Source organism: Brevibacterium sp. HMSC24B04, assembly GCF_001806835.1.
In the GTDB taxonomy this organism is placed as follows: Bacteria; Actinomycetota; Actinomycetes; order Actinomycetales; family Brevibacteriaceae; genus Brevibacterium; species Brevibacterium ravenspurgense.
The window spans coordinates 55,262-153,481 of sequence record NZ_KV786072.1; the positions used below are offsets into that span (position 1 = coordinate 55,262).

At 62.2% G+C, this 98,220-nt stretch carries 84 protein-coding genes, 4 tRNA genes and 1 pseudogene (1 of these 89 running past the window's edge); 23 read left to right on the plus strand and 66 right to left on the minus strand.

What is annotated here, in order from left to right; translation table 11 throughout:
• The 16 genes and pseudogenes from HMPREF3092_RS02135 to HMPREF3092_RS02205 form a co-directional block, all read right to left on the minus strand.
• On the minus strand, positions 1-622 hold the start of the coding sequence (locus HMPREF3092_RS02135; protein ID WP_019175382.1) for a proton-conducting transporter transmembrane domain-containing protein. The gene continues 905 nt to the left of window position 1, outside the view; 622 of the gene's 1,527 nt are visible here — the first part of the coding sequence; its start codon is at positions 620-622; its stop codon lies beyond the left edge, outside the window.
• 80 nt (positions 623-702) lie between these two features.
• Positions 703-1,026: pseudogene (locus HMPREF3092_RS02140) on the minus strand (sodium:proton antiporter); the annotation flags it as partial.
• Positions 1,023-4,088, minus strand: coding sequence for a DUF4040 family protein (locus tag HMPREF3092_RS02145; RefSeq protein WP_070423681.1), 3,066 nt, complete (start codon positions 4,086-4,088; stop codon positions 1,023-1,025). The gene HMPREF3092_RS02145 and the pseudogene HMPREF3092_RS02140, both read right to left, overlap by 4 nt.
• Before the next feature lie 99 nt (positions 4,089-4,187).
• The gene (locus HMPREF3092_RS02150; protein ID WP_061942598.1) at positions 4,188-5,357 is read right to left on the minus strand and encodes a glycosyltransferase family 4 protein; all 1,170 of its coding nucleotides are present in this window, start codon (positions 5,355-5,357) and stop codon (positions 4,188-4,190) included.
• 57 nt (positions 5,358-5,414) lie between these two features.
• A complete protein-coding gene (gene rsfS / locus HMPREF3092_RS02155; protein ID WP_019175386.1) occupies positions 5,415-5,795 on the minus strand; it encodes a ribosome silencing factor in 381 nt (126 codons plus the stop codon).
• A gap of 14 nt (positions 5,796-5,809) precedes the next feature.
• Complete coding sequence (locus tag HMPREF3092_RS02160) at positions 5,810-7,063, minus strand: hypothetical protein (protein ID WP_070423682.1); 1,254 nt, start codon at positions 7,061-7,063, stop codon at positions 5,810-5,812.
• Positions 7,056-7,664: a nicotinate-nucleotide adenylyltransferase gene (gene nadD / locus HMPREF3092_RS02165; protein WP_370919356.1), complete on the minus strand. Its 609-nt coding sequence runs from the start codon at positions 7,662-7,664 to the stop codon at positions 7,056-7,058. The genes HMPREF3092_RS02160 and nadD overlap by 8 nt, the downstream gene beginning before the upstream one ends.
• A complete protein-coding gene (locus tag HMPREF3092_RS11285) occupies positions 7,664-7,816 on the minus strand; it encodes a hypothetical protein (protein ID WP_019175388.1) in 153 nt (50 codons plus the stop codon). The genes nadD and HMPREF3092_RS11285 overlap by 1 nt, the downstream gene beginning before the upstream one ends.
• 83 nt (positions 7,817-7,899) lie before the next feature.
• Positions 7,900-9,189, minus strand: coding sequence for a glutamate-5-semialdehyde dehydrogenase (locus HMPREF3092_RS02170; protein WP_061942592.1), 1,290 nt, complete (start codon positions 9,187-9,189; stop codon positions 7,900-7,902).
• A gap of 1 nt (position 9,190) precedes the next feature.
• Positions 9,191-10,327, minus strand: a complete 1,137-nt coding sequence (proB, locus tag HMPREF3092_RS02175) for a glutamate 5-kinase (protein ID WP_070423683.1) — start codon at positions 10,325-10,327, stop codon at positions 9,191-9,193.
• Between the two features lie 3 nt (positions 10,328-10,330).
• Positions 10,331-11,857: a GTPase ObgE gene (gene obgE / locus HMPREF3092_RS02180; protein ID WP_070423684.1), complete on the minus strand. Its 1,527-nt coding sequence runs from the start codon at positions 11,855-11,857 to the stop codon at positions 10,331-10,333.
• Positions 11,858-11,923: 66 nt separating this feature from the next.
• A complete protein-coding gene (gene rpmA / locus HMPREF3092_RS02185) occupies positions 11,924-12,175 on the minus strand; it encodes a 50S ribosomal protein L27 (RefSeq protein ID WP_070423685.1) in 252 nt (83 codons plus the stop codon).
• 23 nt (positions 12,176-12,198) lie between these two features.
• Positions 12,199-12,507, minus strand: a complete 309-nt coding sequence (gene rplU / locus HMPREF3092_RS02190; protein ID WP_019175393.1) for a 50S ribosomal protein L21 — start codon at positions 12,505-12,507, stop codon at positions 12,199-12,201.
• A gap of 153 nt (positions 12,508-12,660) precedes the next feature.
• Positions 12,661-12,966, minus strand: coding sequence for a chorismate mutase (locus tag HMPREF3092_RS02195; protein ID WP_019175394.1), 306 nt, complete (start codon positions 12,964-12,966; stop codon positions 12,661-12,663).
• Positions 12,950-14,563 (minus strand): 4-alpha-glucanotransferase, encoded by a 1,614-nt coding sequence (locus HMPREF3092_RS02200; protein WP_070423686.1) that lies wholly within the window; start codon positions 14,561-14,563, stop codon positions 12,950-12,952. Before HMPREF3092_RS02200 ends, HMPREF3092_RS02195 begins: the two co-directional genes overlap by 17 nt.
• Positions 14,564-14,566: 3 nt before the next feature.
• Complete coding sequence (locus HMPREF3092_RS02205) at positions 14,567-17,545, minus strand: Rne/Rng family ribonuclease (RefSeq protein WP_070423687.1); 2,979 nt, start codon at positions 17,543-17,545, stop codon at positions 14,567-14,569.
• A 306-nt stretch (positions 17,546-17,851) separates the two neighbouring features.
• On the opposite strand from HMPREF3092_RS02205, the gene HMPREF3092_RS02210 reads away from it, so the two are divergent.
• Positions 17,852-18,493, plus strand: a complete 642-nt coding sequence (locus HMPREF3092_RS02210) for a vitamin K epoxide reductase family protein (RefSeq protein ID WP_256174359.1) — start codon at positions 17,852-17,854, stop codon at positions 18,491-18,493.
• A 124-nt stretch (positions 18,494-18,617) separates the two neighbouring features.
• Here the strand turns inward: HMPREF3092_RS02210 and ndk are convergent, their stop codons facing one another.
• The 5 genes from ndk to HMPREF3092_RS02235 all read right to left on the minus strand — a co-directional run bounded on the left by ndk (position 18,618) and on the right by HMPREF3092_RS02235 (position 25,195).
• Entirely contained in the window at positions 18,618-19,040 is a 423-nt protein-coding gene (gene ndk / locus HMPREF3092_RS02215) for a nucleoside-diphosphate kinase (protein ID WP_061943219.1), read from the minus strand.
• A complete protein-coding gene (locus HMPREF3092_RS02220; protein WP_070423689.1) occupies positions 19,040-19,486 on the minus strand; it encodes a DUF4233 domain-containing protein in 447 nt (148 codons plus the stop codon). Before HMPREF3092_RS02220 ends, ndk begins: the two co-directional genes overlap by 1 nt.
• Complete coding sequence (locus HMPREF3092_RS02225; protein WP_070423690.1) at positions 19,483-20,862, minus strand: bifunctional folylpolyglutamate synthase/dihydrofolate synthase; 1,380 nt, start codon at positions 20,860-20,862, stop codon at positions 19,483-19,485. Before HMPREF3092_RS02225 ends, HMPREF3092_RS02220 begins: the two co-directional genes overlap by 4 nt.
• Positions 20,859-24,161, minus strand: coding sequence for an isoleucine--tRNA ligase (gene ileS / locus HMPREF3092_RS02230; protein ID WP_070423691.1), 3,303 nt, complete (start codon positions 24,159-24,161; stop codon positions 20,859-20,861). Before ileS ends, HMPREF3092_RS02225 begins: the two co-directional genes overlap by 4 nt.
• A gap of 281 nt (positions 24,162-24,442) precedes the next feature.
• Entirely contained in the window at positions 24,443-25,195 is a 753-nt protein-coding gene (locus HMPREF3092_RS02235; protein WP_070423692.1) for an SDR family oxidoreductase, read from the minus strand.
• A gap of 159 nt (positions 25,196-25,354) precedes the next feature.
• On the opposite strand from HMPREF3092_RS02235, the gene valS reads away from it, so the two are divergent.
• Entirely contained in the window at positions 25,355-28,009 is a 2,655-nt protein-coding gene (valS, locus tag HMPREF3092_RS02240; protein ID WP_070423693.1) for a valine--tRNA ligase, read from the plus strand.
• A gap of 116 nt (positions 28,010-28,125) precedes the next feature.
• Here valS and clpX read toward each other — a convergent pair whose 3' ends face one another.
• From clpX to tig, 4 genes are all read right to left on the minus strand, one after another.
• Positions 28,126-29,397: an ATP-dependent Clp protease ATP-binding subunit ClpX gene (clpX, locus tag HMPREF3092_RS02245; RefSeq protein WP_070423694.1), complete on the minus strand. Its 1,272-nt coding sequence runs from the start codon at positions 29,395-29,397 to the stop codon at positions 28,126-28,128.
• Positions 29,398-29,606: 209 nt separating this feature from the next.
• A complete protein-coding gene (locus tag HMPREF3092_RS02250) occupies positions 29,607-30,272 on the minus strand; it encodes an ATP-dependent Clp protease proteolytic subunit (protein WP_070423695.1) in 666 nt (221 codons plus the stop codon).
• 22 nt (positions 30,273-30,294) lie between these two features.
• Positions 30,295-30,909: an ATP-dependent Clp protease proteolytic subunit gene (locus HMPREF3092_RS02255; RefSeq protein WP_019175406.1), complete on the minus strand. Its 615-nt coding sequence runs from the start codon at positions 30,907-30,909 to the stop codon at positions 30,295-30,297.
• Between the two features lie 240 nt (positions 30,910-31,149).
• Positions 31,150-32,469, minus strand: coding sequence for a trigger factor (gene tig / locus HMPREF3092_RS02260; RefSeq protein WP_070423696.1), 1,320 nt, complete (start codon positions 32,467-32,469; stop codon positions 31,150-31,152).
• A 312-nt stretch (positions 32,470-32,781) separates the two neighbouring features.
• Between tig and HMPREF3092_RS02265 the strand changes: the two genes are divergently transcribed.
• Positions 32,782-34,377 (plus strand): LTA synthase family protein, encoded by a 1,596-nt coding sequence (locus HMPREF3092_RS02265; RefSeq protein ID WP_070423697.1) that lies wholly within the window; start codon positions 32,782-32,784, stop codon positions 34,375-34,377.
• A 398-nt stretch (positions 34,378-34,775) separates the two neighbouring features.
• Here the strand turns inward: HMPREF3092_RS02265 and HMPREF3092_RS02270 are convergent, their stop codons facing one another.
• Both HMPREF3092_RS02270 and HMPREF3092_RS02275 read right to left on the minus strand, forming a co-directional pair.
• On the minus strand, positions 34,776-36,299 hold the full coding sequence (locus HMPREF3092_RS02270) for a Na+/H+ antiporter family protein (protein WP_256174360.1): 1,524 nt from the start codon (positions 36,297-36,299) through the stop codon (positions 34,776-34,778).
• A gap of 128 nt (positions 36,300-36,427) precedes the next feature.
• A tRNA-Gly gene (locus HMPREF3092_RS02275) sits at positions 36,428-36,498 on the minus strand.
• Positions 36,499-36,619: 121 nt separating this feature from the next.
• On the opposite strand from HMPREF3092_RS02275, the gene HMPREF3092_RS02280 reads away from it, so the two are divergent.
• Positions 36,620-36,693, plus strand: a tRNA-Pro gene (locus tag HMPREF3092_RS02280).
• 121 nt (positions 36,694-36,814) lie between these two features.
• Here HMPREF3092_RS02280 and HMPREF3092_RS02285 read toward each other — a convergent pair.
• Positions 36,815-37,276 (minus strand): ribose-5-phosphate isomerase, encoded by a 462-nt coding sequence (locus HMPREF3092_RS02285; RefSeq protein ID WP_070423698.1) that lies wholly within the window; start codon positions 37,274-37,276, stop codon positions 36,815-36,817.
• A 149-nt stretch (positions 37,277-37,425) separates the two neighbouring features.
• Between HMPREF3092_RS02285 and pepN the strand changes: the two genes are divergently transcribed.
• The 3 genes from pepN (at position 37,426) to HMPREF3092_RS02300 (ending at position 41,636) form a co-directional block, all read left to right on the plus strand.
• Positions 37,426-40,038: an aminopeptidase N gene (gene pepN, locus HMPREF3092_RS02290; protein WP_070423699.1), complete on the plus strand. Its 2,613-nt coding sequence runs from the start codon at positions 37,426-37,428 to the stop codon at positions 40,036-40,038.
• 70 nt (positions 40,039-40,108) lie between these two features.
• The gene (locus tag HMPREF3092_RS02295) at positions 40,109-41,131 is read left to right on the plus strand and encodes a mechanosensitive ion channel family protein (RefSeq protein ID WP_061942560.1); all 1,023 of its coding nucleotides are present in this window, start codon (positions 40,109-40,111) and stop codon (positions 41,129-41,131) included.
• A gap of 61 nt (positions 41,132-41,192) precedes the next feature.
• Complete coding sequence (locus HMPREF3092_RS02300) at positions 41,193-41,636, plus strand: globin (RefSeq protein ID WP_019175413.1); 444 nt, start codon at positions 41,193-41,195, stop codon at positions 41,634-41,636.
• 17 nt (positions 41,637-41,653) lie between these two features.
• Here HMPREF3092_RS02300 and HMPREF3092_RS02305 read toward each other — a convergent pair whose 3' ends face one another.
• On the minus strand, positions 41,654-42,316 hold the full coding sequence (locus tag HMPREF3092_RS02305) for a DUF8185 domain-containing protein (RefSeq protein WP_083274206.1): 663 nt from the start codon (positions 42,314-42,316) through the stop codon (positions 41,654-41,656).
• A 2-nt stretch (positions 42,317-42,318) separates the two neighbouring features.
• Positions 42,319-42,855 (minus strand): acyl-CoA thioesterase, encoded by a 537-nt coding sequence (locus tag HMPREF3092_RS02310; RefSeq protein WP_062021683.1) that lies wholly within the window; start codon positions 42,853-42,855, stop codon positions 42,319-42,321.
• 99 nt (positions 42,856-42,954) lie between these two features.
• Between HMPREF3092_RS02310 and HMPREF3092_RS02315 the strand changes: the two genes are divergently transcribed.
• Complete coding sequence (locus HMPREF3092_RS02315; RefSeq protein ID WP_070423700.1) at positions 42,955-43,863, plus strand: acyl-CoA thioesterase; 909 nt, start codon at positions 42,955-42,957, stop codon at positions 43,861-43,863.
• A gap of 77 nt (positions 43,864-43,940) precedes the next feature.
• Here HMPREF3092_RS02315 and ettA read toward each other — a convergent pair whose 3' ends face one another.
• The 8 genes from ettA to HMPREF3092_RS02355 form a co-directional block, all read right to left on the minus strand.
• Positions 43,941-45,623, minus strand: a complete 1,683-nt coding sequence (gene ettA, locus HMPREF3092_RS02320) for an energy-dependent translational throttle protein EttA (RefSeq protein WP_019175417.1) — start codon at positions 45,621-45,623, stop codon at positions 43,941-43,943.
• 47 nt (positions 45,624-45,670) lie between these two features.
• Positions 45,671-46,201 carry a DUF6993 domain-containing protein gene (locus HMPREF3092_RS02325; RefSeq protein WP_019175418.1) on the minus strand — a complete coding sequence of 177 codons (531 nt, stop codon included), beginning with the start codon at positions 46,199-46,201 and terminating at the stop codon, positions 45,671-45,673.
• Between the two features lie 67 nt (positions 46,202-46,268).
• A complete protein-coding gene (locus HMPREF3092_RS02330; RefSeq protein WP_070423701.1) occupies positions 46,269-46,826 on the minus strand; it encodes a single-stranded DNA-binding protein in 558 nt (185 codons plus the stop codon).
• A 147-nt stretch (positions 46,827-46,973) separates the two neighbouring features.
• A complete protein-coding gene (locus HMPREF3092_RS02335; protein WP_070423702.1) occupies positions 46,974-48,563 on the minus strand; it encodes a GTPase in 1,590 nt (529 codons plus the stop codon).
• Entirely contained in the window at positions 48,560-50,272 is a 1,713-nt protein-coding gene (locus HMPREF3092_RS02340; protein ID WP_070423703.1) for a GTPase domain-containing protein, read from the minus strand. The genes HMPREF3092_RS02335 and HMPREF3092_RS02340 overlap by 4 nt, the downstream gene beginning before the upstream one ends.
• Before the next feature lie 157 nt (positions 50,273-50,429).
• The gene (locus HMPREF3092_RS02345) at positions 50,430-52,052 is read right to left on the minus strand and encodes an inorganic phosphate transporter (protein WP_083274207.1); all 1,623 of its coding nucleotides are present in this window, start codon (positions 52,050-52,052) and stop codon (positions 50,430-50,432) included.
• 142 nt (positions 52,053-52,194) lie between these two features.
• A tRNA-Arg gene (locus HMPREF3092_RS02350) sits at positions 52,195-52,267 on the minus strand.
• Positions 52,268-52,396: 129 nt separating this feature from the next.
• Positions 52,397-53,587, minus strand: coding sequence for an acetyl-CoA C-acetyltransferase (locus tag HMPREF3092_RS02355; RefSeq protein ID WP_061942543.1), 1,191 nt, complete (start codon positions 53,585-53,587; stop codon positions 52,397-52,399).
• Positions 53,588-53,807: 220 nt separating this feature from the next.
• On the opposite strand from HMPREF3092_RS02355, the gene HMPREF3092_RS02360 reads away from it, so the two are divergent.
• Positions 53,808-55,274 carry a cell division protein gene (locus HMPREF3092_RS02360; protein WP_070423704.1) on the plus strand — a complete coding sequence of 489 codons (1,467 nt, stop codon included), beginning with the start codon at positions 53,808-53,810 and terminating at the stop codon, positions 55,272-55,274.
• 79 nt (positions 55,275-55,353) lie between these two features.
• Here HMPREF3092_RS02360 and HMPREF3092_RS02365 read toward each other — a convergent pair whose 3' ends face one another.
• On the minus strand, positions 55,354-55,653 hold the full coding sequence (locus HMPREF3092_RS02365; RefSeq protein WP_070423705.1) for a hypothetical protein: 300 nt from the start codon (positions 55,651-55,653) through the stop codon (positions 55,354-55,356).
• Between the two features lie 31 nt (positions 55,654-55,684).
• On the opposite strand from HMPREF3092_RS02365, the gene nucS reads away from it, so the two are divergent.
• Positions 55,685-56,380, plus strand: coding sequence for an endonuclease NucS (gene nucS, locus HMPREF3092_RS02370; protein WP_070423706.1), 696 nt, complete (start codon positions 55,685-55,687; stop codon positions 56,378-56,380).
• Positions 56,381-56,524: 144 nt separating this feature from the next.
• The gene (locus tag HMPREF3092_RS02375; RefSeq protein WP_019175427.1) at positions 56,525-57,505 is read left to right on the plus strand and encodes a pirin family protein; all 981 of its coding nucleotides are present in this window, start codon (positions 56,525-56,527) and stop codon (positions 57,503-57,505) included.
• Positions 57,506-57,536: 31 nt separating this feature from the next.
• Here the strand turns inward: HMPREF3092_RS02375 and murA are convergent, their stop codons facing one another.
• The 21 genes from murA to argS form a co-directional block, all read right to left on the minus strand.
• Positions 57,537-58,820 (minus strand): UDP-N-acetylglucosamine 1-carboxyvinyltransferase, encoded by a 1,284-nt coding sequence (gene murA / locus HMPREF3092_RS02380; protein ID WP_019175428.1) that lies wholly within the window; start codon positions 58,818-58,820, stop codon positions 57,537-57,539.
• The gene (locus tag HMPREF3092_RS02385; protein ID WP_061942533.1) at positions 58,820-59,287 is read right to left on the minus strand and encodes a DUF2550 domain-containing protein; all 468 of its coding nucleotides are present in this window, start codon (positions 59,285-59,287) and stop codon (positions 58,820-58,822) included. The genes murA and HMPREF3092_RS02385 overlap by 1 nt, the downstream gene beginning before the upstream one ends.
• A gap of 35 nt (positions 59,288-59,322) precedes the next feature.
• Positions 59,323-59,580, minus strand: coding sequence for a F0F1 ATP synthase subunit epsilon (locus HMPREF3092_RS02390; RefSeq protein WP_019175430.1), 258 nt, complete (start codon positions 59,578-59,580; stop codon positions 59,323-59,325).
• Between the two features lie 3 nt (positions 59,581-59,583).
• The gene (gene atpD / locus HMPREF3092_RS02395; RefSeq protein WP_019175431.1) at positions 59,584-61,038 is read right to left on the minus strand and encodes a F0F1 ATP synthase subunit beta; all 1,455 of its coding nucleotides are present in this window, start codon (positions 61,036-61,038) and stop codon (positions 59,584-59,586) included.
• Between the two features lie 39 nt (positions 61,039-61,077).
• On the minus strand, positions 61,078-61,998 hold the full coding sequence (locus HMPREF3092_RS02400) for a F0F1 ATP synthase subunit gamma (RefSeq protein ID WP_019175432.1): 921 nt from the start codon (positions 61,996-61,998) through the stop codon (positions 61,078-61,080).
• 25 nt (positions 61,999-62,023) lie between these two features.
• Complete coding sequence (gene atpA, locus HMPREF3092_RS02405) at positions 62,024-63,655, minus strand: F0F1 ATP synthase subunit alpha (RefSeq protein ID WP_070423707.1); 1,632 nt, start codon at positions 63,653-63,655, stop codon at positions 62,024-62,026.
• A gap of 42 nt (positions 63,656-63,697) precedes the next feature.
• A complete protein-coding gene (locus tag HMPREF3092_RS02410; protein ID WP_061942524.1) occupies positions 63,698-64,498 on the minus strand; it encodes a F0F1 ATP synthase subunit delta in 801 nt (266 codons plus the stop codon).
• Entirely contained in the window at positions 64,498-65,052 is a 555-nt protein-coding gene (locus tag HMPREF3092_RS02415; protein WP_019175435.1) for a F0F1 ATP synthase subunit B, read from the minus strand. Before HMPREF3092_RS02415 ends, HMPREF3092_RS02410 begins: the two co-directional genes overlap by 1 nt.
• Positions 65,053-65,072: 20 nt before the next feature.
• Entirely contained in the window at positions 65,073-65,303 is a 231-nt protein-coding gene (gene atpE, locus HMPREF3092_RS02420; protein WP_062021720.1) for an ATP synthase F0 subunit C, read from the minus strand.
• An 85-nt stretch (positions 65,304-65,388) separates the two neighbouring features.
• Entirely contained in the window at positions 65,389-66,177 is a 789-nt protein-coding gene (gene atpB, locus HMPREF3092_RS02425; RefSeq protein WP_019175437.1) for a F0F1 ATP synthase subunit A, read from the minus strand.
• A gap of 197 nt (positions 66,178-66,374) precedes the next feature.
• On the minus strand, positions 66,375-66,815 hold the full coding sequence (locus HMPREF3092_RS02430) for a Cg1360 family ATP-synthase-associated protein (RefSeq protein WP_070423708.1): 441 nt from the start codon (positions 66,813-66,815) through the stop codon (positions 66,375-66,377).
• On the minus strand, positions 66,812-67,924 hold the full coding sequence (locus HMPREF3092_RS02435; protein WP_070423709.1) for an MraY family glycosyltransferase: 1,113 nt from the start codon (positions 67,922-67,924) through the stop codon (positions 66,812-66,814). Before HMPREF3092_RS02435 ends, HMPREF3092_RS02430 begins: the two co-directional genes overlap by 4 nt.
• Positions 67,924-68,655: an L-threonylcarbamoyladenylate synthase gene (locus HMPREF3092_RS02440; protein WP_070423710.1), complete on the minus strand. Its 732-nt coding sequence runs from the start codon at positions 68,653-68,655 to the stop codon at positions 67,924-67,926. Before HMPREF3092_RS02440 ends, HMPREF3092_RS02435 begins: the two co-directional genes overlap by 1 nt.
• Positions 68,639-69,550, minus strand: a complete 912-nt coding sequence (gene prmC, locus HMPREF3092_RS02445; RefSeq protein ID WP_061942514.1) for a peptide chain release factor N(5)-glutamine methyltransferase — start codon at positions 69,548-69,550, stop codon at positions 68,639-68,641. Before prmC ends, HMPREF3092_RS02440 begins: the two co-directional genes overlap by 17 nt.
• Positions 69,551-70,630, minus strand: a complete 1,080-nt coding sequence (prfA, locus tag HMPREF3092_RS02450) for a peptide chain release factor 1 (RefSeq protein ID WP_061942511.1) — start codon at positions 70,628-70,630, stop codon at positions 69,551-69,553. It abuts the gene before it with no gap.
• Positions 70,630-72,516: a transcription termination factor Rho gene (rho, locus tag HMPREF3092_RS02455; protein ID WP_070423766.1), complete on the minus strand. Its 1,887-nt coding sequence runs from the start codon at positions 72,514-72,516 to the stop codon at positions 70,630-70,632. Before rho ends, prfA begins: the two co-directional genes overlap by 1 nt.
• A gap of 234 nt (positions 72,517-72,750) precedes the next feature.
• The gene (gene thrB / locus HMPREF3092_RS02460) at positions 72,751-73,680 is read right to left on the minus strand and encodes a homoserine kinase (protein ID WP_062021735.1); all 930 of its coding nucleotides are present in this window, start codon (positions 73,678-73,680) and stop codon (positions 72,751-72,753) included.
• A 2-nt stretch (positions 73,681-73,682) separates the two neighbouring features.
• Positions 73,683-74,753 (minus strand): threonine synthase, encoded by a 1,071-nt coding sequence (thrC, locus tag HMPREF3092_RS02465; protein WP_070423711.1) that lies wholly within the window; start codon positions 74,751-74,753, stop codon positions 73,683-73,685.
• Between the two features lie 8 nt (positions 74,754-74,761).
• Positions 74,762-76,057, minus strand: a complete 1,296-nt coding sequence (locus tag HMPREF3092_RS02470) for a homoserine dehydrogenase (protein WP_070423712.1) — start codon at positions 76,055-76,057, stop codon at positions 74,762-74,764.
• Positions 76,054-77,493: a diaminopimelate decarboxylase gene (lysA, locus tag HMPREF3092_RS02475; RefSeq protein WP_019175448.1), complete on the minus strand. Its 1,440-nt coding sequence runs from the start codon at positions 77,491-77,493 to the stop codon at positions 76,054-76,056. The genes HMPREF3092_RS02470 and lysA overlap by 4 nt, the downstream gene beginning before the upstream one ends.
• Positions 77,493-79,130, minus strand: coding sequence for an arginine--tRNA ligase (gene argS / locus HMPREF3092_RS02480; protein ID WP_070423713.1), 1,638 nt, complete (start codon positions 79,128-79,130; stop codon positions 77,493-77,495). Before argS ends, lysA begins: the two co-directional genes overlap by 1 nt.
• Positions 79,131-79,358: 228 nt before the next feature.
• Between argS and arsB the strand changes: the two genes are divergently transcribed.
• The 4 genes from arsB to HMPREF3092_RS02500 are packed head-to-tail and all read left to right on the plus strand — an operon-like array spanning position 79,359 to position 82,952.
• Positions 79,359-80,453, plus strand: coding sequence for an ACR3 family arsenite efflux transporter (arsB, locus tag HMPREF3092_RS02485; RefSeq protein WP_070423714.1), 1,095 nt, complete (start codon positions 79,359-79,361; stop codon positions 80,451-80,453).
• Positions 80,450-81,451 (plus strand): metalloregulator ArsR/SmtB family transcription factor, encoded by a 1,002-nt coding sequence (locus tag HMPREF3092_RS02490; RefSeq protein WP_070423715.1) that lies wholly within the window; start codon positions 80,450-80,452, stop codon positions 81,449-81,451. The genes arsB and HMPREF3092_RS02490 overlap by 4 nt, the downstream gene beginning before the upstream one ends.
• 20 nt (positions 81,452-81,471) lie before the next feature.
• Entirely contained in the window at positions 81,472-81,882 is a 411-nt protein-coding gene (locus HMPREF3092_RS02495; protein WP_026022795.1) for an arsenate reductase ArsC, read from the plus strand.
• An 11-nt stretch (positions 81,883-81,893) separates the two neighbouring features.
• Positions 81,894-82,952, plus strand: coding sequence for an ArsO family NAD(P)H-dependent flavin-containing monooxygenase (locus tag HMPREF3092_RS02500; protein WP_070423716.1), 1,059 nt, complete (start codon positions 81,894-81,896; stop codon positions 82,950-82,952).
• 363 nt (positions 82,953-83,315) lie between these two features.
• Here HMPREF3092_RS02500 and HMPREF3092_RS02505 read toward each other — a convergent pair.
• From HMPREF3092_RS02505 to HMPREF3092_RS02520, 4 genes are all read right to left on the minus strand, one after another.
• A tRNA-Arg gene (locus HMPREF3092_RS02505) sits at positions 83,316-83,388 on the minus strand.
• 43 nt (positions 83,389-83,431) lie between these two features.
• Positions 83,432-84,382 carry a M15 family metallopeptidase gene (locus HMPREF3092_RS02510; RefSeq protein ID WP_070423717.1) on the minus strand — a complete coding sequence of 317 codons (951 nt, stop codon included), beginning with the start codon at positions 84,380-84,382 and terminating at the stop codon, positions 83,432-83,434.
• Positions 84,383-84,534: 152 nt separating this feature from the next.
• Positions 84,535-85,587, minus strand: coding sequence for a hemolysin family protein (locus tag HMPREF3092_RS02515; protein WP_070423718.1), 1,053 nt, complete (start codon positions 85,585-85,587; stop codon positions 84,535-84,537).
• Positions 85,584-86,891 carry a hemolysin family protein gene (locus tag HMPREF3092_RS02520; RefSeq protein ID WP_070423719.1) on the minus strand — a complete coding sequence of 436 codons (1,308 nt, stop codon included), beginning with the start codon at positions 86,889-86,891 and terminating at the stop codon, positions 85,584-85,586. Before HMPREF3092_RS02520 ends, HMPREF3092_RS02515 begins: the two co-directional genes overlap by 4 nt.
• A 267-nt stretch (positions 86,892-87,158) precedes the next feature.
• Between HMPREF3092_RS02520 and HMPREF3092_RS02530 the strand changes: the two genes are divergently transcribed.
• From HMPREF3092_RS02530 to HMPREF3092_RS11585, 3 genes are all read left to right on the plus strand, one after another.
• Positions 87,159-90,875, plus strand: a complete 3,717-nt coding sequence (locus HMPREF3092_RS02530; protein WP_070423721.1) for a multifunctional oxoglutarate decarboxylase/oxoglutarate dehydrogenase thiamine pyrophosphate-binding subunit/dihydrolipoyllysine-residue succinyltransferase subunit — start codon at positions 87,159-87,161, stop codon at positions 90,873-90,875.
• Positions 90,872-91,480 (plus strand): GDSL-type esterase/lipase family protein, encoded by a 609-nt coding sequence (locus HMPREF3092_RS02535; RefSeq protein WP_070423722.1) that lies wholly within the window; start codon positions 90,872-90,874, stop codon positions 91,478-91,480. The genes HMPREF3092_RS02530 and HMPREF3092_RS02535 overlap by 4 nt, the downstream gene beginning before the upstream one ends.
• Positions 91,481-91,558: 78 nt before the next feature.
• The gene (locus tag HMPREF3092_RS11585; protein WP_370919328.1) at positions 91,559-91,639 is read left to right on the plus strand and encodes a 50S ribosomal protein bL37; all 81 of its coding nucleotides are present in this window, start codon (positions 91,559-91,561) and stop codon (positions 91,637-91,639) included.
• Between the two features lie 147 nt (positions 91,640-91,786).
• Here HMPREF3092_RS11585 and rsrA read toward each other — a convergent pair whose 3' ends face one another.
• Both rsrA and HMPREF3092_RS02545 read right to left on the minus strand, forming a co-directional pair.
• A complete protein-coding gene (gene rsrA, locus HMPREF3092_RS02540) occupies positions 91,787-92,059 on the minus strand; it encodes a mycothiol system anti-sigma-R factor (protein WP_070423723.1) in 273 nt (90 codons plus the stop codon).
• Entirely contained in the window at positions 92,056-92,667 is a 612-nt protein-coding gene (locus HMPREF3092_RS02545; RefSeq protein WP_061943217.1) for a sigma-70 family RNA polymerase sigma factor, read from the minus strand. The genes rsrA and HMPREF3092_RS02545 overlap by 4 nt, the downstream gene beginning before the upstream one ends.
• Positions 92,668-92,926: 259 nt before the next feature.
• Between HMPREF3092_RS02545 and HMPREF3092_RS02550 the strand changes: the two genes are divergently transcribed.
• Genes HMPREF3092_RS02550 through HMPREF3092_RS02570 form a run of 5 tightly spaced genes read left to right on the plus strand, consistent with a single transcriptional unit; the run spans position 92,927 to position 97,716 of the window.
• The gene (locus HMPREF3092_RS02550; RefSeq protein WP_019175462.1) at positions 92,927-93,397 is read left to right on the plus strand and encodes a DoxX family protein; all 471 of its coding nucleotides are present in this window, start codon (positions 92,927-92,929) and stop codon (positions 93,395-93,397) included.
• Positions 93,397-94,692: a 3-phosphoshikimate 1-carboxyvinyltransferase gene (gene aroA, locus HMPREF3092_RS02555; protein ID WP_070423724.1), complete on the plus strand. Its 1,296-nt coding sequence runs from the start codon at positions 93,397-93,399 to the stop codon at positions 94,690-94,692. Before HMPREF3092_RS02550 ends, aroA begins: the two co-directional genes overlap by 1 nt.
• On the plus strand, positions 94,692-95,702 hold the full coding sequence (rsgA, locus tag HMPREF3092_RS02560; protein ID WP_070423725.1) for a ribosome small subunit-dependent GTPase A: 1,011 nt from the start codon (positions 94,692-94,694) through the stop codon (positions 95,700-95,702). The genes aroA and rsgA overlap by 1 nt, the downstream gene beginning before the upstream one ends.
• 23 nt (positions 95,703-95,725) lie before the next feature.
• On the plus strand, positions 95,726-96,490 hold the full coding sequence (gene hisN / locus HMPREF3092_RS02565) for a histidinol-phosphatase (RefSeq protein WP_019175465.1): 765 nt from the start codon (positions 95,726-95,728) through the stop codon (positions 96,488-96,490).
• The gene (locus tag HMPREF3092_RS02570; protein WP_070423726.1) at positions 96,487-97,716 is read left to right on the plus strand and encodes an aminotransferase class I/II-fold pyridoxal phosphate-dependent enzyme; all 1,230 of its coding nucleotides are present in this window, start codon (positions 96,487-96,489) and stop codon (positions 97,714-97,716) included. Before hisN ends, HMPREF3092_RS02570 begins: the two co-directional genes overlap by 4 nt.
• The last annotated feature ends 504 nt before the right edge of the window (positions 97,717-98,220 follow it).

Sequence of the window (98,220 nt, forward strand, 5' to 3'; positions counted from 1 at the left end):
CCAGGCCCAGACCGCCCTGGGCAGTAATGTCACCGTTCATGCCCATCTGCGCGAGCACGGCGATGTTGACGGTGCCCAGTGCGGCATAGACAAATCCAACGCCGATGACCAGAAGCGTCGAGGTCAGCAGGTTGACCATGACGAACATACGGCCCACGCCCAAGCGCTTCCACGTACCCGTCACAGCGATGAGGGCATAGCTGGGAAGAACCATGACCTCAACCATGACGAAGAAGTTGAAGAGGTCGCCGGTGAGGAACGCTCCGGTGACGCCGGCCATCATCATGAGCACAAGTGACGGCAGGAACCTGTACTGATCTTCGCCGGTCACGACGAGGAACCAGCAGCACACCACCGCGGCAAGTGACGTGACCAGCACCATGAGAGCTGAGAACGCATCGACAACAAACGGAATGGCCAGACCGCCCTCATAGGCGCCGACGTTCTCTGCGTAGACGCTCCCGTCGATCGTCGCCATCAGCATGTACACAGCGGCTGCCGCATTGATGAGCGGAATGCCGAGCATTGCGACGATGTCGAGCCAGCGGCGACGTATGAGAACAGTCAGGGCGGTGCCGAAAAGCGGCAGCCCAACAAGAACTGTGAGAAGAGCGGCACTCATGCTTCGCCCTCCCTGAGTCCCTGCTTCACCTCGGCAAGAGCCGAGTCGCTCAGCAGTTCGTCCTCAGTGACATCGCCTTCGCGGATCTCCCCGGTTTCGGGGATCGTCTTCTGGTCGTCATCGTGGCCGAGAACAGCCAGAGCAAGCATGAAGATGGTCACCGCCAGCGTAATGACGATCGCAGTAAGCACAAAGGCCTGCGGCAGCGGGTCAGCCGCATCAGCCGGAAGGGACCGGCCGCCCAGCGGTTCGTGGCGCCACGCAGAAACGCCGGAAGCCAGGAGTGCAAAGTTGGCGGCGTGCGAAACGAGTGCCAAGCCGAAAACGGCGCGGACCATCGACCGCTGCATCATGAGGTACACCCCGCCGGCGGTCAGGATTCCGATGGTGATCGAAAGAATCACTGTCGGCCTCCGTTCTTCTGGTCTGCTTCCTGCTGATCAACAACGCCCAAGCTCCTGCCGGGCCGCAGGCGCTGCCGGGCTGTCGGCCTTTGCGCCCGGACTGCGTCGAGCGGACCGGAGAGTTCACCGTGAACCATTTCGTCTGTGCGTTCGCGCGTACGTTCGAAGTCGACGTCACGGTGCATACGACCACCGGTGAGAACGTCCGAACCGGCCGGCGTGAAGGCGGAGTCCGAGGTGCCCAGCAGGTTGAAGGACACGAGGATGAGGCCGACAACCGCGAGGTAGACACCGACATCGAAGATCATCGACGTGGTCCAGTGCTGCCCAGCGAAGTGACCGTGGGCTGGCTCGAGGAACGAACCTGTCATCACCAAGTTGAGGAAGCCGGTCATCACCGCAGTCATGACACCGCCGCCGATCAGGTACAGCGGCAGGCGCGGCGGACCGATAGCACGGTCGTTCGATGTGGCCATGTAAGCCAAGCCGATAATCGCTGAACCAACCAGAGCGGCAATAAAGCCGCCACCGGGCTCATTGTGACCGCGCATGAAGATGATGAACGAGGTCAGTGCAAGAATCGGTGCCGCAACCTTGAACGTCAGGCGCAGAGCAACGAGGTTGGGCCAGGCTTCGAAGACCGCGCGGTGCGCGACGGTGCCCTTGGGCCGCACCGCAACCCACGGCTTGCGCGGAACTTCCGCGATTTCGGAGGCCGGCGGGTCGATGTAGCGGTCCCGGACGGACGACATGACAGCGACGATCGCGATGCCGGCCATACCGAGAACAGTGAGTTCGCCGAGGGTGTCCAGGGCACGGAACTCCACGAGGATCGTGTTGACGATGTTGTCACCACCGGAGATTTCGGGAGCTTCGTGGAGGTACTTCATGGCGATCTCGGACCGCTCGCGACGACCGGACACAAGGAACGTCACAAGCGCCATGGCGCCTCCGACGACAACGGCGAAGACAGCACGGCCGAACTGCTTGCGCTTGGGGTAGCGCCAGAAGGTCTTCGGCAGCTTCTGCAGAACGAGCATGAAGACGATGATCGTCATGGCTTCGACCAGCAGCTGAGTCAGCGTGACATCCGGTGCGCCAAGAGCCATGAGCTGTACGGTGGCCAAAATGCCGACGGCGGAAAGAGAAATCGTGGCGGTCAGGCGCGAACGGGCCATGCAGACCGACAACACCGCAAAGCCGATGACGAGCATGAGCACAACGTCCATTGTGCGGTTGAGGTTCTTCTGCAGGGGCGGCACACCACCGGAGGCGAAAACGGCAATCGCTCCGCCGTAGACGACAATCGCAAGCAGCGTAAACGAAGCTGTGAGGTGCGGCAGCGCGCGTTCGGAGCCGATGAAGCGGTTGAGAACCTCACCACAGCGGCGGAAGACACCCTGAATGCCGCGCAGAACCTGCGCGGTGGTGATGGGCGGGCCGGACTTGGCAAAAGCGGCAAACACCCTGCTGCGGAAGGCAATGACAACCAGACCCGCGATGATGATGACGATGCTCGCGGCAAGTTCCAGATTGAATCCGTGCCACAGGGACAGGTGCACATCTGCCGATTCACCAAGAGACGAAGCCACACCGGGTGTGAGGAACCGTTCGAGGCTGCCAAGAGTGAACACGAGCGGAACGGATGCGAGGATCGGCAGGGCAGCGAAGGTGAACATGACCGGGTCGGACGGGCTGAGCTCAGACTTGTCGACTTCCGGACCGTCAATGAACGCACCGAACACTATCCGCACGCAGTAGGCGATCGTGAAAATCGATGCCAGTGCCGCTGCGATGAGCGCAACCACACCAGCGACCGAACCCGCTGACAGCAGACCGGAGAAGATCGCCTCCTTCGACACAAAGCCCATCAGAGGCGGAATGCCAGCCATGGAGGCCGCACCGATGACGGTGACGGCAAAACTGAAGGGAGTAATACGCGCAAGCTTCGGAATGGAGCCGAAGATCCGCGTGTGCCCGATGTGGTCGATGACGCCGACCATCATGAACAGGCCCGACTTGAACATCGCGTGGGCAACAACGTGCAGAAGACCGGCGGTCAGCGCAAGCGGAGTGCCAACTCCAACAGCCGCCACAATGAGGCCCAGCTGGCTGACCGTGGAAAACGCCATGAGCTTCTTGACGTCGTCCTGTGTCAGCGCCAACCAGCCGCCCACAGCAACCGTGATGAGCCCCACCGTGGTGAGCAGAACATTCCACACGACAACGTCATGGAACGCGGGCGAAAAGCGAAACAGCAGGAAAATACCGGCCTTCACAACGGCCGCGGCATGCAGATAGGCACTCACCGGAGTGGCGGCCGCCATCGCATCAGGCAGCCACGCGTGGAACGGGAACTGAGCCGACTTCGTAAACGCCGCGACCGCCACCAAAACAGCGGCCGTCGGAGCAAGCCACGGAAGATCCGACCAGGCACTTGAAGCCAGAGCTGCCGATACCGAGGTGGTGCCCGTCGTCATCGCGATGAGCGCAACTGCGGCCAACAGCAGGACACCGCCGAAGAACGTCATAAACATGGTGCGCAGCGACGGCGCCCATGCGGCCGGGCCCGAACGGGCAATCAGCATAAACGAGGCCAACGACGTGACTTCCCAGCACACAAACAGCAGGAAGAGGTCATCTGCGAGGACGAGGCCGACCATGGCGAAGGTGAAGGTCGCCATCAGCCAGTAGAAGCTCGTCGTGCGGCCCGGCGGGAAATAGCGGGTCGAATAGAACAGCACGACCGCACCGATGAGAAGCGCAATGTAGGTGAAGATGACGCCGAGCCCATCGGCTTGCAGCGCGGCACGTGCGCCCAGCGCCGGGACCCAGGCAACAGACCACGATGGCGTGCCGCCGGCAAAGACTGCGGTTGCAGCAGGAGTGAAGACAATCGCGGCTGCGATGTATGCCGCTCCGATGATCCAGCCGGAATTGCGCCCGAAGAATCGCGTAATGAGCGGTACGAGGACAACAACCGCACCCAACAGTCCAAGTGTCGATGCGAGTTCCACGTAGGCGCCTTTCATCATCGGCGAATCGGTAAAGGTCAGGGACATCTTAGCGGCGCCGTGACTCCATCACCAATCCGGGCGGGACCAAGCCCGACCTCCGGCATCAGGCAGTGCTCTGAAACCGGTCCAGGGTCCTCGTTGTGCTTAAGAGCCCTGCTGAGCCTGCCTCCTGCATTCGGCCGCGACGAGCTCAACCAGCTTCTCCGCGTGAGCTGCCGGAGCAGAGTTGCTTGCTCTCTCCCCCGCTGCCCGCGCGGCGGTTTCGACCGTTGACCATTCAGCCACAACTGCTTCAAGAGTGTCTGCCAGACCCTGTGCGTCCGGCGAAGACGCGAGGATCGTCGCATCTCCGAACTCGCGTGCCAGCACGGGGTCGCTTACAACAATGCCGCGACTCGCAGCGCACGCCTCGATCATGACCATCGGCTGGTTATCGAAGCCCAATGAGGTCTGCACCGCAAGGTGACTGCGCACCAGCAGCTGCTCAACCTGCTGCGGGGAAACCGTTCCTATGCAGCGGACATTTGCCGGGTGACTGTCAAGATCACCGCCTGCGACCTCGAGCAGCACCGGCACTTGGCGATCAAGAAGGATCTGCATGGCTTCAAGGGCAACATCGAGGCGCTTTTCCGGAGCAAAGCGGCCGACCCACGCCAACCGAAGCGGAACCTGCCGAGGCAGAGGACGGGTGTGTGCTGTCCGCTTGGCGGCGTTGGACAGAACGACAACGTTGCCGGCCCCGGCCTCAATCAGCTTCTGTGCCTGGTGCTTCGACGGTGAGAGGACGACATCAGTGTGCTGGGCCATGGCCAGAGTCATCGCTCGCAAGGCTGAATCTGCAGGCCGGTCAGCAAGCTTTGACTTCGGGGTCTTCTGCCGAGTGAAAAGCCGGTAGAGGCCTCGCATCGCAGGTGCAGCCGGCCCAGCCGACTTAGGTGCTTGCCAAAAGAAAGTGTGCACCGTGTGCAGTGTGATAATCCCCAAGCTCTTGGCGGTTGCGACGGCCGCAGCGGCAAGCCCGAATTCCGAATGCACAATGACCACATCCGGTGCAGCTGCCATCAGCACCCGCCTCATCCAGCGCGCCAAACCGCGACCGAAGAAGTACACCGGCAGACCCGCACCGGGAATGCGGACCGTGCTCGGTGGGTTGATCACCTCGACCTCAGGGAGACCCGGTGCCTGGCGCGCACGGGGCGCCATGACGGCCACACTGTGCCCGGCATCGTGCAGAGCCCCTGCCTGCGTAAGAAAAGCCGTCTGTGCCCCGCCGACATAGTCGAGGTCGTAATCGCACACCAACAGGAACTTCACAAAACCGCCTTGTTCACGATGAGAAGGCGCCCGGGCGCACCGAGGTAAAGCGCGCGGTCACTGCGCGTTCTGCGATTCAAGCTCCGGGAGCTCGATAGTCGCGCAGTCGCCCCACAGTTTGTCGAGGCCGTAGTATTCCCTGTCGTCTTCGTGGAACACGTGCACAGTGATATCGCCGAAGTCGACGAGCACCCACCGGTTCTCTCCTGTGCCCTCACGGCGAATCGGCTTGATCTGGTGCCTGCGCAGCAGCTGTTCTTCGATGTTGTCAACGACAGCGTGCACCTGTCGTTCGTTGGATGCTGATGCGATGACAAAGGCATCTGTGAGCACCAGATTGTCTGCGACGTCGATTGCGGTGATGTCAGTTGCGAGCCTGTCGGATGCTGCCTGAGCGGCCGTGCGGGCCAGCTCTTTTGCCGTGTCAGTTGCGGGCACTGTGACCTTTCTGTTCAGAAGAGCATGATGAGGGCGATGACGATGAGGACGATGGCAACGAGGCCGCCGACCCCCAGGACAATGTAAGGAAGCGCGGATGGACGGTCGCCGACGAGAATCTCGCCGTCGCCGTAGGTGATGTCACGGGCTTTCATGGGGCCTGCGGGAGGGTTCTCGACCTCTTCGCCTTCATCAGCCTGGAGCATCTGGCTTTCTTCAGGCGAAATGGCGACCGATTCAATCGGCATGGTCGCAGGACCGGATGCGGCACGACGGAAGTCCTGGGCCGGCTGCGATTTTTCGGGTGCGGCCTTGCTGGATACGGCAGGCTTGACGTCGTGATCGGCGCTGCCGTTACCGTCCTTGGCTTCAGCGACGCCAGGGGCGGCAGAAGGCGCAGAGACAACCGTGATGCCCTGCGTATTGGGCTTGACTACCGGTGCGCGGCGTTCCCGCGGCTTGCTCGCGGCCTGTCGGCGAGCCACCCAGTCTTCCGACTTCGGGGCCTCGGGAGCCTTCGCAGCGTCGTCTTGGCCCTTCGGGGCCTCGGGACCCTTCGGAGCGTCGTCTTGCCTCTTCGGAGCGTCGACGGCTGTTTCCGCCTGGGCTTCAGAGGTTTCCGGTTCGTGGCTCTGCTGTGCGCCAGGAGCCGGCGTCACAGGAGCCTTCTTCACGACGGGAGCGGGGCTCTTGTCCGCGTGCGCTTCCTTCTGCTGAGTCTCGACTGGCTTCGTGGGCGCCGGCGAGGACTCCTGCGGCGCCTGGTCCGCGTCGACTGGGGCCGGCTCAAGTCCGTGTTCGCGCATGTAGCGTCGGCGTTCAGCCCTGGTTTGGAACTGCGGCATTTCAGGCTTTTCAGACGAACCTGCGGCCCGGGTCGCCGGTGCGCTGGGGGCCTCCGGTTCACCGGGAACCGCTTCTGGTTTTGCAGGACCCGGCGCTGGCACCGTGCCGATGGGCTGCATCTTTTCGGTGGGGCGCGGGTCAGGCTCATTCTGAACGCGAGGCGCCTGCTGGGTCTGCTGCGTGTCCTGCATCTGCTGAGCAGGGCGGGCGGGTGCAGGTTCGACTGGGCGTGCCGATGTGGCCGGTGCGGCGGGCGCCGTTGCGGGTGTCTGCGGTTTGACTGTCAGCTTGGCCGGTGCCGGCTCTTCTTTCGGAGTGTCTTCGACTGAGCCTTCTGCAGAGTCCTGAGCAGCAGCCGCGGCTTCCGCGGCGCGGCGTTCAGCTTCCCGCCGTTCGCGTCGGGTTCGGTACTGCTCAGCCAATTTCACTCCTGTAGAGGTTGTGTTTTGCGATGTATTGCACGACGCCGTCCGGTACGAGGTACCACACCGGGAGGTCGTCAAGCACCCTGTCGCGACAGTCGGTCGACGAAATCGCCAGTGCGGGGATCTGCAGGAGGCTCACGCCGTCCTGGGGAAGCCCTTCTGACGACAGTTCGTGTCCGGGTCGGCTGACTCCGACGAAATGTGCGAGCTCAAAAAGCTCGTCGACTTCTTTCCACGACAGGATCTGGGCAAGCGCGTCGGCGCCCGTGATGAAGAACATCTCGGTGCCCTCGCCGAGTTTTTCAGCGAGATCGCGCAGAGTGTCGATCGTGTATGTGTTTCCCGGTCGATCGACATCGACGCGGGAAACAGTGAAGCGCGGGTTGGACGCCGTGGCGATCACGGTCATGAGGTAGCGATGCTCGGCATCGCTGACGTTCTTGCCGGTCTTCTGCCACGGGCGCCCCGTGGGGACGAAGATGACTTCGTCCAACCCGAACCTTGCCGCGACTTCGCTGGCGGCAACCAGGTGGCCGTTGTGGATGGGATCGAATGTTCCGCCCATCACTCCGACCCTGCGCGCTTCGTGGTTCATCATCAGTGGCGGTAGGAAATGCCCTTCCAGCTGAGAGTGACGATTCCCAGGAACAGCAGGATGCCCAGCGCGGTAGCGCCGTACCAGATCGGGTCCATGGGAAGTTCAGCGCCTTCGTGCGCGTGTTCTGCTGCTGCGAGAAGAATCTCGTTCACTGTTTCTCCTGTATGTAGGTGTGAGTGGTCTGTTTGGGAAACACTTTACCCGTTGGCAGACGGTACCGCTCGGCGTGTCGAAATCAGCTGCGGATCTGGCCTGAACCGCGCATGACCCACTTGGTGGTTGTGAGCTCTGCAAGCCCCATGGGGCCGCGCGCGTGGAGCTTCTGAGTGGAGATTCCGACTTCTGCTCCCAGCCCGAATTCGCCGCCGTCGGTGAACCTCGTCGACACATTGACCCCGACGACAGCGGAGTCGATGGCGTCGACGAAGATGTCGGCGTTGGCGATCGTGTTGGTCACGATGACATCGGTGTGGCCGGTCGAGTAGGCGCGAATGTGTTCGATCGCCTCGTCGATGTCCGACACGATCCGCACTGCGATTTCAAGGTCGTGGTACTCCTTAGCCCAGTCACGGCGCGTGACACGGCGGATACGGACGCCCTCCGGAGCGCATTCGGCAACATCAGAATCACCGTGGATGGTGACCCCCGCCTCGTGCAGTCGTTCAAGGATCCTCGGCATCACACGGCGGGCGGCCTTTTCGTGCACCAGCAGTGTTTCCAGCGCGTTGCACACGCTCGGGCGGTGAGTCTTCGCATTGAGGACAAGGTCCGAGGCCATCCGGACGTGCGCAGAAGAGTCAATGAACATGTGGGTGTTGCCGGCACCCGTTTCAATGACGGGCACGATCGAGTCTTGCACGACGCGCTGGATGAGCTCCGGACCTCCGCGCGGAATCAGCAGGTCTACGTAGTCACGTGCCTGCATCAGCACCGCGGCCCCTTCGCGGCCCCAGGCATCGATACTCGAAACGGTGTCGGCCGGCAGGCCTGCCGAGGCTACGGCCTTGCGCAGAAGCTCAACCAGCAGAGTGTTCGCCGAAATCGCCGCGGAACCGCCGCGCAGGATAACCGCGTTGCCGGCCTTGAGGGCCAGTGCCGCAATGTCAACGGTGACGTTCGGCCGTGCCTCGTAAATCGCGCCGACCACGCCCATGGGCACGCGCTTCTGCATGAGGTTGATGCCGTTGGGCAGGGTGCGGCCGCTGACGATGTCACCAACCGGGTCAGCCAGGCCGATCACGTGTCGCACAGCGGCCGCAATGCCGCGCACGCGCTGTTCGTTGAGTTCAAGGCGATCGAGCAGCGAATCCGAAAAGCCGCGCTTCTTTGCGGTTTCAAGGTCTTCGGCACTTGCTGCCACGATGTCGTCGATGTTGTCTTCCAAGGTCTGCGCGATCGCCTCAAGAGCCGCGTTCTTGTCCTTGGTCGATGCGGTCGACACAACCGCCGAGGCTGTTTTGGCAGCCGCGGCAACGCGCGTGACCGCCCGTTCGATCTTGGGATCGATGTCAGTGGTTTCCGTCATGTCACACTGTCCCGTTCTTTGTCAGAATCATGTCGTTTCGGTGAACGACTTCCCTTTGGAACGATACGCCGAAGCGGCGACCGAGTTCACTCTTGCTCAGACCGAACATCTGGGGAAGTTCGTCCGCACTGAAGTTCGGGAGTCCGCGCGCCAAGCGCGTTCCGCGCGGATCAACAATATCGACCGGCTCGCCCGCTTCGAAGCGGCCGGAAACATCAACAACACCGGCGGCAAGAAGCGATTTGCCGCCCTCGGTGAGGGCTTTGGCGGCACCGGCGTCAACACGAATGGAGCCTGTTGGCTCAGCAAGGTGCGCAAGCCACAGCAGACGCGTCTGGCGCCTGGAGTGCGTGGGACCGAAGTACGTGCCAACGTCCTCCCCGCGAACAGCAGAGACTGCCAGATCAAAAGACGTCAGGACGCTGGGAATCCCGGAGTCTGCCGCGATCACCGCAGCATGGACCTTTGTCGCCATGCCGCCAGTGCCGACAGCACTGCCGCTGCCGCCGATGGTGAGCGAGGCGAGATCCTCAGGACCAGCGACAAAGGGAATGTGCACCGCTGAAGGGTCTTCCGGAGGCGCCGACAGAAGAGAGGGCACGTCCGACAGCAGAACCAGCGCCTCGGCGTGTGCCATCTGCGCTACCAGCGCGGCAAGACGGTCGTTGTCGCCAAAGCGCAGTTCATCAGTTGCCACGGCGTCGTTTTCGTTGACGATCGGCAGAATATTCATCGCCAGAAGACGGTTGATGGTGTTCTGTGCGTTGCGGTACGTGGAGCGGCGCACCATGTCGTCCACCGTCAGGAGGACCTGGGCTGTCACTACCCCGTGGCCTGCGAGTTCTTCCGTGTAGGCCGTCATGAGCAGGCTCTGCCCAACAGCAGCGGCAGCCTGCAGGGTCGGAAGATCAGACGGGCGCTGCTCGATCGGCATGGGCCCAAGACCCGTTGCCACGGCCCCGGAGGTCACAAGGATGACCCTCTTGCCCGCATCGTGCAGTTTGCCGATGATGTCTGTCAGCTCGACCAGACGGGCTCGGTTAAGGCCGCCCTCATCGGTAATCGACGACGACCCGACCTTGACGACGATTGTTTCGGCGCGACGGATGGAGTCGCGCACTGCTGCTGCATCAGTCAACGGCTATTCAGCCTCCCGCTGCGCCTTTTCGGCCAGGCGCTCAGCTTCGAGTTCCGCACGCGCGGCGGCCTTTGCGTCCATGCGCTCGTGGAATGCGGCCTTGCGCTCAGCGCGCGAGGCACGGCGATTCTCTTCAAGACGCGAGTCGCTGCCGCGTTTGCCCAGGGGCTCTCCCCCACCCAGCAGTGTGGGATCCCAGTCGAAGACAACAGCGTCTTCACCCGGACCGATGACAATCGTGTCGCCGGGGTGCGCGCCCTGCTTGAAGAGTTCGTCCTCGACGCCGAGCCTTTGAAGACGGTCTCCCAGGTAGCCGATGGCTTCGTCATTCGTGAAGTCGGTCTGCAGAATCCAGCGTTCGGGCTTGTCACCGCGCACTCGATACACGGCGCCTTCCGGACCGCTCTCGGGAGTGATGGTGAACGACCCGCCGCGGTCGACCGCTGCCGGCCGGATGACCTGACGGGCAGGTTCGCCATCGAGTTCTGCTCGCCGGCTGCGCTCTTCGAGCACGATTTCAGCCATCGCGTAGGACAGTTCTTTCAGCCCTTCGTGCGACACAGCCGAAATATCGAAGGTGCGGTACCCCGCTTCATTCAATTCAGCCCGCACGATGTCGGCAAGGTCTTTGCCGTCGGGGATGTCGGTTTTGTTCAACGCGACCAGGGTTGGGCGCTGAGTGAGCGGAAGCAGGTCGCCGCTGGGGTCGACATCGACTTCGTAGGCTGCGAGTTCAGCCTCAATCGTTTTGAGGTCGTTCACGGGGTCTCGCTCGGGTTCCCACGTCGCCATGTCGATCACGTGCACGATAGCCGCACAGCGCTCAATGTGGCGCAGGAAGTCCAGCCCAAGGCCCTTGCCCTGAGCTGCACCGGGAATGAGGCCGGGAACGTCAGCAACGGTGAAGCGCGTGTTGCCGGCCTGCACCACGCCCAAGTTGGGAACGAGAGTCGTGAACGGGTAGTCCGCGATTTTCGGCTTTGCGGCCGACAGCGCTGCGATCAGGCTCGACTTGCCCGCCGACGGATACCCGACCAGCGCAATGTCAGCGACGGTCTTCAGTTCGAGGACGACATCGACTTCTTCACCCGGCGTTCCCAGCAGGTGGAACCCAGGAGCTTTGCGCTTGGTCGACGCCAGAGCCGCATTGCCCAGGCCACCGCGACCACCCGAAGCGGCAACATAGCGCGCACCTGCACCCACGAGGTCTGCGAGGATTTCGCCATCGCGGCTCTTGACGACAGTGCCGTTGGGCACAGGGACAACACGGTCGCCGGCCTTCGCTCCGTGCCGCAGGTCGCCGGAGCCGGCTGCGCCGTTGTCGGCTTTGATGTGCGGTGAGCGGTGATAGCTCAGCAGCGTTGTGGTCTGCGGATCGACTTCGAAGATGATGTCGCCGCCGTCTCCGCCGTTGCCGCCATCGGGTCCGCCCAGCGGTTTGAATTTCTCGCGACGCACAGACGTGCACCCGTCGCCCCCGTTTCCGGCGGCGAGGAAAAGAGTCACGCGATCGACGAACTCGACAGCCACGGCATTCCCTTTCTAATGAATGTGGGGCGAGCCGCTTTGCGACTCGCCCCACAATTCTAAACTCTCTTATTCAGCAATGACGCTGACCGTCTTGCGGCCGCGCTTCTGACCGAATTCCACGGTTCCCGCAACAAGCGCGAACAGTGTGTCGTCGCCGCCGCGTCCGACGTTGACGCCGGGGTGGAACTTGGTTCCGCGCTGGCGGACGAGGATTTCGCCGTTGTTCACCAGCTGACCGCCGAAGCGCTTGACACCCAGGCGCTTGGCGTTGGAATCACGACCGTTGCGAGTGGAGCTCGCACCCTTCTTAGTTGCCATAGTTCAGTACTCCTGGGTTCTGCTTACTTGATGCCGGTGATCTTGAGGCGCGTGAGTTCCTGGCGGTGGCCCTGACGACGCTTGTAGCCGGTCTTGTTCTTGTACTTCTGGATGACGATCTTGGGGCCGCGAAGCTCGTCGACTACTTCAGCGCTGACCTTGAGCTTGGCCACGTCTTCCGGGGCGTGGGTTACGGTGTCGCCGTCCACGTGGAGAACGACGTCAAGATCGACGGAGTCCCCGGCTTCGGCTTTGATCCGGTTGACGGTGATGACATCGCCGACAGACACCTTTTCCTGATGACCACCGACGCGGACAATGGCGTAGACCATAAACAGTCCCCTTCTTTTCTGCTGTGAGCGGCTGTTTCCACCGCTCGCATTCGTACCGGCGACTTTCCCTTGGCCCATGGCCCATTAGGAGGAAAAGTCCGCCGTGATGCGATTGCACCGACCTGCAATCTTAATCTTCACAGCCCCCGAAAGTCAAAGCGACTGGCGAGCCTCTTGTTCCGCGATCCGCTGGTGGCGGCGGATGACGTGCGCAACCGTGAAACCGAGCAACTCCTCTGCGAATTCCGGGTCCAGTCCGCTGGCTTCGGCCAGAGAGCGCAGACGTTCCAGCTGACGCTGTTCGCGTTCGGGGTCCGCCGGCGGCAGCTGTTGGGACGCTTTGAGGTGGCCGACTTTCTCAGTGAGCTTGAACCGTTCGGCCATGATGTGGATGAGCACAGCATCAAGGTTGTCGATGCTGTCGCGCAGCTGCTGCAGCTCTTCAGGTATCTCCGTCATGGAACCCAATGCTACCGGCGGATGCGCCCCACTTTCGGAGGTGTTCACCCAGCGAACGGGACGTGAGCGGATCTCTTCCGTTTTCGCATACGGGAATTCTCCACGGCAGCTCGCTTCGCGGCCTTCTGTCCCCCATGAGGTCAGCGAAGTCCTCCAGCTGTCGGTCAAGAACGCGCCGTCCGCCGTACCTGCTGGCAAGAGCACCCATGGCCGTGGGAAGAACAGGTTCTGCTATCCGAATCTCTGTGTCCGCAGCCGGAACGGTCTCGCAGTCGGCTCCCGTGATGACATCGGCCCCTGCCAGCAGAAAAGCTGTGTCTTCCAGGGGCTCCAGCGCGGCATCGGCGGCGTCCGCATCCGCAAACACGCCCCGCATCCAGCAGCGCTCCCCCTCGCCAATGATGAGCACAGTCTGGGGCAGAGCCCACGCGTCGATACGGCCTGCCTTCGGCAGCCGCACCGCAACCCGCAGGTCATAGCCCAGCTGCGCCGGAGTCGCGACAGCCGCAGTGAACTGCTCACGGGCGATGAACTGCACCCACAGCCAGAAGTCGACGAGGTCGGATCGCTCCTCCTGAAAAATGTGGACTTCACGCGCATCGGATGATTCGGGCACCGAGGCGTCCATCCGCATAGCCCTGTACACCGCCCATCCGCGCAGCCCGGGCCCAGCCTGCGCGCAAAAAGACGCGAACTCAGCGTGCCTGCTTGTGCGCACTGGAACTTCGTACAGCGCCAAAAGCGCGCGAAGTTTGCGTTCGCGCACCAGTTCGGGGTTCATCGGTGTGTTGCGAGAGGAGCTTTCCAGCAAGTCAACGCCCAGCGCGCGCACCGCCGTGCGTGTCGCATTCTGCGCGGTTCCGTATTCCGGGGTGTCGGTGATGCTGATGTACACCGGATCGAGAGCACACCGGCTCTCCACGTCGAATGGGTCGTATCCGGCAGACGCAGTCACCGGAGAAAGCATGATTGTTTCGGCACCGGCCGCGGCGGCCTGCACCGCAATGTCGCGCAGGTCGGCGAAGTCGCCCACACCCCACGAACGCCCCATGCGGGCTGATGCCAGGTGCAGATCGAAGCCTCGCTCACCTGGCTGCACTGCAGCTTCGCTCACGATGAGCGGTGCACGGCTGACTGTGCCGTCGACCGCGCACGTGATTTCGCCAATACCCGTCTCACGTGGGGGCATAATCGCTGTGAACTCGTGCCGGACTTCCGAGGCGCCTGCCACCGTCACGGTCTGCGTTCCGGTAATCGTCGGGGTGATGTTCGCGGGAACCGGTTCGCCGCTGAGTCCGACCGTCGACACCGATGCGGTGGCGGGGTCGGAGGTTCGCACGGGGATTGCCGCCGAATGGCCGGCTTCGGCAACGACAGCCGCCGACAGGGCAGAGAGCCACTGCCGGCGGTTTTCGCGGTCGATGAGGATCTGCAGTTCGCTGCTGTCCTCGGCAGTGAAGCCGAGAACCCGCAGCGCGGCGGCCAGCTGGTCATCAGACAGCGGCCGGCCAGCGACATCGCGTTGTCCGTCGATGCCGAGCAGGGCGGCCAGCTGGCGCATCCCGCCGGTCATGTCCGACTGCAGGATCCCTGCCACGGGTCAGTCCTGGCCGATGATGAGGATGGGCGGTTCCGGTTCAGCAGGTGCTTGGGGCTTCTTCGGCTCCTGCTTCTTCGGAGCTTCCTCAGGCCTGGGCTCCGGTTTCTGAACTGCTTTTTGAATCCGCGTCTGCGATGCGCCGCCGATCATGAGCAGACCTTCCGATTCCGGCGTCGGCATGCTGACGGGCTCAGCCTGCTTACGGGCAGCAGAGTCCGCTTCAGCCTCGCTGCCGGAGCTGCTGTCTACATCGTTGTCGTCTGTGCCGTCACCGACAGGGTTTTCGGTGTTCTCAGCCGGCTCGGCCGATTTGATGCGACGGCCGCCTCCGCGGGTTCCGCGGCGACGACGCGTGCGGCGTTCGCGCTGTTCGCCATCATCGGGTGCGGCCTCACCGGTGTGCTCAGCGCTGTCTGCCGGTGTCTTCGCCGCTTCTGCCGCGTCATGCGAAACATCATGCGTGTCACCGGACGTGGCCGCTGGCTCGTCTGCTTCGGCGGGTGCTTGCGGTTCCTCGTGGTCCCGAATGGTGGCCTTGGCGATGGCCGCCATGGCCTTCTGGGACTCCCGGCTGCGCTTTTCGTCTTCTTCAGACTGCTGGCTGCCGGAGGAGTTGTTGTGCGAACCGCGCGAGTTGTCCTTGTTGTCGCGGTTCTTGCGGCGCGACTTGTACTGCCGGCCGGAGTGGTCCGGTTCGGTGCCCGGCAGCATAAGGCCGCGTCCGGAGAGGTCTTCCCCGGCTGCCGCGAGACCTTCGGCCAGGCCCGTGCCGATGCGCTTGCGGGTCATCTGGACGAGCCCGAGCGAGGTCACTTCCGCTACCTGGTGTTTGGTGCGGTCGCGGCCCAGGCATTCGACCAGGCGACGAACCACGAGGTCGCGGTTGGATTCAAGCACCATGTCGATGAAGTCAACGACGATGATGCCGCCAATATCGCGCAGACGCAGCTGGCGGATGACTTCTTCGGCTGCTTCGAGGTTATTCTTCGTGACGGTCTCTTCGAGGGATCCGCCGGAGCCGGTGAACTTGCCGGTGTTGACGTCGATGACGGTCATCGCCTCTGTGCGGTCGATGACGAGCGAACCACCTGAGGGCAGGTTGACCTTGCGGTTGAGCGCCTTGTCGATCTGTTCGGACACGCGGTAGTGGTCGAATATGTCGTCGTCGCCTTCGTAGCGAGATACGCGATCCCGCAGGTCGGGTGCAACGGATTCGACGTATTCGGTGATGACGTCCCACATGCGGTTTCCGTCGATCACGAGTTCACTGAAGTCTTCGTTGAAGACATCGCGGATGATGCGGACCATCATGTCCGGTTCGCTGTACAGGAGTTCCGGTGCACGCACCTTGGTGGACGAGGACTTGCCCTCGATGGTCTCCCAGCGCTTGCGCAGGCGTTCGATGTCCTGACGCAGGTCGTCTTCCGAGGCGCCTTCCGCGGCTGTGCGCACGATGACGCCGGAGCCGTCTGGGACGGCGTCCTTCAGGATCGACTTCAGGCGGCTGCGCTCACTGTCGGGCAGTTTGCGCGAAATGCCGGTCATCTGGTTGCCGGGGACGTAGACGAGGAAGCGGCCGGGCAGAGAGATCTGCGCGGTCAGGCGCGCGCCCTTGTGCCCGACGGGGTCCTTTGTCACCTGGACGAGCACCGGATCGCCGGGGTTGAGTGCGACTTCGATTCGGCGGGGTTTGCCGTCCATGCCGAGAGCGTCCCAGTTGACTTCACCGGCGTACAGCACGGCGTTGCGGCCCTTGCCGATGTCGACGAAGGCGGCTTCCATGCTGGGCAGCACGTTCTGCACGCGACCCAGGTAGACGTTGCCGATGAGCGAGGACTGCTGGCGCTTCTCCGACAGGTAGTGTTCAACGGCGATGCCGTCTTCGGTGACAACGAGCTGAGTGCGTCCGTCTTTTTCGCGCACGATCATGGCGCGCTCAACCGATTCGCGACGGGCCAGGAATTCAGCTTCCGTGATGACGGGGCGGCGGCGCCCAGCGGCCCGGCCTTCCCGACGGCGCTGACGTTTGGCTTCTACGCGGGAAGAACCGCGGATACCCGTGACTTCGCTTTCCAGCGAGGTGGTGCGGCGGCTTCCGCGCTCACGGCGGCGTGTGCGGCGTCGCCTGCGACCGCTGTCGCCGTCGTTGTCATCGCCGTCGTTGTCGTCAGCGTCCGATGTGCGGTTGTCGTGATCGCTGTCTCCGCGGCTGCCGTGGTCGCCACGGCCGCGTCGGCGGCTGTCGGAACCGGAGTCGTCCGAGTCATCCGAATCATCGTGCGAGTCGTCGTTGTCGTCGCGGTCATCGCGCGAACGTGAGCGACGACCGCGGCCACCGCGTCGACGCCGGCGTCGACCGCCTTCGCGGCCACCTTCATCGTCGTTGAAACCGCCGTCGGAGTCAGTGTCGCCGGAGTCCTCGGTGTCGTCCGAATCGTCGTAGTCATCGTCTTCAGGTTCCCAGTCGGGATCCACCTGAACGCCCAGTTCGGCCTTCGGCTGCTGGAACAGCAGCGCACCGCCGGCCGGAGCGGTGACGGGGACCACCTCGGTGTCGTCGTAATCCTCAGATGCCCGTGCGGAGAAAGCGGGTGCAGTCTGCAGTTCGGCGGATGCCGCACTCACGGGCAGACCGGCGACCTCCGGCTGGGCCGCGTTGGAGAACAGGCCGCCCGAAAACGCTGTTTTGCCAGCTTTGTCGTCAGCTTCGTTCTCAGCGCTGTCTTCTGCGTCGCGGTCGTGTTCTTCTTCGGAATCGTCGACGTCTGCGGTGTCGTCAACCTGATCTTCTGTCGGTTCGTCCTGGCTTTCGCCGCGGCTTTCAGCATTGCGCTTCTGGCCGGCTTTGTCGGCGATCGACTCCAAAAGCTCTGCGCGACGGCTGTCGTCTTCAGCCTGCGTCTGGCGCCCCTGGGACTGCTGGCGCAGCGCTTCGAGGTCGGAAAGGATTCCCTCTGTGGGATCCACTGTGTCACTCATTGAAAACTCCTGTCCCGATCGAGCGGTGCAACGTCCGCGACCGGGATCATGTCCTTGTCATAATCACAAAAGTCTGTGAGCTGCTGTGGGCTCGCGCGAATGCTCAGCGCGGTGGCCCAGGGCTTCATCTTGAACCTGGCCGAAATTCTTCGGAGAGGTGGAAGCACACCCGGCGCGGTTGCTCTGCCGGAGCTCTGATGCTCATTATGTCACAGCGCACCTGGGACGACACTGAATCCGGGCTGTCCCACCCGGCAGTGCCCGCCTCGATTCGACCGGTGGGCTCAAGCGGTGGATGATGTTTCTATGACCTCAGGAACCAGTGTGCAGACAGCAGAGCTTTCCGTCCCCTCCCCGTGGTTCAGCCGCAAGAGGCCCTTCGGAATCTTCCTCGTGGTGACAGCCGTCATCGGCTTGATCGCATCTTTTGACCTGTCGATTGAGAAAATCAAAAAACTCGAAAATCCCGGGCATGTCCTGTCCTGTGACTTCAATCCGTTCTTTTCGTGCGGTTCCGTCATGAACTTCTGGCAGGCTCAGGTGTTCGGCTTTCCCAATCAGCTCATCGGGATTGCCGCGTTCATCTTCCCGCTGCTTCTGGGCGTCCTTCTGATCAGCCGCACGGAGATCCCCCGCTGGGTCATGATCGGTCTGCTGATCGGACTCACGGGCGGTGTCGCACTGGTCATCTTCCTGTTCATCAGTTCGATTTTCGTCATCGGGATCGGCTGCCCGTGGTGCATTGTCGTGTGGACCGTCGTCATTCCGATGTGGTTCATCACGGCGGGCCACCTGGCGCTCACGGGCGGCTTTGGGTCAGCTGTCCAGCACTCCCCCGTCATCCAGGTCTTCGCGTCTCATGCGGTTCTTCTGTCCGTGGCGGCTCTCGCGCTCATCTACCTGAGCATCGTCGCGAAGTTCTGGACGTTCTTCTCAAGCCTCGTCTGAACCGGATCGGTTCGCACCCCTCCCACCGGTTCCGGTGGGAAACAAGAAAAAGCCGGCCTCCGCCTCGTGTGACGAGGTTCTCAAATCACGAGGTGGAGGGCCGGCTTCTGTCTGCCTGGAAAGGTCAGTCGAGCTCGGGGAACCAGATCTTGATTTCTCGTTCTGCCGACAGCGTCGAATCCGAACCGTGGACGATGTTCTTCACAACACTTTCGCCCCAGTTGCGACCGTGGTCACCGCGGATGGAACCGGGAGCGGCGGTCGTCGGGTCGGTAGTGCCGGCCATGACGCGGAATGCTTCGATCACATCTTCGCCAGTGACGACGATCGCCACCGACGGTCCACTGCCCATGTATTCGACCAGCGGTTCGTAGAACGGCTTGCCTTCGTGCTCTTCGTAGTGCGCGCTGAGCATGGAGCGATCAGCCTGCACCATCTTCAGGGCACTGATTTCGTAGCCCTTCTTTTCAAGACGGCTGATGACTTCGCCGACCAGGCCCCGTTCAACGCCATCGGGCTTGACAAGTACGAGTGTGCGTTCCTTCATCATTCCTCTTTCTCCTGATTGTCAGGTGAAGCGGGTGAGCCCGCCCGATATGCCTGTTTGACGTAGGCGGTGGCTTCGCGGTCAATCCGTCGGCCCCAGTAGATGCCGACGGCCCACATGGCGCCGAAGACGACGGCGACGACAACGAGTCCGCCCAAAACAATACCGCTTGCCAGTATCAGCAGCTGAATCATCCACCCCAGCGCAATGCCCAGGCCCTTCTGGCCGGCTTTCTTCGGCAGGGTTGCCGTGGCGATGATGCACAGCGCACCGAGCACAACAGCCCCGGCCACGAGCCAGCCGAACGGCAGCGGCTGCAGACCGTAGCCGACCAGCAGGGCAAAGTAGACGATGATCGCCTCGGAGATCAGAACGGTTCCACCGAGGATCGGCAGCTTCGACTTCAGCGGAAGCTGAGGAAGTTCAGCAGGGGTCTCCTGCGTCATTGAGCATCCTTTCGGCCCAGCAGGGTGCGGGCCTCGGCAACGGTTGACAGCGAACCGGTCACAACGATTCCCGTTCTGCGCTCAGGGTCTTCAAGAGCGAGGTCGACTGCGCGCATGAGCGCGTCGTTGAGGTTGTCGGTTCGGATGACGTCGTCCGGATCCCACCATTCTTCAGCGGCTTCGGCGAGTTTCTGCGAGCTCAGAGCGCGCGGACTCTGAGCCTGAGACACGACGACCCTGCCGGCGGTCCGATACAGGTGTTCCAACACTCCGTGCACGTCTTTGTCTTCGTACACCGCGACCACCGCGACGACATCCGAGAAGTCGAAGGAGTCCGCAAGCGCTTCCCGCAGCGCGATTGCCGCGTCCGGGTTGTGGGCGCCGTCGACGACGATCGTCGGGTCGGACCGCATGACCTCCATGCGGCCCGGCGATGTGACGGTACTCAGTCCGGTGCCGATCGTGTCCGTGTTCAGAGGTTTGTCTTCCGTGCCGAGGAACTGTTCGACGATGGCAACCGCCAAAGCTGCGTTGTCGATCTGGTGGCGTCCCAGAAGCGGCAGGAACAGATCGCTGTAAACGTCGTAGGCCCCGCGTATGGAGAACAGCTGCCCGTCGACGGCCTGTTTGGCTTCGAGGACTTCGAACTCGCGGCCGAACCAGCGCCCGGTGAGCCCCCGGCTGGCAAGCTGGCTTTCGAGTTCTTCTGCCGCCTCGTCGTCTTGGCTGCCTATGACCGCCACCGGTGTTGGCGCGGGAGTGTCGTCCTGTGTCCTATCGAGGATCCCGGCCTTTGTGGCTGCGATGTCGGTCAGGGTGTCTCCGAGGAACGCCTGGTGGTCCAGACTGATGTGGGTGAATCCGCACACTTCAGCGTCAGCCACATTGGTTGAGTCCCACTGACCGCCCATCCCGACTTCGAGCACGTATACGTCGACGGGGGCGTCAGCGAATACGGCGAATGCGAGCACGGTCAGCGCTTCAAAATATGTCAGCGGCGGCCGCCCGTCTCCTGCGAGTTCGGCGTCGACCATGTCGAGGAACGGTCGGATTTCTGCGAATACCCGTACGAAGTCGTCCTCTGACACGGGTGCGCTGTCGACGGAGATGCGTTCGGTGACGGAGTGCAGGTGGGGGCTGGAGAAGCGTCCCACCCGCAAGTCGTGAGCGCTCAGCAGCGCGTCCACCATGCGGGCGGTGGAGGTTTTGCCGTTGGTGCCCGCGATCATGATGACCGGCGCGGCTCGGTGAATGTCACCGAGCAGTTCGCAGGCGCGCAGGGTGGCGTCCAGGCGCAGTTCGATTTCGGTTTCGCCCGCGCGGGCCTGCAGCGCGGCCTCAGCCAGCTGCAGGCCCGTCGGTTCGGTGTTCGTCATGCGTGCTTCTCCACGCGCACGGCGGCACCGTCGGCGAGTTCGGCGGCGTCGAAGACCTGCCCTTCACCAAGCGGCTCCTGTGTGATCCGCAGGGTTTCGGCCAGCGTTTCCTTGGCAATGAGGTCGCTGTAGGCGCTCAGCGCTTCGGCGCTTTCTGCCGGGACGCTGATGGCCACGTCGATGCGGTCCGACACGTGCAGGTCGAGTTCCTTGCGGGCGCTCTGGATGGCGCGGATGGTGTCGCGCGCCTGGCCTTCAGCCCGCAGTTCGTCGGTTACGACCGTGTCGAGAGCGACGAAGCCGGACTCGGTGGGAGCCAGCACGATGCCGTCCTGCCCGGACTCTGCGACGTCCTCGAGGGTGTACTCGCCTTCCTGCAGTTCGATGCCGCCGGACACGACAACACCGTCCGTGACGGACCAGTCGCCGGACTTGGAGCCCTTGATGGCTGCCTGGACGTTCTTGCCCAGGCGCGGGCCTGCGGCACGTGCGTTGACGGTGAGCTTCTGTTCGAGCTTGAAGCCGGCCTCTTCGGCCTTGTCAACCGGCATGACGACGACTTCGCGCACGTTGAGCTCGTCGGCGATGATCGACGTGAACTCTTCGCCCAATTCGATGTCCGTTGCGACGGTCAGGCGTGCCAGCGGCAGGCGCACGCGAAGCTTTTCGGCCTTGCGCAGGCTCGAGCCGACAGAGCAGATGGACCGGGTGAGGTCCATTGCCTCGACCAGTTCCGGGTTGGCTTCGAACAGCGAGCTGTCCGGGTAGTCAGCCAGGTGAACGGAGCGCTCCCCCGTCAGGCCACGGTAGATCTCTTCGATCGTGAACGGCAGCAGCGGTGCAGCGACCTTGAGGAACGCTTCGAAGCACGTGTAGAAGACGTCGAAGGTTTCGTGGGTCGCTTCCGAGCCTTCCCAGAAGCGGCGGCGCGAACGGCGGACGTACCAGTTGGTGAGCATGTCCAGGTGCTCGCGGAACAGTCCGCACGCGCTCCACAGGTCGTATTCGTCCATGTGCTTGGCGAAGCTGTCGATGAAGTCGCGCGTCTTCGCCAGCAGGTAGCGGTCGAGAACCTGCGAGGACTCGTAGCGGTGAGAAGCCTGGTAGCCCGAACCGGACTTGCCCTCTGCGGGCGTTTCGCCCGGAGCGTCTGCCGTGTTGGAGTACGTGGCGAAGAAGTGCCACGCGTTCCACGCCGGCAGGATGATCTGGCGCACCGAATCGCGGATGCCCTGCTCGGTAACAATGAGGTTGCCGCCGCGCAGCACGGGGCTGGACATGAGGAACCAGCGCATGGCGTCGGATCCGTCGCGGTCGAAGACTTCGTTGACGTCCGGGTAGTTGCGCAGCGACTTCGACATCTTGTTGCCGTCGGACCCCAGCACGATGCCGTGGCAGATGACATCGCGGAACGCCGGCTTGTCGAACAGCGCGGAAGCCAGGATGTGCAGCGTGTAGAACCAGCCGCGGGTCTGCCCGATGTACTCGACGATGAAGTCTGCCGGGTAGTGGTTGTCGAACCATTCCTTGTTGTCGAACGGGTAGTGCACCTGTCCGTACGGCATGGAACCGGAGTCGAACCACACATCCAGAATGTCCTCAACGCGGCGCATGGTCGACTTGCCGGTCGGGTCGTCCGGGTTGGGGCGGGTCAGCTCGTCAACGAACGGACGGTGCAGGTCCGGCTGGCCGTCGTGATTCAGCGGCAGGCGGCCGAAGTCGCGTTCGATCTCTTCGAAGCTGCCGTAGACGTCGATGCGGGGGTATTCGGGACTGTCCGACTTCCACACCGGCACGGGGCTGCCCCAGAAGCGGTTGCGCGTGATCGACCAGTCGCGGGCGTTTTCCAACCACTTGCCGAACTGGCCGTGCTTGACGTTGTCGGGCACCCAGTTGATGAGCTCGTTGTTGGCAAGCATCCGGTCTTTGAACTCGGTGACGCTGACAAACCACGAGGACACGCCCTTGTAGATGAGCGGATTGCGGCAGCGCCAGCAGTGTGGGTACGAGTGGTTGTAGGTTTCGTGGCGAATCAGAACAGTTCCGTCAGTGACGGAACCGGTTTCGCCTTCACCGGCCGTGACGTTCTTGAGGTGGCGGATGATCTTAGGGTTCGCGTCGAAGACGAGTTCGTCGACATAGTCGACAGCTGGCGCGGTGAAGCGGCCGTCGGGGCCGACCGGCATGACGGCTTCGATTCCCGCAGCCTGGGTGACAACGTAGTCGTCCTCACCGAAGGCGCCAGCGGTGTGCACGAGTCCCGTACCGTCGCTCGTGGTGACGAAGTCGCCTTCGAGGATGCGGAAGGCATTTTCGTGGTCGGCAAAGTAGGCGAACGGCGGAGCGTAGGTGTGGCCCAGCAGGTCTGCACCCTTGAGTTCGGCAACGACGGTCGGCTCTTCGCCGAGTTCGCGGGCGTAGGCTGCCAGACGCTCCTTGGCGATGACGTAGCGCTCAGCGCTGCCGGTGGGGCCATCGGATTCGACGACGAGGTAGTCGATGTCCGCCCCGACGACGATCACGAGGTTGGACGGAAGCGTCCACGGGGTGGTCGTCCAGATGAGGAAGCGGGCGTCTTTCAACGTGGAGTCAGCCAGCGGACCGGACGTACAGCGCAGGCCGACGGTGACAGCCGGGTCCTGGCGGTCCTTGTAGACGTCGTCGTCCATGCGCAGTTCGTGGTTCGACAGCGGGGTTTCATCTGACCAGCAGTAGGGCAGCACGCGGAAGCCCTCGTAGATCAGCCCCATGTCGTAGAGGGTCTTGAAGACCCACAGCACGGATTCCATGAACGTGGGGTTGAGCGTCTTGTAGTCGTTTTCAAAGTCGACCCAGCGGCCCATGCGGCCGACGTACTCTTCCCATTCGTCGGTGTACTTCAGCACCGATTCCCGCGCTGCGGCATTGAACTTGTCAATGCCCATCTCAAGGATTTCGTCCTTGGTCTTCAGCCCCAGCTGGCGCATGGCCTCAAGTTCTGCCGGCAGGCCGTGGGTATCCCAGCCGAAGCGGCGCTCGATGCGCTTGCCGCGCATGGTCTGGTAGCGCGGTACGACGTCTTTGACGTAGCTGGTCAGCAGGTGACCGTAGTGCGGCAGACCGTTTGCAAAAGGCGGGCCGTCGTAGAAGACGAACTCATTTTCGCCGTTCTTGCCGGCTTCGCGGTTGTCAATGGATTCCTGGAAGATGTTGTTGTCGTTCCAGAACTTCAGAACGTCCTTTTCCAGCGCCGGGAAGTCGGGGCTGGAGGACATGCCGAAAGCAGAGGTCGTCTGCTTGGGATAGATGTTCTCAGTCATGAGCGTCCTTTATTCGCGGGTCCGGCGGCACCGAACCCGTTTACGGTTTCATCCGTGCGAGGACGACTGCCCGAAGGCTGCCGCGGTACCACCCCGCTTATCCGCTGACGCGGATCGCTCAAAGGCTGTGACGGGCCCACCCGTCCGGTTCTACTGGGCCTGGGGACTGACGAGGCGGAGCTCGCCAAAGTTTCACAGGCTTTTCTTCCGGATGCTCCCCGGTGATAGCCGGATCGACGCAGGTCTGATCTTACCTCACCGCGGGAGCACCCGAAGGCTGGTCACAGCCCCGCGTTGCGCGCCACCTTGTGCTGGGCTGCCTGAGCGATGGGACGCAGCACCATGAGGTCGACGTTGACGTGGTGGGGCCGGGTGAGGCTCCACACGACGGCGTCGGCGATGTCGTCTTCCGTCAGCGGGTTCTCGACACCCTCGTAAACGGTGTCGGCGGCTTCCTGTGAGCCCATCCGCTTCAGCGAGAACTCCGGTGTCGCGACCATGCCGGGAGCGATCTCCATAACCCGCACCGGACGGCCCGCCAGCTCCAGGCGCAGGGTGCCGGCGATCGCGTGCACGCCGTGCTTGGAAGCGACATAGCCTCCGCCGCCCTCGTACTGGATGAGACCGGCGGTTGAGCCCATGAGCAGAATGTCGCCGCGCCCACTGGCCTCAAGTGCCGGCAGGAATGCCCTCACGCTGCGAAGAATGCCGAGCACGTTGATGTTGTACTCCTGTGCCCAGCTTTCCGGCGAGGCGTTCTCCACCCAGTCGTTGCCGATGGCCAGGCCCGCGTTCGCCACAAGCGCGTGCACGGGGCCTTCCGCGATGATCTGCTCGGCCGCCCGGGCAACCGAATCGTCGTCAGCGACATCGCACACCAGGTACTCACACCCGGTCTTCGCGGCAAGGTCCTTAAGCCGATCCTCGCGGCGAGCCAGAGCGACTACGCTCCAGCCGAGCTTCGTGAGCTTCTCCACGGTCGAAGCGCCGATTCCCGAACTTGCTCCCGTCACAACAGCACGCAGTTGAGTCATAGCTTCCTCTCTCAGATCCCGGCCCATCAGGGCCCTCCGATCACTGTAGTTGAGAAAAGGCACCCGGCACCTCCTAAGACGAGCTCCGCCTCGTACCCGGAAACCGGGCCGGAACACGCCCCGGCTTTCATCCCCGCCGCAGTCTGGGACAATGACGCTATGGATTTTGGTTCTCGCACACATGACTCGGTGCATCTGCCTGACAAGCCCGCCCTCGAAGGTCTCCAGGAAAAGTGGGACGCACGCTGGACGGAAGAGCAAACATACGCCTTTGACCGCAACACGACGCGCGACGAGGTCTACTCGATCGACACTCCCCCGCCGACGGCGTCGGGATCACTGCACGTCGGCCACGTCTTCTCCTACACCCAGACGGACGTTCTGGCCCGCTACAAGCGGATGACCGGCAAAAACGTCTTCTACCCGCTGGGCTGGGACGACAACGGCCTGCCCACAGAACGCCGCGTGCAGAACTACTACGGCGTCACCTGCGACCCATCCCTGCCGTACGAGGGCGACGACTTCGAACTGCCCACCAAGGTCCCGCGCAACCCGCGCGACTTCAAGCACGTGTCCCGCCAGAAGTTCATCGAACTGTGCCTCGAACTGTCCGGCGAAGACGAAAAGATCTTCGAAGACCTCTTCCGGAAGGTCGGGCTCTCGGTCGACTGGAAGCACTCCTACCGGACGATCGACGATCATTCCCGCGAAGTCTCGCAGAGGGCGTTCCTTGACGAGCTCTCCCGCGGACAGGCCTACTCGCAGGATGCCCCCACCATGTGGGACGTCACCTTCGGCACCGCCGTCGCCCAGGCTGAACTCGAAGACCGCGAACGCGAAGGCGCCTACCACAAGGTGACCTTCTTCCCCGCGGGATCCGACGGCCTTGCAGACACCGCGGCAGAGCCGATTGTCATTCTCACGTCACGTCCCGAACTCATCCCCGCCGTGGTCGCGCTCGTCGCCCACCCGGATGACGAGCGCTACCAGGACAAGTTCGGCACGAAGTACGTGTCACCCATCTTCGGTGTCGAAGTCGAAGTCCGCGCCCACGAACTCGCCCAGTCGGACAAGGGCACCGGCATTGCGATGGTGTGTACGTTCGGTGACCTCACCGACGTCACGTGGTGGCGCGAACTCGAACTGCCGCTGCGTGCCGTGGTCAACCGCGCAGGCCGCCTCGAACTGGAAACCCCCGAGTGGATTTCGGGCTCCGCCAAGGCCGACGCCGCGGAGCAGTACCAGAAGCTCGCCGGTATGACGACGTTCACGGCGCGCAAGACGATCGTCGAACTGCTCGAAGAGTCCGGCGACCTCATCGAGCCTCCGCAGCCGATCACCCACCCCGTGCCGTTCTACGAGCGCGGCGAAAAGCCGCTCGAAGTCGTCACCAGCCGCCAGTGGTACATCCGCAACGGCGGTCGTTCAGCCGAGCTGCGCGACGACCTCATCGCGCGCGGCCGCGAACTTCAGTGGCTGCCGGGCTTCATGCGAGCCCGCTACGAAAACTGGGTCGAAGGCCTCAACGGCGACTGGCTGGTGTCCCGTCAGCGCTACTTCGGTGTGCCCATCCCGCTGTGGTACCGCCTCGATGCCGAGGGCAACCCCGACTACGACAACCCGATTGTCCCCAGTTCGGAGTCCCTGCCGGTCGACCCGCTGCAGGACACCCCGGAGGGCTACACCGCTGACCAGCGCAACCAGCCCGGCGGCTTCATGGGCGAACCGGACGTTCTCGACACGTGGGCCACGTCCTCGCTGACCCCGCAGATCGTGGGCGGCTGGAGCACCGACGACGACCTCTTCAGCAAGGTGTTCCCATTCGACCTGCGTCCGCAGGGCCACGACATCATCCGCACGTGGCTGTTCTCCACGGTTGTGCGCGCCAATGCGCTCAACAACTCCGTTCCGTGGTCGCACACCGCCCTGTCCGGCTGGATCCTCGACCCCGACCGCAAGAAGATGTCAAAGTCGAAGGGCAACGTTGTTGTGCCCTCGGACATCCTGGCGGAAAACAAGCCGGGATTCGGCCCTGACGCTGTTCGCTACTGGGCATCCTCTGCACGCTTGGGCGTTGACACCGCCTACGACGTGTCCCAGATGCAGATCGGCCGCCGCCTGGCCATGAAGATCCTCAACGCCTCGAAGTTCGCCCTGGCGCAGGGTGTCCACGCGGGCCACGTGGGTCAGCTCGACGCTGTCATCAACCCGCTGGACAAAGCCCTGCTGACGGCCCTGTCGACAACCGTCGAAAAGGCCGGCAAATTCTTCGAGGACTACGACTACGCTCACGCCCTCATGGAGGCCGAGTCCTTCTTCTGGGAGTTCACGGATGACTACGTTGAGCTCATCAAGGACCGCTCCTACGGTGCGGCCGGCGAAGAACAGCAGCTGTCAGCGCACGTCACCCTGGCAACAGCTCTGGAAACATCGCTGCGCCTGTTTGCGCCCTTCATGCCGTTTGTGACGGAAGAGGTGTGGAGCTGGTGGCAGAAAGGCTCCGTCCACGCGCAGGCATGGCCTGCCGCCGGCAGCATTCCGGCACAGGATGTCCCGGCTGAGTTCCTCGAAACGGTGTCGCAGGCGCTCTCAGAGATCCGCCGGACCAAGACCGAGGCCAAGGTGTCGCAGCGCACCGAGGTCGTGAAAGCCACGCTGCGCGCATCACAGGCTGATATTGACACGATCGCGGCCGCACAGAGCGACCTGCAGGCCGCCGGCCGGGTAACTGAGCTCGTTCTTGACGTGGACGCGGATGCTGAAGGCCCCCGTGTTGCCGATGTCGAGTTCGCACCGACCGAAGACAAGAAGTAACAGCTTCTGAAAGCACAGAGCGCGCCGTTTGAAGCGGCGCGCTCTTGTGTTTGCGGGTTTTCTGCACGTGCGGCTGCCAGCCGGGCGGGCTTTAAGCCCGCGGGCAATAAACGCGGTTACGCGGTCTTCTTGCGCTGTTGGCCCGTCTGCTTGTGCGGAACCAGCGTTGGTGCCGCGTTTTCTTCAACGGTTTCGCGGGTCACGAGCACCTTGGCGATGTCATCGCGGCTGGGAAGGTCGAACATGACCGGCTGCAGGACTTCCTCCATGATGGAGCGCAGTCCTCGCGCACCAGTCCCCCGCAGCAGAGCGAGATCCGCAATGGACTCCAGGGCTTCGTGCGAGAACTCGAGTTCGACGCCGTCATAGGCGAACATTGCCTGATACTGCTTGACGAGTGCGTTCTTCGGCTCGGACAGGATGGTGACGAGAGATTCGCGGTCGAGGTCGCCGACGGCGGTCAGCACGGGCAGACGGCCAATGAACTCCGGGATGAGACCGAACTTCAGCAGGTCTTCGGGCTGCATTTCCGCGTACAGGTCGATTTCGTCGTCCTTAGAGTGGATCGGCGCTCCAAAGCCCACCCCGTGTCGGCCCTTGCGTGCCGCCACGATTTCCTCCATCCCGGCGAAAGCACCGGCGACGATGAACAGGACGTTCGTCGTGTCGATTTGAATGAAGTCCTGCTGGGGGTGCTTGCGCCCTCCCTGCGGAGGAACAGAGGCGACAGTTCCTTCGAGGATCTTCAGCAGGGCCTGCTGGACGCCCTCACCGGAAACATCGCGGGTGATCGACGGGTTTTCCGACTTGCGCGAAATCTTGTCGATTTCGTCGATGTAGATAATGCCCTTCTGCGCCCGCTCAACATCGAAGTCAGCCGCTTGGATGAGCTTAAGAAGAATGTTTTCGACGTCCTCGCCGACATAGCCGGCTTCTGTCAGAGCCGTGGCGTCTGCAACTGCAAATGGGACGTTGAGCATGCGCGCAAGAGTCTGCGCCAGGTAGGTTTTGCCGGAGCCGGTGGGCCCCACCATCAGGATGTTCGACTTGGCGATCTCCACGCCGTCGTCTTTGCCCTTGCCGTCTTCCAAAGCGTTGATCCGCTTGTAGTGGTTGTAGACGGCAACAGCCAGTGAGCGCTTAGCGGCATCTTGGCCGACGACGTACTCATCCAGGTGGTTGTAGATTTCCAGCGGTTTGGGAAGTTCGAGCTTCTCCGCAGGAGCGTCGGGCTGACCGAGCTCTTCTTCGATGATCTCGTTGCACAGGCCAATGCATTCGTCGCAGATGTAGACGCCTGGCCCGGCGATGAGCTTGCGGACCTGCTTCTGCGATTTGCCGCAGAAGTTGCACTTGAGGAGCTCTGCGCCCTCACTGCTGCGAGCCATTCACACTGCCTTTCGCACCCGGATCAGCCGGGAAGATCAGATTTCTGTACTTAGCCGAGTCTTTCACACTGGACTGACATGCGCGTTGACTTCTGTCGCGTGTCTGTTTGAGACCCGATGCACTGGGCCACAGACGCCCACTGCAAAGGGCCGCCGGAGTGTCCCGACGGCCCTTCGATGCACTGAAGCGCGTGCTCAGACTGACTGTGTCAGTTGACGCCCTTGCGCGAGGTGAGCACCTGGTCGACCAGGCCGTATTCCTTGGCCTCTTCGGCCGTGAGGAACAGGTCGCGCTCGATGTCGGTGTTGACCTTTGCTGCGTCCTGCCCGGTGTGCTTGGCCAGAGTGTTTTCCAGCCATCCGCGCATGCGCAGGACCTCGTTGGCCTGGATTTCGATGTCCGAGGCCTGTCCCTGTCCGCCGCCCTGCATGGCGGGCTGGTGGATGAGAACACGAGCGTTCGGCAGTGCAAGGCGCTTGCCGGGGGTGCCGGCAGCCAGCAGAACGGCGGCAGCAGAGGCCGCCTGTCCCAGGCAGACGGTCTGGATCTGCGGCTTGATGTACTGCATCGTGTCGTAGATGGCCGTCAGCGCGGTGAATGAGCCGCCGGGCGAGTTGATGTACAGCGTGATGTCGCGGTCGGGGTCCTGCGCTTCCAGCACCAGGAGCTGTGCCATGACGTCATCGGCCGAGGTGTCGTCCACCTGAACGCCGAGGAAGATCACGCGGTCGTCAAACAGCTTGGTGTACGGGTCCTGCCGCTTGAAGCCGTAGGGGGTGCGCTCTTCGAACTGGGGCATGACGTACCGCGAGTTCGGCATGTTGCCGGCGGTTCCGCCGTAGTATCCGGCACCGCCGGTGTAGAGATCAGCCATTTGTCCTCCTTGGGAATGCGGTTCAGCGGCCGTCCGGCACGTCAGCGGCGTGGGTGACGACCTTGTCGATGAAGCCGTAGTCCAGGGCCTCGTCTGCGGTGAACCAGTGGTCGCGGTCGTTGTCCTTGAGGATCTGCTCGAGCGACTTGCCGGTCTGCTCGGCTGTCAGTTCGGCCATCTGCTTCTTCATGTGCAGGATGAGCTCCGCCTGGATCTTGATATCCGTGGCGGTGCCGCCGATGCCGCCGAGCGGCTGGTGCATGAGGATGCGCGCGTGCGGGGTGGCAAAGCGCTTGCCCTTAGCACCCGAGGACAGCAGGAACTGGCCCATGGAGGCGGCCATGCCCATTGCGACGGTGCCCACGTCGGGCTTGATGTACTGCATGGTGTCGTAGATGGCCATGCCCGCCGTGACGGAACCGCCCGGCGAGTTGATGTACAGCCAGATGTCGCGGTCGGGGTCTTCCGCGGCAAGCAGCATCATCTGGGCGCAGATGCGGTTGGCGTTGGAGTCGCGGACTTCCGAGCCGAGCCAGATGATCCGCTCTTTCAGCAGGCGGTTGAAGATGTGGTCATCCAAACCCATGCCCGCCGTGCCCTCAGAGGCGACCGGCGTGGTCAGTTCGTGTTTGCTCACAAGTTTCTCCTGTGGGTTGATTTCTCTTGACCCTAACCGGCAAAGCCCGACTTTTAATCCACCCCTGCCGGTTGTTCGCCATGAGCGTGAAAACCTGCTCGGCCGAAAGAGCGGCCCAGGGTGCTCTGGACTGAGGGTTTGGGCGGGGTCGCTGCCCTTCCGGTACGACCCAACACAAAAGCAGACGAGGCGGAGGTAACCTCCGCCTCGTCTGCTCAGCCTGCTTTCGCAGGGGAAGAATCAGTCTTCCGAAGCTTCTTCTTCGGCTTCCTCAGCTTCTTCCGAACCGGTGGTGAATGCGGTCATGTCGATGACCTCACCGTTGGTGTCCTTGACGACCGCTTCGGCGAGAACAGCGGCGAGAGCCTTGCGGCGGCCGACTTCACCGGCAACAGCGCCGACCTGACCGGACTGGTCAAGAGCCTGTGCGAAGTCGTTGGGGTTCATGCCGTACTGCTGAGCGGAGGTGATGATGTACTCGATGAGTTCGGGCTGGGTGACCTCGATCTCTTCCTTCGCCTGCACCTTGTCCAGAATGAACTGCGCGCGCAGCTGCTTTTCGGTCTGCTCGCGGACCTCTGCACCGTGCTCTTCGTCGTCTTCGCGGCCTTCGCCTTCGAGGTGGCGCTTGACTTCCTCTTCAACAACGCGCGACGGGACGGGCAGGTCGAGCTTCTCAATGAGCAGTTCGAGAACCTTGTCGCGAGCCTCGACACCCTGCTGCAGTTCCTTGTTGGACTTGGCCTGGGTCTTGAGGTCTTCCTTGAGTTCGTCAATCGTGTCGAACTCCGAGGCAAGCTGGGCGAAGTCGTCGTCAGCTTCGGGCAGTTCGCGTTCCTTGACGGCGGTGAGCTTGATGGTCACCTGAGCGTCTTCGCCTTCGTGCTCCCCACCTGCGAGCTTCGTTTCGAAGGTGGTCTCTTCGTCAGCCGACAGGCCTTCGAGGGCTTCGTCCATGCCGTCGAGCATGGTGCCTGCACCCACCTGGTACGAAATGTCAGAAGCCGAGTCGATCTCTTCGTCGTCGATCTTCGCGGTCAGGTCGAGGGTGACGAAGTCATCCTTCTTTGCAGGACGGTCAACGGACTTGAGCGAACCGAAGCGGCTGCGCAGGTCATCGAGTTCCTTTTCGACGTCTTCATCCGTGACTTCGAGCGGCTCGACTTCGACTTCGAGGCTCGAGTATTCGGGCAGTTCGAATTCCGGCACGGCGTCGACTTCAACGGTGAAGGTGAGGTCGCCTTCTTCCTTGCCGTCAAGGCCCGGCATTTCGAGGTCTTCGATTTCCGGGGTGCCCAGGGGCTGGATGTCGTTGTCGGCAATTGCCTGGCGGAAGAAACCGTCGAGGCTGTTGTTGACAGCCTCCTGGATGACAGCAGCGCGACCGACACGCTGGTCGATGATGCGCGCGGGGACTTTGCCGCGGCGGAAGCCGGGAACGGCGATCTGCTTTGCGATCTCTTTGTATGCCTCGTCGACGCTCGGCTTGAGATCGGCGTAAGGCGCTTCGATGCTGAGCTTCACCCGAGTGGGCTCAATGCGTTCGACGGAGCTCTTCACTGTCTACCTCTTCAAATTGACTAACGGGAACGTCGCCAGAGTGCCGACACGCCGAAGGGCAACTTCCTCAGACATGCGCGACTGTGCTGACGACACACAGCGCTCTATCCTAATGTGTTCGGCCTGCAGAATGCACACCGGGCCGCACCGGCGCGGCTGATCCGCGGCCAGCAGACCCTTTCCTGTGTGAACCCACAAAGGCGCAGAAGTTAACATCAGGCTATAATCGGATGTCTATTCTGCGCCCGCCTTCCCGTGCGCGCGCTTCCTCATTCCGAAAACCGAAGAACCGACTGATTCAGAGGCGAAGACGTGAAGGGATCACAAACCACCGCAAAGCACCGAATTCTCAAAGCGATCGGTGCCGCTTTTCTGTGGACGCTCATTTTCCTCAGCGTCGCACTGCTCATCTCCGGAATCTTCATCCGCAAGCAGTGGGGACAGATCACTGTCGACCAGATGCTCACGAACATCGCCGGCGCCGGTCATGGCGGCGGCTTCGTGTGGATCACCGTGCTGTGGGTTGCGGTTGTCCCGCTGGCAATCACCGCGCTTCTGTTCGTGGGTCGCCAGCTGTGGATCCGCTACAGGATCTCGGCACGCCTGCGCCTGACGGCTGCGCGTCGCCGCATTCGCCGCGCCGCCCTGCGCGGAATGGCCTCCACCTTCATTATTGCTCTCATCGCGGGAACCGTCATCACCGGTTCGACCTCGTTTTCTTCGGCAGTCCAGCTGCCCACCTACATCAAGTCGGTCAGCAGCTCCATGAACATCGGCGACTACTACCGCGAACCGGTGGTCGTGGGCAATAAGGATGCTCGGAACATCGTCGTGGTCTACGTCGAGTCAGCTGAAAACGACCTCGCCGACGATTCGCTATTCGAAGTCAACATGCTTGAGCCCATGGAAGATGCCACCGAGGGCTGGGCCGAAGCTGAAAACTACAAGCAGTACAGCGGCGGCGGCTGGACCATGGCCGGCATCACCTCCACCCAGTGCGGCATTCCGCTCAAAGGCAAGGGTTCCGCGACAGGCGACAAAGTCATGAACAACCTTGCGGTCGCCGAATTCATGCCCGGCGTGGACTGCTTTGGCGACATCCTGAAGGAAAACGGCTACAAGAACGTATTCCTCGGGGGCGCCAACGCGGAGTTCGCATCCAAGGGCTCATTCCTGCGCACGCACGGCTATGACGAAGTCAAGGACCTTCCCCACTGGCAGTCTCTCGGAGAAAAGGAAGAGGACATTCGTCCGGACTGGGGACTGAGTGACCGCCGTCTGATGGAGCACGCAAAGGACGAAGTCTCCGCGCTCCACCGTGAATCCTCTGAGACAGGAAACCCGTTCAACCTGACGGTGCTCACACTTGATTCGCACGAGCCCATTCACCGCTACCCCGACTGCCCGCTGCGCACAGAAGACGATGAACTCGCATCGGTCTGGCTGTGCTCCTCAGAGGCCGTCGGCGGCTTCATCAAGCACATGGAAGATGAGGGCATCCTCGAAGACACCTCCGTTGTGATGATGGGCGACCATCTGAAGCACATGGCCGATTGGAACGTCTACCACGAACAGCTGGACGACAAGACCGGCCGTTCGGTGTTCAACCGCATCTGGATGCCGGGCACCAAGGACGGCAAACTGCCCCTCGGTGAACTGCGCTCCGGCGCTGACCAGCTCAACATGCTGCCCACGATGCTGGAAGTCGCCGGACTTGAGGTCAAGGATCGTCAGGCTGGTGTAGGAGTGTCGCTCTTCTCCCCGACTGTTCCACAGGACTCTGCGCAGGCTCTGAACGACGCTGCCTATGAAGAGCTGACGCTGGCTCGTTCGGCTGAGTTCTACAAGAAGGTGTGGGGCATGGACGAACCGGACGAATCGTCCAGCACCGAACCCAACGATGACTAATTGGTGACTATTTGAGGAGTCAAAGCACCAATTGAACAAAAGGCGTGGAGCCGTCAGCCAGACTGACGGCCCCACGCCTTTTCTGTTGCCGGCGCAGTCAGTTCCGTGTGGAAACAGCGGATTGCCTTTTGCCAGCGGGACTGCTGGATGGCTGGCGATTCCGCCTCCCCACACCCGTTAGCAGCAAATCCACGCTTTAGCCGCAGGGAGACTCCTTTTAGCAACAGAAACTCCCGTCAGCAGTTGTTGCTAAGGCGCAGAATCCGGCTAAAGAGTGTCTGGCCGTCTGGATGTGGATTGGAACGATGGCCCTACACATCAATGGAACAAAGGCGTAAGACAATCCGCAGGCCGATTCTCAGCCGCAGGGGTGAACGATGTCCTGAAACCAGACATCCCTACAGCATGAGCACCGCTATCCCTGCAAACAGCAGCACGCCGATATTGCAGTGCAGGAACGTTGGGATGACGGTGTCGCGAATATGGTCGTGATGCCCATCGGCGGCGAGTCCGGACGTCACACCGAGGGAAATGGTCGAAGCGGGAGAGCCGGCATCACCCAGACCCGCTGAGGCTCCGAGCAGGCAGACAGCAGCCAGCGGGTCGAGACCCATTTCCAGTGCCAGCGGAATGTAGATCGGGGCGAGGATCGGCACGCTCGCGAACGAATCGCCGAAGCCGATCGTGATGAACAGGCCCACGAACAGCATGAGGAAAACTCCGAGTGCCGTGTTGTCGCCGATGAACCCGCCGACTGCGGCAATCAGCGGATCGATCTCACCAGTTGCGTTCAACAGTCCTGCAAAGCCGGAGGCAACCGTGATGATGATGGCGATGTGGCTCATCATGAGCACACCCTGGGTGAAGACATCGTCCTGTTCCCTCCACCGGAATACGCCGGCGAGTGTCAAGATGAGGAAGCCGATCATCCCACCCACGAGCAGGGAATCGAAGGCGATCTGGAAGACGAGTGCTGCAGCTACGGCAATGAGCGTCATGATCAGCTGGAACGGGTGCAGCGACACAGCGTTCTCTGATCCAGCGCTCCCCCGCGCAGCAGAAAGCTGGTCTGTCTGCGGCAGCTGAGGGTAGTCGCGGGGTTTGCGGTAGCTGAAGAGAACAGCGGTCAGCATTCCCGCTGCCAGACCCATGACGGGCCAGAACATCGCTTTCCACGCCATATCAGGGGTTGCAGTGAGCCCGCGCGGGCCGCCGAACTCATTGACGTTGGTCAGCAGAATTTCGTTGAGGTAGATGGCGCCGAAGCCCGTGGGCAGCAGCAGGTAGCTGGCACTCATGGAGCATGCGAGGACAACAGCAACGGCGCGGCGGTCGATGCGCAGTCGGTTGAGAACGCCCAAGAGCGGCGGGAGCAGGATGGGGATGAACGCGATGTGCACGGGAACGAGGTTCTGGCTGAGCACTGCCGCGCCGGCGAACAGGCCGAACAGTCCCCACTCTGCACCCTGACTCACTGCACGCTCTTCCGCGGTGGTCTTCTTTGCCACCCACTGGGCGAAGAGCTCAAGAAGGCCGGAACGGGACAGCGCGACGGCCAAGGCGCCGATCATGACGTAGGTCAGACCCACCTGCGCGCCGGACAGCAGGTTGTCGTTGAAGCCCGCGAGCGTCTCTTCCATGCTCAGCCCCGCCTGGAGGCCACCGAGAATGGCTGATGACACCAAAGCAATGATGACCGGAACCTTCACAAGGCACAGGGTGACCATCACGAGGATCGCGAACACAACCGCGTTGATCGGGTGGCCCGTCACCTGACCCAGAATCCAGACAGCGGCCAAACCGCCGACCGCAGCCAATACCGAGGGCGGGAGGACTTCAAAGAATGTCGGCCGGGCAGCCGTTGGGGATACCGCTTTTCGTTTCACCGCGGCAGGGCCCTGCGGTTTGTTCTCAACGTGCATGACCGGCAGTGTACTGAACGGTAGACAATGTGATGAACACCACCTCGGGAACTGTGTTCCCGCGTGCCTACCGTGCACACAAAAAAATCGCGGGACACTGCGCAAACAGTGTCCCGCGATTTGAACCGAGGGGATGACGGGAATCGAACCCGCACTATCAGTTTGGAAGACTGAGGCTCTACCATTGAGCTACATCCCCGCGCGAAGCGCTCCTCTACTTTAAAGCACACTTCCCTGATCTGCAAAATCGATGGGGTCAGCGCGACATGCGCTCGGGTCGAAGTGCCTTTCTGGCGGCAAAGGGCTAATATGAAGCAGTCCGGGATGTGGCGCAGCTTGGTAGCGCATCTGCTTTGGGAGCAGAGGGTCGCAGGTTCAAATCCTGTCATCCCGACAGCACAAGGCCCGAACCGGCTTACCCGGTTCGGGCCTTGAACGTTTATGCCGAACGGTTCAGCACGCCAGCGCAGTTGAAGCACCCGCTAGTGCCGCTTCACCGCCTGAGCATCTCAGCTTCAGCGCTTGCTGTCGTAGTCCGAGATGATGCCGATGCGGCGCACGTGGCGTTCGTCTTCCGAGAACGGTTCGTCAAGGAACGCGTCGACAATCGCAATCGCCTGGTCTTCCGGGTGCTGGCGAGCGCCGATCGACACGAGCCAGGCGTCGTTGTGCTGGCGTGCCAGGCGGGCGATTTCCTCGTTCCAGGCCAAAGCACAGCGAGCGCCCTGAACCTTGTTTGCCGCAATCTGCTCGCCGTTGCCGGAACCGCCGATGACAACGCCGAGGGAGTCTTTTCCATCGCGGCGGTCGTCAACAACGCCCTGGGCTGCATCAATGCAGAACTGGGGGTAGTCATCGAGTGCGTCGTATTCCAGTGCTCCGTGGTCGACGACGTCGAAACCGCGGGTCTGCAGGTGTGTTTTCAGGGCTTCTTTGAACTCATAGCCGGCGTGGTCTGTTCCCAAGTGAATTCGCATGCCCTCAGCCTACCGACTTTCGCCTTGCTCTTTCAGCTCAGTGTTCTTGCCTGGCGGTCCGGTTTTCAGCCTGTGCTTCCCCACCGTGGAAGAATGAGTTCAGTTCACCTGAGAATGAGCTCAGTTCGACTACCTGAAGAGGACGCGACGTGGCACAGTACAACCTGACCGAAGCTGAAACCGCTGAACGCGCTGAGATTGTCAGCGTGGATTCCTATGAAGTCCTGCTGGGGCTGACCGGGAAGGGTGAAACGTTCCGGTCTGTCACGACTGTGCGCTTCTCTGCTCAGGCTGGTTCGTCGACTTTCATTGATGCCATTGTCGATTCTGTTCACTCCATCACTCTCAATGGCCGCTCTGTTGATCCTGAAGCTGCGGGCCGTCCTGGTCGCATTCTCCTGAACGACCTTGCCGCAGACAATGTTCTGACTGTCGATGCTGAATTCTTCTACATGAACACCGGTGAAGGTCTGCACCGGTTCACGGACCCCGTGGATGACGAGGTGTATCTCTACACCCAGTTCGAGGTTCCGGATGCCCGCCGTGTCTTCGCTGTGTTTGAGCAGCCGGATCTCAAGGCGGACTTCTCTTTTACGGTCGTTGCTCCCGAACACTGGGACGTGGTGTCGAACTCCCCCACTCCCGCACCTGCTGAGCCGGGCGCCGATGCTGAGGTTCTCGGTCTTGACGGGCAGGACCTGAAGTCGTGGCGCTTTGCTCCCACACCGCGCATTTCCAGTTACATCACCGCGCTTGTTGCGGGCCCCTACCGCAGTGTCCACGATGAGCTGGTCAGCTCCGACGGTTCGACGGTGCCGCTTGGCGTGTATGCGCGCGCTTCCCTGTTTGATCACCTGGACCCGGAGAACATCTTCGACATCACCAAGAGGGGCTTTGTCTTCTTCGAAGAGCTCTTCGATACCCCGTACCCCTTTGCGAAATACGATCAGCTGTTTGTTCCCGAGTTCAACGCCGGAGCAATGGAGAACGCCGGTGCTGTGACGATCGTCGAGGACTACGTCTTCCGCTCCCGCCCCACCGAAGCGGCCGTGGAGCGTCGTGCGGTCACGATCCTGCACGAACTGGCCCACATGTGGTTCGGGGACCTCGTCACGATGAAGTGGTGGGACGATCTGTGGCTGAATGAGTCCTTTGCCGAGTTCATGTCCACGCTGGCCACTGCTGAGGCCACTGAGTTCTCTGAAGCCTGGGCAACCTTCGCTGCGTCTGAGAAGTCGTGGGCGTACGCGCAGGACCAGCTGCCGAGCACTCACCCGATTGCAGCCGGTATGGGCGATCTTGTGGACATCGAAACGAACTTCGATGGAATCACCTACGCCAAGGGCGCTTCGGTGCTCAAGCAGCTGGTGGCCTATGTCGGCCGCGAGAACTTCTTCCGCGGCGTGAAGTCGTATTTCGACAAGCACGCCTGGTCGAACACCCGTCTGGCTGATCTTCTGACAGAGCTCGAGGCTGCTTCGGGCCGTGATCTTCAACGCTGGACTCGCCTGTGGATTCAGGAGAGCGGTGTCAACATCCTCCGTCCGCAGTACGAGGAGGAGGACGGTCTGCTGACAGAACTCACCGTGGTGCAGCAGCCCTGTGTTCTGCCCGGTCACGAGGTGCCGAGCCTCCGTCCGCACCGTCTGGGGGTTGGTCTGTACTCGGTTCTCGAGGGGCGGCTTAAGCGGACTGCTCTGCACGAAATCGATGTTGATGGCCAGGCCGCCGAAGTTCCGGTCGGGGCTGGCACTCAGGTGCCTGACCTCATCGTCGTCAATGACGGGGATCTGACCTATGCGAAAATCCGCTTGGATGAGCGCGGTTTGAAGACTGTGCGCACGCATTTCGGCGACCTCGATGATTCGCTGACACAGCTTGTCGTGTTGGGTTCCGTATGGGATATGGCCCGCGATGCCGAGATCCCAGTGACGGACTACATTTCCCTGGTCTGCGACAACCTTGAGCACCTCGTACATTCGACTGGTCTGCAGACGCACCTGCGGCAGTTGGAAACAGCCGTGTTCTCCTACACTCCCCCGGCCCTGCGGGACACTGCCGCCGAACGCACTGCCGAGGCGCTGTGGGCTGCCGCCGGCTCCGCCCCGGAGGGAAGCGACCAGCAGTTCCAGTTCCTCCGCGGTTTTGTCAGCTTCGCCCAGTCAGACGATCAGCTGCGGCTTCTCGCCCAGCTGCTCAGCGGAGAACAGCCGCTGCCGGAAGGTCAGAAGCTCGACGACGAACTGCGCTGGCACATGCTGACAGCCCTGGCCGGTCACAACCGCGCTGGCGAAGACGATATCGAGCGCACGCTCCAAGCTGATAACACCGCCGCCGGTCAGCGCAGTGCCGCACGTGCCGAAGCTTCGATTCCCACCCCGGCGGCAAAAACAGCCGCTTTCAGAGCTCTGACGGAAGACAGCGGCCTGCCCAACGCCGTACTCTCGGCAACCGCTCGCGGCTTCGCCTCCGGACTGCAGAAATCTGACGGCTCGCTCATCACGGCAGAGGCTCCATTCGGCGACTTTGCGGCCGAATACTTCGCCCGGGCTGAAAGCTGGTGGGACACACAAACCCTTGAGATCGCACAGACGCTCACCTTGTGGCTTTTCCCGCCCGCGACCGAAGCGACAGTCGCCATGGCCGAACAGTGGCTGGAGGAACACCGGGAGGCCAACCGCGGACTGCAGCGAACAATGGTGGAGAACCTCGACCGAGCACGGAGGGCGTTGGCGGTCCAGCGCCGCAGCGAACATCCATGACCGCACGCGAAGCGCACGGCCAGCGTTCCTTGTGCTCCCTCTGATGTTCACTTCCTACACTTGAGGGCGTATGACTGTATTGACATCTGCTGATTCGACCCCTTCGCCGGCACCAACCGACACGATCGGCGAAATCGCTGAAACCGCATCCGATCCGGCGTGGTGGACCGCCCTTCTGGGCACTCCGCTGCGCATTGCGCTCATCGTGGTGTTTGCGGTCATCGCAGCGTTTATTCTGCGCCGCATGATCGGCAAGTTCGCACGGAAGATCGCTGACGGCACGACCGCTGCGAACAAACGCCGACACTACGACGACGGAACCCGTTCCGACCCCGTTTCACGGGCACGACGCGCACAGAGAGCCAACACAGTCGGCTCCCTGCTGTCGTCATTCGCAACCATCATCGTGGTGGCAATCGCGGGACTCATGATCCTGCAGGAGGTCGGCATCAACCCGGCGCCGATCCTGGCCTCGGCCGGTGTGGCGGGTATCGCGCTGGGCTTCGGTGCACAGTCACTCGTGCGCGACTACCTGTCGGGATTCTTCATCGTGGTTGAAGACCAGTACGGCATCGGCGACACAGTCGACCTGGGCGAGGCAATCGGCACCGTCGAAGAGGTTGGCCTGCGCACCACCCGCATCCGCGACGTCGAAGGCACCCTATGGCACGTGCCGAATGGAGAAATCCTGCGCGTGGGCAACCAGTCACAGGGCTGGTCGCGGGCCGTTGTCGATGTACCCGTACCCGTCGACATCGACCAGAACACTGCGACCGACATCATCACCCGCGCCATCACCCAGCTCATGAGTGACCCGAACCGCGCATCCGTCATCATGGAAGACCCGGAGATCATCGGCATTCAGGAACTGACCGGCTCGTCGACAACCATCCGCGTGTTCATCAAAACCCTCCCCAACGAACAGTGGGCTATTGCCCGAGCCTTCCGTTCCTGCCTCAAGTCTGAGTTCGACAAGGCCGGGGTCGCCATCGCCCTGCCTGACCAGATGGTCATCAAGGAGACACCGGGTCAGGCACCACCGGCTGCGACCGGAGCCGATGCCGACGACGGTTCACACGCCTCGAGCAGCTGAAGCACACAGCTGAAAGCGACGGCCTGACCCACTGCTGAAGCACATAGGAGACAATGACGGCATGACAAACGGTTATGAGCGCCCCGCCAGCGTTTTCGACATGGTCGGCGGACACGAAGCTTTCACCACCCTTGTCGACACCTTCTACGACGGCGTGGCACAGGACGACTACCTCATCGCCATGTACCCGGAGGGCCACGAACTCGAAGGAGCCAAGCACCGCCTGCAGACGTTCCTCGAACAGTACTTCGGCGGCCCCACCACCTATCAGGAAGAGCGCGGCCACCCGCGCCTGCGCATGCGCCACGCGCCCTTCCCCGTCACGCCGAAATCACGCGAACACTGGCTCAAGCACATGCGCCACGCCCTTGACCAGCTGAACCTGCCGCCCATGTACGACAGCCTCATGTGGGACTACTTTGAGCGTGCCGCCACCGCCATGCTCAACACACCGGACGAAGACTCAGACGAGCACAGAATCGATCCCAGCCGCCGGCTGCTCTGATTGTACCGGCAGGGTTTTCAGCCTGCCTCGATTGAGCGAGTGATGATGAACCCCGCAGGTGTCGCAAAGCGCAGCCACGGACCGCTGCGGTAGACCATCGCGGTCTCTCCGACGGCAAAGCCAGCCGCATCAAGGCCGAAAGCTGCCCCCAGCGGAGCGCTTTCACAGCCGGGCAGCGGACGCGACCACACCATCCGGCGAACCTTGTCCACGGCCAGCGCTCCCGCACCAGAAGGTGAGGCTTCCGCAACAGCGGAAATTCCCTCAGCGGCTGCTTCCCGCAGCTGTTGAACCGGCAGCTGTGCTGCCGCCTCCCACCCCGCACGAGGTGGAGTCACGGCCGCCCACGGCATCCTCACCTCGGCAGGGGGAACACTGAGGTCCAGTTCCCCGGTGCGATCCATGCGGGCAAAGCGGTCGGTCAGCCCGGAAGCCGGAACCACCGCATCGACCCCGTCGGCAGATGCCGAGCGCAGACGCAGAGCGCGCATCGCAATGACCAGCGGAAGTTCGTCGCCAAGGCCCTTGGGGTACAGAGGAGCACCGGAGACGACCAGGACATCCCCCACTCCGGTCAGACGCAGTGCAGCACCGGAATCGACACGCTGCAAACGCGCAGTGAACTGCCGCAGATCGGCGGCCTCGGCTTCCGATTGCAGTTCAAACGCCGGCTGTTCCACACTCACCTCCGCTTGAGCGGAAGCGGACCGACGGCGCAGTCGGCGAAAGCCGCCTGTTCGTCATCACGCAAACGACGCGCGCGGCCGGTTTCCCCGTCGACGAAGACAAGATCAGATTCAGCGACCGAATAGACCTTCGAAGCATCCGGTTCGAGAATCACATAGCCGACCTTGATGATGACCGGCGTGATCTTGACGATGCACACATCAATTGCGATCGGACCGTCCCTGTACGGGATGGGGTCGCGGTAGTCAATCGCGTGACCGGACACCAGGATCTGCACGTCGGCAGAAGCCTCACGGAATACCGGCGGCATGACAAGACCGAAAGCATCCGTGCGCTCACCGCCGGGCAGCTCACCGGGAATGACATCGCGTGCCGCAGTCGGAGAGCCGAACGCTTTGACACGCGCCTCTTCCAACAGCTTCAGCTGCGTCACGTTATTGACGTGCCCGTAGGCGTCCATATCACCCCAACGCAGCTCCACGAGCGTTCGCGTAAAGGGGCCGTCGATGAGTGGGTTGTGAAGTTCGGTCATGCCGCCATCTTCGCATGACTGAACTCAACCCGTGTCAGATGCGGGCCACAGCGAGAGTTTTCTGCGTATCCTGAGCCAAGGTACGTACGAAGGAGCAGCATGGCCGAAACCAGCGACAAGAATGTTCTCGAAAAGATCATCGAGCTCGAAAAACTCACCGATCCTCCCGCCGGCGGTGAAGAGTTCGGATTCCGGGTGTGGAATCAGCCCAAACCGGACGGCAGGCTTTTCGGCGGGCAGGTCCTCGCTCAGTGCGTTATGGCAGCGTCGGCCACGGTCGATGACGACCGCCCCATCCACTCCTTCCACGGCTACTTCCTGCGGGCCGGCGCCGTCGATGAAGAAACGACAATCGGCGTTGAGGATCTGCGTGATGGCGGTTCCTTCTCAGCCAGGCGAGTCCAGGCCTACCAAAAGGGCATGCCGATCCTGTCGGGAATCTCCTCTTTTCAAAAAGTGCAGCCCGGCCTTGAACACCGCGAGCCCATGCCGCAGGCTCTCCCCCACCCCGAAGCGCTGCCGAGCCTGGAAAAGATCCTCGGACAGCTGGACATCAGCCGCTTCACCCGTGCTGAGCGGATGCGGGAATGGCTCATGCAGCGGCCTTTCGACATCCGCCCCATTTCGCCCGACATTCACGCGGGCTTTCTCGGTTCACCCGAACCCATCAACCGCTTCTGGGCGCGCCTGAAGGAGCCTTTCGAAGGGATCGACAACCGTGCTGCGACCGCCGCGATCCTGGCCTATGCCAGTGACTTTGCGATGCTCGAACCGAGCCTGCGCGTACACGGTCTGACGTGGGCTGATCCGCGCCTGCGGATTGCCAGCCTCGATCACGCCATGTGGTGGCACTCGCACGTCGACGTGACCGGCTGGCTGCTGTTCGACATGTCCTCCCCGTCTTCCGATGGCGGGCGGGGCCTGGGCATTGGTCGGATCTACAACCAGCAGGGCGAACTCGCAGCCTCCGTTGCCCAGCAGGGCATGGTGCGGCTGAAAGAAAGCTGACTCATACAAACATGTGGGGCCCGCCGTATTCGGCGGGCCCCACATGTTTGTGCGCTGTGAGAGGCAGCGGCTGTGCGTCAGTCGCGCGTCAGCCTGCGGTGCGTGGTGCGGTGCGGGCGAGCTGCCTCTACACCGAGCCGTTCAACCTTGTTCTTTTCGTAGCCTTCGAAGTTGCCTTCGAACCAGTACCACTGAGCCGGGTTCTCTTCTGTGCCTTCCCACGCGAGGATGTGCGTGGCCACACGGTCGAGGAACCAGCGGTCGTGGGTGACGACCACGGCACAGCCGGGGAACTCGAGAAGAGCGTTTTCCAGCGATGCCAGGGTTTCGACGTCGAGGTCATTGGTCGGTTCGTCAAGCAGCAGCAGGTTTCCGCCCTGCTTGAGCGTCAGCGCCAGGTTCAGGCGGTTGCGCTCACCACCGGAGAGCACACCCGCCTTCTTCTGCTGGTCTGCGCCCTTGAACCCGAAGGCGGACACATAGGCACGCGACGGCATTTCGACCTGGCCGACCTGAATGTAGTCGAGGCCATCCGAAACAACTTCCCACAGGGACTTGTTCGGGTCGATGCCCTCACGTGACTGGTCGACGTAGGAGATCTTGACGGTCTCGCCGATCTTCAGGGTGCCTCCGTCGAGTTCTTCCAGACCGACGATCGTCTTGAACAGCGTGGACTTGCCCACACCGTTGGGGCCGATCACACCGACAATGCCGTTGGGAGGAAGCGAGAACGACAGTCCGTCGATGAGTTTGCGACCGTCGAAACCCTTCTGCAGGTTCTCCGCTTCGATCACAACGGTTCCCAGGCGCGGGCCCGGCGGAATCTGGATCTCTTCGAAGTCCAACTTGCGTGTCTTCTCGGCTTCTGCCGCCATTTCCTCGTAGCGGGCCAGACGCGCCTTCGACTTGGTCTGGCGACCCTTGGCGTTGGAGCGAACCCACTCGAGTTCATCTGCCAGGCGCTTGGCCAGCTTGGCGTCCTTCTTGCCCTGCACCTGGAGACGTTCCTTCTTCTTCTCAAGGTACGTCGTGTAGTTGCCCTCGTAGGGGTACAGCTGTCCGCGATCGACTTCGGCAATCCACTCCGCAACGTGGTCGAGGAAGTAGCGGTCGTGGGTAATCGCGATGACAGCACCCGGGTAGGTGCTCAGGTGCTGCTCGAGCCACAGGACGGATTCGGCGTCCAGGTGGTTAGTGGGCTCGTCCAGCAGCAGGAGGTCCGGCTTTTCCAGCAGCAGCTTGCACAGTGCCACACGGCGACGCTCACCACCGGACAGGTGGGTGACGGGTTCGTCGCCGGGAGGGCAGCGCAGCGCGTCCATGGCCTGGTCCAGCTGCGAATCAAGGTCCCACGCATCGGCGTTGTCGATCTCTTCCTGCAGTTTGCCCATTTCTTCCATGAGCGCGTCGAAATCGGCGTCTGGCTGTGCCATTTCGTCGGAGATTGCGTTGAAGCGAGCGACTTTGCCCATGATGTCGCCGACTGCTTCTTCGACGTTTTCGCGGACCGTCTTGTCTTCATTCAGCGGCGGTTCCTGCTGCAGGATGCCGACCGTGTAGCCGGGCGACAGCCGAGCTTCGCCGTTCGAGGGCTGGTCGAGCCCAGCCATGATCTTGAGGATGGTTGATTTACCGGCACCGTTGGGGCCGACCATGCCGATCTTCGCACCGGGGAAGAAAGACATGGAAACGTCGTCGAGAATAACCTTGTCACCGTGCGCTTTGCGCGCTTTGTGCATGGTGTAAATGAACTCTGCCATAGCACCTAAGGGTATCGGCAGGGCTCCCGATCAGCTAATCCGAGGTATCAGAGTCCGTCGTCTTTGCGCTGATGCATGTCTTCGCCCGGAAGATGACCCGCGCCGTTGTCGTCGCTTCCTTCTTCGCGCTGTTCACCCGCGGGCATTTTCACACCCTTGGGACGGTCGACTTCGCCGATGAGGCAGTCGTCATTGGACTTCAAGGGCGGATAAAGGGCAGCGGTGGCCCCACCGTTGCGGATCTCCCCGATGACGCAGCCCTTCTTCACTTTGACAGCAAAGACCTTCGAGGGGACATCGTGGTCCAAAGGCGATTTGTCCAGGGTTGCGGCGATGTTCTCCGGCTTGTAACCCCCATCCTGAAGAACCTTGAGGGTTTCTTCGCTCGTGGGGATGCCGTCTTTTTGTGTCAGCGGTTCGATGACCTGGAGAACTTTTTCGACTTCCGCAGTCTGCTTGCCTGCTGGGCCGCCCTCGGGTTCTGAGGCCGATCCGAAAAGCCCGCAGCCGGACAGCATAAGAGCGGCCAGGCCGCTGGAAGAGATAACCGCTGCTGCGCGGGCGCCGAAGAGTTTCACAGTAGACAACTGTAGTACCTTTTCGGCGCCCGCACTCGCAGGCCGGCCCGGGCACGGGGCAGAAAAATCAGAACGGCGGGCCTTCTCCCCCGGCGCCGGCGCCCGCCATCTGCGGTTCGCTGTCCGTGCTGGCAGAGGAACCGCTGTCAACAGAGTCCGCGGGCTGATCCGAGTCTCCGGCATCACCTGCCGCGGGGGCGTCGACTTTGGCCCACGGACTGTCACTGTGGCGCTGTTTGATTTCTTCCATTCTGTCGTTTTCTTCGGCCGTAACTGAATTGGAGCGGAACACCGCCATGCCGAAAGACAGATCCGGACCGACCGCGTGGGCGTTGACAGTCAAACGCTCCCCGCTGGCGGTCTCGGTTTCCCACTGGTCCATCGACACCCGGCCGATGACAATGACCCGCTGGCCCTTCTGCAGAGAGCCCGCGACATTGATGGCCCAGGGCCTCCAGACCTTGACGTCGTACCAGGTGGTTGGGCGATTGACGTACGTGCCGTCATCTGTGCGGTAGGCGTCGTTGACCGCAAGGCGGAAGCTCGCCCAGCTGCTGCCGTTCGAAGCGGTGCCCGAACGAATATCGCTGCCGACATTGCCGACGAGGTAGGTGTAGTGCTGCATTGCTGTTCCTTTCGATCAGAAGAGGTACAGCAATGGTCACCAGCCGCAAACGTTCAGAGAAGAGTGCAAAAGGCCCTGTGGAAAGCCTGAGGACCATCCACAGGGCCGAGCGCACAAGTCAGCGTCAGAGCCCTGACGCCCAGCTGCTCAGCTCAGAGCGTCATAGGTTTCCCTGTGCTTGCGCAGAAGCTGCGTCACCGGTTCGAACACATTGTCCGTCGCGGCCGAGTGAACTGCTCGCTCAATGTCTTCTTCCACCTGGGCTCGGGCATCATCAGCGCCCTTGCGCCTGGCATTCGCGGCCAAGACGGACGTGATGATCGAGCCGATAATGCCGATCATCAGCGGTGCGGCGGCAATCAGGCCCAAGACACTGAGCCGCATGTTCGGTAGGGCCGTCCACAGAATTTCCGGAAAGAAGAAAATCAAGACAGCGGCCGCTGCAGTGGTGATGATCCCGAGGATCGTGAGTATGAAGAACAGCCACTGGAAGAAGCTGGCAACACCCCACCAGCCGGGCTGGCGATGCGAAATGTCGACACTCGAGACAGCTGATTCTAGATCTGCTGAAATGCGAGCGGCACTCTGATCTTCCGCTGCTGCCGCGGTGCGCTTCCACGCTGCGGGGAGTCTGCGCGTGGCACCGCTGATGACCTCGTGGGCCGCCAGATTGATGCGTGCGGTCTGCGGCTGTGTCAGCTCCGGCTGAGCGGCCCGCAGAAGAACTTCGCGGTCTCCCCCGTGGCGGGCGCCAAGCGGGTCGGCTTTTCCGCGGGATGCTTTGGCAAGCAGCGGATAGGCGGTCTTGGCGTATGCGCGACGGGCGTAGTCATCGTGCACGGTTTGCCCAATGGCCGATGTGCCGACGGCTTCGTTCATAGCGCCGATGAGGATGTCCGACTGGGGAATCTGCTCCGGGTCGTCAACCGGACGGCCCAGTTCGGCGCGAATGCGCCCGGCGACATCGGCAAGCTCCTGTTCGATGCGGCGTTTGCCGGCTTGGCGGCTTTCGATCATCTTGACCAGCTGGCGGCGGATTTCCGGCACGCCTTCGCGTGTGACAGCACTCGCGGCTGCCACTGTGGCCTTTTCCATGCCGTCAGCTTCCAAAAGGCTGCGCAGGTGGCCCAGGGTGGCCTTCTTCTGTTCGGCATCAAGGCGGTCAACCTGGTTGAGCACAACAACGGTGCTTTCGGCTGCCGCTGACATCTTCGACAGGTAGCGGTTGTGCAGCGAGAAGTCCGCATACTTCTGCGGGTCGACAACCCAGAAGACGACATCAACCATTTCGATGAGCCGGTCCGAGACTTCCCGGTGGGCGTAGGCGGTCGAGTCGTGGTCGGGAAGATCGATGAGAATCAGACCGCGCAGCGGCTCTTCGTCATCCCCGTCAAGAGCGGATTCGCGCCACGTGCGCCGGGATTTGGGAACTTCGAGCCAGTCGAGGAGGTCGTCTCCGCCCTCGCCCCACACGCATGCAATAGGTTCCGAGGTGGTCGGTCGGCGGACCCCCACCTCGGCGATTTCAAGGCCGGAGACCGCGTTGAACAGAGAAGACTTACCGGAGCCGGTGGAACCTGCAAAGGCCACCACGGTGTGCTCACTGCCGAGACCGCGACGTGCTTCGGCCCGACGGAGCACCTCGGCGGCAGCCTGCGCGGTTGAAGCGGACAGCGCACCGCCTTCAAGGTCGAGCGCGGTGCGGATGCCCTTGAGCAGTTCGTCGGAGCGGTTCACGTCAGGCCTTCCAGTCGGCGAACGGTTGCGCGCAGATCATCAGCTTGGTTTCCGCTGACGGCAACGGAGGCAAGCGCATCTTCAAAGGGCTCGCGGGCCCTCGACAGCAGACTCAGCCCCGTGTCAAGCAAGCGCCGGCGCGCACTCGCGGCGAGCTCTTCTGTGGCTTCCGGACCGAAGATCGTGTTGAGCAGGCGATGCACTGCCAGCCTGTCCTCGTATTCAGCTGAGCCTGCACGGGGTGCTCCCGTTCCCCCAGCACCGGCGCACACGGCGTACATCAGCACCGCGGAAACACCTGCTACGCCGAAGGACATGATGCGGGCCTTCGCGGTCTTCGACTGACCGACGCTGCGCACGGTGTCTTCCACACTTGAGGCCCATTCGGCAGCGCGCTGACGGCACAGCTGGTCAAAGCCCGCCGGCAACGAGCCAAGGCCGGGATGACGCTCCACAACCGGGCGTCCTTGTGGAAGCTCCTGCCACGTGTCGACAGTCGAACCCGAGGCGCGGACAGCCTGTTCGCGCACCAGCACGACAATTGAGGACAGAATCGCCTGAATCAGCAGATCGGCACTGTCGCGCCGGCCGGTGACGGCTGAGGTGATGCGGTCGCGCAGACGGCTGACGGTCGGTTCGAGACCGCGGAAGAACTGGCCGGTGCCGACGAAGTCCTGCCACCTGGCCTGCACTTCACCGCGCAGCACCTTGTCGGCAACAAGAGCCTCGCCCAGCCTCCTGCCGGCCGCGCCGAAGCTGCCTTCTGCTGCTTCCTGCAGTTCGCGGTAAGCGCGCACCTGTTCTTCTGCGCAGTCCGCGAGGACTTCTGTTTGGGGGCGCACCGAAGCCAAGGCACCCTGGAGGGTGCGCTCGAGGACCGCGGTCCGGGCACGAGGTGACCTCCCCAGGTTCTCGACCCATGACTTCAGGGGGAACACGGCTGCCTCGGGAATGAGATCGTCTTCCAACTTCAGTTCCGGAACGGTGAAGATCGGCGCGGATCCGTGCCCCGCCTCGGCGAGCAGCTGAGCCAGGTGGTGGCGAACTTCGCGGTTGGCCTGGGGCGGCACGCGGTTCAGCACGACGGCGACTGATGTGCCGCGTTCGTCGGCCTGGTGCAGCAGGTCCCACGGGACCGCGTCGGAATAGCGAACAGCAGTTGTGACGAACAGCCACAGGTCTGCAGCCGACAGCAGCTGCCGGGACAGTTCGCGGTTGGAGTCGCGCACGGAGTCAATGTCCGGCGAATCGATGATCGCAAGTCCCCGCGGCACGGCAGTGCTGGCCACCAGGCGCAGCTTCTGCTGGCTTTTAGCGCCCTCACCGCCGTCACGGGTGCGCTGGAGGTGCGGCAGGATCCGGTCGGAAGCGAAATAGGACCGATCTTCCGGATGGTGCACAAGCACCGGCCACACCGTGGTGGGCCTGATAACGCCGGACTCCGTGAGTTCTTCGCCGACGATCGAATTGACGAGCGTCGACTTGCCAGAGCCGGTGGACCCGCCGACGACGACCAGCAGCGGTGCATCGGGGTCACGAAGACGCGGAAGCAGGTACTCAGAGATCTGCGTGCTCAGAGCGCGCTGAAGCTGGGAACCCTCTTCAGCCCTCTGCGTGTGCAGGGCAAAGTCGGCAGCGCGCACTCGCGCCGCAGCGTCCGAAAGGATCGGCACTGCTTTGGCACGCAGGTTCAGTCGGTGGGAAGTCACGTACTCACTTTGACGAAATTTTCAGCTTGTCTCCACTCGCCGCGCCGGACAGGGCGGGACAGCTTGCTGTGCGCGGGCTGCGGAACCGACCGCAGAAACGACTGTGCTCGCTCTGAGCTGGGACAGCAGAACCAGCACAGAGCGAGCACGGACTGAATCAGCCGAACACGGCGCGAAGAGCCAAGACTCCGATCGCACCAATCACCGCGGCAGCCGGCACCGTAATGACCCAGGCAAGTGCGATGGGCTTCATCAGGTTCCAGTTGGCCGCCTTGTTCACAATGCCGACACCGAGAACAGCACCGATGAGGATGTGCGTCGACGACACCGGCAGACCGAGAACAGAGGCCAACATGACCACACCGGCGGCGGCAAGCTCTGCGGCGAAGCCGGAGGCCGGGTGCATTTCGGTCAGTCCCGAGCCTACGGTCTTGATCACGAACCGGCCGATGAACCACAGACCGGCAATCAGGGCGACACCTGCAGTGAGCATGACAGCCGGGTGGACCCCCGCCTCGTCATTGATCTGGTTGGTCTTGAGCACATCGAGGATCGCCGCGAACGGTCCGATGGCATTGGCAATGTCGTTGGATCCGTGGCTGAAGGCGAACGCGGAGGCCGTGAAAACCTGCATCCAGCTGAACAGCAGGAACGTTGAGCGCGACAGATCCCGCTTCTTCAGCGAGCGCGCGAAGATGAAGACCGCCATCCACACGGTTGCGGCAATCATGCCCAGGATGAGGAAATTGCCGACCGAGCTCAGTTCGAAGTTGAGGTTCTTCAACCCCTTGAACAGCATCATCGAGCCGATGACGACAGCTCCGAAAGCTGCCAGCAGAGGCACCCATGTTTCCAATGCGCGGTGCGCGTTGATTTCTTTGGCCCGGGTTTCTACGCGGTGCAGGTCGTGGTAGTACTCCGATTCGAATTCTTCCGGATCGTAGTCGTCGCGCTGGTAGACCGAGGCATCGCGCGCCATGGCGTTTGTGTACGAGATCTGCTGCAGTTCGTCGAGACGTTCGAAGGCCTGCTTGTGTTTAGTGCGCAGTTCAGCGCGTTCGCTCTTGAGTTCGCGCAGCTTCACGTCCATTTCCTCGTTGTAGACGAGGATGTGTTTTTTGATCTGCCCGAACAGCACCCAGGCGACGACTCCGCCGAGCAGGGGTGAAAGCACCCACGACATGACGATCTTGCCGATTTCGCCCCACTGCACCATTTCGAGACCGCCGGTGCCGGTCGTGATGCCCAGGGTCAGGGCTGCACCGACAATGCCGCCGACAATTGAGTGGGTTGTCGATACGGGCCAGCCCATGCGGGTTGCCACCAGCAGCCAGATGGCCGCGCCCAGCAACGCTGACATCATGATGAACACGAAGTCCATGGGCTCAAGGTCGATCGCATTGAGGTCGACGATGCCCGAGCGCACGGTCTCGGTCACTTCCCCACCGGCCAGGACTGCGCCGCTGACTTCAAAGATTGCGGCGATGACGAGCGCCTGCTTCATCGACAGGGTGCCGGCGCCAACGCTCGTGCCGAAGGAGTTGGCAACGTCGTTGCCGCCGATGTTGAAGGCCATGAACAGTCCGAAGAGGACCGTCAGCACTAGGACAACCTTGTTCGCTCCGACGTCGACGTAGCCGAATGACCACACCATGAACACGACGAGCGCGATCGTCATGAGGCCACCGAAGGAAATGTGCCACCAACGGTCCGGTCCCAGGAAACCGGGACCACCGGGTTTCACCGAGATGTTCTGCTGAGGTTTGGTTGTCTGCGACATAGAAAGCCTTTCCGTAGTGGCCTCATAGTGACGCAGACGGTTGACACACAGGATCCAATTGTGTGAATTCTGTGTGACGAATGTACGAAGAACGATTAAGCCCGGACCGTGGTTGTGACACCACGCGCCCGGGCTGAAGAAGCGCCCCCAGCAGGACTCGAACCTGCAACCTACGGATTAGAAGGCCGTTGCTCTATCCATTGAGCTATGGAGGCTTCAGCACGCCATTCTAGCGCCCGCCGCGACTTCGACGACCCCGGCTGTGCGGTCGTGCCCACACAGACAGCTGGGGTCGGCATCGGATCACCCCGATGCCGACCCCTGCGGAGGTCACTCAGACAGGATCAGGCCTGCGGCACCTCGACAATGAGAGCGTCACCCTGACCACCGCCGCCACAGAGGGCGGCGACACCCTTGCCTCCGCCTCGGCGCTGAAGTTCCAGGGCGAGGTGGAGGACAATGCGCGCTCCCGAGGCACCGATCGGGTGACCCAGGGACACGGCACCGCCGTTGACGTTCACACGCTCATCATCAATGCCGAGGTCCTTCATGGAAGCCAGCGACACCGCGGCAAAAGCCTCATTGATTTCGTACAGGTCGAACGAGTCCGCTGCCACGCCTTCGCGTTCAGCAGCGGCCTTGATGGCCTGCGAGGGCTGGTGCTGCAGCGTCGAGTCCGGGCCTGCAGTCCAGGCGTGCGACTTGATTTCCGCAAGGATCGGCAGGCCCTGCTCAACCGCCTTGTCCTTGTTCATGACGACAACGGCCGCAGCACCGTCAGAGATCTGCGAGGCGTTGCCGGCGGTGATGGTGCCGTCCTTGCGGAACGCCGGACGCAGACCGGCCATGGATTCAGCGGTCGTGCCGGCGCGGACACCTTCATCGCTGTCGACGACGACTTCGCCCTTGCGGGTCTTGATCGTGACCGGCACGACCTCGTCGGCAAACTTGCCGTCAGCCCAGGCCTTAGCGGCGCGCTGGTGTGACTGCGCGGCGAAAGCGTCCTGTTCTTCGCGTGAGAAGTGCACGCCGTCTTCATCGTTCATCGACTCGGTCAGCCCACCCATGGCCTGATCCGTGAAGGCATCCCACAGACCGTCGTAGTCCATGTGGTCGCGCATCTGAATCGTGCCGTACTTAAAGCCGGCGCGCGACTTCTCAAGCATGTGCGGCGCGTTCGTCATCGATTCCTGGCCACCGGCAACGACGACGTCGTACTCGCCGGAGCGAACCAGCATCGCGGCGTGGGTGATGGTGTTGATGCCCGACAGGCACAGCTTGTTGAGCGTGACGGCCGGAACGTTCATGGGGATGCCTGCCTTAGCTGCGGCCTGACGGCCAGCACCCTGTCCGAGACCGGCCTGCAGGACCTGCCCCATGAGGACGTATTCAACGGCGTCCGGAGCGACTCCGGCCTTGTCGAGCGCGCCCTTAATGGCGTGTGCTCCAAGATCGACTGCGGAAAGACTTGCCAGTCCACCGGACATCTTGCCCAGCGGCGTGCGGGCACCGGCGACGATGACGGCTTCTGCCATGAGAACTCCTTTGCTGAGGTTTCAGTGAGTCTCGCCTCACTTTGGGAACAATCCTAGAGCACCGACAGTGACCCACGACACTGCGGCCCGCGGGGGCTCCCTCTTTGAGGAAATGTGAAGCTGACTACGTAGAATTGCCCCTAGTGGCTCAGCACTGAGGCGCGCCTGACGGCTGCATCGCCGGGCACGCAGAGCATTCGGACGAAGGAGAATCGGAACCGTGACACAACCGGAAGAATTCCGCACAGCAATGCGGGGGTACGAAAAGAACGAAGTCGATTCGCGTTTGAGCCAGCTCAAGCAGGAAATCGAATCCCTCCGCAAGGCCCTCTCCGACGCTCGCAGCCAGGTCATCGCGGCTGACCGCGCAAAGCTGCAGATCGCAGGCGAACTCTCCGAAGCCAAGCAGCAGCTGAAAAAGGCAGCTGACGACAACGCCGCCCAGGCTGGCCCTCCCGGCAGCCGCATCGACCAGCTGCTGAAGATCGCCGAATCCCAGGCGCGCGAAACCCTCGCCCAGGCAACCGCGGATGCCGAAACCATCCGCAACAAAGCTCGCGCAGACGCCGCGTCCTCACGTGCCCGCATGCACACTGAAAGCAACGACACGCTGAACAGCGCTCGCGCAGAAGCAGAGGCCACTGCCAAGGCCGCAGATCTGCGCGCCTCTGAGACGATCGATGCCGCAGAAAAGCGCGCCGCGGAACTCAAGCAGACCGCTGAGCGCGAAGCCCAGCAGATCCGCGACGACTCCGCTGCAGAAAAGTCTGACTCCTACGAAGCGCTCAAGCGCGAACTGAATGAAAAGCGCGCCGTTGCAGAAAAGGAAGCTGCAGACACGATTGCCGCAGCCAAGAAGGAAGCCGACACGCTTCTGGAAAAGGCCAAGGCCGAAGCGAACACGCTGCGCACAGAAGCTGAAAAACAGTCGGCTGAGGCCAAAAAGGCCGCCGACGCCCAGGCTGCCAGCCTCGCCAAGATCCGTGCCGACCACGAAAAGGCCGAAAACGAGCGCTTCACCAAGGCCCAGGAGGAAAACCAGAAGCTGCAGAAGGCAGCAGCTGATCGAGCGGCCAAGGCCGACGCCGATGCCAAGGAAGCGGCTGAACGCGCTGAAAAGACCCGCAAGGAAGCTCTCGAAAAGGCCGACAAGATCATTGCCGACGGCAAGGCTCGCGCCCAGGAGCTCATCAACGAAGCACGCGAAACCGCCGAGGCAACACTGGAAGAATCCGCTGCCGAAGCCAAGCGCTCGGTGTCCGCGGCACAGTCGCAGGTCGACCTGCTGACCAAGCAGCGCCGCACCATCACCGCCCAGATGGAGCAGCTGCGCTCCATGTTCAGCGCACCGGGGCTCTTCGACGATGTCGACCTCGAAGACGACCGCTCGGATCAGATCAAGGCAGCCGCCTACCCCACCGAGAAGATCGGTTCGAAGGAAGAACTCGAGAAACTCAAAGCAGCCGAAGGCTCGGCACAGAAGAAGACCGACGCCTCGGGCAAGGAAGGCGGGGAGGCCGGACAGGGCGACAAGCCGTCGGCTTCCGGCCAGCAGGCTGCCAAGCAGTCAGCTGGACAGAGCTCAGACGCAAAGTCCGCTCAGGCGAAGCCTGCAGGCGCTCAGCCCGATAAGAAGCCGAACGGTCAGGCAAACGGACCGTCACAGGCTAAGAACCCGAACAGCTGACCAGTCAACTTAGGAAACCTGCAGCATAGAAAACCGGCGTCGCAGAAGCGGCGCCGGTTTTGGCATCAGCGCGGAACATTCACCGACGGCTGCGGGCGTTGAAACACGAGGTGTGCCAGTGCCGACGCTCCCCCACACCGGTCCCCCAGCCGAACTCATCGCCTGAGCGCCACGCGACAGTGTGCGGTGTGGAGGCGGGGAGATCCTGGTTGCAGCCCGGGCAGATGTAGACCTTGCCCGGTGTGCCGCTGCGGATCTGCTGCACAATCCACGTGCCGTCCGGTTCCGTGATCGAACGGCGCACAGAGTTCATCGACGACAGAGGTCGATGCGGCTGCTGCCACTTATTGCGGCGGCGGTTCGATGGGGAGCGTGGCATAGACATCATTGTGTCACGTAGAGTGTGCGACGTGCGTTTGGTGATTGCTCAGTGCAGTGTTGACTACGTCGGTCGTCTGACCGCCCACCTGCCCATGGCTAAACGGCTTGTCATGCTCAAGGCCGATGGTTCAGTGCTCGTCCACTCCGACGGCGGCTCCTACAAGCCGCTGAACTGGATGACCGCCCCGGCACAGCTTCGAGTAGATGAGCCGTCCGACGAGCAGGCCGAAGCCGGCATCCGGGAAGTCTGGACTGTCGCGGCTGAAAAGACCAAGGACCGGCTCATCATCTCGATCGCCGAGGTCTTAGAAGACATTACCCACGAATTCGGCGTCGACCCCGGTCTCATCAAGGACGGCGTCGAAGCACACCTGCAGGAGCTGCTGGCAGACCAGATCGACACGCTCGGCGAGGGCTACACAACCGTGCGCAGGGAGTACATGACGGCCATCGGCCCAGTCGACATCCTCGCCCGCAGCGGCGAGGGCGCCTCGGTCGCCGTCGAAATCAAAAGACGAGGCGGAATCGACGGTGTTGAGCAGCTCACCAGATACCTGGAGCTGCTCAATCGAGACCCGCTTTTGGCACCCGTCACGGGCGTCTTCGCCGCCCAGGAAATCAAACCCCAGGCGCGCACCCTCGCAGAGGATCGCGGAATCCGCTGCGTCATTCTGGACTACGACGCCATGCGCGGAGTAGACGATTCAGAATCCCGCTTGTTCTGAGCACTCCCACACGCCGCGGATGCTTTGCTGCCGGCGGCTTTGAGCCGCGAGTGCTAGGGTCATCGCGGTGGGCACGGCAGAACGCCGTATCTGCCGACGTCCGTCGACCTAAGCTGGTTACCCTCGCAAGGAGCGAGACGAACAATGAGCAATCTGGAAAAGCGGCCCCGCGTTCATGTGTGCACGGCAGCCGATGCCACTGAACTGACCGTTGTCGAACCGCGCGATATCCGCAGCGTAGACACGCACGGCGTTCCGCTGCGCCGCGCCCTGCCTCACGACGAACTTGGCATGATCGGCCCGTGGTGCTACCTCGACCACTTCGGTCCACAGGGCGTTGACGACGAAACCGGCAAGCTCACCTCGCCCACGCACCCTCATGCGGGTGTGGCGTGCATGCCGATGCTGTTCAGCGGCAGCCTGACAGAGACCTTCTCAACAGGCACCTCTGTGACCGTCGAACCCGGTGAAGCCTCATTGTTTATAGCCGGTCGTGGGGCTTCGCACTCCGAGTTCACAACGGAAGACACAGAAATCCTCCACGGGGTGGAACTCTGGTACGCGCTTCCGGACAAGCACCGTTTTGCTCCGGCTTCCACCCAGCATTATCCCGCGGAATGCTTTTACGCCGGCGACTGCAAAGTCAGGGTCTATGTGGGATCCGTGGGTGAGGTTCGCTCCCCCATCGACCCTGTCGTGAGCGTCGTCGCAGCACAGCTGGACATCTACGGCACGGCTGAGATTCCGCTGAGCGACCATTTTGAACACGGCCTGCTCGTTGATTCCGGAGAAGCTCAGCTGACACTCGCAGACGGCACAACAGCCGTCATCGAAGCGGAACAGCTCGCCTTCATCCCCCAGGGCAACAGCACCGTTCGGCTCTCCGCCGATGTCCCCACGCGACTTGTGCTGTTCGGAGGCCAGCCCTTCGACGAGGAAATCGTCATGTGGTGGAACTTCGCCGGGCGCTCACACGAAGAAATCGAGCAGTGGTACGCGCAGTACCGCAGCGAAATCGAGGTCGATGAAGAACAGGATGACGAGGAACGTACCGTAGTCTTCGGTCCTCTTCCGGAAAACCCGACCGACACGCTGTCTCTGCCAACACTGCCAGACGAAGACTGAGCCGCGCGAAGACTGATCTGAAACTCAGCACTCAGCTGAAGTCGAGGACCTCCGGTACGGCGTCCCGCTCGACGTGCGCGCCGAGAGCTCGCAGCTTCTCGGCGAAGAATTCGTAGCCGCGGTCGATGTGATCGACCCCTGCGACCTCAGTAGTTCCACTGGCAACAAGACCAGCAAGAACCAGACCGGCACCAGCGCGGATATCGGAGGCTTCCACCTCGGCCCCCGTCAGCTCATCCGTACCGGTGATAAGAGCGTGATTACCGTCAATTGCGATGTTCGCGCCGAGGCGGGCAAGTTCATGCACAAACCGCCAGCGAGCCTCGAACAGGTTCTCTGTCACCACGCCAACACCGTCGGCGACCGCGTTCAGGGCAATGGCAAACGGCTGCAGATCAGTGGGGAAACCGGGGAACGGAAGAGTAGAGATGTTCACCGAGCGAGGCCGCTCAGGCCCGATGACACGCAGACCGCGCTCAGTGTCAGAAATCGAGGCGCCGGCTGCTTCGAGCTTGTCAAGAACATTCGGGAAGAGATCACGCGTGACGCCCACGACCTCGACATCGCCGGCCGTAATCGCCGCAGCGTAGGCCCACGTGCCGCCCACAATTCTGTCGGGCACGCAGCTGTGCTCCACGGGGCGCAGACTGTCTACGCCGTCGATGACGAGACGAGCTGTGCCGATGCCGTCGATCTTCGCACCCATGCTCACCAACATCGAGCAGATGTCGACAATCTCCGGTTCTTTGGCAGCGTTGTCAATGACGGTGCGCCCATCTGCCAGAACTGCCGCCATCACAAGGTTCTCTGTCGCTCCGACAGAAGGAAAGGCCAAGGCGATATCAGCACCGTGCAGACCAGCAGGCGCCTCGGCAACAAAATAGCCGTGATCAAGGTGAACATCTGCACCCAGAGCCCTGAGACCTGCTGCGTGCAGATCAAGACCGCGCGACCCAATGGCATCTCCACCGGGAAGTGCGACCTTGGCGCTGCGCATACGACCGATCAGCGGACCCAAAACAGAAATAGAGGCGCGCATCGCACGCACAAGCTGATAATCAGCCTGAATATCCGTGCGCTCAGGAACGTCAATGGAGACGGCGCCAGCCGGCGCATCGTAGTCAACATCGCAGCCGAGCCGTTCAAGGAGTCGGGCCATGATCGACACGTCGAGAATCGCAGGAACGTTCGTGATGACAGAACGGCCGGGAGCAAGAAGAGCGGCGGCCATGAGTTTGAGGACGCTGTTCTTGGCACCTCGGACTTCTACCGAGCCTTCCAAGCGAACAGGGCCGTGGACGCGGAAGACTTCCATCAATTGAACCTTCCGACGGCGATGTTGTCGCCGGGCGGAGACGATTCGATCCACGCGGACAGAGCAGACAGCGAATCAGCATCGAGAGCGAGCCTGCAGATGCGGGGATCAGGGTTTCCGCTGTTGATAGTCAAAGTGGCGATATAGGCATCCGACATAACCGCGAAGCGCTCATCGCCTTCAGGTTTCGTGCGCTCAGCAATCTCCATGGTCGAGCGCGGCAAACGCACCGCGGGGCGCGAAGAAAAGCCGAAGATCGGATACCAATCAAGAGTGCTGACGCTGAAAACCGCAACGCCCAAACGCCAGCGTGGGCGGTGACTGGAGTCACCGCCCACGCTGTATGAGCAGTCAAAGGCGCCCTTAAGGCGGCCAATGGCCCGACGGCGAACGGAGACTGCTGCAACTGCAATAGCAGCCAATCCCACCAACGAGAGCAGAATAATCAGCAGGACAGATGCATTCACAGTGTCAGTCTACGTTCGCAGGCGTCGGGGTTTGGTCAGACCAGCTTCGCTGTGTCGGCGACGATGTTCACACGGTCGTTTTCAACCGACATGAACCCGCCAGCCGCGTGAGCGGTCACAAGCTGGTCGTTGGAGTCAATGATCCTCACGTCGCCGCCGGCGATCACGGCAAGCACCGGTTCGTGACCGGTCAGGATTCCGATTTCGCCTTCAACGGACTTAGCGACAACGCGCTTCGCCTGGCCGGACCACACTTCGCGGTCAGCGGCGACGACGGTGACGTCGAGTGCCATGGATCAGTTCTCCTTCTGGAGCTTCTCGTAGTTGCGCAGCACATCGTCGATCGGGCCGACGTTGAAGAAGGCCTGTTCGGGGATGTGGTCGAAATCGCCGTCGCAGATGCCCTTGAAGCCTTCGATCGTGTCCTTGATCGGAACGGTCGAGCCTTCAACACCGGTGAACTGCAGAGCGGTGTAGGTGTTCTGCGACAGGAACTGCTCAATACGACGTGCGCGGTGAACCGTGAGCTTGTCTTCTTCGGACAGTTCGTCAACACCGAGGATGGCGATGATGTCCTGCAGTTCCTTGTTCTTCTGGAGGATCTGCTTGACGCGCACGGCAGTGTCGTAGTGGTCCTGACCGACGTACAGCGGGTCGAGGATGCGCGACGACGAGGTCAGCGGGTCAACAGCCGGGTACAGACCGCGCGAAGCGATGTCACGCGACAGTTCCGTGGTGGCGTCGAGGTGCGCGAACGTAGTTGCCGGAGCCGGGTCGGTGTAGTCGTCAGCGGGGACGTAGATGGCCTGCATCGACGTAATCGAGTGACCGCGGGTCGACGTAATGCGCTCCTGGAGGACACCCATTTCGTCAGCCAGGGTGGGCTGGTAGCCCACAGCCGAGGGCATACGGCCCAGTAGCGTCGAGACTTCCGAACCTGCCTGCGTGAAGCGGAAGATGTTGTCGATGAACAGAAGCACGTCCTGCTTCTGAACGTCGCGGAAGTACTCAGCCATGGTCAGACCGGTCAGGGCGATCCGCAGACGCGTGCCCGGCGGTTCGTCCATCTGGCCGAACACCAGTGCGGTGTTGGGCAGAACTCCCGATTCGTCCATTTCGTGGATGAGGTCGTTGCCCTCACGGGTGCGCTCACCGACACCGGCGAACACAGACACACCACCGTGATCCTGGGCGACACGGGTGATCATTTCCTGAATCAGAACGGTCTTACCGACACCGGCACCACCGAACAGACCAATCTTTCCACCCTGCACGTAGGGGGTCAGGAGGTCGATGACCTTGATGCCCGTTTCGAACATCTGAGTCTTCGATTCCAGCTGGTCGAAGTTAGGCGCGGTGCGGTGGATGGGCCAGCGCTCGGTGATCTCGTAGGGTTCGTCGATCATCGAGTCGTTGAGGACGTCACCGGTGACGTTGAAGACCTTGCCCTTGGTGACATCGCCGACGGGCACCGAAATGGGGCCGCCGGTGTCGCGGACTTCCTGACCGCGGACAAGACCGTCAGTCGGCTGCATCGACACGGCGCGGACGATGCCGTTGCCGAGCTGCAGCTCGACTTCGAACGTCAGTTCGCGGGTGCCCTCAGACAGTTCGACCTCAGTCTTGAGTGCGTTGTAGATTGCGGGAACCGAATCGAGCGGGAACTCGATATCGACAACGGGGCCGATAACTCGAGAGATCCGCCCGACCCCACCCTTGACCTGGGGTGTTTCAGTAACGGTTGCAGTCATGTTCTCTTTCTTTTCTGCTCTCTTAGGGCGTTAGACGCTTCAGTCAGCAGATCCTGCGCCGGCAAGTGCGTCTGCACCGCCGACGATCTCAGAGATCTCCTGGGTAATCTCAGCCTGACGCGCCGAGTTGGCGAGTCGCGTGTACGTCCGGATGAGGTCGTCTGCGTTGTCGGTTGCGGTCTTCATTGCCTGCTGGCGTGCAGCCTGTTCAGATGCTGCCGCGTTGAGCAGCGCAGCGAGGATGCGCGATTCGATGTACTTCGGCAGCAGTGCGTTGAGCACTGTTTCTGCGTCTGGCTCGAATTCGTACAGCGGCAGAGGACCGTCAGCGGTCGTCGGAGCCGGGTGATCTTCATCGGCTTCGACAACCTCAAGCGGAAGCAGACGACGGTGTTCGGGCTCCTGCGTAACGGAGTTCACGAACCGTGTGTAGACGAAGTAGATTTCGTCGACACCGTCGTTGCCGAAGTCGCGATCAAAGGCTTCCAGAAGCGTGTTGCCGATCTTCTGGGCGTCTTCGACCGTCGGGTTCTCAGAGAATCCCGTCCAGGCGCCGGCCAGCTGACGCTCACGGAACGTGTAGTACGTTTCGGGTTTGCGTCCGACCACGTAGAGCTGCTGTTCAACGTTCTTTTCGTCGAGAAGCTGAACGAGCTCTTCTGCCCGCCGGATCACATTCGATGAATATGCTCCGGCAAAGCCGCGGTCGGGGCCGATGACGACAACCGCAGCGCGGCGCACGTTCTCCGGTTCCGTAGTCAGAACGTGGTCGACATTCGACTGCGTTGCGACTGCGGAAACCGCGCGTGTGATCGCGTTGGCGTACGGCGTTGCGTCCTTGACCCTGCGAATGGCCTTCTGGATACGGGAAGCCGCGATGAGCTCCATCGCCTTGAAGATCTTCCTCAAGGACGATGTCGAGTTGATCTTCGCTTTGAAGACCCTCTGTGAAGCTCCCATCAGTACTTCCTTTCCCTATACCCGATCAGCGCTGCTTGACGATCTGCTCCTGAACGACTTCTTCTTCGTTCGTGGCGTCGAAGTCTTCAGTGCCGATCGCCGAGCCGCCGTCCGAAGACTGGAACTCGCGCTTGAATTCGGTAATCGCGGTTTCAAGCTCGCCCAGGAGGTCCTTGCCGAGCTTGTCGTTGAGGTTCGCGATCGTGGTCAGAATCTCGGTCTTGCGCTCGAGGTAGTCGTGGAATTCACGTTCGAAGCGCAGGACGTCCTCGACGGGGATCTCGTCGAGGTGGCCTTCAGAGCCAGCCCAGATGGACACGGTCTGCTTTTCGGAAGGCATCGGGTCGTACTGACCCTGCTTGAGCAGTTCCATCAGGCGAGCACCGCGGTCCAGCTGACGCTTGGTGGCAGCATCGAGGTCGGATGCGAACATCGCGAACGCTTCAAGTGAGCGGTACTGAGCCAGGGAAATCTTCAGGGTTCCCGAAACACCGCGCAGAGGCTTGCGCTGAGCGGAACCACCGACGCGCGAAACCGAGACACCGACGTCGACGGCCGGACGCTGGTTTGCGTTGAAGAGGTCCGACTGCAGGAAGATCTGTCCGTCGGTAATCGAAATGACGTTGGTCGGAATGAACGCACCGACGTCGTTTGCCTTGGTTTCGATGATCGGCAGACCGGTCATCGAACCGCCGCCGAGCTCGTCAGAGAGCTTGGCGCAGCGCTCGAGGAGGCGCGAGTGCAGGTAGAAGACGTCACCCGGGTATGCTTCACGGCCCGGCGGACGGCGCAGCAGAAGCGAGATCGCACGGTAGGCCTCAGCCTGCTTGGAGAGGTCATCGAAGACGATGAGGACGTGCTTGCCCTGGTACATCCAGTGCTGGCCGATAGCCGAACCCGCGTAGGGAGCAAGGTACTTGAAGCCTGCCGGGTCCGAGGCGGGCGAAGCCACGATGGTGGTGTACTCGAGCGCGCCGTTTTCTTCCAGCGAGCGGCGGACCGACGCAATTGTCGAGCCCTTCTGACCACAGGCCACGTAAATGCAGCGAACCTGCTTGCTCGGGTCGCCGGATTCCCAGTTGGCCTTCTGGTTGATGATGGTGTCGATCGCAAGAGCGGTCTTGCCGGTCTTGCGGTCACCGATGATCAGCTGACGCTGGCCGCGGCCGACGGGCACCATGGCGTCGATGGCCTTGAGGCCGGTCTCCATGGGCTCCTTGACTTCCTTGCGGTCCATAACGCCGGCAGCCTGAAGCTCGAGTTCACGGCGACCTTCGGCTTCGATGTCGCCGAGACCGTCGATCGGGTTGCCGAGCGGGTCGACAACGCGGCCGAGGAACTTGTCTCCGACGGGCACCGAAAGAACCTCGCCCGTGCGGTAGACCTTCTGCTCTTCGGCGATGCTGGCGAATTCGCCGAGAACGACCACGCCGATTTCGCGTTCGTCGAGGTTCTGGGCCAGACCGAGCGTGCCGTCTTCGAAGCGCAGCAGTTCGTTGGCCATAACTCCGGGCAGTCCGGACACGTTGGCGATGCCGTCGCCAGCGGTCACAACGGTGCCCACTTCCGTCTTGTCAGCCGAGGCGGGCTTGTAGTTCTCTACAAACTTCCCCAGCGCGTCCCGGATCTCCTCCGGGCGAATTGTCAGATCCGCCATCGCGGTTTCCCTGCTTCCTTGGTTTGTGCGGCGCGGCCGCTGTTAGCTTGCGAGCCTGCGCTCAACTTCTGCGAGTCGGTCGGCAATCGTCGAGGTCATAACTTCGTCTCCAACCTGCACGCGGACACCGCCGACAACGTCGGGGTCGATGCGGATGTTGAGAACGAGTTTGCGACCGAAGCTGGCCGAGAGAGCTGCCTCGAGACGGGACTTCTGCTGTTCGGTCAGTTCCCGTGCGACAGTCACGTCCGCAACTGCGCGCTGCTGACGGAATGCGAGGATTTCCGAGAAGTTCTCGTAGGCTTCGGAGACTCGACGACGGCGCGGGTTGACAGCACCGTGGACGAGCAGCATGAGCGTTTCTGCCGAAACGCGGCTGCCGACGATCTGCTGCAGCAGCTGTTCCTTTGCGGCCGGCTCAGCGTCAGATTCGAGGGCCCGTTCGAGGTCGTGATCAGAGAGAACCAGACGCGTAAAGCGGAACAGCTCTTCTTCGACCTCGCCCAGGCGCTCCTGCGACTGCGCGTGTGCGGCCAGCTGTGACACAGCAGCGGTTTCGACTGCGGTCACGTAGTCCTGAACGCGCGCCCACCGACGTCCGGCGGCGCTGACGAGCAGATCGACGGCGGGAGCCGACAGCTTGCCTGCGAACAGCGAGTTCAGAAGGCCGCGCTTAGCTTCAACGTCGACTGCCGAGTCCGTGAGAACGCGTCGCAGCTGAACATCCGAAGCGAAAACGCCGACAGCTGCCAGGAGATCGGCTGCAAAGCCGGTTCCGGGCGTGACGACGGTCGCTGCCTCGTCAACGGTCTGCAGCAGTGAATTTCTGCTCGATGCCAGCATCACGCGTCCTTGCCGGCCGGAGCCTGTGCTTCGAGGTCAGCGATGAAGCGGTCGACAACACCGTTGGAACGGGCGTCGTCCTGCAGCGATTCGCCGACGATGCGGGATGCGAGGTCTGTGGCCAGCGAGCCGACTTCGCTGCGGAGCGAAATCATTGCTGCCTGCCGCTCAGCTGCGATCTGCGCCTTGGCAGTCGAGATGATGCGTTCGGCTTCTTCGTTGGCCTGCTGCTTCATGTCAGCGATGATCTGAGCGCCGTCTTCCTGAGCCTCGGCACGCAGACGGGCTGCCTCTGCGCGGCCCTCGGCAAGCTGCATCCGGTACTCTTCCAGCGCTGCATCGGCTTCGGCCTGTGCACGTTCGGCCTTTTCGATGCCGCCCTGGATAAGCCTGGATCGCTCGTCAAGGACTTCCTTGAACTTCGGAAGGATGAGCTTCCAGAAAACGAGCAGGATGATGACGAAGCAGACCAGCGACCACACAATGTCGTAGACAGCCGGAATCATAGGGTTCTGGTCAGAAGCCCCTGCGGCGATGAAAGTAGTCGGGGTCAAGAGTCGGTCCTTATTCCAGATCAGACGAAGATGAAGTGAGCTGCAATGCCGAGGAAGGCCAGGAGCTCGACGAATGCAATACCCAGGAACATGGTGGTGCGCAGCTGGCCGGAGACCTCAGGCTGGCGAGCCATGCCTTCGACGGTCTTGCCGACGAGGATGCCGATACCGATACCGGGACCGATAGCGGACAGACCGTAGCCGACCGTAGAGATGTTGCCCGAGACTTCAGCGAGAATGGTTGTATCCATGGGATGTTTTTCCTTCCGATATCTTGGCCGACTGGCTTAAGCCGACCGTGGTCCCGTGTGTTACAGGAGTTTGTGGGGTTGTACCTCAGTGGTCCTGAGCGATGCTCAGCTGAATGTACACAGCGGTCAGCAGTGCGAAGACGTATGCCTGCAGCACGGCTACCAGGATTTCGAAGAGTGTGAAGGCGAAACCGCCGACGAGAGTCAGACCGCCGAGTGCAAAGAGACCGCCGCCGGCTTCGAAGAAGAAGAAGTGAGTAGCGGCAAAGCACAGCACCAGAAGAAGGTGGCCGACGATCATGTTGAAGGTCAGACGCAGTGTGAGCGAAACCGGGCGGGCGATGAAGGTCGAGACGAACTCAATCGGGGTCACGATGATGTACATCAGCGGCGGAACACCGGCCGGGAACAGCTGGCTCTTAAGGTAGGCGCCACCGCCCTGGGCCTTGATTCCGGCGCCGATCATGACGAAGTAGGCGACGACGGCCAGCACGAGCGGCATGCCGATGTTCGAGTTCGGCGAAATGTTGAGGAACGGGATGATGCCCGTGATGTTCATGCAGAACACGGTCAGGAAGATGACGGCGATCAGCGGGAAGAAGCGGTCGCCGTCTTTTTTGCCGAGGATGTCGTGGGCGATGCCCTTGCGGCAGAACTCAAGCGCCATTTCCGCAATCGACTGAGCGCGGGTGGGAACCAGTCGGCCGCCGCGAAGCATCAGCCAGAAGGCCAGCACCATGAGGAGGGAAACTGCGATCCGGATGATCATGATCCGGTTGAGTTCAAAGGGGGTCCCGGCGAAGAGCACAGCGCTGGGGAAGAACTCTTCGAGCCCTGGTGCGTGGAAGCCTCCTCCCTCTGCGACGAGGGACACCGATGAAGTCAGAGCTGACGCGTTAAACAGGGCTAACTCCCAAAGCTCAGGGCGCACGCAAGCATGCAGTGGCCATATGCGGATGGTCGATGTGTTTGCAGAGCCACAAGTGCGGGCTCCGGAAAAACACACACGATTCCCAGAGGGATCATCGCGGTTTGACTGAATCTTACCAAGCGCGACTTATGATTCAAAACTCAGTCGCGTTTCCCGAGCGCCGGATCAACCGTCGGAATCCGAGCGTTCTGCACTGCCCATGTTTCGATCGCCAGGGATGCCACCGCACCGGCGACAAGCGTGATGAACAGAACCATCGGGTGATAGAAGTCTTGGCCGGATAGAATCGCAATGACTGCGAACAGGAGCACGATCTTCCCCAGGAAGCCGCCCATCGCCGCACCTGCCGTGACAGCTGGCCCGGCGTCTGCCGTGAACAGCATGATGACCGCGGTGATGCCGAAGAACACAAAGGCAACAGCCGCGCCGATGAGCGCGCTGTAGACACCGCTCACACCGACTGTCAGCCCGCCGATCACCGCTGCGATCAACGCGATGGCAACACCGGCAATCGCACTGAAGAGGAGGATCCGCTGCATGAGTCTGCTGACGGCCTGTGCGCTGGTGGACTGCTGGCTCATCTTGTGATTTCCCTTCGGTATCGACGACGGGCGATCACCGGGTAGAAGGTGAACGCGAGTGTTATGAGAAGGCTGATGCCCACAACGATGATGACGACGTCTGTTGGGAACAGCAGGAAGCCGATCGCACCGAAGGCGAAGTCCGCTGTCCACAGGTACATGATGAGCACTGCGCGAGCGTGAGAATGCCCCAGGCGCAGCATGCGGTGGTGAAGGTGCTTCGCGTCCGCGCTGAACGGCGATTTGCCCGCCGCCATTCGGCGGACAACAGCCAGGAAGAGGTCGATGAGCGGCAGCGCCATAACCGCCAGGGGCAGGATGATCGGCATGTAGGCGGCGAAAACACGTTCGCTTGAAAGAAGCGCGGGATCGACCTGGCCGGTGACGCGAATAGTCGATGCGGCCAGCAGAAGGCCGATGAGCATCGATCCGGAATCTCCCATGAAGATCCGGGAGGGGTTGAAGTTGTGCGGTAGAAAGCCGATGCACCCGCCTACTAGAAGCGCGATGATGAGCGACGCCAGGTTCGCGTAGCTGGCGGGGCTCGTGTCCACGGCCAGCTGATAGCTGTAGATGAAGAAGGCCACGCCGCCGATTGTCACGACGCCGCTGGCAAGTCCGTCGAGTCCGTCGACGAAGTTGACCGCGTTGATGGTGACCAGAACAACGAACACCGTGAGAATGACCGACATACGCGGCGATCCCACGATGATGTCGACCCACGGGATCGACAGCATTGCCACGCCGTTGAGAGCCATAAAGCCCGCGGCCAGAGCCTGTCCGGCCAGCTTCGCGGCCCAGTTGATGTCCCAGATGTCGTCGATTACACCGATGAGCACCAGAAGGCCCCCGGCGCCGACCACACCGATGATGGGCGCGGGATTGTCAAACAGGTGCCGAAGGAACGGGGTTTGGGATGCAAACAGCAGTCCGACAAGCACACCGGCGTAGATGGCCACGCCGCCGAGTCTGGGCGTGGGCACCGAGTGGACGTCGCGGTCGCGCAGCGGCGAGAAGATGAGCCCGCGTTCGGCAACGCGTCGGACCATGGGCGTCACAAGATAGGACACGATAGCCGACACGACGACGATGAACAGGTAGACGCGCATCAGCCGTCCCTATCGGCCTCTCCGGAAGCGGGCGCCCCGTCAGCAGCGGCTCCCTCAGCCGGCACCTCGGGGTCTTCGGGTTCTTGACCGACATCCAGCAGATTCGGCACGTGCTCGGCAAGAGCGGCGTAGGAAATGGGCCCCGAGCGCACCACTCGAGGCGGCTGCGCAGTCATGTCGATGATCGTCGAAGCACCCTGGCCGGCTGCCGCGCCGGAGTCAAGGTAGACCTCGATGTTCTCCCCCAGCATCTGCTCGGCGTCTTCAACCGTCAACGCTGCTGGCTGCCCGTGCGCGTTGGCCGACGAAACAGCCAAGGGGCCGGTGCGGCGCAGCACGTCGAGAGCGGGTTCGTGGTCGGGCATCCGAACTGCCACTGTGCCGTGGGTGTCGCCGAGGTCCCAGTCGAGCATGGGCTGTGCGCGGCAGATGATGGTCAGGGCACCGGGCCAGAACTCTGCTGTCAGTGCCATGGTCGCAGCATCGACGCCCTCGGCGATTCCCATGAGGGTTTCCGGGCGCGCGATGAGCACGGGCGGCGGCATGGTGCGGTCGCGGCCCTTTGCTTCGAGCAGGCGCTCAACCGCTTCGGGTGAAAATGCGTCGGCGGCGACACCGTAGACGGTGTCGGTGGGCAGCACGATGAGTTTGCCGTCTTCGATGACCCGTGCGGCTTCGGCGATCACGAGGTCGTGGACCTCTGAGCTGCGAAGGTCATAGTGCCGCGACATGGGTCTCCTCGTGGGGTGTGAAGCCGGTGGTGAAACGTTCCCTGCCAGTGTAGTCGCGGTGGACTTCCACCCGTTCAAACCCCGCGTTCGCAAAAGCATCGCGCATCTGCTGCCCCTGATATTCAGCGTGTTCGACAGCCAGTGCTCCTCCGGGAACTATGATCCTCGCCGCGTGGCCGATGAGCGCGCGGGGAAACTCCATACCGTCCTCTCCCCCGCCGTACAAGGCGGTTTCGGGGTCGGCTTCAACTTCAGGCAGCTTCGGCTGGCGCGCACGGTCGACATAAGGCGGGTTCGACACCACGAGGTCCACCGGGCAGTCCGGAAAGAACTGCAGTGCGTCACCCTGGGTGGCTGTGCACTGCGAACCGCAGCGGCTGAGTGCCCGAGCATGATTCTCAATGTTCTTCTGCGCCCACCTGTAGGCGGTCGGGCTCAGTTCGATGCCGGTTGCCGAGGTGCCGCCCACCTCGGTTGCCAAGGACAGAGCCAAGGCCGAGGTGCCGGTGCACAGGTCAAGCACCTGCCGGCTGCCGCGGGGGCGGCTGCGCAGAAAGTCAATGCCCCACTGAGCCAGCAGCTCAGTTTCGGGGCGGGGAATGAAAACACCGGGGCCGACAGCCAGGTCGAGGTGCCGGAAAGGAGCCTGTCCGGTGATGTGCTGAAGCGGCACACGTTCGCTCCGGCGTGTCAGCGCATCCTCAAGGCGGTGTACTACATCGGCGGGAACAGTGGGATCGGACAAGAGCGTCAGGGACAGATCCTTGACGTCACTCCCCCAGGCCCATGCAAGAAGAAGGCGAGCTTCCGCATCGGCGGCTTCTATGTCCGCGCGGTGCAGCCGAGCGGCTGCAGAAGACAGAATCTGGCGGACACGAAGCGGATCAGCAGACAATCAGCCGATCCCCTCGAGCCGCTCAGCACGTTCAGCAGCGCGCAGGGATTCGACAACCTCGTCCAATCGCCCGTCAAGGACCTGGTCGAGGTTGTATGCCTTGTACCCGGTGCGATGATCGACAATCCGGTTTTCCGGGAAGTTGTAGGTGCGGACGCGCTCGGAACGGTCTACCGAGCGAACCTGTGAGCGGCGTGCGCTCTGGGCTTCTGCAGCGGCTTCTTCAGCCTGTTTGGCCAACAGGCGCGCACGCAGAATGCGCATGGCGGCCTCACGATTCTGCAGCTGTGACTTTTCGTTCTGACAGCTGGCGACGATTCCCGTGGGCAGGTGGGTGATGCGCACAGCGGAGTCTGTCGTGTTGACCGACTGGCCGCCGGGCCCGGACGAACGGTAAACATCGATGCGCAGATCGTTGTCGTCAATGCGGATCTCGTCGGGTTCGTCGACTTCCGGAAACACCATGACACCGGCGGCCGATGTGTGGATGCGTCCCTGCGATTCCGTCACGGGAACACGCTGCACGCGGTGCACACCGCCTTCGAACTTCATCCAGCCGTACACGCCGCCTTCGCGGGATTTAACGGCCAGCGTGATGTCCTTCCAACCGCCCAAAGCGGTTTCCGTGGAGTCGAGGACTTCGACACTCCATCCGCGGTTGGACGCCCAGTGCCGGTACATGTTGACGAGGTCTGCGGCGAACAGGGCGGATTCGTCACCGCCTTCTCCGGCTTTGACCTCGAGCAGGGCATCGCGGACATCATCGGGGTCTTTGGGAACGAGCAGTTCCCGCAGCCGCTCTTCGAGATCGGCAATCACACCGTCCAAGCGGTGTGCCTCTTCGGCAAAAGAGCTGTCCTCTTCGGCGAGCTCAGCGGCAGCCTCGCGGTCGCTGCGGGCGGAGTCAATCGCGTCGACGCAGGTTTTCACCTGGCCGAGTTCGGAATACCGCCTGGTCAGCTTGCGGGTCCGCCCCGCATCGGCGAGCACGTCCGGGTCGGCGAGTTCCGCCTCGATTCGGTCGTGCTCGTCGATGAGCGAGCGGACACTGGCTTCCAGCTGCGAAGAGTCAAGCGCCATCAGTCGTCAGAGGCGGCTTTCGGCAGCGGGGTGGTCTTCTGCACCTGCATGAGGAACTCAGCGTTGTTCTGGGTTTCCTTCAGCTTCGAAAGCAGAAGCTCAAGAGCCTGCTGCTGTTCAAGGCCAGCGAGCACGCGGCGCAGACGCCACATGATCTTGCGCTCTTCAGCACCCATGAGGTTCTCTTCACGGCGCGTTCCGGAGCCGTTGACGTCAACAGCCGGGAAGATGCGCTTGTCAGCAAGGCTGCGCGACAGGCGAAGCTCCATGTTGCCGGTGCCCTTGAACTCTTCGAAGATGACTTCGTCCATCTTCGAGCCGGTCTCGACGAGGGCCGTTGCCAGAATCGTGAGCGAACCGCCGCCCTCGATGTTCCGCGCGGCACCGAAGAAGCGCTTGGGCGGGTAGAGGGCGTTGGCGTCGACACCACCGGACAGGATGCGGCCGGATGCCGGCTGCGCCAGGTTGTAGGCACGCCCCAGACGGGTGATGTTGTCCAGGAGCACAACGACATCCTGGCCCATTTCAACCAAGCGCTTGGCACGCTCAATTGCGAGTTCGGCAATTGCGGTGTGGTCGTCAGCCGGACGGTCGAAGGTCGAGGCGATGACTTCGCCGTCAACCGCGCGGGTCATGTCCGTGACTTCTTCGGGACGTTCGTCGACCAGGACGACCATGAGGTGGACGTCGGGGTTGTTCGTCTTCACAGCGTTGGCAATCTGCTGCATGATCGTGGTCTTGCCGGCCTTCGGCGGGGCGACGATCAGACCGCGCTGGCCCTTGCCGATGGGGGCAACAAGATCGATGATCCGCTGCGTGACGTTCGACGATGTCGTCTCCATCCGCAGGCGCTCCTGCGGGTAGAGCGGGGTGAGCTTCGAGAAGTTCACGCGGCGCTTGGCGTCCTCAACCGACAGACCGTTGACGGAGTCCAGGCGGACGAGGGCATCGAACTTTTCGCGACGGTTATTGCGTTCGCCTTCGCGGTGCTGGCGAATGGCGCCGACAACGGCGTCTCCCTTGCGCAGACCATTGCGCTTGACCATGTTGTTCGACACGTAGACGTCGTTCTGGCCCGGCAGGTAGCTGGAAGTGCGCAGGAACGCGTAGTTGTCGTGTACGTCGAGGATGCCGCTGACGGGAATGAGCACATCGTCGGGACGCAGGTCGTCGTCACCTCGACGACGCTTGCGGTCTCGGCCACGGCCGCGTCGACCACGATCGTTGTTGTCGTCCCGGCCCCCGTCGTCGTGACGGTTGTTGCGGTTGTCGTTGTTGCCGCGGTTGTCATTCCCACGGTTGTCGCGGTTATCGCCGTTGTTGCGCTTGTCCCCGTCGTCACCGTGGTTCTTGCGACCGCGACCGTTCTTGTTGTTCTTGTGGCCCTGCTTGTCGTCGTGGCCGTTCTTGTCGCCGCGACCTCCCTTGTCGTTGTGGCCGTTGTTGTCACGGTTCTTATCGCCGTGCTGGCCGTCGCCGGACTGGGAAGCGTCGGCAGAGCTGTTGTCGCCGCGCTTGCCGCCACGGCTGCGACGACGCGAACGGCCGCTGTCGTCGCCCTGTTCGGCACTGTCACGACCGTCGGCCTTGTCTTCAGACTTGCCTTCAGCCTTGGCTTCGGCCTTCTTTTCGTCGTTTTTCTTGCTGTCGGTGTTCTCGGCCTTGTCCGAGGACGCGTCCGAGCTCTTCTTCTTGTCTGCGCCAGCACCGGTGTCTGCACCGGACTGCGCGGCTCCGCCCTGCGCCTGGAGAATGGCGTCGATCAGGTCGCTCTTGCGAAGACGGCGGTAGCCCTTGATTCCCAATCCTGCTGCCATTTCCTGCAGCTGCGGCAGGCGAAGTGCGGACAGGCTTCCGGAGTGGTTGAAGTCAGTGTTTTCTGACACGAAGGTTCCTTCTCCCTCGTTCGGCTGAAGCACAAAGAGGCATTCAGCAATGGTCTGCACATGAAAGTGACTGTGAAAGCACCAGCGTGGGTGCTGAGGTGACTGTTCTTCATCGGAGACAGAACCTGTCGATCCGAACATCACAGCGAAGCGCTGCGGAAGAACAGGTCAAGCATAACGTGAAGAAATGCGGTAAAGCGAATCAGCGCGCCGACAGTCGGCGCGCTGATTCCCCTATGCGTCTGTTCGTGTAATGGTCGCCCCGAAATCTGCTATCGAGGCTGCGATGATCCTGGCATCGTCGTCGCCGAGGACCGAGGCGACTTCATCGCGCAGGTTTTCCCCGGTGCCCAGAACGAGCGCTGTCGGGCCGGCGCCCGAAACAACAGCGGCGAGCCCGTGAGCCCGCAGAGCATCGACCCGAGCCAGCGTTTCCGGCATCGCGGGACGGCGATACTCCTGGTGAAGATGATCTTCTGTCGCCTCGAAAAGAAGCGACGGAGCGCGGCCGATCGCGTGGATGAACAGAGCCGCTGCCGCTGAGTTCGCCACTGCGTCAGCGTGGGGAATCTGCTCTGGAATGAAGGAGCGCGCGTAGTCGGTGTCCAACTTGGTGTCGGGAACGATGAGAACCGCGCGCACAGCCGGGTGGACCGGAACTGAAACAGACCGAGGGCTGCCTTCCGCATCGAGCGTGCTGATGGAGACCCCGCCGAACAGAGCCGGCGCGGCGTTGTCCGCATGCCCCTCGTAGTGAACCGCCCAGGCGAGTCTTTCCTCTTCTGTCAGTTCGCCTCGTCCCGCGAAGGCAAGAAGAGCATCGGCAATCGAGATTCCCGCAACAACAGCGGCGGCAGAAGACCCCATCCCCCTCGAATGCGGGATCGTGTTAGCACAGCGCAGAGTCAGCCGGTCAGCCAGCGTCCCGTGTCCGTGGTGATCGAGCACCTCGCGCACAACCCTGTGGATCAAATGGTCCGAGGAGGTGGGCACCTGGCCGGCCCCCTGCCCGGTGACCTCTACACAGCTGCTGAGGTCAACCGGATCGGGGTGAAGTTCGGCCACCACTTCATCGGCAATGTCGAGGGCGAGCCCGAATGTGTCGTATCCGGGGCCCAGGTTAGCCGATGTCGCAGGGACCGAGACTTCGATGCTGTAGGGCATTATCAGCTCTCCAGGCCCAGTGCGCGGGCCGCGCTGACAGCGTCAACCGGCACGCTCTTGGCTTCGAATTCGCCTTCTGCCGCTTTGAGTGCCCAGTCTGCGTCTTTGAGTCCATGACCGGTGACGGTGCACACGATGACAGCACCCTGCGGCACCTGTCCGGCTTCGTGCATCTTCAGCAGACCTGCAATCGAGGCGGCCGAGCCGGGCTCGATGAAGATGCCCTCGCTTGAGGACAGCAGACGGTGAGCGCGGATGATCTGCTCGTCTTCCACCGAATCGATAAGACCCCCCGATTCGTCACGAGCCGCGATCGCCTTGTCCCACGAAGCGGGGTTGCCGATCCGGATGGCAGTTGCAATCGTCTCCGGTTCGTCAACGGGGTGGCCGGTGACAAGCGGAGCCGCACCGGCAGCCTGGAAGCCCCACATGCGCGGGGTCGAATCAGCCAGGCCCTTCTGGGCGTACTCGGTGTAGCCCTTCCAGTAGGCGGTGATGTTTCCGGCGTTGCCCACCGGCAGCGCGTGAATGTCCGGTGCTTTGCCGAGAGCGTCGACAACTTCAAACGCGGCTGTCTTCTGGCCTTCGATGCGGTCGGGGTTGACCGAGTTGACCAGATGGACCGGGTAGGACTCCGACAGCTTGCGGCACAGGGTCAGGCAGTCGTCGAAGTTGCCGTCGACTTCCAGCAGCTGAGCGCCATGCGCGACAGCCTGGCTCATTTTGCCGGGGGCGATTTTGCCCTTCGGCACAAGAACCGCACACGTCATGCCGGCCTTTGTCGCATAGGCGGCAGCCGATGCCGAAGTGTTGCCGGTTGAAGCGCAGATGACGGCCTTTGCACCGGCGGCCTTGGCCGCGGTGATCGCGGCTGTCATACCGCGGTCCTTGAACGAACCGGTGGGGTTCATACCCTCATATTTGACGTAGACCTCTGCGCCGGTGCGCTCCGAGAGCTTTTCGGCGAAGATCAGCGGGGTGCCGCCCTCGCCGAGCGAAACAGGCTGGGCCTGCGGGTCGATTGCAAGGTGTTCGCGGTATTCGGTCACGACCCCGCGCCACTGGTGTGCCATGGTCTTTCTCACTGTCCTTCGATGCGCAGAATCGACACAACGTCATCGACCACGTCGAGCGCGCGCAGCCGCTCCACGGTCGTCGCCAGCGCGGATTCGCTCGCACTGTGTGTTGCCACCACGAGCTTGGCGCGCGGGTCAGCCGCGTCGTCCAGGCTGGTCTGTTCAACCAGCTTGATGGACACCTCTTGGTCGAGGAAGACCTCGGTGACGGTGTGCAGCACGCCCGGGCGGTCCTGTACTGCCAGGGTGATGTGGTAGCGCGTGTTGATGTCGTCAATCGGAACGATCGGCTGCGAATCGCCTTCGAGCTTCCGGTACTGGCCGGCGCCTCCGAGCACCTTGCGGCGCGCAACCGACACGAGGTCGCCGAGCACTGCGGACGATGTCGGGGCTCCCCCGGCTCCCTGGCCGTAGAACATGAGCTCACCGGCGGATTCAGCTTCGACGAACACGGCGTTGAACGCCCCGCCCACGCTGGCCAGAGCGTGGTCTGCCGGGATCAGCGCCGGGTAGACGCGCGCCGAGATTCCGGCGCCCGGGATGCTTTCGCAGATGGCCAGAAGCTTGATGGTGAAGCCCTGGCTGGCCGCGGTCGAGATCATGTCCGCGGTGATGTTCTCAATACCCTCAACATGGACGTCATCGATGCTCACGGAGCTGTGGAATGCCAGCGACGCCAGAATCGCGGCCTTGGCAGCAGCGTCATGGCCGCCGACATCGGCCGTCGGATCAGCTTCTGCATAGCCGAGTTCCTGAGCGGTCTTCAGCGCGTGTTCGTACTCCCAGCCCTTGGCTTCCATCGCATCGAGGATGAAGTTCGTGGTGCCGTTGACAATCCCGAGCACGCGGGTGATGCGGTCACCGGCCAGCGAATCGCCTACGGGGCGGATGATGGGGATGGCGCCTGCTACGGCAGCTTCGTATTCAAGGCGCACCTTGGCCTTGTCGGCGGCGGCGAAGAGCTCGCCGGAGTGCTTGGCCAGCAGCGCTTTGTTGGCGGTAACGACCGAAGCACCGGCGTCCAGTGCCTTGATCAGCAGCTCGCGGGCGGGTTCGATGCCTCCCATGAGCTCGACGACGATGTCGGCTCCTTCAATTGCCTTGTCGAGATCGTCTGTGATGAGCTCGGCCGGAATGCCGGGACGGGACTTCGAAGTGTCGCGCACGCCGACGGACATGAGCTCAAGCGGGCTTCCAATGCGCTCGGTGAAGCTGTCAGCCCGGTTGAGGATCGCGTCGGCGACTTCGCTGCCGACGGTTCCCGCTCCGAGCAGGGCTACCTTAAGAGGCTGGGCGCTCATTTTTCTCCGTTCTCATTGGCCCGGGCGAAGCCGGGATCCGATGCAAACATCTGTTCGTAGGTCTCGGGCAGCACCACCCACTCGGCTTGCCCGTCTTCGACGGCGACGACACCGGGGCGCGGTACGTGGTTGTAATTCGAGGACAGAGGCCTGCAGTAGGCACCCGTGCCGGGGACTGCGATGAGGTCTCCCCGGCTGATGTCAGCAGGCAGGTACTCATCGCGGACCACGATGTCGCCGCTCTCGCAGTGTTTGCCCACCACGCGGACAACAGTCGCCTTGGCATCGGATGACCGTGAGGCCAGTGTGCACGAATAATCGGCATCGTACAGAGCGGTCCGAATGTTGTCGCTCATTCCGCCGTCTACTGACACATAAGTACGGATGCCGGACCCGGTTTCGACTTCTTTTATGGTTCCAGCGGTGTAGAGCGAGAACACGGCCTGTCCGACAATCGCCCGTCCCGGTTCAAAGGACACTGCCGGGCGCGGGAAGTCCGCGTCGTCGCATTCTTCTGCAACCGCGGCGGCCAGCAGACCGGCCATCTGCGCAAAGGAGACGGGTTTGTCCTGCGATGTGTAGCGGATGCCAAAACCGCCGCCCAGGTCGATTTCGGGAACGACGAAACCGGTGTCTTCGCGCAGACGGGCAGAGAACTCAATGATCTTGCGGGCTGCGAGGGCAAAGCCGTCTTTTTCAAAGATCTGGGAGCCGATGTGACTGTGAAGGCCGACGAACTCGAGGTGGGGGTCGGCAATGACAGCACGGGCGGCTTGGTCTGCCGCTCCCCCGCTGATGGACAGACCGAACTTCTGGTCTTCGTGTGCTGTTGCGATGAAGCTGTGCGTGTGTGCTTCAACCCCGACGGTCAGCCGCAGCATGACGGGTGCGGTGATGCCGCGTTCCGCGGCGGCCTGCGAGACGCGTTCGATTTCGTCAAGCGAGTCGATGACGATCCGACCGATACCCCAGTCCAGGGCCATGGCAATTTCGTCATCGGATTTGTTGTTGCCGTGCAGACCCACTGCTTGGGCGGGAACACCGGCGGCCTGAGCTGTGCGCATTTCGCCAAGCGAGCACGTGTCAACGCCCAGGCCCTCTTCGTGTGCCCAGCGAGCAACTGCAGTGCACAGAAAAGCTTTGCCGGCGTAGTAGGCACGGGCTTCCATGCCCTGGGCGGCGAAAGCCGCGTTGAACTCTTCGACAAAGCTGTGGGCACGGTGGCGGAAGTCGTCTACATCGAGCACGTACAGCGGGCTGCCGAAGCGCTCGGCGAGCTGCGTCACCGGAACCCCGGCGACTTCCAGAACGCCGTCGGAGTTCTTGACGGTGTTGCGTGACCACAGCGACGCCATGAGTTCGTTGACGTCGGTGGGCACGGGCAGCCAGACCGGGGACGGTCCGGCGTGCAGAACGCCTGAAGGGTGAGCTGGCATTACATCTTCTCCGGTGCTGAGACTCCGAGCATGCGCAGTCCGTTGGCAAGCACGGTCTTGGTTGCCCGGTCAAGCATCAGGCGTGTGCCGTGGACGGCTGCGAGCTCTTCGTCTGTGCGCGGCACAACGCGGCAGGCGTCGTACCACTTGTGGAAGCTGCCGGCGAGAGATTCGAGGTAGCGGGCAACCCGGTGGGGTTCACGCAGTTTTGCAGAGTCGGTCACGACTCGCGGGAAGTCTGCGAGTGCCGACAGCAGGACCGCTTCGGTCGGATCGGTCAGCGTCGCCGGATCGACAGGAGCCTGCTCTACCCCCGCCGCGACCGCCCGGCGTTCCACACTGCAGGCCCGTGCGTGGGCGTACTGCACGTAGTAAACGGGGTTGTCGTTCGACGCTGAGCGCAGAACCTCGGGGTCGAGCGTGAGCGGCGAATCGGTGGGGATGCGCGCCAGCGAGTAGCGCAGCGCATCTGCGCCGAGCCATTCGATGAGGTCGCGCAGTTCGATGATGTTGCCGGCCCGCTTGGACAGGCGCGCGCCGTTGACGCTGATGAGCTGCCCGATGAGGATCTCGATGTTCTCGTTCGGGTCGTCGCCGGCGGTTGCCGCCAGGGCTTTGAGGCGACCCACATAGCCGTGGTGGTCTGCACCCAGCAGGTAGATCTTCTTGGCAAAGCCGCGGTCCTTCTTGGACAGGTAGTAGGCGGCGTCAGCGGCAAAGTAGGTGGGATTGCCGTCAGCGCGGACGAGCACCCGGTTCTTGTCGTCGCCGAAGTCCGTGGTGCGCAGCCACACTGCACCGTCCTCGTCGAAGATGTGCCCCTGTTCGCGCAGGCGGGCCACGGCATCGGCGACCTTGCCTTCGTCGTGGAGGCTCTTTTCGGAGAAGAACACATCGAAGTCAACGCCGAATGCGGTGAGCGTGTCTTTAATATCAGCCAACTGCAGTTCGTAGGCTTCCGCGCGCAGCTGGTCGTAGATGTCGGCATCAGCGCTGTCGGCCCATTCGGGGTGGCGTTCCAACAGAGCGTCGGCAATTGCCTGCACGTACTGGCCGGGGTAGCCGCCCTCTGGGACATCCTGTCCGCGAAGGCGCGCCAGGACGCTGCCGGCGAATGTGTCCATCTGGGAGCCGAAGTCGTTGATGTAGTACTCGGCGGTCACATCTGCCCCTGCGGCTCGCAGGACGCGCGTCAGAGCGTCGCCGACGGCGGCCCAGCGGGTGTGTCCCAGGTGGAGCGGGCCGGTCGGGTTGGCTGACACAAACTCCATGTTGACCGGATCTCCGGCCAGGGCGTCAGAGTGTCCGTAGGAGCTGCCTGCCTCGACGATGTCGAGGGCCAGCTGGCCGGCAGCCGCCTTGTTGAGGGTGATGTTGAGGAAACCGGGGCCCGCAACGTCCACGGTGTCAACTCCGGGATTTGCACGCAGCTGTTCAGCGAGTTTTTCAGCAAGTTCCCGAGGTGGAACTCCCGCTTGTTTGGCAAGCTGAAGGGCCGTGTTCGCCGCCCAGTCGCCGTGGTCGCGGTTCTTGGGCCGCTCAACCGTGAGCTTGTCGGGAACCGTAAGGTTCAGGCCTTCGTCGGCCAGAGTCTGAATGGCCTGTTCAATTGCTGCTTTGAGATCTTCCGGAGTCACAGGGTCAACGATATTACGCCCGTGCACTCAGCGGCCAACCAGGTGTGGCGGCACAGACTCAGCCGCGAGCGCGCCTCACCCTTGATGCACCCCGGAGCGAGCCTGCTTCTGGAGGGGCTTTGCGTTCGCCGGCGTCTTGGAAACCCCGGGGCCGGTCGGACAATTGCCTCCTGTATCGACATCCGTCAATATAGATGCGTGTCGATTCAAGATCAAGGAGCTCCCGGCATGACTGCAGACACCACCACACAGCAGACAACACCCGCACGCCTGTCGACACTGGATAAGTGGCTGCCGGCCTGGATCGGCCTGGCCATGATCGCGGGCCTCCTCCTCGGCCGGCTGGTCCCAGGGGTCTCTGAGCTTCTTTCCCATTTGGAAGTCGGCGGCATCTCAGTACCCATCGCCCTTGGCTTGCTGGTCATGATGTACCCCGTCCTCGCTAAAGTCCGCTATGACAAGGTCGCCGATGTCACCGGCGATAAGAAGCTGCTGATCTCGTCATTGATCCTCAACTGGTTGGTCGGGCCCGCCGTGATGTTCACTCTGGCCTGGACGTTCCTGCCAGACCTCCCCGAATACCGCACAGGATTGATCATCGTCGGCCTGGCCCGCTGTATTGCCATGGTCGTGATCTGGAACGACCTCGCCTGCGGTGACCGAGAGGCAACCGCTGTGCTGGTCGCGATCAACTCGATCTTCCAGGTGGTCATGTTCTCAGTCCTCGGCTGGTTCTACCTCACTGTCCTGCCCACGTGGTTGGGACTTGATACACAGGGTCTGGATGTGTCAATGGGCCAGATCGCTCTCAACGTGCTCGTTTTCCTCGGCGTCCCCCTGATCGCCGGATTCGCCTCACGGTGGATCGGCGAAAAACGTCGCGGCCGTCAGTGGTACGAAGAGAAGTTCATTCCCCGAGTGGGGCCGTGGGCGCTCTACGGCCTGTTGTTTACGATCGTGCTGCTCTTCGCCCTCCAGGGCGAGCAGATCACCAGTCAACCGTTGGACGTCGCTCGAATCGCACTGCCATTGCTGGTCTACTTCTCGCTGATGTGGTTCGCCGGTCTCTTGCTCGGCAAGAGCCTCGGTCTTGGCTACGCTCGATCCACAACACTGGCGTTTACGGCAGCGGGCAACAACTTCGAACTCGCGATTGCCGTCGCCATCGGCACCTTCGGCGCTGCCAGCGGACAGGCCCTGGCTGGAGTCGTCGGCCCCCTCATCGAGGTTCCTGTTCTGGTCGGCCTCGTCTATGTCTCACTCTGGGCCGCGAAGGCATGGTTCCGCACTGACCCCTACGCCACGGAGTCGAGCTCGTCATGACTGAAACCACTATGACCCCGACCGCAGATGAACCGTGTGCCCCCGACCCGTCCCACGCCATCGCTCTCGACGTCGCGACGACGCTTGCCGGCACACTCAAGGCACTCGCTGACCCTCTGCGGCTGCGGATGCTCTCAGCGATCAGCACTGATCCGCGTGGAGAGTCATGTGTCTGCGACCTTGCAGAGCTTGCCGATGTTTCTCAGCCAACTGTCTCTCATCACTTGAAAGTGCTGAAGACAGTGGGACTGCTTGACTCTCAACGTCGCGGCACCTGGGTCTGGTACTCGATTGCCGCTGGTCGCCAGGCCGCTGTGAGCGCTCTGCTGGAGGGGTTCGCCCCCGCCGTCATCGCACCAAACCCGCCGCCCGAGGCAACAATGGCGGGCAGTGCCGTCGACGTCGATGCCCACATCAGCCGTTTGGCCGCAGACCTGTCGGCAACGTCGGCTGGTGTGTCGCCAGAGACCGTCACCGGCATCGTGCGCGATTCCTACACAGCGCTTGCTCGATCGGCGAAAACCACTCGCTGCCTCATCCCCTTGACCGAGCGCTTCGCGAAGCAGCGCTTGGCTGACATCACCCGGGACCGAGCCAGCGCACCTCCGCAGGTCCTCTTCATCTGTGTCGCCAATGCAGGCCGGTCCCAACTCGCCGCGGCCCTGACACGTCACTTATCCGGAGGTAAGGTCATCGCCCGCTCCGCAGGTTCGACTCCCGCGGCCGGAATCAACCCGAACGTCGCCGAACTCATCAGCAACCTGGACGGAGAGAACGTCGGGGAACTGTTCCCAAAGCCGTTGACCGATGACGCGATTCGTGCGGCTGATGTCGTGATCACGATGGGCTGCGGCGACGTCTGTCCCATCGTGTCCGGGCTGCGCTACGAGGATTGGGCAGTCGCCGACCCAGCACTGGCCTCTCCTGAAACAGCGACACTCATCCGCGACGATCTTGCGACCCGCGTCCAGGCCCTACTCGATTCCTTTACCAGCTGATCGAAAGAGAGACCGCCCCTATGACTGACCACAAACCCTCTGTCTTATTCGTGTGCGTCCACAACGCTGGCCGTTCCCAAATGGCAGCCGGCTACCTGCGCCATTATGCGGGCAACCGCATCGAAGTCCGCTCAGCAGGATCCGTCCCGGCCGAACACATCAACCCCATCGCGGTCGAGGCGATGAGCGAAGACGGCATTGACATCTCCGCCGGGCAGACGAAAGTTCTCACAGACGAGGCTGTGCAGGACTCAGACGCGGTCATCACCATGGGCTGTGGCGACGCATGCCCTTTCTTCCCGGGAAAGCGCTACGAGGACTGGGAACTCGATGACCCAGCAGGCCAGGGCATCGAAGCGGTTCGCCTGATCCGCGACGACATCAAGACCCGCATCGAGGCGCTCGTGGCTGACTTACTCGGTCAAGATTGAGGGGGCACCGGATGACTGATGTCGTAGTCATCGGCGGTGGGCAGGCCGGCCTCGCCGCTGGATATTTTCTTCGCAGAGCAGGTCTCGAATTCGTGATTCTCGACGACTACGCCGGCCCCGGCGGAGCCTGGCAGCACGGGTGGCAGTCGTTGCGTCTGTTTTCACCCGCCGAATACAGTCCACTGCCAGGCTGGCCGATGCCTGCGCAGAAGGGCGAGTCATTTCCCACCGCCGATCATGTCGTTGACTACCTGACCCGGTACGAACACCGTTACGATCTACCCGTTAAACGCCCGGTCCACGTCAGCAATGTCTACCAGGACCGGGGGCAGCTGTTCGTCGATACCGATACCGGCACCCTGGAGACCACGGCGGTCATCAGCGCCACCGGAACATGGCAACGCCCCTATGTCCCTCACTATCCGGGCTGTGAGGATTTCACGGGACGACAGCTGCACACCGTTGAATACGATTCGCCCGACGACTACACCGACCAACGGATCGTCATCGTCGGCGGTGGGAACTCCGCCGCTCAGATCGCCTCGGAAGTCTCGACCGTGGCGCAGACACTGTGGGCGACGCAGCGCCGACCACGGTTCATGCCTGATGACGTCGATGGACGAGTGCTTTTCGATGTTGCCACCGCCCGCGAGGCGGCCCAGCGGGCCGGGCGCGACCACGATGGCGTGTCGGGGCTTGGCGATATCGTCATGGTCCCGCCCGTTCGGGCTGCACGCGATCGTGGCGACCTGAGCGCCTCGCCGATGTTCGGGCGATTGACCTCGACTGGGGTTTCGTGGGCCGACGGCAGTGAGTACAGCTGTGATGCCATCATCTGGTGCACCGGCTTCAAACCACACCTCAAGCATCTCAAGGGTCTCGAATTGACCTGGGAGAACGGGCATCCAGTCACCGCGGGAACTCGAAGCATCGATGTTCCTGGTCTGCACCTGTTGGGGTATGGCGATTGGACGGGGTTTTCCTCCGCGACCATCATCGGTGCCGCCCGCACAGCGAAGTCTGCGGTCGCGGACGTGAGCGAATACGTGCGAAGCACTCAAGCACAGTAGCTGCCGCGATGCCAATACGGATCGAGTAACTGCTTCGGCTAGCGCATAAGTGGACGGGACAGCCCTGGAACCTGACATCAGGATCGAGTTGTCAGCCCACCGGCACCAAAGAGCAATACTGCCATCACAATTGCCATAGCAGGATATCCGCCCAGCAGACCGGCTCAAGCGGGTCCGGCCACAGCGACGAGCGACTCCTGGAAGAACTCGTCGATGCACATGAGCCCATCATCCCTTGGGCACCCCCCCATGCAGCCGGCGGCCCGTTGAATATTGCGCACCTCAGTGCACACACGCCCCCTTAGAGACAGGCATGAAAAAAGCCCCTGATCGACGTTTCCGCTGACCAGGAGCCCTTTCTCGTGCCCGCGACAGGATTCGAACCTACGACCTTCTGCTCCGGAGGCAGACGCTCTATCCACTGAGCTACGCGGGCGAAAAGCTCTCCAACTGTATCACGCGTCAGAAAGCCGAAAGGATCAGTGACCCTTGATCATTTTGCGAGCCGGCACATACTCCCAGTGCCACGGCTCATACTTGCTGGACTTGGCCCATTCGGGATTCTCCCAGCCATATTCGCCGGCGTGAGCGACAAGCCAGTCGTACTGCTGGCCGCTGGCAGTTTCGGCGCCACCGCCGAAGTCGATGGCGATGCCCCAGCCGTGCATCGAGGTGCCGGGCTTGGCAGCAAGTCCGGGCTTGGAAGCGGCAACTGCCTGCTGCGATCCGATGGGACGGTAGCTGTCGGTGATCTCGAGATCTTTGCCGGTGTCCGCCTTGTAGGCGGCGTTCATCTGAGCAAAGGCGACTGCTGCGTCAGCGCGGAGCTTGTGACCGCCCTTGCCGATCTTGCACATCCAATCGTCAGGGAGCTCTCCGTTCTTGGCTTCGCCCGTGGGGGCCTTGCCGGAGCATCCGGGCAGCGCAGTGCGCTCGATAGTGCGCGAGGCCGCGTGTGCCTTGCCGCCCTCAGAGCTCAGAACACCGCCGGACAGGCTGCTGTCCTGACCTGAGGTCGAATCGCCGCCCTGACCGCCGGCACCGTCGACGGCTTCTGCGCGCAGACCGTCCGGTGCATCGCCGAACGCTTCAGCCTTCGCGTAGGCAGACGACCCAAGGCTGGAGCTCATGACAGCGAAGCCACCGCCGATCACGCCGAGCGCTGCGACTGCAGCGACAGACGAACCGGCAAGGCGGCGGCGCATACGGTAGGCGCGGAGACGAGAACCGTCGGATCCGCGAACAGTCGCGGCGGCAACAGGAGTGGTGACGGCCGGCGCAAGGGCTGTTTCGGAAGTATGCGCTTCAGCAACTGGAGGTGCGACCTCGGGGTGGCGCATAAAGCTGAACTTGGCGCGACGTGCAGAGCGCTTCTCTGCGCGGCGAATGTCGCGTCGGCGCATAGGCTGGCCGTTCGATCCTGCGTCCACGATCCTCCCTCAGAAAAACATTCACGAATGCACCGTCATCGACGGCACTCGATGTTACAGCAGTGTAACGAACAATAACGATCTTCACAATTCTGTTACGCAACGAGTGTGATGATCACAGGCAGATCACCGCCGAGACGCACTTCACATCCTCATCGGCTGGCCGACTCGCGCTGCATTGCGTCGCGAACCTCACCCACGAGCTCCTCGAGCACATCCTCAAGGAACAGCACGCCTACCGGCTTGCCCTTTGCACTCATGACGCAGCCGACATGATTGCCCGCTTCCTGCATGCGCTGCAGAGCATCTTCAATCTCTTCTTCAGCTGAAATCGTGACAAGCGAACGGAAGCGCTTCGAGGGCACGGGCTTTTCATAGTCGACTTCGTCCTCAACATACAGGATGTCCTTGACGTGAATGTAGCCATCGGGCGTGCCATCAGCACCGAGCACAATGAACCGCGAAAAGCCCTTCTGCCCCACCAGGCTGGAAATCCGCTCCGGAGTCACATCTGCTGCGACAGTGACGACCTTCTGAATGGGAACCATGACATCGGAGGCCTTTTTGTCCGAGAACTCCAAAGCTCCCTTGAGCAGCCCGCCTTCGTCGGCTAACAGACCTTCGCGTTTGGATTCGGCGACGATCGCCTGGACTTCTTCGACTGTGTAGGCGGCATTGACATCATCGCGCGGAGTGATCCCACACAGCTTCAGCAGCGCATTGGCGAAAGCGTTGAGCGGATGGATGACAAAGCCGAAGATCTTCGCCAACACCACCAGCGGCGGTGCCAGAAGCAACACCGCATGCTTTGCTTCCGCCAAGGCAATGTTCTTCGGAATCATTTCGCCGACGACCACGTGCAAGAACGTCACAATCGAAAGCGCAATCGCGAAGCCGATCGCACTCGCGGCGGCAGGAGGAATCTTCATCCACTCGAGCGGACCCGCCAACAGGTGATGAATAGCCGGCTCAGCAACGTTGCCGAGCATGAGGGAGCAGACCGTAATGCCCAGCTGGCAGATCGCCAGCATAAGAGACACGTGCTCCATCGCGTACAGCGCGGTCTTAGCCGAGCGACGCCCCTGATCAGCCAAGGGCTCGATCTGCGATCGACGCGCCGACACAACGCTGAATTCAGCAGCCACAAAGAAGGCATTGCCCAAAATGAGAACGACAAGCCACAGAAGTCCCAACCAGTCGTTCACAGCGCCGTCCTCGAATAGTCGGGGATCATGCGCAGACGCTCAATCCGGTGCCCCATCATCCGCTCGACCACAAGGTCAGCGCCGTCAATGCTGATGCGCGCACCGACCTTGGGAATTTCACCCAAGCGATAGAGAAAGAGTCCGGCCATGGTCTCGTAGTCAGAGTCCGAGGGAATCTCCATACCGGTGGCCTCCACTACCTCGTCCGGACGCATCATGCCCGGCACGATCCACGAGCCGTCACGAGCGGGCCGCACCATAACGCGCAGTCGGTCGTGCTCATCCGCGACTTCGCCGACAAGCTCCTCGACCACGTCTTCCAGCGTCACAAGACCAGCAGTGCCCCCGTATTCGTCAATGACGACGGCAACCTGGTTCCCTTCCTGCCTCAGAAGCAGGAGGAGAGGCTCCAGTTCCAAAGTGTCAGGCACCTCGCGCAGCTCCGACATAAGACCACCGGCGTAGGCGTCCTCACGCTTGCTGAAGGGAACGGCGATCGCGTGCTTGACATGCACAATGCCGACGATGTCATCGCGCGAGTCCCCCGCCACCGGGAAACGCGAAAAGCCAGTCGAGCGGGCCTGCGCGATGATGTCGGCAGCAGTGGAGTCCTTATTGACAGACACCATGCGCGTGCGCGGAGTCATGATGTCCTCCGCGGTGAGTTCAGAAAAGCTCAGAGTGCGGGCCACGAGGTCGGCAGTCTGCTCATCAATTGCACCTTCATCAGCAGAGTGCCGAACAAGCGCGGTCAGTTCGTCAGCCGACCGACCCGCCGAAGACTCTTCCTGCGGCTCAATTCCCATAGAGAGCAGCGCCTTATTCGCCGACCCGTTGAGGAACGCAATAACCGGCTTGAATACAACCGAAAAGAAATACTGAAACGGAACAGCGATCTTCGCTGCCGTCATCGGAGAGGAAATGGCCATGTTCTTAGGCACAAGCTCACCGATCACCATCGACAAGAACGTCGAAATGATGAGTGCAATGACAAGCGACAGAGACTGCGAGGCGGCAGCTGGAAGGTCAAACGCACCGAAAAGGCGTCGGAGAATCACGCCGACCGACGGCTCCATCAAGTAGCCCGTCAAAAGGGTCGTGAGCGTAATGCCGACCTGCGCGGCAGACAGCTGGGTCGACAGATGCTTCAGGCCAAGATCGAGGTACTTGGCGCCCCGCTGCCCTTCGGCAAGCGCTTTGTCGACATCGTGCCGATCGAGCGTCAGGAGAGAGAATTCGCCGGCCACAAAATAGCCCGTGCCGACGATCATGAGGAGGGCCAAGCCCAGATACAGCCACTCCACTACAGAACAACCCCGAACAAATCCGAGGCGCATACAAGCCCGACGGTCAACGCCGGGCCGAAACTGGCATATTTCATGAGGCCATCGTAGCGAACCGCAAGCAGGAAATGACACGGCAACCGCACAAGGAACCAGGCCTGCAAAGGGCAAGGTGACAGATGACACAGCCGAAATTGAAACCATGCGGGATACGGCCGGTTCAATTGGCTAGACTGGTCCGCGACGTCGTTGTACCCACCGAAGCTTAGGAAGAAGGCGATCAGCGCCGTGTCTGAATCGAACCCGACCATCACGGCCGAAGACTTCGGCTCGAACGAATGGCTGGTTGAGGAGCTCTACGAGCAGTACCTGAAAGACAAGAACTCAGTAGACAAGGCCTGGTGGCCGGTCTTCGAAAAGTACGAAGCTCAGAGCAGCGATTCGGCCCCTGCCGCACAGAAGGCGGCCCCGCAGAAGAAGGCCCCCGCCGCATCTTCGCAGAGCACACAGAAGAAGAGCTCGACGTCGTCCAAGGGCGTAACCCCTTCGTCGACGGAAGCGGAAACCCCGAAGGCCGAATCCAAGACCGCCGCCTCCAAGAATTCCGCAGCCGGCAACGCGCAGAAGTCCGCCTCGGCACCCCAGGACGCCGAAGACAAGGTAACGAAACTGCGCGGACCGGCCAAGGCCGTTGCCGTCAACATGGACGACTCCATCAACGTCCCCACCGCAACGTCCTACCGCCAGCTTCCCGCCAAGGCGATGATCGACAACCGCATCGTCATCAACTCGCACCTCAAGCGCACCCGCGGCGGCAAGGTCTCCTTCACCCACATCATCGGCTTCGCCGTGATCAGGGCACTCAAGGCCATGCCCACCCAGAACGTCTACTACGACGAACAGGACGGCAAGCCCGCAATGGTGCAGCCGGCCCACGTGAACTTCGGTCTTGCGATCGACGTTCCCCGGCCCGACGGCACCCGCATGCTCCTGGTGCCCAACGTCAAGGCCGCCGACACGCTGACCTTCCGCGAATTCATGGCAGCCTACGACGACCTCGTCGAACGCGGCCGCAACGGCAAGCTCGGCGCTGAGGACTTCGCCGGCACCACCGTGTCGCTGACCAACCCCGGCGGCATCGGCACCATGATGTCCGTCCCCCGCCTCATGCGCGGCCAGGGCGCCATCGTCGGCGTCGGCGCCATGAACTACCCGGCAGAATTCCAGGGCGCAAGCCAGGAGACCATCAACCGCCTGGCCGTCTCCAAGGTCGTCACCCTGTCCTCGACCTACGACCACCGCGTCATCCAGGGTGCGGGCTCGGGTGAGTTCCTCAAGCTCGTCCACGAGTACCTGCTGGGCGGCGACGGCTTCTACGACGAAATCTTCGAGTCCCTCCAGCTGCCCTACGAACCGGTCCGCTGGATGCCCGACCTCGATGCATCCGACACCGACGACGTCAACAAGACCGCCCGCGTCATCGAGCTCATCGACTCGTACCGCACGCGCGGCCACCTCATGGCGAACATCGACCCCCTGGTCTACCGCCAGCGCACGCACCCGGACCTCGACATCAACAACCACGACCTCACCCTGTGGGACCTCGAGCGCTCCTTCGCAACCGGCGGATTCGGCGGCAAGCCCGTTATGCCCCTGCGCGACATCCTCGGCCTGCTGCGCGACGCCTACTGCCGCACGACCGGCTACGAATACATGCACATCGCCGACCCGGAGCAGCGGCGCTGGTTCCAGTCAAAGATCGAAATCCCCCACGAAGAGCTCACCCGCGAAGAACAGGGCCACATCCTGGGCCGTCTCAATGCGGCAGAGGCTTTTGAGACCTTCTTGCAGACCAAGTACATCGGCCAGAAGCGCTTCTCGCTCGAAGGCGGCGAATCGACCATCGTCCTGCTGGACGAAATCGCCAACGAAGCAGCTGACGCAGGTCTGGAAGAAGTCGCCATCGGCATGGCCCACCGCGGCCGCCTCAACGTGCTGACGAACATCGCGGGCAAGTCCTACGCACAGATCTTCCGCGAATTCGACGGCGTGCAGTCGCCCGAATCCTTCCAGGGCTCCGGCGACGTCAAGTACCACCTGGGCATGGACGGCTCCTTCACCTCGCCCGCCGGAAACACCACCAAGGTGTCGGTTGCTGCAAACCCCAGCCACCTCGAAACCGTCAACCCCGTCCTCGGCGGCATTGTGCGCGCCAAGCAGGACGAACTCGACCACGGCGAAGAGGGCTTCGGCGTTCTGCCGATCCTCGTCCACGGTGATGCCGCTGTCGCAGGTCAGGGTGTGGCCTTCGAAACCATTCAGCAGTCCGAACTGCGCGGCTACCGCACCGGCGGCACGATCCACGTGGTCATCAACAACCAGGTCGGCTTCACCACCCCGCCGGCATCGGCTCGCTCGTCGTTCTACTCAACCGACGTCGCCAAGTCGATTTCGGCCCCGGTCATCCACGTCAACGGCGATGACCCCGAAGCCGTCTTCCGCGCTGCCCGCCTGGCATTCGAATTCCGCCAGACGTTCCACCGCGACATCTTCATCGACCTCGTGTGCTACCGCCGCCGCGGCCACAACGAGGGCGACGACCCGTCGATGACCCAGCCGGTCATGTACTCGCTGATCGACAAGAAGGCTTCGGTGCGCAAGCTCTACACCGAATCGCTTGTCGGCCGTAAATTCATCAGCGACGAACAGGTCTCCGAAGTCGTCAAGGACTACCAGAACAAGCTCGAAGCTGCCTTCGAAGAAACGAAGGAAGCCGAGAAGTCCGCAGGCGCTGACGCCGGCTTCCCGCAGAAGATCGACATCGCACCAACCGAGTTCGGAACCGAAATCGAAACCGCAGTGTCGAAGGACGTAATCGAAAAAATCGGCGACGCACACGCCGAAGTCCCCGAAGACTTCGAAGTCCACAAGAAGCTGCGCAGCCTGCTCAAGAAGCGCCAGGAAATGTCCCGCTCCGGCGGTATCGACTGGGGCTTCGCGGAGCTGCTGGCCTTCGGATCGGTGCTTATGGAGGGAATCCCTGTCCGCCTTGCCGGCCAGGATTCCCGCCGCGGAACCTTCACACAGCGCCACTCGGTGCTGATCGACCACGACAACGGCAACGAATGGACGCCGCTTGCCAATCTCACCGACGACCAGGCTCGCTTCTGGGCCTACAACTCGCTGCTGAGCGAATACGCGGCCATGGGCTTCGAATACGGCTATGCCGTAGAGAACAAGAAGGCCCTCGTGCTGTGGGAAGCCCAGTTCGGTGACTTCGCACAGGGTGCACAGTCGATCATCGACGAATACATCGCGTCATCGGAACAGAAGTGGGAACAGCTCTCCGGTGTTGTTCTGCTCCTGCCCCACGGCTACGAAGGCCAGGGCCCGGACCACTCCTCGGCCCGCATCGAGCGCTTCCTCCAGCTGTGCGCAGAGAACAACATGACGGTTGCCTACCCATCGAACGGCGCTTCGCACTTCCACCTGCTGCGCCGTCACGCACACACAGAGAACAAGCGCCCGCTGGTGATCTTCACGCCGAAGTCCATGCTGCGCCTCAAGGCTGCTGCCACGGACGTCGAGCAGTTCACCTCCGGCCGCTTCGAACCGGTCATCCAGGACACCACCGTCGACGCTTCCAAGGTCAACCGCGTGGTGCTTGTCGCCGGCAAGTTCTACTGGGACCTGGTTGCCGAACGCAGCAAGCGCAACGATGAGACCACGGCAATCGTCCGCATGGAGCAGCTGTACCCGCTCGACACCGACGCGGTGAAGGACGTGCTCAGCGCCTACCCGGCGGATGCCGAAATCGTGTGGGCTCAGGAAGAACCGGAAAACCAGGGTGCTTACCCGTTCATGGCCCTGCACCTGGATCCCGCACTTGACGGCCGCACCCTGCGCCCCGTGAGCCGCGCATCGTCGGCAGCCCCGGCTACCGGTCTGAAGAAGGTTCACGACTACGAACAGGCCGAAGTCATCAAGCGGGTTTTCGATAAGTGACCCCGAAGAGGCGCACATCGATCGTCGTGGCTGGTGACCACCTGGTTGCCGGCCACGGCGACGGTCGTGCACTGGGCTGGGTTGGCCGGGTGGCTGTTCGCACTCACCCAGCGCTCGAAAACGCCAGGTTCTACACTCTGGCTGCCCCGAGCGAAGACTCCGCACAGTTTGCCGACCGCTGCATCGCAGAGGCCGAGCTCCGGTACGGCGATGACGACGACAAGCGACTGGTGCTTGCGCCAGGATGCGGAGACATCGCCGCGGGAATTTCTACGGCACGATCCCGTCTGAACCTGGCCAATATTCTCGACCAGGCCCTCAGCCGCGGATACTCCGCATTCGTTGTCGGGCCGACCCCCGGGCGCAGTCAGAGCGAAAACCGTCAGATCGAAGAGCTCAATCGAGGTTTTTCGGAAGTCGCGCTGCGCCGCAGCATCCCGTACGTCGACTGCTTCACTCCCCTGGCAGACCACGCTGTCTGGCAGAGGGAACTTGCCACATCGAGCGAAGGTCTGCCCGGTCAGGAAGGCTACGGGCTGTTGTCATGGCTGGTGCTCAATCGCGGCTGGTTTGAGTGGCTGGGCGTAGACGACGTCACCGGCTGACACGAGGTGCAGCTCACATTATTTGGCGTGAGCGCAACAGTGTGAAAGAATACCGTAGTTGACCAGGAGGAGATCATTATGAGCAAGCGCGGACGTAAGCGCAAGGACCGCAGGAACAAGCCCGCTAACCACGGCAAGCGCCCCAACGCAGGCCGCTGATCCTCGGTCTCATATAGACGCAAAGGGCGTGATGGTGTTAATCACCATCACGCCCTTCTTGTTTGTCTGCTGACTTCAGCCAGCTGTACAGTCTGTCATTCAGCACTGCCTGTCATTCGACGGTGACGACGGCGCAGCCCTGCCAGCTCAGCCCTGCCAGCGGATTTGGGTGCGCTCCACCGTGATCCTTGCGCGGATGCGGTCTGCGAGCCCCTCCGGTGCGACGTCGCAGTTGCACGACCGGCGCACGAGCTCCTTCAGCATTGATTCGATCTGGTATTCGTCAGAGCATTCTTCGCAGTCGCTCAGGTGAGCTTCGATTGCCTGACAGGATTCGGGTCCGAGCTCACCGTCGAGGTAGCCGTAGATGCGCTCCAGGCTTTCCATGCGACACGAACTCCAGCGATTTGTCTCTGTCATTTCTTCGCCTCCGTCTTCGCTGTGCCGATGCCCCGCTCCGCCGCGTAGTCAGCGAGCTTGTCTCGCAGCTGACGGCGTCCACGGTGCAGACGGGACATCACCGTGCCGATGGGTGTGTCCATGATTTCGGCGATTTCCTTGTACGGGAGACCTTCGACGTCCGCGTAGTACACAACCATCCGGAAGTCATCCTGCAGGCTGGCCAGTGCCTCTTTGACGTCGGAGTCGGGCATTTGGTCGAGAGCTTCGAGCTCGGCCGAACGCCCCTGGTCCGAGGTGTGGCTGGCTGCCCGGTGCAGCTGCCAGTCCTGAATGTCGTCATCACTGGATTCCAGCGGCTGACGCTGTTTCTTCCGATAGTTGTTGATGAACGTGTTCGTCAGAATCCGGTAGAGCCACGCTTTGAGGTTGGTTCCGGGCTTGTACTGGTGGAAGGCCGCGTATGCCTTCAAATACGCCTCTTGGACGAGGTCTTCAGCGTCTGCGGGGTTGCGGGTCATGCGCATGGCGGCCGCGTACAGCTGGTTGACGTACTGCAGGGCGTCGGCTTCGAAGCGCGCTGAGCGCTCTTCGTCCGTTTCGCGTTCAAGATCAATCGGTTCACTCATCACGGTCAATGCTACGTCGCCGTGATGTGCGCGCTCTGGGAAGTCAGCTGCCCGGGTACTGGACGCACCGGTCGCCGAGGCCTCAGCTGACCCCTGTCGCTCTTTGCACAGAACCATGCGGTCTCCTCTCGATCTGTTCACTGAGCACAACGGCCTGCAATGGGCGACTATTCCGAGGTGCCGCCGCGGAGCGACCGACTCTGCCGATTGCGCTCGTGGGCGATATGCTGGGAGTGCTCTCGAAAGAAAGGACGCAGCTTTGTCTCTCGTACGGCTTATTGCCCGCCCCATGCTTGCCTCGTCGTTCATCGCCAACGGCGTCATCCGGGCACGCCGCCCCCAGTCCGCTTCTATCGCCCCTCTGACCCGCCTCCTGGATGAAAAGTTTGACGTCCAGGTCAGCCCCGACCTCGTTGCCCGCGGTGCCGGTGTTGCGCAGATCGCCGCCGGCAGCCTGCTTGCAATCGGCAAGATGCCGCGCCTGTCCGCCGGCCTGCTTGTGAGCACCTACCTCATCGATGTTGTTGCAGAACAGCTTGACGGTGAGACAGAGAAGAAGACCTCGCTGGTCACCAAGACTTCGCTGCTGGGCGGTGCTCTGCTGGCAGCTGTCGACACGGCCGGCCGTCCCAGCCTGGCATGGCGTGCCCGCCACGCTGCCGAGAGCGCGTGGGACAGCATCGAAAAGCAGTCCGCTAAGGCAATGGACGCCATTACGCCGAATTCCTGATGACTGACGTTTTCACCACGTGGCCCGCACCCGCTGTTTCTCAGCCGGTGCGGGCTCGTGTTTCTGTTCCCGGTTCGAAATCGCTGACCAACCGTCTGCTTGTGCTGGCTGCCCTCGCCGAGGCGCCTTCAACTCTGCGAGCACCGCTCGTCTCGCGCGATACTCAGCTGATGCTCGATGCAGTTATTGCTCTTGGCGGTGCTGTTGAGCACGACGGTGACGCTGTGCGCATCACTCCTATTGAAGGCGTTCCAGATGCCCCGGCCGAGGTCCAGTGCGGTCTGGCCGGCACTGTTATGCGCTTTGTGCCATTCGCAAGTGCCGCAGCCGGGGTTTCAGCACGCTTTGACGGCGATGCGCAGGCTCGCGTTCGCCCTATGGGCACTGTTCTGTCTGCACTCCGAGAGCTCGGGGTGGATGTCAGCCCTGAAAGCGAATCCCTGCCGTTCACCATGACGGTTGATGCAGTCCCCCGCGGTGGGTCCATCGACATCGACGCCAGTCAGTCCAGCCAGTTCGTGTCCGGACTTCTGCTGGCAGCACCGCGCTTTGCCGAGGGCCTCACGGTGCGCCACACGGGTGCTTCCCTGCCCTCCGTTCCGCACATCGACATGACAGTCGAAACGCTGCGCGCTGCCGGTGTCACGGTCGATACCCCTGAACCGAATGTCTGGCGTGTGCACCCAGGCCCGATCGCACCGCTGGACATCACGGTTGAACCTGATCTGTCGAACGCTGCCACCTTCCTCGCTGCCGCACTCGTCACCGGGGGCGAAGTCACCGTCCCGAACTGGCCTGACAACACAACGCAGGCTGGCGATGAATTCCGCGATATTGCGCGGGCCTTCGGCGGTGAATGCGAACTCATCGACGGCGAACTCACGGTCCGCGGACCCAAGCAGCTGCAGCCGGTAGACCTCGACCTGTCATCCGTCGGCGAACTGACCCCCGTGACCGCCGCAGTGGCAGCGGCAGCCGGTGGCACCTCGCGAATCACCGGGATCGGCCACCTGCGCGGGCACGAAACCGACAGGCTCAGCGCATTGGCAGAAGAACTGTCAGCCTTCGGCGTCACGGTCGATGAAGGCGAGGACTCCCTCACCATCACCGGCCCACCGGCTCCCGATGCCGATTCCATCGCCGACCGCGGCTGGAACACATACGCGGACCACCGCATGGTCATGGCCGGAGCGATACTGGGCCTGGTCACACCGGGGCTTGTCATCAACGACCCCGACACCGTCAGCAAAACACTGCCCGCATTCACCCGAATGTGGGACGAGGCTTTCGGCTGATGGCAGGCCGCTACGCGAACTTCACAGAAGAGGATTACCGCCCCCGCCCCAACAGAAAAGGCAAGAGGCGGAGGACAAAAGAGCTGCCCAGCTATGACGACGCGATCGGCGGGATGATCACATCGGTCGACCGGGGCCGCTACCGCACCCGACTCGACACGGGTGTCAGCGTCACGGGTGTCCGCGCCTCACACCTGAGGCGCACTCCCCTGGTCCCCGGTGACCGAGTGAGGTTGGTGGGCGACACCTCGGGAACCGAGGGAACCTTGGCCCGCATAGTCGTGCTGGATGACCGCAAGACGATTCTGCGGCGCAGCGCCGACGACAGCGACGACACCGAACGTGTGATCGTCGCCAACGCCGATCAGATGGTCATCGTCACCGCCGCTGCCGACCCCGCACCCTCAGAGGGGCTGATCGACAGGGCGATTGCCGCTGCATTCAATGCCGAGATCGAACCGATCCTCGCTGTCACCAAGCTTGACCTCGCACCGATCGACGCTCTGCGTGAGCGCTTCGCAGACACTGGAGTGCCGATCGTCGCGTGCGGATTTGATGACTCCGGGCAGCCGAAGACCGAGGAGCTCGCGGAACGTCTGCACGACAGGATCAGTGTGCTGCTTGGACATTCCGGGGTGGGCAAATCAACGCTCATGAACGCCCTTGTTCCCGAGGCCGACCGGGCCACCGGCCACGTCAACCAGGTCACCGGGCGCGGCCGGCACACCAGCTCTTCCGCACTGGCGCTGCCGCTGCCTGATGGCGGATGGATCATCGACACCCCGGGTGTGCGCTCCTTCGGCCTCGCGCACGTTGACGTGGACACCGTCATCGCGGCGTTTGCCGACCTCGCACCCGCCACCGCACACTGCCCGCGCGGGTGCGAACACCAAGCAGACTCCCCCGGGTGTGCTCTCGACACGTGGGTCGCCGACGGCCGTGCAGGCCAGGGTGGGTCGGCACGGTTGTACTCGCTGCGCCGCCTTCTGGACAGCCTCAGCACTGACTGAGCTGTTCGACTAGCCTGGTGGGCATGGACGACCTCGAACTTGCCCACTATTTGGCTGACAAAGCCGACGCGCTGTCGCTTCCTGCATTCCGCGCGCAGGACTTCAGCGTTTCGCAGAAGCCGGACATGACCCCCGTGACGGACGTTGACCGCGCAGTTGAACACGCCCTGCGCGAAATCATCGTCGATAACCGTCCCGATGATTCGCTGTACGGGGAAGAATTCGGTGCTTCCGGTGAAAGCGCCCGCCGCTGGATCATAGACCCCATCGACGGGACGAAGAACTTTGTCCGCGGTGTTCCGGTCTACGCCACCCTCATCGGACTGTACGAGGGTGCCACTCCCCTTTTGGGCATGGTGAGCGCGCCGGCACTCGGCCGCCGCTGGTGGGGCACCCCGGACGGCGGCGCCTTCTTGAGGTTTGACGGTGATGATCGACAGATCTCCGTTTCTGAAGTCAGCGAACTGGCCGATGCATCACTGGCTTTCTCATCTCTGTCCGGTTGGCGTGATCTTGGCCGCCGCGACGCTTTTATTTCATTGACAGACCAGGTGTGGCGCCTGCGCGGCTATGGTGACTTCTGGTCATACATGCTCGTAGCGGAAGGTGCTGTCGACATCGCGGCGGAACCTGAGCTCGAACTGTATGACATGGCCGCCCTTGTACCCATCGTGCAGGCAGCCGGCGGCGTCTTCACCGACGTTGACGGCCGACCGGGACCGTTTGGACCCAATGCGGTCGCATCGAACGGACACCTGCACCAAGCCGCCCTGGAGAAACTCGCATGACATTAGAGCTCAGCCCTCTGCCAGAAGAGGTCAACCGGGCCGCCGGACTGCTGGACGCTGACGGCAAGCCCACCGAAACGATCTTCGGGGTTATGACGAAGTTCGCCGCTGAACAGGGAGCTGTCAACCTCGGCCAGGGTGCCCCCGGCATTCCTGCTCCCACACCGCTGCTCGACGCTGTCGATCGCGCTATGAAGGACGGCGAGAACCAGTACCCGCCGGGACAGGGTCGTCCCGATCTCATCGAGGCCGTGTGCACTCAGCGGGAACGCGAATACGGGCACAAGGTTGAGCCCGAGCAGGTGCTCATCACAGTGGGCGCGACCCAGGGGCTGACGAGCGCCATCATGGCGCTGCTGCCGCGCGGCGGGAAGCTTGTGACCTTTGAGCCGTTCTTCGATTCCTACCCTGCGGCTGTCGCAATGGCCGGGGGCGAGTTCGCCACTGTTCCCCTGCTGCCCGCTGACGGCAGCTGGCAGCCGGATTGGGCGGCCTTCGAACGTGAAGTCGAGGGCGCATCGATGATTCTGGTCAATTCGCCCCACAACCCCACCGGGACCGTGTTCTCCGCCGATGCTCTCGACCGGATCTATGAAGCAGCCGAGCGCGTGAACGCATGGATCCTAACCGACGAGGTCTACGAACACCTGGTATTCGACAACACCGACTACCAGCCGATTGCCGCCCGCTACCCGGATTCTGAGCGCATCGTGTCGGTTTCTTCTGCCGGGAAGGCATTCAACATCACCGGGTGGAAGATCGGCTGGCTCATTGCTTCTCCCCGTGTGCGTGCGGCATGCCAGGCAATCCAGCAGTACATGACGTTCTCCGTGGGCAATCCACTCCAGGCGGCACTCGCACAGGCGATCGGCGAAGGATGGTCGTTCCCCAAGGAAAACCGCGATGTCCTGCAGCACAACCGCGAAATCATCGTGGGCGCGCTGGAAGACGTGCAGGGCATGCAGATCCATGTACCCCAGGCCGGGTACTTCCTGCTGGCCGATTTCTCGCAGCTGACAGACAAGGACGCGACGGCGGTCAATGACGTGCTCACCCGAAAAGTCGGCGTGACGGGAATTCCGGCTACAGCACTGTGCCGCGAGGGTTCAGAAACCGCGAAGCGCTTCCGCAGCTTCATTCGCTTCAGCTTCTGCAAATCGACTGAGGAAGTCGAAGACGCTGCCCAGCGCATTCGCAACAACCTCGACGTGTTCCAGAGCCTCTGAGGGTTAAGGCGGAGCCTGCGCCTGGGGGTGGATGACCCGACTCACCCCAGTTTCACGCCTGAGCTGCGTACGCCCCGCCTCACCCCAGATTCACGCGCAAATGCAGATTTGCGGTTTAATGCAGCGCAGCAGCGCGCAAATCTGCATTACAGCGTGAGAACGGCCCGCAGCGGCGCTGAGCAACCACGACGAGGGCCCCGGCACTTCTGTGCCGGGGCCCGTCCGTTCACACCTGGCGAGGTGCCACTCTCCCCTGCCTTCCACCTCGGGAGTTTTCGGGTGGCGGGGAGCAGTACGAGCCAGCGTGAGTCCGCGTTGACTCCTCTTCATCCCAGTTTCACGCGCAAATGCAGATTTGCGAGTTATTGCAGCACATTAACGCGTGAATCTGCATTAAAGCGTGAGAACGGCCCGCAGCGGCGATGCGGCAGCCCCGACGAGGGCCCCGACACTTCTGTGCCGGGGCCCTTTCCGTTCACACCTGGCGAGGTGCCACTCTCCCCT

What these genes read in the sequence shown, in the direction of transcription:
- HMPREF3092_RS02145 (WP_070423681.1), bottom strand. Translation starts at nt 4,088, where the DNA reads ATGTCCCTGACCTTTACCGATTCGCCGATGATGAAAGGCGCCTACGTG.
- nadD (WP_370919356.1), bottom strand. Translation starts at nt 7,664, where the DNA reads ATGATGAACCACGAAGCGCGCAGGGTCGGAGTGATGGGCGGAACATTC.
- HMPREF3092_RS02170 (WP_061942592.1), bottom strand. Translation starts at nt 9,189, where the DNA reads ATGACGGAAACCACTGACATCGATCCCAAGATCGAACGGGCGGTCACG.
- rpmA (WP_070423685.1), bottom strand. Translation starts at nt 12,175, where the DNA reads ATGGCAACTAAGAAGGGTGCGAGCTCCACTCGCAACGGTCGTGATTCC.
- rplU (WP_019175393.1), bottom strand. Translation starts at nt 12,507, where the DNA reads ATGGTCTACGCCATTGTCCGCGTCGGTGGTCATCAGGAAAAGGTGTCT.
- HMPREF3092_RS02195 (WP_019175394.1), bottom strand. Translation starts at nt 12,966, where the DNA reads ATGACGGAGATACCTGAAGAGCTGCAGCAGCTGCGCGACAGCATCGAC.
- HMPREF3092_RS02205 (WP_070423687.1), bottom strand. Translation starts at nt 17,545, where the DNA reads ATGAGTGACACAGTGGATCCCACAGAGGGAATCCTTTCCGACCTCGAA.
- HMPREF3092_RS02210 (WP_256174359.1), top strand. Translation starts at nt 17,852, where the DNA reads ATGACCTCAGGAACCAGTGTGCAGACAGCAGAGCTTTCCGTCCCCTCC.
- ndk (WP_061943219.1), bottom strand. Translation starts at nt 19,040, where the DNA reads ATGAAGGAACGCACACTCGTACTTGTCAAGCCCGATGGCGTTGAACGG.
- HMPREF3092_RS02220 (WP_070423689.1), bottom strand. Translation starts at nt 19,486, where the DNA reads ATGACGCAGGAGACCCCTGCTGAACTTCCTCAGCTTCCGCTGAAGTCG.
- HMPREF3092_RS02225 (WP_070423690.1), bottom strand. Translation starts at nt 20,862, where the DNA reads ATGACGAACACCGAACCGACGGGCCTGCAGCTGGCTGAGGCCGCGCTG.
- ileS (WP_070423691.1), bottom strand. Translation starts at nt 24,161, where the DNA reads ATGACTGAGAACATCTATCCCAAGCAGACGACCTCTGCTTTCGGCATG.
- HMPREF3092_RS02235 (WP_070423692.1), bottom strand. Translation starts at nt 25,195, where the DNA reads ATGACTCAACTGCGTGCTGTTGTGACGGGAGCAAGTTCGGGAATCGGC.
- valS (WP_070423693.1), top strand. Translation starts at nt 25,355, where the DNA reads ATGGATTTTGGTTCTCGCACACATGACTCGGTGCATCTGCCTGACAAG.
- clpX (WP_070423694.1), bottom strand. Translation starts at nt 29,397, where the DNA reads ATGGCTCGCAGCAGTGAGGGCGCAGAGCTCCTCAAGTGCAACTTCTGC.
- HMPREF3092_RS02250 (WP_070423695.1), bottom strand. Translation starts at nt 30,272, where the DNA reads ATGGCTGATCTCTACACCGGCGGTGCCGGATACTACGGCGGAACCGCC.
- HMPREF3092_RS02270 (WP_256174360.1), bottom strand. Translation starts at nt 36,299, where the DNA reads ATGCACGTTGAGAACAAACCGCAGGGCCCTGCCGCGGTGAAACGAAAA.
- HMPREF3092_RS02285 (WP_070423698.1), bottom strand. Translation starts at nt 37,276, where the DNA reads ATGCGAATTCACTTGGGAACAGACCACGCCGGCTATGAGTTCAAAGAA.
- HMPREF3092_RS02295 (WP_061942560.1), top strand. Translation starts at nt 40,109, where the DNA reads ATGACTGTATTGACATCTGCTGATTCGACCCCTTCGCCGGCACCAACC.
- HMPREF3092_RS02300 (WP_019175413.1), top strand. Translation starts at nt 41,193, where the DNA reads ATGACAAACGGTTATGAGCGCCCCGCCAGCGTTTTCGACATGGTCGGC.
- HMPREF3092_RS02310 (WP_062021683.1), bottom strand. Translation starts at nt 42,855, where the DNA reads ATGACCGAACTTCACAACCCACTCATCGACGGCCCCTTTACGCGAACG.
- HMPREF3092_RS02315 (WP_070423700.1), top strand. Translation starts at nt 42,955, where the DNA reads ATGGCCGAAACCAGCGACAAGAATGTTCTCGAAAAGATCATCGAGCTC.
- ettA (WP_019175417.1), bottom strand. Translation starts at nt 45,623, where the DNA reads ATGGCAGAGTTCATTTACACCATGCACAAAGCGCGCAAAGCGCACGGT.
- HMPREF3092_RS02330 (WP_070423701.1), bottom strand. Translation starts at nt 46,826, where the DNA reads ATGCAGCACTACACCTACCTCGTCGGCAATGTCGGCAGCGATATTCGT.
- HMPREF3092_RS02345 (WP_083274207.1), bottom strand. Translation starts at nt 52,052, where the DNA reads ATGTCGCAGACAACCAAACCTCAGCAGAACATCTCGGTGAAACCCGGT.
- HMPREF3092_RS02355 (WP_061942543.1), bottom strand. Translation starts at nt 53,587, where the DNA reads ATGGCAGAAGCCGTCATCGTCGCCGGTGCCCGCACGCCGCTGGGCAAG.
- HMPREF3092_RS02365 (WP_070423705.1), bottom strand. Translation starts at nt 55,653, where the DNA reads ATGCCACGCTCCCCATCGAACCGCCGCCGCAATAAGTGGCAGCAGCCG.
- HMPREF3092_RS02375 (WP_019175427.1), top strand. Translation starts at nt 56,525, where the DNA reads ATGAGCAATCTGGAAAAGCGGCCCCGCGTTCATGTGTGCACGGCAGCC.
- murA (WP_019175428.1), bottom strand. Translation starts at nt 58,820, where the DNA reads ATGGAAGTCTTCCGCGTCCACGGCCCTGTTCGCTTGGAAGGCTCGGTA.
- HMPREF3092_RS02390 (WP_019175430.1), bottom strand. Translation starts at nt 59,580, where the DNA reads ATGGCACTCGACGTCACCGTCGTCGCCGCTGACCGCGAAGTGTGGTCC.
- atpD (WP_019175431.1), bottom strand. Translation starts at nt 61,038, where the DNA reads ATGACTGCAACCGTTACTGAAACACCCCAGGTCAAGGGTGGGGTCGGG.
- HMPREF3092_RS02400 (WP_019175432.1), bottom strand. Translation starts at nt 61,998, where the DNA reads ATGGGAGCTTCACAGAGGGTCTTCAAAGCGAAGATCAACTCGACATCG.
- atpA (WP_070423707.1), bottom strand. Translation starts at nt 63,655, where the DNA reads ATGGCGGATCTGACAATTCGCCCGGAGGAGATCCGGGACGCGCTGGGG.
- HMPREF3092_RS02410 (WP_061942524.1), bottom strand. Translation starts at nt 64,498, where the DNA reads ATGCTGGCATCGAGCAGAAATTCACTGCTGCAGACCGTTGACGAGGCA.
- atpE (WP_062021720.1), bottom strand. Translation starts at nt 65,303, where the DNA reads ATGGATACAACCATTCTCGCTGAAGTCTCGGGCAACATCTCTACGGTC.
- HMPREF3092_RS02430 (WP_070423708.1), bottom strand. Translation starts at nt 66,815, where the DNA reads ATGAGCCAGCAGTCCACCAGCGCACAGGCCGTCAGCAGACTCATGCAG.
- HMPREF3092_RS02435 (WP_070423709.1), bottom strand. Translation starts at nt 67,924, where the DNA reads ATGCGCGTCTACCTGTTCATCGTCGTCGTGTCGGCTATCGTGTCCTAT.
- HMPREF3092_RS02440 (WP_070423710.1), bottom strand. Translation starts at nt 68,655, where the DNA reads ATGTCGCGGCACTATGACCTTCGCAGCTCAGAGGTCCACGACCTCGTG.
- prfA (WP_061942511.1), bottom strand. Translation starts at nt 70,630, where the DNA reads ATGGCGCTTGACTCTTCGCAGCTGGAAGCCAGTGTCCGCTCGCTCATC.
- thrB (WP_062021735.1), bottom strand. Translation starts at nt 73,680, where the DNA reads ATGCCCTACAGCATCGAAGTCTCGGTCCCTGCGACATCGGCTAACCTG.
- thrC (WP_070423711.1), bottom strand. Translation starts at nt 74,753, where the DNA reads ATGGCACACCAGTGGCGCGGGGTCGTGACCGAATACCGCGAACACCTT.
- HMPREF3092_RS02470 (WP_070423712.1), bottom strand. Translation starts at nt 76,057, where the DNA reads ATGAGCGCCCAGCCTCTTAAGGTAGCCCTGCTCGGAGCGGGAACCGTC.
- lysA (WP_019175448.1), bottom strand. Translation starts at nt 77,493, where the DNA reads ATGCCAGCTCACCCTTCAGGCGTTCTGCACGCCGGACCGTCCCCGGTC.
- arsB (WP_070423714.1), top strand. Translation starts at nt 79,359, where the DNA reads ATGACTGCAGACACCACCACACAGCAGACAACACCCGCACGCCTGTCG.
- HMPREF3092_RS02490 (WP_070423715.1), top strand. Translation starts at nt 80,450, where the DNA reads ATGACTGAAACCACTATGACCCCGACCGCAGATGAACCGTGTGCCCCC.
- HMPREF3092_RS02495 (WP_026022795.1), top strand. Translation starts at nt 81,472, where the DNA reads ATGACTGACCACAAACCCTCTGTCTTATTCGTGTGCGTCCACAACGCT.
- HMPREF3092_RS02500 (WP_070423716.1), top strand. Translation starts at nt 81,894, where the DNA reads ATGACTGATGTCGTAGTCATCGGCGGTGGGCAGGCCGGCCTCGCCGCT.
- HMPREF3092_RS11585 (WP_370919328.1), top strand. Translation starts at nt 91,559, where the DNA reads ATGAGCAAGCGCGGACGTAAGCGCAAGGACCGCAGGAACAAGCCCGCT.
- rsrA (WP_070423723.1), bottom strand. Translation starts at nt 92,059, where the DNA reads ATGACAGAGACAAATCGCTGGAGTTCGTGTCGCATGGAAAGCCTGGAG.
- HMPREF3092_RS02545 (WP_061943217.1), bottom strand. Translation starts at nt 92,667, where the DNA reads ATGAGTGAACCGATTGATCTTGAACGCGAAACGGACGAAGAGCGCTCA.
- aroA (WP_070423724.1), top strand. Translation starts at nt 93,397, where the DNA reads ATGACTGACGTTTTCACCACGTGGCCCGCACCCGCTGTTTCTCAGCCG.
- rsgA (WP_070423725.1), top strand. Translation starts at nt 94,692, where the DNA reads ATGGCAGGCCGCTACGCGAACTTCACAGAAGAGGATTACCGCCCCCGC.
- hisN (WP_019175465.1), top strand. Translation starts at nt 95,726, where the DNA reads ATGGACGACCTCGAACTTGCCCACTATTTGGCTGACAAAGCCGACGCG.
- HMPREF3092_RS02570 (WP_070423726.1), top strand. Translation starts at nt 96,487, where the DNA reads ATGACATTAGAGCTCAGCCCTCTGCCAGAAGAGGTCAACCGGGCCGCC.